The sequence below is a fragment of the Burkholderia sp. MSh2 genome, from assembly GCF_000731655.1.
In the GTDB taxonomy this organism is placed as follows: Bacteria; Pseudomonadota; Gammaproteobacteria; order Burkholderiales; family Burkholderiaceae; genus Burkholderia; species Burkholderia paludis.
Genome location: NZ_JPGM01000039.1, coordinates 1 through 97,909 on the forward strand (window position 1 = coordinate 1; position 97,909 = coordinate 97,909).

63 protein-coding genes and 2 pseudogenes are annotated in these 97,909 nt (G+C 69.4%); 27 read left to right on the forward strand and 38 right to left on the reverse strand.

Going from position 1 to position 97,909, the window contains the following annotated elements; genetic code table 11:
• From GQ57_RS24065 to GQ57_RS24105, 9 genes are all read right to left on the reverse strand, one after another.
• Positions 1-3,297, reverse strand: a 3,297-nt coding sequence (locus GQ57_RS24065) for a non-ribosomal peptide synthetase (RefSeq protein WP_152603341.1), incomplete at its 3' end; no start/stop codon positions are given.
• Positions 3,298-3,356: 59 nt separating this feature from the next.
• Positions 3,357-11,294, reverse strand: a complete 7,938-nt coding sequence (locus tag GQ57_RS24070) for a non-ribosomal peptide synthetase (RefSeq protein ID WP_052001470.1) — start codon at positions 11,292-11,294, stop codon at positions 3,357-3,359.
• A gap of 330 nt (positions 11,295-11,624) precedes the next feature.
• A complete protein-coding gene (locus GQ57_RS24075) occupies positions 11,625-12,569 on the reverse strand; it encodes an ABC transporter substrate-binding protein (protein WP_034199238.1) in 945 nt (314 codons plus the stop codon).
• Positions 12,559-13,536: a siderophore-iron reductase FhuF gene (gene fhuF, locus GQ57_RS24080; RefSeq protein ID WP_081896758.1), complete on the reverse strand. Its 978-nt coding sequence runs from the start codon at positions 13,534-13,536 to the stop codon at positions 12,559-12,561. The genes GQ57_RS24075 and fhuF overlap by 11 nt, the downstream gene beginning before the upstream one ends.
• Positions 13,533-15,575 (reverse strand): iron ABC transporter permease, encoded by a 2,043-nt coding sequence (locus tag GQ57_RS24085; RefSeq protein ID WP_034199240.1) that lies wholly within the window; start codon positions 15,573-15,575, stop codon positions 13,533-13,535. The genes fhuF and GQ57_RS24085 overlap by 4 nt, the downstream gene beginning before the upstream one ends.
• On the reverse strand, positions 15,572-16,372 hold the full coding sequence (locus GQ57_RS24090; protein ID WP_052001471.1) for an ABC transporter ATP-binding protein: 801 nt from the start codon (positions 16,370-16,372) through the stop codon (positions 15,572-15,574). Before GQ57_RS24090 ends, GQ57_RS24085 begins: the two co-directional genes overlap by 4 nt.
• A 43-nt stretch (positions 16,373-16,415) precedes the next feature.
• Entirely contained in the window at positions 16,416-18,599 is a 2,184-nt protein-coding gene (locus GQ57_RS24095; RefSeq protein ID WP_034199241.1) for a TonB-dependent siderophore receptor, read from the reverse strand.
• A gap of 180 nt (positions 18,600-18,779) precedes the next feature.
• A complete protein-coding gene (locus GQ57_RS24100; protein WP_052001472.1) occupies positions 18,780-26,726 on the reverse strand; it encodes a non-ribosomal peptide synthetase in 7,947 nt (2,648 codons plus the stop codon).
• Entirely contained in the window at positions 26,710-28,605 is a 1,896-nt protein-coding gene (locus tag GQ57_RS24105) for an amino acid adenylation domain-containing protein (RefSeq protein ID WP_052001473.1), read from the reverse strand. The genes GQ57_RS24100 and GQ57_RS24105 overlap by 17 nt, the downstream gene beginning before the upstream one ends.
• A 204-nt stretch (positions 28,606-28,809) precedes the next feature.
• On the opposite strand from GQ57_RS24105, the gene GQ57_RS24110 reads away from it, so the two are divergent.
• The 11 genes from GQ57_RS24110 (at position 28,810) to GQ57_RS24160 (ending at position 41,167) form a co-directional block, all read left to right on the forward strand.
• A complete protein-coding gene (locus tag GQ57_RS24110; RefSeq protein ID WP_075122982.1) occupies positions 28,810-30,489 on the forward strand; it encodes a cyclic peptide export ABC transporter in 1,680 nt (559 codons plus the stop codon).
• A 39-nt stretch (positions 30,490-30,528) separates the two neighbouring features.
• On the forward strand, positions 30,529-31,209 hold the full coding sequence (locus GQ57_RS24115) for a hypothetical protein (protein WP_031400552.1): 681 nt from the start codon (positions 30,529-30,531) through the stop codon (positions 31,207-31,209).
• Between the two features lie 285 nt (positions 31,210-31,494).
• Positions 31,495-32,100: a sigma-70 family RNA polymerase sigma factor gene (locus tag GQ57_RS24120; protein WP_034199242.1), complete on the forward strand. Its 606-nt coding sequence runs from the start codon at positions 31,495-31,497 to the stop codon at positions 32,098-32,100.
• Positions 32,097-32,837 (forward strand): anti-sigma factor, encoded by a 741-nt coding sequence (locus GQ57_RS24125; RefSeq protein WP_031400554.1) that lies wholly within the window; start codon positions 32,097-32,099, stop codon positions 32,835-32,837. The genes GQ57_RS24120 and GQ57_RS24125 overlap by 4 nt, the downstream gene beginning before the upstream one ends.
• Positions 32,838-33,029: 192 nt before the next feature.
• A complete protein-coding gene (locus GQ57_RS24130; RefSeq protein ID WP_034199243.1) occupies positions 33,030-33,863 on the forward strand; it encodes a DUF1295 domain-containing protein in 834 nt (277 codons plus the stop codon).
• Positions 33,860-34,972 carry an SAM-dependent methyltransferase gene (locus GQ57_RS24135; RefSeq protein WP_034199244.1) on the forward strand — a complete coding sequence of 371 codons (1,113 nt, stop codon included), beginning with the start codon at positions 33,860-33,862 and terminating at the stop codon, positions 34,970-34,972. The genes GQ57_RS24130 and GQ57_RS24135 overlap by 4 nt, the downstream gene beginning before the upstream one ends.
• A 127-nt stretch (positions 34,973-35,099) precedes the next feature.
• Entirely contained in the window at positions 35,100-36,407 is a 1,308-nt protein-coding gene (locus GQ57_RS24140; protein ID WP_034199245.1) for an NAD(P)/FAD-dependent oxidoreductase, read from the forward strand.
• Positions 36,404-37,246, forward strand: coding sequence for a DUF1365 domain-containing protein (locus GQ57_RS24145; protein WP_034199246.1), 843 nt, complete (start codon positions 36,404-36,406; stop codon positions 37,244-37,246). Before GQ57_RS24140 ends, GQ57_RS24145 begins: the two co-directional genes overlap by 4 nt.
• Positions 37,243-38,469, forward strand: coding sequence for an SAM-dependent methyltransferase (locus tag GQ57_RS24150; protein ID WP_031400559.1), 1,227 nt, complete (start codon positions 37,243-37,245; stop codon positions 38,467-38,469). Before GQ57_RS24145 ends, GQ57_RS24150 begins: the two co-directional genes overlap by 4 nt.
• Before the next feature lie 295 nt (positions 38,470-38,764).
• Positions 38,765-39,502 carry a sulfite exporter TauE/SafE family protein gene (locus GQ57_RS24155; protein WP_034199247.1) on the forward strand — a complete coding sequence of 246 codons (738 nt, stop codon included), beginning with the start codon at positions 38,765-38,767 and terminating at the stop codon, positions 39,500-39,502.
• Between the two features lie 285 nt (positions 39,503-39,787).
• The gene (locus GQ57_RS24160; protein WP_031400561.1) at positions 39,788-41,167 is read left to right on the forward strand and encodes an amino acid permease; all 1,380 of its coding nucleotides are present in this window, start codon (positions 39,788-39,790) and stop codon (positions 41,165-41,167) included.
• A 48-nt stretch (positions 41,168-41,215) separates the two neighbouring features.
• Here GQ57_RS24160 and GQ57_RS24165 read toward each other — a convergent pair whose 3' ends face one another.
• The 5 genes from GQ57_RS24165 to GQ57_RS24190 form a co-directional block, all read right to left on the reverse strand.
• Entirely contained in the window at positions 41,216-41,794 is a 579-nt protein-coding gene (locus GQ57_RS24165) for an NnrU family protein (protein ID WP_034199248.1), read from the reverse strand.
• A 336-nt stretch (positions 41,795-42,130) separates the two neighbouring features.
• Complete coding sequence (locus GQ57_RS43835) at positions 42,131-43,018, reverse strand: TfoX/Sxy family protein (RefSeq protein ID WP_235215124.1); 888 nt, start codon at positions 43,016-43,018, stop codon at positions 42,131-42,133.
• Positions 43,019-43,113: 95 nt separating this feature from the next.
• Positions 43,114-44,223: a malate/lactate/ureidoglycolate dehydrogenase gene (locus GQ57_RS24180; protein ID WP_031400563.1), complete on the reverse strand. Its 1,110-nt coding sequence runs from the start codon at positions 44,221-44,223 to the stop codon at positions 43,114-43,116.
• Positions 44,224-44,283: 60 nt separating this feature from the next.
• Positions 44,284-45,738 carry a M20 family metallopeptidase gene (locus tag GQ57_RS24185; RefSeq protein ID WP_034199249.1) on the reverse strand — a complete coding sequence of 485 codons (1,455 nt, stop codon included), beginning with the start codon at positions 45,736-45,738 and terminating at the stop codon, positions 44,284-44,286.
• An 81-nt stretch (positions 45,739-45,819) separates the two neighbouring features.
• Positions 45,820-46,890, reverse strand: a complete 1,071-nt coding sequence (locus tag GQ57_RS24190; protein ID WP_031400565.1) for an NAD(P)H-dependent flavin oxidoreductase — start codon at positions 46,888-46,890, stop codon at positions 45,820-45,822.
• Between the two features lie 438 nt (positions 46,891-47,328).
• Here GQ57_RS24190 and adiC point away from each other — a divergent pair, with 438 nt between their 5' ends.
• Together adiC and GQ57_RS24200 are read left to right on the forward strand one after the other, a co-directional pair.
• Positions 47,329-48,858: an arginine/agmatine antiporter gene (gene adiC / locus GQ57_RS24195; RefSeq protein ID WP_034199250.1), complete on the forward strand. Its 1,530-nt coding sequence runs from the start codon at positions 47,329-47,331 to the stop codon at positions 48,856-48,858.
• Positions 48,859-48,861: 3 nt separating this feature from the next.
• Positions 48,862-51,201 carry an Orn/Lys/Arg decarboxylase N-terminal domain-containing protein gene (locus GQ57_RS24200; RefSeq protein ID WP_034199251.1) on the forward strand — a complete coding sequence of 780 codons (2,340 nt, stop codon included), beginning with the start codon at positions 48,862-48,864 and terminating at the stop codon, positions 51,199-51,201.
• A 124-nt stretch (positions 51,202-51,325) separates the two neighbouring features.
• Here the strand turns inward: GQ57_RS24200 and ftrA are convergent, their stop codons facing one another.
• On the reverse strand, positions 51,326-52,300 hold the full coding sequence (gene ftrA / locus GQ57_RS24205; RefSeq protein ID WP_031400569.1) for a transcriptional regulator FtrA: 975 nt from the start codon (positions 52,298-52,300) through the stop codon (positions 51,326-51,328).
• A 112-nt stretch (positions 52,301-52,412) separates the two neighbouring features.
• On the opposite strand from ftrA, the gene GQ57_RS24210 reads away from it, so the two are divergent.
• Entirely contained in the window at positions 52,413-52,832 is a 420-nt protein-coding gene (locus GQ57_RS24210) for a rhodanese-like domain-containing protein (RefSeq protein ID WP_034199252.1), read from the forward strand.
• Positions 52,833-52,933: 101 nt separating this feature from the next.
• Complete coding sequence (locus tag GQ57_RS24215; protein ID WP_031400571.1) at positions 52,934-53,260, forward strand: superinfection immunity protein; 327 nt, start codon at positions 52,934-52,936, stop codon at positions 53,258-53,260.
• 27 nt (positions 53,261-53,287) lie between these two features.
• On the opposite strand, the gene GQ57_RS24220 is transcribed toward GQ57_RS24215, so the two are convergent.
• The 4 genes from GQ57_RS24220 to GQ57_RS24235 form a co-directional block, all read right to left on the reverse strand.
• Complete coding sequence (locus tag GQ57_RS24220; RefSeq protein WP_034199253.1) at positions 53,288-54,448, reverse strand: cytochrome P450; 1,161 nt, start codon at positions 54,446-54,448, stop codon at positions 53,288-53,290.
• A gap of 110 nt (positions 54,449-54,558) precedes the next feature.
• Positions 54,559-54,825, reverse strand: a complete 267-nt coding sequence (locus tag GQ57_RS24225; protein ID WP_031400573.1) for a YodC family protein — start codon at positions 54,823-54,825, stop codon at positions 54,559-54,561.
• 328 nt (positions 54,826-55,153) lie between these two features.
• Positions 55,154-56,014 carry an isocitrate lyase/PEP mutase family protein gene (locus GQ57_RS24230; RefSeq protein ID WP_034199254.1) on the reverse strand — a complete coding sequence of 287 codons (861 nt, stop codon included), beginning with the start codon at positions 56,012-56,014 and terminating at the stop codon, positions 55,154-55,156.
• A 164-nt stretch (positions 56,015-56,178) separates the two neighbouring features.
• Positions 56,179-57,420 (reverse strand): MFS transporter, encoded by a 1,242-nt coding sequence (locus GQ57_RS24235; protein WP_034199255.1) that lies wholly within the window; start codon positions 57,418-57,420, stop codon positions 56,179-56,181.
• A gap of 131 nt (positions 57,421-57,551) precedes the next feature.
• Here GQ57_RS24235 and GQ57_RS24240 point away from each other — a divergent pair, with 131 nt between their 5' ends.
• On the forward strand, positions 57,552-58,205 hold the full coding sequence (locus GQ57_RS24240) for a TetR/AcrR family transcriptional regulator (protein ID WP_052001474.1): 654 nt from the start codon (positions 57,552-57,554) through the stop codon (positions 58,203-58,205).
• A 67-nt stretch (positions 58,206-58,272) separates the two neighbouring features.
• Here GQ57_RS24240 and GQ57_RS24245 read toward each other — a convergent pair whose 3' ends face one another.
• The 3 genes from GQ57_RS24245 to GQ57_RS24255 form a co-directional block, all read right to left on the reverse strand.
• Entirely contained in the window at positions 58,273-59,931 is a 1,659-nt protein-coding gene (locus GQ57_RS24245; RefSeq protein WP_034199256.1) for an ankyrin repeat domain-containing protein, read from the reverse strand.
• Positions 59,932-60,111: 180 nt separating this feature from the next.
• On the reverse strand, positions 60,112-60,537 hold the full coding sequence (locus GQ57_RS24250) for a GNAT family N-acetyltransferase (protein ID WP_031400578.1): 426 nt from the start codon (positions 60,535-60,537) through the stop codon (positions 60,112-60,114).
• A 55-nt stretch (positions 60,538-60,592) separates the two neighbouring features.
• Positions 60,593-61,453, reverse strand: a complete 861-nt coding sequence (locus tag GQ57_RS24255; RefSeq protein ID WP_031400579.1) for a MurR/RpiR family transcriptional regulator — start codon at positions 61,451-61,453, stop codon at positions 60,593-60,595.
• Positions 61,454-62,997: 1,544 nt separating this feature from the next.
• Here GQ57_RS24255 and GQ57_RS24260 point away from each other — a divergent pair.
• The 4 genes from GQ57_RS24260 to GQ57_RS24275 all read left to right on the forward strand — a co-directional run bounded on the left by GQ57_RS24260 (position 62,998) and on the right by GQ57_RS24275 (position 65,130).
• Positions 62,998-63,282 carry a hypothetical protein gene (locus GQ57_RS24260; protein WP_152601811.1) on the forward strand — a complete coding sequence of 95 codons (285 nt, stop codon included), beginning with the start codon at positions 62,998-63,000 and terminating at the stop codon, positions 63,280-63,282.
• A 252-nt stretch (positions 63,283-63,534) separates the two neighbouring features.
• The gene (locus GQ57_RS24265) at positions 63,535-63,981 is read left to right on the forward strand and encodes a MarR family winged helix-turn-helix transcriptional regulator (RefSeq protein WP_031400581.1); all 447 of its coding nucleotides are present in this window, start codon (positions 63,535-63,537) and stop codon (positions 63,979-63,981) included.
• Positions 63,982-64,021: 40 nt separating this feature from the next.
• Positions 64,022-64,390 (forward strand): antibiotic biosynthesis monooxygenase family protein, encoded by a 369-nt coding sequence (locus GQ57_RS24270; protein ID WP_031400582.1) that lies wholly within the window; start codon positions 64,022-64,024, stop codon positions 64,388-64,390.
• Between the two features lie 539 nt (positions 64,391-64,929).
• Positions 64,930-65,130 (forward strand): membrane protein, encoded by a 201-nt coding sequence (locus GQ57_RS24275; protein WP_031400583.1) that lies wholly within the window; start codon positions 64,930-64,932, stop codon positions 65,128-65,130.
• Between the two features lie 487 nt (positions 65,131-65,617).
• Here the strand turns inward: GQ57_RS24275 and blaPEN-bcc are convergent, their stop codons facing one another.
• Positions 65,618-66,568, reverse strand: a complete 951-nt coding sequence (blaPEN-bcc, locus tag GQ57_RS24280; protein ID WP_034199257.1) for a PEN family class A beta-lactamase, Bcc-type — start codon at positions 66,566-66,568, stop codon at positions 65,618-65,620.
• A gap of 128 nt (positions 66,569-66,696) precedes the next feature.
• Here blaPEN-bcc and penR point away from each other — a divergent pair, with 128 nt between their 5' ends.
• The gene (gene penR / locus GQ57_RS24285; protein WP_031400585.1) at positions 66,697-67,587 is read left to right on the forward strand and encodes a beta-lactamase transcriptional regulator PenR; all 891 of its coding nucleotides are present in this window, start codon (positions 66,697-66,699) and stop codon (positions 67,585-67,587) included.
• A 496-nt stretch (positions 67,588-68,083) separates the two neighbouring features.
• Here penR and GQ57_RS24290 read toward each other — a convergent pair whose 3' ends face one another.
• The 6 genes from GQ57_RS24290 to GQ57_RS24315 form a co-directional block, all read right to left on the reverse strand.
• A complete protein-coding gene (locus GQ57_RS24290) occupies positions 68,084-68,335 on the reverse strand; it encodes a hypothetical protein (RefSeq protein ID WP_011354368.1) in 252 nt (83 codons plus the stop codon).
• A 96-nt stretch (positions 68,336-68,431) separates the two neighbouring features.
• A complete protein-coding gene (locus GQ57_RS24295) occupies positions 68,432-70,651 on the reverse strand; it encodes an amylo-alpha-1,6-glucosidase (RefSeq protein ID WP_031400586.1) in 2,220 nt (739 codons plus the stop codon).
• A 709-nt stretch (positions 70,652-71,360) separates the two neighbouring features.
• Entirely contained in the window at positions 71,361-72,422 is a 1,062-nt protein-coding gene (locus GQ57_RS24300; RefSeq protein ID WP_034199258.1) for a GIY-YIG nuclease family protein, read from the reverse strand.
• A gap of 150 nt (positions 72,423-72,572) precedes the next feature.
• On the reverse strand, positions 72,573-81,209 hold the full coding sequence (locus GQ57_RS24305) for an autotransporter-associated beta strand repeat-containing protein (protein ID WP_034199259.1): 8,637 nt from the start codon (positions 81,207-81,209) through the stop codon (positions 72,573-72,575).
• Positions 81,210-81,868: 659 nt separating this feature from the next.
• A complete protein-coding gene (locus GQ57_RS24310; protein ID WP_052001475.1) occupies positions 81,869-82,501 on the reverse strand; it encodes a YdcF family protein in 633 nt (210 codons plus the stop codon).
• A gap of 271 nt (positions 82,502-82,772) precedes the next feature.
• Complete coding sequence (locus tag GQ57_RS24315) at positions 82,773-83,807, reverse strand: rod shape-determining protein (protein ID WP_031398832.1); 1,035 nt, start codon at positions 83,805-83,807, stop codon at positions 82,773-82,775.
• A gap of 270 nt (positions 83,808-84,077) precedes the next feature.
• Between GQ57_RS24315 and GQ57_RS24320 the strand changes: the two genes are divergently transcribed.
• On the forward strand, positions 84,078-86,465 hold the full coding sequence (locus GQ57_RS24320; protein ID WP_034199261.1) for a patatin-like phospholipase family protein: 2,388 nt from the start codon (positions 84,078-84,080) through the stop codon (positions 86,463-86,465).
• A gap of 57 nt (positions 86,466-86,522) precedes the next feature.
• Here GQ57_RS24320 and GQ57_RS24325 read toward each other — a convergent pair whose 3' ends face one another.
• From GQ57_RS24325 to GQ57_RS24335, 3 genes are all read right to left on the reverse strand, one after another.
• Positions 86,523-87,146 (reverse strand): FMN-dependent NADH-azoreductase, encoded by a 624-nt coding sequence (locus GQ57_RS24325; protein WP_031398830.1) that lies wholly within the window; start codon positions 87,144-87,146, stop codon positions 86,523-86,525.
• A gap of 294 nt (positions 87,147-87,440) precedes the next feature.
• Positions 87,441-88,571: an ATP-binding protein gene (locus tag GQ57_RS24330; RefSeq protein ID WP_031398829.1), complete on the reverse strand. Its 1,131-nt coding sequence runs from the start codon at positions 88,569-88,571 to the stop codon at positions 87,441-87,443.
• A 64-nt stretch (positions 88,572-88,635) separates the two neighbouring features.
• On the reverse strand, positions 88,636-89,346 hold the full coding sequence (locus GQ57_RS24335; protein ID WP_031398828.1) for a response regulator: 711 nt from the start codon (positions 89,344-89,346) through the stop codon (positions 88,636-88,638).
• Positions 89,347-89,566: 220 nt separating this feature from the next.
• Here GQ57_RS24335 and GQ57_RS24340 point away from each other — a divergent pair, with 220 nt between their 5' ends.
• Entirely contained in the window at positions 89,567-90,481 is a 915-nt protein-coding gene (locus GQ57_RS24340; protein WP_031398827.1) for a glutaminase, read from the forward strand.
• A 422-nt stretch (positions 90,482-90,903) separates the two neighbouring features.
• Positions 90,904-91,137, forward strand: a complete 234-nt coding sequence (locus tag GQ57_RS24345; protein WP_011549124.1) for a hypothetical protein — start codon at positions 90,904-90,906, stop codon at positions 91,135-91,137.
• 318 nt (positions 91,138-91,455) lie between these two features.
• Here the strand turns inward: GQ57_RS24345 and GQ57_RS42040 are convergent, their stop codons facing one another.
• The gene (locus GQ57_RS42040; protein ID WP_152603343.1) at positions 91,456-91,980 is read right to left on the reverse strand and encodes a hypothetical protein; all 525 of its coding nucleotides are present in this window, start codon (positions 91,978-91,980) and stop codon (positions 91,456-91,458) included.
• 185 nt (positions 91,981-92,165) lie between these two features.
• Positions 92,166-92,793: pseudogene (locus GQ57_RS24350) on the reverse strand (tyrosine-type recombinase/integrase).
• 164 nt (positions 92,794-92,957) lie between these two features.
• Here GQ57_RS24350 and GQ57_RS24355 point away from each other — a divergent pair.
• Entirely contained in the window at positions 92,958-93,359 is a 402-nt protein-coding gene (locus tag GQ57_RS24355; protein WP_031398826.1) for a hypothetical protein, read from the forward strand.
• A 218-nt stretch (positions 93,360-93,577) separates the two neighbouring features.
• Here the strand turns inward: GQ57_RS24355 and GQ57_RS24360 are convergent, their stop codons facing one another.
• Positions 93,578-94,246, reverse strand: coding sequence for an HAD family hydrolase (locus GQ57_RS24360; protein WP_031398825.1), 669 nt, complete (start codon positions 94,244-94,246; stop codon positions 93,578-93,580).
• 386 nt (positions 94,247-94,632) lie between these two features.
• Between GQ57_RS24360 and GQ57_RS40080 the strand changes: the two genes are divergently transcribed.
• Positions 94,633-95,091: a YunG family protein gene (locus GQ57_RS40080; RefSeq protein WP_235215123.1), complete on the forward strand. Its 459-nt coding sequence runs from the start codon at positions 94,633-94,635 to the stop codon at positions 95,089-95,091.
• A gap of 183 nt (positions 95,092-95,274) precedes the next feature.
• On the opposite strand, the gene GQ57_RS24365 is transcribed toward GQ57_RS40080, so the two are convergent.
• Entirely contained in the window at positions 95,275-95,817 is a 543-nt protein-coding gene (locus GQ57_RS24365; protein WP_034199262.1) for a hypothetical protein, read from the reverse strand.
• 312 nt (positions 95,818-96,129) lie between these two features.
• Entirely contained in the window at positions 96,130-97,005 is an 876-nt protein-coding gene (locus GQ57_RS24370; protein ID WP_034199263.1) for a LysR substrate-binding domain-containing protein, read from the reverse strand.
• Positions 97,006-97,171: 166 nt separating this feature from the next.
• On the opposite strand from GQ57_RS24370, the gene GQ57_RS40085 reads away from it, so the two are divergent.
• Positions 97,172-97,690, forward strand: a complete 519-nt coding sequence (locus tag GQ57_RS40085; protein ID WP_081896762.1) for a lipocalin-like domain-containing protein — start codon at positions 97,172-97,174, stop codon at positions 97,688-97,690.
• 77 nt (positions 97,691-97,767) lie between these two features.
• Here the strand turns inward: GQ57_RS40085 and GQ57_RS42045 are convergent.
• Positions 97,768-97,909, reverse strand: a pseudogene (locus tag GQ57_RS42045) (IS30 family transposase); the annotation flags it as partial.

Genomic DNA, 97,909 nt, shown 5'->3' on the forward strand with positions numbered 1-97,909 from the left:
CGGCAGGCGCGTATCCGACGCCAGCAGCACCGACTGGTTCCAGTGACGCGGCCCGTCCGGATGCTCGGCAAAGAACCGTTGCTGGATCGGCGTGAGCGGCAGCGTTCGCGCCACGCCGGCCTGGGCCGGCTTGCGCGCGCCGGGCGCCTTCGGCACGACCGGGCGCGCGACGGCCGCGGCCGCCTCGATCGTCGGATGGTCGAACACCTGCTTCGGCGTGAGGCCGAGCCCGGCCTGCCGCGCCTTCGCGATGATCCGCAGGCTCAGGATCGAATCGCCGCCGATCTCGAAGAAGTTGTCGGTCACGCCGATGTCGTCGCGACCCAGCGCCGCCTGCCAGATGCCGAGCAGCGTCGCCTCGGCATCGTTGCGCGGCGCGACCCGCGCGCGGCCGTCGGCCGCGTCGCCCGCCGGCGTCAGCGCGCGACGGTCGATCTTGCCGTTCGGCGTGAGCGGCAGCGCGTCGAGCACCGTGAAGGTGTCCGGCACCAGCGCATCCGGCAGCGTCTGTGCGAGCGCCGCGCGCAGCGCGTCGCCGCGCAGCCCGGCGCCCGTCGCGAACGCATGCAGCTGCACGCGCCCCGTCTCGTCCTCGCGCGCGATCACGACGCCGTCGCGCACGCCCGGCAGCGCGCGCAGGCATGCGCCGACTTCCTCGGGCTCGACGCGGTAGCCGCGAATCTTCACCTGGTCGTCGCGGCGGCCGAGGAACACGAAGCGGCCCTGTGCATCGAGCCGGCCGCGGTCGCCCGTCCGGTAGAGCCGCGCGCCGTTGCCGGCCGGATCGGGCACGAAGCGTTCGGCCGTCAGCGCGGGCCGGCCCTCGTAGCCGCGCGCAACGGCCGCGCCGCCGATGCAGATCTCGCCGCGCGCGCCGTCGCCGGCCGGATTGCCGTGCGCATCGAGCAACGCGACGCGCGCATGCGCGAGCGGCACGCCGAGCGGCCAGCCGGCCGCCGGATCGTCGCTGCGGCGCCAGGTCAGCGCGCCGACCGTCGTCTCGGTCGGGCCGTAATGGTTCAGCACGACGCAGCCGGGCGCGAGCGCCTCGATCCGGTCGAGCAGCGCGGCGCCCGCCGATTCGCCGCCGAGCACGAGGCCGCGCGCCGGCAGCACCTGTTCGGGACGCGCGGCCTGCAGCAGGCCGCTCAGGTGCGACGGCACGATCTTCAGCAGATCGATCCGGTGCCGCGCGAAATACTCGCCGCACGCGTCGGGATCGAAGCTCAGCGCCTCAGGCGGCACGTGCAGCGTCCAGCCGGCCCACAGTGCGCCGAACAACGTCGTGTGACCGAGGTCGGCCGCGGGCGTCGACAGGTACGCCGCGCGCGCGATGCCGTCCGGCAGCCGCGCGACGACGCCCTGCAGATACGCCGACAGCGCATCGTGGCTCACCATCACGCCCTTCGGACGGCCGGTCGAGCCCGACGTGTAGATCAGGTAGGCCAGTTGGCCGGGCAGCGGCTGCGCGTCGAGGTCGGCGACGTCGGCCACGTCGGCGGCCGCGCCTTCGGCGTGCGGCGCGACGCGCGCGAGCGACGCGGGACGCCACGCGTCGGCGGCCGCGTCGGCGATCACGCATTGCGCGCCGCTGTCGGTGGCCTGCCAGGCGAGCCGCTCGGCCGGCGCGCCGACATCGAGCGGCACGTATGCGCCGCCCGCGCGCCACACGGCCAGCACGGCCTGCACGAATTCGATACCGCGCGGCAGCGCGATCGCGACCCGCGATTCACGCCGCACGCCGGCGGCGACGAGCCGCTGCGCGAGTTCGCCCGCGCGCGCCCACAGCGTGCGCCAGTCGAGCGTCGTGACGCCGTCGGACAGCGCGTCGCGATCCGGCCATGCGGCGACATGCGACGCGATCCGCGCGACCAGCGCCTGATCCGCGGCCGGCAGCGCGCGTGCGGAACCCGCCGCCGCGGCCGCCAGGCCGAACATGCCGAGCGGTTGCGCCGGATGCGCGACGAACGCGGCGAGCAGCGCGCGAAGCTGCGCGCCGACGCGCTCGATCGTGTCGTGCGAAAAGCGGCGCGTGTCGTAGGCGAGCACGTAGTCGAAGCGCGCGCCCGGCGCGACGATCAGGCTCAGCGGGTACGGGTTGCGCCCGTCGGTGTAGCGCATGCCGGGCTCGGCCGCATCGGCCGCGCCGAGCATGCGCACCTGCAGGTCGCCCGCCCGCGCGCCGCTCGCATCGACCGGATAGTTCTCGACCACGACGATGCTGTCGAACAGCGCACGGCCGCCGTTCGCGACGGCCTGGATGCGCGCGAGCGGCACATGCTCGACCGCGCGCAGCGAAAACGCCTGCGCCTGCAGCGCGCGCAGCCAGTCGCCGAGCGTCTGCGACGCGTTCAGCCGCACGGGCATCGGCACCGTGTTGATGAACACCCCGACCATCGCGTCCATCGCATCGATTTCGGCTGGCCGGCCGGCCGCCGTGACGCCGAATACGGCCTCCTCGCGGTCGGCATGGCGCGCCAGCAGCAGCGCCCACGCGGCCTGCACGACGGTGCCGAGCGTCACGCGCTGCGCCCGCGCGAATTCCGCGAGCGCGGCGGCCTCGTCCGCGTCGAGCCGCACGCGGCGTTCCGCGTAGCGGCGCTCCGCCTGCGGCTCGCCGCTGCTCTCGGGCAGCGGCGTCGGCACCGTCAGGTCGGCGAGCGCGTCGCACCAGCGCGCTTCCGCGGCGCCCGCTTCCTGCGCGCCGAGCCAGCGGCGATAGGCATCGAGGCGCGGCGCGGCCGGCAGCTCACCCACGCCCGCCGTGCGCGCGACGTAGCGCGTCATCGCCTCGCGCAGCACGATCGGCAGGCTCCATCCGTCGAGCTGCACATGGTGCAGGCGCCACACGAACCAGTAGCGCGCGTCGCCGACCCGGATCAGTTGCAGGTCGAGCGATGCCGCGTGCGCGAGGTCGAAGCCCGCGGCGCGGCGCGCCTCCCAGTCGCTCGCGAGCCGCGCACGCTGCTCGTCGCCGGACAGCCCGCGCCAGTCGTGGCACGCGCAGCCGGCGTCCGTCTGCCGGTAGACGATCATCGCGGGCTGCGCCAGCCCTTCCCAGCGGAAATCGGCGCGCAGGATCTCGTGGCGCGCGATCACGTCGCGCCACGCGGCGTCGAACGCCGGTTCGGACACCGTGCCTTCGAATTCGAACACGTACTGCGAGTAATACGGATCGTCAGCGCCGGCCTGCAGCGATTGCGTGATCAGGCCCGGCTGCACGCCGAGCAGCCGGTGCAAGGATTCGATGTTGCTCTTGCGGCGGAAATCCGCTTGCGTCGGGTTGGTTTCGCTCATCGTTAATAAGAATCGTTACCGTTTTGTGTCGGAATGCGCCGCCCGAAGGCGGCGTCGCGTCAGTCGCCGATCTGGTCGAGCAGCGCGTCGAGATCGTCGTCGGCGAGGTCGCTGTCGAAACCGGACGGCGCAGGCTCGTCGGGCAACGGCGCGAGTCCGTCGGGCCGCGCCGCGATCAGCGCGGCGAGCAGCACGTCGAACGCGTCGACGATCGCCGTCGCGTGCGCGGCATCGATCAGCGCCGGCAGGTAGCGCCAGTCGATCGACAGCACGCCGTCGACGACGAGTGCGTTCATTTCCAGTGCGTAATGGCATGCGGCGTCGGCACTCAGCGCGTCGCCGGCATGTTCGCCGGTAGCCAGCCGCATCGGGCCGCGCCGGTCGCCTTCCTGTCCGAACTGGCCCAGGTAGTTGAAGCTCACCTGCGCGCGCGGCAAGGCGCGCACCGCCGACCGCTCCGCTTCAGGCGCCAGGTATTCCAGCACCCCGTAGTGCATCCCCTTGTGCGGCACCGCGCGCAACGCCGCCTTCACTCCGGCCAGCGTCCGTGCGCCCTCTCCCTGCGACGCGAACCACACCGGGTAGCGCGTCGTGAACCAGCCCACCGTGCGCGTCAGGTCCGCGCCTTCCACCACGTCCTCGCGGCCGTGCCCTTCCAGCTCTACCAGCACGCCCTGCTCGCCGCTCCACGACGACAACGCGTCGACCAGCGCCGCCACCAGCACTTCATCCACCCGGCTGCGATACGCACCCGGCACGTCCTGGAGCAACGCGCGCGTGCTCGCCGCATCCAGGCTCCGGCGAATCAGCCGGCTCGCGCCCAGCGTCGCGTCCACCTCCGTCAGCGGCGCCGCCAGCGGCAGGCCGCCACGTGCGCGCCGTGCGTCATCCCAGCCCGACGTCGGCGCCAGTTGCGTGCGCCACGTGTCCAGCTCGCCGCGAACCGCATCACTCTGTGCATGCGCCGCCAGCGCGTCGCTCCACTCGCTCCAGCTCATGCTGCGTTCCGGCAGCGCCAGCGGCGCGCCCGACGACACCTGTTCGTAGGCCTGGCCCAGCTCCTCGAGCAGCACCCGCCACGACACCCCGTCCACCGCCAGGTGATGCACGACCAGCAGCAGGCGCGACCCGCCTTCCGGCAGGTCGAACAGCGTCGCGCGCCACAGCGGCCCGTGCGCCAGATCCAGCGACGCCTGCACCCGCGCGCCGTGCGACGACAGCGCCGCGCGCCAGTCGCCTTCGCCCGTCAGGTCCACACGTTCCAGCTCGAAACGCTCCTGCGCCGCCACCTGCTGCGTCCAGCGACCCTGCCCGTCGCGCGCGAAGCGCAAACGCAGCGCGTCGTGACGGCTCGTCACCGCGCGCACGGCCGCTTCCACCCGATCGGCCGGCAGGCGCGTATCCGACGCCAGCAGCACCGACTGGTTCCAGTGACGCGGCCCGTCCGGATGCTCGGCGAAGAACCATTGCTGGATCGGCGCGAGCGGCAGCGGGCCCGCGATCTCGCGATACGCGCGCGCCACGGCCTGCTCCGGCACGCGCTGCGCGAGCGCGGCGATCGTCTGGTGCTCGAACAGCTCGCGCACCGTCAGCATCAGGCCGTCGGCGCGGGCGCGGCTGATCGCCTGGATCGCCTGGATCGAATCGCCGCCCAGCGCGAAAAAGTTGTCGTCGACGCCGATGTCCGCGCGGCCGAGCACGTCGCGCCAGATCGCCAGCAGCCGCGCTTCGCGCGCATCGCGCGCGGCGGCGGGTTCATGCGTCGTCGCGACCGGCTCGATCCGCGGCTGCGGCAGCGCGCGTTTGTCGACCTTGCCGTTCGGCGTGAGCGGCAACGCGTCGAGCACGACGACGGCGGCCGGCATCATGTACGCGGGCAAGCGCAGGGCGAGCGCCGCATGCAGCGCGTCGCCGGCCGCGTCCGCCACCGCGTACGCAAACAGCTTGCGGTCGTCGCCGGTCCCGCCGACGATCGCGACCGCCTCGCGCACGCCCGGCAGCGCACGCAGCGCGCCTTCGACTTCGGGCAGCTCGATCCGGTAACCGCGCAGTTTCACCTGGCGGTCGTCGCGGCCGAGATAGTCGACCGCACGCGCCGGATCGCCCGCGCGCACGCGGCACAGGTCACCGGTCCGGTACAGCCGCGCACCCGGCGCGCCGAACGGATCGGGCCTGAAGCGTTCGGCGGTTGCCGCCGGGCGGCCGAGATAGCCGCGCGCGAGCGCCTCGCCGCCGAGGCAAAGCTCGCCTGCCGCGCCGTCCGGCATCGCATTCCCGGCCGCGTCGAGCACATAGGCCGCGCGCCCCGGATACGGCGTGCCGATCGTCACGACCGGCGCATCCGCATCGGCCGCGCCGGTGTGGCGGCTCAGCGCCGAGATCGCGGCTTCGGTCGGGCCATAGGTGTTCTCGAAACGCACGCGCCCCATCGGGCTCGCGAACCAGCGCGCCAGCGCCTCGCCGTTCAGCGCCTCGCCGCCGACCGTGACGAGCCGCATCGCGGCCGGGTCGGCCGGCAGGTCGCGCAGCCATTGCTGCCAGAACGCGGTCGGCAGATCCGCGACCGTGACGGCCTCGTCGCGCAGCACCGCGTTGAATTCCGGCCAGCTCCACAGGTCGGGGCCGCGCAGCACGACGCGCGCGCCGACCGTCAGCGCGGGCAGCAGCTGTTCGAGCGACGCGTCGAAATTGATCGTCGAGAACTGCAGCACGCGGTCGGCCGCGTCGATGCCGAAGCGCGCGAGCATGTCGTCGACGTGCACCGACAGCGCCGCATGCGTCATCGCGACGCCCTTCGGCTTGCCGGTCGAGCCCGACGTGTACATCACGTAGGCGAGCTGCAGCGGATGCGGATCGTGCGGCGGCGCGGCCGGCAGCGCGGCGTCGGCGAGATCCTCGACCACGTGCAGCGTGAGCCCCGCGAGCACGTCGCGCAGTTGCGCGGCGCTCGCGCGGTCGACCACGACGTGCGCGATGCCCGCATCCTCGACGATCTGCGCAAGCCGTTCGACCGGATATCCGGGATCGAGCGGCACGAACGCGGCGCCCGCGCGCCAGATGCCGAACAGCGCGGCGACCATCGACGGCGACCGCGCGACGCACAAGCCGACGCACGTATCGACGCCGGCGCCGGCCGCCCGCAACGCGGCGCCGATGCGCGCGGCGCGCGCATCGAGCGTCGCGCGGTCGAATTCGGCCTCGGCCGGCGTGGCCGGCGAACGCAGTGCAATCGCGCCCGGCTGCGCTTGCGCCTGTTCGAGCACGCGCGCGGGCACCGACCGGTACGGACGCGCGGCGGCGGCCCCGGCCGGCACGGCGAGCGGAAGCGCGCCGAGCGCGCACGCGGGCGCGTTCGCGACGAATCGCGCACACGCGACGAAGTGATCGGCGAACGCATCGATCGTCGCCGCATCGAGCACGTCGGTCGCATAACCGAACGACAGCCGCAACGCATCGCCCTGGTCGGTCACGTCGAGCATCAGGTCGAACTGGGCGGTCTCGCCGCCGAGCACCGGCAGGTCGAGCGCATCGACGGTGATGCCCGACAGCGTCGCGAACTGGCCCGGCGGCACGACCTGCAGGTTGAACATCGCCTGGAACAGCGGCGTGAGCCCGAGATCGCGCTGCGGCTGCAGCGCGTCGACGAGCTGCGCGAACGGCACCGACGCGTGCGCCTGCGCGTCGAGCACGGCGGCGCGCGTCTGCGCGAGCAGCGTGTCGAACGGCTGGTCGGCCGCGACGTCCGCGCGAATCACCAACGTATTGATGAAGAAGCCGATCAGCGACTCGGTCTCGAGCCGCTCGCGGTTCGCGACCGGAATGCCGATCCGCAGATCGGACTGCCCGCTGTAGCGATGCAGCAGCGCTTCATAGCACGCCAGCAGCAGCATGAACAGCGTCGTGCCGTGACGTTGCGCGGCATCGCGCAACACGCGCGCGTCGGCGCCGGCGAGCCGGCGAATGCTGCGTGCGCCCGCGCCGGTGCGCTGCGCGGGACGCGGCCGTGCGAGCGGCAGCGCGAGCACGGGCTGTTCGTCGCCCGCGAGACGTTCGAGCCACCACGCGAGATCGGTCTCGCGCACGCCGCTCGAGCGTTCCCAGTACGCGTGATCCGCGCACTGGATCGGCAACGGCGGCAGCACCGGCTCGACGCCGCGCCGCGACGCCTCGTAGCACGTGCACAGCTCGTCGATCAGCAGGTTCATCGACCAGCCGTCGGACACGATGTGATGCATGACGACCGCGAGCACGTGCTCGTCGGGGCCGGTCGACAGCAGCGCCACACGCAGCAGCGGCCCGTGCTCCAGATCGAACGGCTCGCGCACGCAGGCGCGCAGCGTGTCGGCGAGCGCGTCGGGCGCCACCGCCCCGGCGCGCCACGCATAGCGGACGTCGGCGCCGATGCGCTGCACCGGCCGGCCGTCGACCGCGACGAACGTCGCGCGCAGCGCGTCGTGACGCGCGACGATGCGATCGAACGCCGCGCGCAATGCGGCCGCGTCGAGCGCGCCCTTCAGGCGCACCGCGCCCGGCACGTGATAGGCGGGGCTGTCGGGCTCGAGTTGCCACAGCACCCACATCCGTTCCTGCGCGAGCGACAGCGGCGCATCGTCGGTATCGGGACGCCGCGCGATCGGCGCGGGCGTGTGCATCGAGCGCACCGCGCCGTCCGGGCGGGCCGCCGCGTCGCCGTGCTTCAGACGCGCGATTTCCGCCGCGCAGTCGCGCAGCACGGGCAGGTTGAATACCTGTTGCAACGGCAGCGCGACGCCGAGCCGTTCGCGCACGCGCGCAACGACCTTGACCGCGCTCAGCGAATGACCGCCCAGTGCGAAGAAATCGTCGGCGGCCCCCGGCGCGGCGCTGCCGAGCACGTCGCGCCAGATCTCGGCGAGCGCGATTTCCGCGGGCGTCGACGGCGCGACATGTTCGCGCGCGCCGGCCGATGCGACCGGCTCGGGCAGCGCGCGCACGTCGAGCTTGCCGTTGAGCGTGAGCGGCAGCGCATCGACCTGCATGAACGCGGCCGGCACCATGTGCGCGGGCAGCCGCTCGGCCGCGAACGCACGCAGCGCGCCCGTGTCGAGCACCGCGCCGACCCAGTACGCGACGAGCCGCTTGCCGCCCTGCGGATCGGCGCGCGGCACCACGACGACCGAGCGGATGTCCGGATGCGTCGCGAGCACGGCCTGGATTTCGCCCGGCTCGATCCGGAAGCCGCGAATTTTCACCTGCGCGTCGTTGCGGCCGACGTATTCGAGTTCGCCGTCGGCATGGCGCCGCGCGACGTCGCCCGAGCGATACAGGCGCGCACCGGGCGGGCCGAACGGATCGGGCACGAAGCGCTCGGCCGTGAGCGCCGCGCGGCCGAGGTAGCCGCGCGCGAGGCCGGCTCCGCCCACGCACAGTTCGCCGTACACGCCGAACGGCGCGGGGTTCAGGTCGGCGTCGAGCACCTGCAGGCTCAGGTCGGCGATCGGCTCGCCGATGAAGCTCGGCGCGTGCGCACGGGTCGCGTCGGCCAGCGCGATGTCGCGCGCGGTCACGTGCACGGTCGTCTCGGTGATCCCGTACATGTTGACGATGCGCGGCGCGCGCGGGCCGCGCCACGCGAGCCAGCGCGCGAGCGACGACGGTTCGAGCTTTTCGCCGCCGAAGATTACGCAGCGCAGGTCGGGCAGCGGCGCGTCGAGTTCGAGTTCGGCCTGCGTGAGCGGCAGGAACGCGGACGGCGTCTGGTTCAGCACGGTGACGCGCGCGTCGCGCAGCAGCGCATGGAAATCGCGCGGCGAACGCGCAACCCAGACCGGCACGATCACGGCGACGCCGCCGTACGACAGCGCGCCGAACAGTTCCCAGACCGAGAAATCGAACGCATAGGAATGGAACACGCTCCATGCGTCGTCCGGGCCGAAGCCGAAGTCCGCATGGGTCGCGTCGAGCAGGCGCACGACGTTGCGATGCGTGACGCCGACCCCCTTCGGCCGGCCGGTCGAGCCCGACGTATAGATCACGTAGGCGAGCTGGTCCGGCTGCGGATCGGGCAGCGCGAGCGTCGCGGGCGCTGTAGCGGCGCGCACGTCGTCGTCCGATACGACGATGCAGTCGAGCCCCGCGAGCAGCGCCGCGAGGCGCGCGTGCGATGGCGCATCGACGACGACACGGCGAATGCCCGCATCCTCGACGATGTAGCGCAGCCGGTCCGGCGGATACTCGGGATCGAGCGGCACATAGGCGCCGCCGCTCGCGAGCACGCCGTACAGCGCGACGGGCAGCACCGCCGTGCGCTGCACGCAAACGCCGACGCGTTCCTCCGCACCGACGCCCGCGCGCACGAGCCGCGCGGCGAGTGCGCGGACCGCGCCGGCGAGCTGCCGATAGTCGAGCTGCGCGTCGGCCGCATGCACCGCGCGCGCATCGGGCCGTTCGCCGGCCATCGAGAACATCCGTTCGGCGAGCGACACGAACGGCCAGTACAGCGGCGCCCGCGACGGGGCCGCCGCACCGACCTGCAATGTGCCGAGCGCGATTCCGCCCGCCGCGCCGACGATCTGGTCGACGAGGCTCGCGTAGTCGTCCGCGATGCGCGCGACCGTCGCGTCGTCGAACACGTCGGTCGCATAGATGAACGCGCACTCGATACCGCGCGCGTCGTCGCGGATGTCGAGCGTGATGTCGAAACGCGCGACGGGCGCATCGGCGCGCCACTCCGACGCGCGCAGCCCCGGCAGCGACGGCAGCCCGTCGCCCGCGACCTCGAGCAGGTTGAACATCGCCTGGAACACCGGCGTCACGCCCGGCACGGGGGCCGGCCGGAGCGCCTCGACGACGCGCGCGAACGGCACCGACTGATGCGCGAGCGCGCCGGCGATGCGCTGCTGGATCTGCGCGAGCAACGCATCGAAGGTCGTCGCGCCGTCGAACGTCGCATCGACGACGATCGTGTTGACGAAGCAGCCGATCAGGTCGGCCGTCTCCGCGCGCTCGCGATTCGCGAGCGGCATGCCGATGCGCAGCGTGCGCTGGCCGCTGTGACGCGCGAGCAGGATCGCATAGATCGCGAGCAGCACCGCCGACACGGTCGCCCGGCGCTCGCGCACGAACGTGCGCAGCGCCTGCGTGCGTGCGGCATCGAATGCGCGCACGACGCGCGCGCCGCGCGTGTCGCGCACGCCGTCGCGCGTGCGGTCGTACGGCAACGCGAGCGGATCGAGCGGCTCGCCGAGCCGCTCGCGCCAGTAGTCGAGATCCGCCGTTTCACGCGCGGCGTCGCGCCATTCGCGCTGCCACACGACGCAGTCGCGAAACTGCACGGGCAGCGGCGCATGCGCCGCGGCGCCGTCCGCATAGGCCAGTGCGAAATCGCGCACGAGCACGCTCATCGACCAGCCGTCGGAGATCACGTGGTGCATCGTCAGCAGCAGCAGATGCGCGTGCTCGCCGAGCGCGACGAGCGCAATTCGCCACAACGGGCCTTGCTCGAAGTCGAACGGCCGGGCGGCGAACGTTTGCGCGAACGCGGCGACGCGATCGGCCGGCGCGATACCGTCCGCGCCCCGCAGGTCGTGGTACTCGCAATAAGCCGCCGCAGTGGCGCGATCGAACGCATCGACGACCTGCGCGGCTTCGCCGTCATGCTCGACGATGCGCGTGCGCAGCGTCTCGTGGCGCTCGACGAGCGCCGCCACGGCCGCCGCCGCCCGCGCGACGTCGAGCGGACCGTCGAGGCGGACGCCGCCGCTCATGTGATACGCCGCGCTGTCGGGTTCGAGCCGCGACAGGAACCACAGCTGGGTCTGGCTGTCGGAGAGCGGCGCGCGCGCCGTCGACGAGGCGATCGGCACGATCGGAAGCTGCGCGGGATCGATCCGCAATTCGCCGACGCGGGCGCGCAGCAGCGCCCGCTTGTCTTCGGGCAGCGACGCATAGCGCAGCGAGATCGCGTGACGATCGGGAGCGGCGGCGGCCGCGGATTCCTGGGCGGATGGCTGATTCATGATGGCGTCGTGAAAAGCATCTGTGACATGCCGCGCGAAAGCGACATGGGCGTCTTCCTCAGATGACGAATGACGACGGAAATTATTCAGAAAAATCGCGCGCGAACCGGCGCGCGAACCGGCAGGAGGCCGGCCCGCTTCGCGCGGCGCGGGTTCGCGGGACCGCGCGGGAATGGCGGGGTCTGAAGAAAAAAACGCGGTGTCGACGACAGCCGCGCGCCGGTCGCGTGACGCGACGCGGCGCGGTGAACCGATTCGATCAATCGATTCGGTAGACGAGCGACGAACGGCAGACGACGCACGCGCGCGGCGCGTGCGCTGCCTGCCCCGTCAGCCCGCCGGGCGGCGCGCGATGCCGTTCAGCGCCGCGTCGACGCGCTCGACGAACGCGGTCATCGCGACGGGGCCGCCGAACGTCCACGTGCGGCGCGGCATGAACGCGACGCGTCCGGCCTCCACCGACGGCAACGCGCGCCACAGCGGCTCGCGGTACAACGGCGCGTCGGCGCCGTCGAGCACGAGCAGCATCCAGTCCGGATGCGCGACGAGCGCGTCGAATCCGAGCCGCACGCCCATCCGCCGCTCCGACGTGCCCGACCATGCATTACGCAGGCCGACGTGGTCGAGCAGCGCGCCGACCGAGCTGCGGCGATCGAAGCCCCAGAAGCCGGCTCCGCCCGACAGCGGATTGACGAGCGCGGTCGGCTGGCCGTCGAGCCCCGCCGCATGCACGTGCGCACGCGCGGCCGCGATCGCCGCATCGAGACGGTCGCGCACGGGGCGGGCAGCCGCGTCCGCGCCGACCCGCGTGACGAGATCGTCGAACACGCGCGTCAGCCGGACATACGCATCCTCTTCACCGGGGGCCGGTTCGAGATCGTAGATCACCGTCGGCGCAATCGCGGCCAGCCGATCGGCGATCCGCGCGTGACGCTGCGCGTAGCCGACGATCAGGTCGGGACGCAGCGCGGCGATCGCCTCGAGGTCGGGCTGCTGGCGCGTGCCGACCGAGACGACGCCTTGCAGCTTGTTCGCGTCGATGCCGACCCAGCTACGGTAGACGTCGGGGTCGGCCGCGCCGACGAGCGGCACGTCGACGCTCAGCAGCGCTTCGGTGAACACGAATTCGAGCGACACGATCCGCCGCGCCCGCGCGGGCAGATCGGGCGAGCGCACGCCGAGCGGCGTCGCAACGACGCGTCCGCTGCCGGAGCAGCCGACGAGCGGCAGCGCGAGCGCGGCCGCGATCACGCGACGGCGATGTTCATTCACCATGCGCCCTCCCCGCGTCGGCATGGTCATGCCCATGACCGTGCCCGTGGTCGTGGTCGTGGTCGTGGTCGTGGTCGTGGTCGTGGTCGTGGTCGTGGTCGTGGTCGTGGTCGTGGTCGTGATGATCCACGTACTCGGCGAGCCGCGCAAAATGCGCGTCGCGCTCGGCAATCGGCAGCTTCTTCAGCAACGGGCAGGTCGTGCAGTACTTGTAGTGGTCGTCGAACGCGTAGCGCAGGCAGCAGTTGCGCCGCACGCGAAACGGCTCGGGCGCGAGCGGATGCACGTCGTGCTGCATCCGGAACGCATCGCGGTACGGATTCGCCGTATGCGCATCGAACAGGTGCGCGCCATCGAGCAGCGCATCGCGCTCGGCCAGCGCCGCCTCGGCGAACGCCGGCACGTGCTCGGCAAGCGACAGGAACACCGAATCGATCCGCGACGCGAAATTCACCCACAGAATCTCGCGGCTCAACCCGCTCGCGCGATGCAGCGCGTCGACGGCGGCCGGAAACGTTTCCCCGAGCAGCGCGCCGTAACGCGCCGCGCGGCTGCCGTGCGTCGGCCGCAGCGTGCGGGCAATGCGCGCGCGCTTCGGATAGCCGTCCGGCGCGAACGCGAGCGCGTCGAGCGACAGGTCGGGAACGGCGTCGGCAACGAGCGCCGGCACCGCGACGAGATACAGCATCGTGCCTGCGAAGTAGATCGACCATTCCGACGCATACGCGCGCATCAGCGCCGCACGGCGCGCGGGAGTCGTCGCGCTCGCCGCGCACGCGGATCGCTCGCCCGCCTCGCGATCGCGTTCGGCCGCGCGGGCGAGTTCGGCCGCCAGCGCGTCGGGGTCGCGCAGGATCGCGCCCGGAACCGTGCGACGGCCGTCGTCCTCGAACGTGCAATAGTCGCGCAGCTCCGCGAGCGCGGGGCGCGCGAGCAGCGCGCCGAAATCCGGAGCGGTGGCCGTCATCATCGCGCCCGCCTCAGATAGCTGCGTGCGAGCAGCCACAGGAAATACGGCGCGCCGAGCGCGGCCGTCAGGATGCCGAGCGGCAGGTCGCGCGGCGCGAACGCGACGCGGCCCACGCAATCTGCGACGCCGAGCAGCAGCGCGCCGATCAGCATCGCGGCGCCAATCTGCGCCCGCTGCCCGCGCAGGCCCGCGAGGCGCGCGGCGTGCGGCGCGATGAGCCCGGCGAACGCGACCGGCCCGGTGCCGGCCACGGCCGTCGCCGTCATCAGGCTCGCGACCGCGAGCAGCGCGAGCCGCGCGCGCGGCACGTCGAGGCCGAGCGCCGATGCCGACGCGTCGCCGAGCGACAGCAGCTCGAGCCAGCGGCCCGCGCGCCACGCGAACGGCAGGCTCGCGAGCGCCCACGGCAGCATCGCGGCGAGCGCGCCCCAGCCTTGCGCATAGGTGCTGCCGACGAGCCAGCTCAGCGCCTGCGTGATGTGCACGTGAAACTGCAGCAGCACGACGTTCAGCACCGCCGCGAGCAGCGCCGCGCAGGCGAGCCCGGTCAGCGTCACCCGCATCGGCTCGAGCCCGGTACGCCAGTTCAGCGCGACGACGAACCCGAGCGCGGCCGCACAACCGGCCCACGCGAGCGGGACGCCCCACCACGCGACCGACGCCGTCGCGCCCGGGGCGACCAGCATCACGATCAGCATCACGAGGCTCGCGGCGGCCGTGCCGCCGAACATTTCGGGGCCGGCGAGCGGATTGCGCGTCATGCCCTGCAGCAGCATGCCGCTCGCGCCGAGCAACGCACCGCCCAGCATCGCGATCAGCGTGCGCGGCACGCGCAGCCCGACGATCTCGAGCGCCTCCGGCCGGCCCGCGATGAAGTCGCGCACCAGCACGCCGAACGGCACGCCGCTCGCGCCGTGCGAAGCCGTCAGCAACGCGACGACGACGAGCGCCAGCGCCCCGGCGATGAAGAAGCCGCGCGGCGCGGCGCGCGTGCGGGCCGTGCGTTCGACCGCGCCCATCATCAGGCGCGCCGGCGTCGGCGCCGCGGTGCGGCGCAGGATCATCAGCAGCACCGGCGTGCCGATCAGCGCGGTCGTCACGCCGAGCGGCATCAGTCCGTCGTCGCCGGCCGCGATCACGACCGCGTCGGCGACGAGCAGCAGCACCGCGCCCCACAGGGCCGACAGCGGCACGAGCCGCGACGGCCGGTGCACGCCCGCGCTGCGCAGCAGGTTCGGCGCGATCAGGCCGACGAAGCCGACCGGGCCCGCACGGCCGATCGCGACCGCCGTCAGCCAGGTCGCGAGCAATACGCACAGCGCGCGCAGCGCCTGCGGCCGCAGCCCGAGCAGGCTGGCCTGATCGTCGCCGAGGCGGATCAGGTCGAGCCCGCGCGCGAGCAGCAGCACGAGCGCGAAGGCCGGCAGCGCCAGCACGCACGCGATCGCGACGCCGTCCGCGCCGATCTGCTGCAGCGAGCCCGTGCTCCACAGCACGACGCTCACCGCCGAATCGTCGCTGAGCGTCAGCACGAGGGTCAGCAATGCATTGAGCGCGAGCGCGACGGCCGCGCCGGCCAGCGTCATCCGCAGCGGCGACGCGCGCCAGCCGCCCGCGACGCCGAACGTCAGCGCGGCGGCCGCGAGCCCGCCCGCGAATATCGCGGGCGACACCGGCAGCGCGGGCCAGATGAAGGTCGCGACGAGGCCGAGTTGCGCCCCCGTCGTCACGCCGAGCAGGTCGCTCGATGCGAGCGGATTGTGCGTGACGGCCTGCAGCATCGCGCCCGCGATGCCGAACGCGGCGCCGGCGAGCGCGCCGGCGAGCACGCGCGGCAACTGCGCGTCGACGAACAGCCGCCACGCCGCGCCGTGCGGATCGGCGAGCGCCGCGAGTCGTTCGACCGGCGCGCCGTATGCGAACAGCGCATTCCACGCGAGCATCGCGACGAGCGCGACGACGCTGGCCGCGACCAGGGCGGCAAAGCCCGCGCCGTCGCGCACGCGCGCGGCGGCGGAAATCGGTGCCGCGCCGCTCATGTACCGAGCCTCGGCAGGCAGACCGGTTCGCCGTCGACCGTGAAGCGCCGCATCGGCGTCTCGAACACGGGTTCGAGCACGTCCGGCTGCATGATCGCGTCGGGCTCGCCGCGCGCGCGGATCGCGCCGTCGCGCATCAGCATGATCTCGTCGCTGAATGCGGCGGCCTGGTTCAGGTCGTGCAGCACCCATACGACGGTCAGCCCCATCTCGCGCGCGAGATCGCGGATCAGCTTCAGCACGTCGACCTGGTGGTGAATGTCGAGGAAGGTGGTGGGCTCGTCGAGCAGCAGCACGCGGCCGCCCTGCGCGAGCGCCATCGCGATGAACGCGCGCTGCCGCTCGCCGCCGGACAGCTCGGCGAGATCGCGCTTGCGCAGCGCGTGAAGATGGGTGCGCTCGATCGCGCGCTCGACGGCGTCGCGATCGTCGGCGCCCGGCCGGGCGGCGATCCCGGTGTAGCAATAACGCCCGGTCGCGACGAGTTCCTCGACGAGCATGCCTTCCGGCACGAGCGGATTCTGCGCGAGCATCGCGAGCCGCTGCGCGCGCTCGCGCGGCGCGAACTCGCCGAGCGGCCGGCCGTCCAGCCACACGCGCCCGGCGGATGGCTTGATCAGGCCGCCGAGCGAGCGCAGCAGCGTGCTCTTGCCGCAGCCGTTCGGCCCGCAGAGCGCGGTAATGCGGCCGGCTTCGAAGCCGACCGACAGATTGTCGAGCACGACCCGCGCGCCGAGCCTCACGTGGAGACCTTCGGCGCGCAGGACGGGCGCGACCTGGACATCGTTCATGCGCATGACGGCTCCCTGGCGACGGCTTGCGAGCACAAAATCATGCTGTTTACCACGAATAGCGCGCAGTCAGCAGCACGTTGCGACGCTGACCGTACTGGCAGCGCGTGGTATTGCCGCAGCGGGCGACATAGGTGCGGTCGAACAGGTTGTTCGCCGACAGCACGAAGCGCCAGTGCGGAATGTCGTAGTGAACCGCCGCATCGGCAACCGTGAACGAACCGACGCTCAGCGAGTTGTCGCTCGTCGCATAGCTCGAACCCATGTACTGCACGCCGGCGCCGAAGCCCATGCCGCGCAGCGGGCCGCCCGACAGCGTGTAGTCGAGCCACAGCGACGCGACGTTGCGCGGCGTCGCGGTCGGCGTCTTGCCGACCGTCGGGTCCGCCGAGCTGCCTTGCGTGATCTTCACGTCCTGCAGCGTGTACGCGGCAAGCAGCTTCAGGTTGTCGGTCAGCTCCGCGGTCGCCTCGAGCTCGAGGCCGCGGCTGCGGATCTGGCCGGTCTGGACGTTGCCGGTGGAAGCCGGATCGGGCGAGGCCGTCAGCGCGTTGTTCTGGCGCAGGTCGAACAGCGCGGCGGTCAGCGTCGCGTTCATGAAGGTCGGCTGGTACTTGACGCCGACCTCGACCTGCTTCGAGCGCAGCGGCGTGTACGGGTTGCCGTACGCGTCGTTGCCGATCACCGGCTGGAACGACGTCGAATAGCTGACGTACGGCGCGAAGCCCGAATCGAACAGGTACATCAACCCGGCGCGGCCGCTGAACGCGCTGTTGCGCTGCGACGTGCTCGTGCCGCCGAGATTGTCGTCGGTGCGCGACGACACCCAGTCCTCACGCCCGCTCAGCACCAGCACCCAGCGCTTGTACTTCATCTGGTCCTGCACGTACAGGCCGAACTGGCGCTGCACCTGGCGCATCTGCGTGTCGTTGAACGACGGCGCGATGACCGGATCGTTGAGGGTGGTCGGGTTGTACAGGTTCAGCGCGTAGCCGCGGTACGTGTACCCCTCGTTGTCCATGAAGTTCTGGTTCGTGTAGTTGAACCCGAACAGCAGCGAGTGTTCGACCGGGCCCGTCCGGACCTTGCCGAGCAACTGGTTGTCGATGTCGACGACGTTGAAGCTCGACTGCAGGTTCATCGCCGCGCGCTGGATCGTCTGCTGGTCCGCGCTCAGCGAATAGCCGAACAGCGCCTGGTTGTTGAGGTCCAGGTGCGAGTAGCGGAAGTTCTGCTTGAACGTCCAGTCGGTGCCGAGATGATGCTCGAAGAGGTACGCGAACGAGTACTGCGTCTTGTCGTAGTTCTCGTAGTTCGGGTTGCTGGTCGCGAGGCTCGTCGGGATCCGCTGGCCGAACTTCGTCGGTGCGACCGTGCCGTAGTACGGCAGGAAATTGTTCGAGTCCATCGTGTCGTCGCGCAGATAGCTCGCCATCAGCGTGAGCGACGTGTCGGCGTTCGGCCGGATCGTCACCGACGGCGCCACCAGCGTGCGCGTGCCGTGCACCGAATCGACCTGGTTCTGCGAATAGGTTTCCTGCGCGATGAAGCGGTACAGCACGCGGCCGTCCGCATCGACCGGGCCCGACGTGTCGACGCCGACCCCGTAGTGGTTGTAGCTGCCCGCCAGCAGGTCGACCTGGCCGCGCTGGTAGTCGGTCGGCATCTTCGACACCATGCTGACGACGCCGCCCGGCTCGCCGAGCCCGTACATCACCGACGCCGGCCCCTTCAGCACCTCGATGCGCTCGAGCTGGTACGGGTCGACGCGCCACTGGTCGAGGGCGCGCCCCGCCACCGCGGGCATCCGCGTGCCGTCGAGGTAGAAGAAGTCGGAACTGAAGCCGCGAATGTTGAACGCGTCGTTACGCGTGTCGTTGCTGTAGTAGGTCGTCACGCCGGCCGTGTAGTGCAGCGCGTCGTTCAGGTTCGTCACGTTGCGTGCGTCGAGCTGGTCGCGCCCGATCACCGACACCGACTGCGGCGTTTCGTGCAGCGGCGTATCCGTCTTCGTTGCCGACGCGCCCTGGTACGCAACGAAGCCCTGCACCGGCCCGGTCGCGGTTTCCTTGCGATCCTTCACCGCGATCGTCGGCAGCACGCCGTTCGCCGCCGCACCCGACGCCGGCGCTGCCGGCGCGGCGGGTGCCGCATCGGCGCCCGCATCCGCCGCCCCCGCCGGCACCATGTTCACCGCCATACCCACCAGCACGGCAATCGTCTTCTTCTGCATCCCTGCTCGCATCGCTTCCCCGTTTATCCATTGCGCGCCGAAACCGCCCTGGCGCCCCCCTGCCCCGACCGGTAACAGACCGGCATCCCAAAAATAACCCCGGAATTGTAAATAATAATCACTCTTATTCGCAACACTAATTCTATTTGCCGGGCCGACTGAGCGGCCCGGCCGCCCCGCTCAGTCGGCGCCGAGCGCATCGAGCAGCGCGTCGAGCTGCCCGAGCCCGGCCAGCGCGACGCCCGCGTCGCCGCGCGCGGCCTCGACGCGCGCGCTGAACGCGCGCAGCGTGGACGCCTCGAACACGGCGCGCAGCGGCACGTCGACCGCGAAACGCCGCGACACCTGCGCGACGAGCCGCGTGGCCAGCAGCGAATGGCCGCCGAGCGCGAAGAAATCGTCGTCCGGCGCGATCGCGTCGACGCCGAGCAGCGGCTCCCAGACCGCCGCCATCTCGTCCTCGAACGCGCTGCGCGGCGCCTGCCCGGCCGGCCCGCGCACGGCGGGCGGCTCGGGCAGCGCGCGCCGGTCGAGCTTGCCGTTCGGCGTGAGCGGCAGCGCGTCGAGCACCGCGATGTGCGCAGGCTGCATGTACGCCGGCAACTGCTGCGCGAGCGCGTCGCGCAGCCGCGCGACATCGGGTGCGACGTCCGGCGCCGCGCACACGTACGCGAGCAGGCGCGGGCCGCCGGGGCCGTCGCGCGCGATCACGACCGCCTGGCGCACGCCCTCGGCCGCGGCGAGCACCGCCTCGATCTCGCCGAGCTCGATCCGGAAGCCGCGCACCTTGACCTGATGGTCGATCCGGCTCAGGTATTCGACGCCGCCGTCCGGGCGCCAGCGCGCGAGGTCGCCCGTGCGGTACATCCGCGTGCCGTCGGCCGCGAACGGATCGGGCACGAAACGCTCGGCCGTGAGCGACGGCCGCCCGTGATAGCCACGTGCGAGGCCCGCGCCGCCGAGATACACCTCGCCCGCGACGCCGAGCGGCGCCGGCTGCAGCGCGGCATCGAGCACGTACAGCGTCGTGTTCGCGATCGGGCCGCCGATCGACTGGTTGACGGGCTCGACCGTGTCGATCCGCGCGGCGCTCGTCCACACGGTCGCCTCGGTCGGGCCGTACAGGTTCCACAGCTGCGTGCCGGGCGCCGCGAGCGCGCGGGCGAGATCGGCCGGCAGCGCCTCGCCGCCGCAGAACATCCGCAGCCCGGGCGCCGGCCGCCAGCCGGCCTCGACGAGCATGCGCCAGGTCGCGGGCGTCGCCTGCATGACCTGTGCGGCGGCGAGCGAGCGCACGAGGAAGGCCGGATCGCGCGCCTCGTCGTGACGCGCGATGTGCACGCGTGCGCCGACGACGAGCGGCAGGATCAGTTCGAGCACCGCGATGTCGAACGACAGCGACGTGACCGCGACAAGCGTGTCGCTCGCCTCCAGGCCGGGCGCCGCCTGCATCGCGCAGATGAAGTTCGCGAGCGCGTCGTGCGTGACGACGACGCCTTTCGGACGCCCCGTCGAACCCGACGTGTAGATCGCATAGGCGGCCTGCCCCGGCGCGATGCGGGCCGCGGCGAACGGCGCGGCGTCGCCGCCGTCGTCCGGGCCATCCTGCTCCGGCGCGACGATCGGCACGCCCGGCCCGGCCGGCAGGCGCGCGCGGCCCGCGTCGTCCGCGATCGCGGCGCGCACGCCCGCATCCTCGAGCACGTAGGCGATGCGATCGAGCGGATATTCGGGGTCGAGCGGCACATAGGCCGCGCCGACCTTCCACACCGCGAGCATCGCGACCGGCATGTCGACGCCGCGCTGCATCGCGATCGCGACGCGATCCTCGACGCCGACGCCGAGCGCGCGCAGCCGCCGGGCGAGCCGGTCGCTGCGCTGCTCGAGCGTCGCGTAATCGAGCTGCGTATCGCCGCAGAGAAGCGCGACCGCGCCGGGCACGCGCCGTGCCGTCGCCGCGATGCGCTCCGGCACCGGCCGCGCGTTATCCGGCAGGCGCGGGCCGCGGCTGAACGCGGCGATCTGCGTGCGCTGCGGCGCGTCGAGCAGCGCGATGTCGCCGAGCGTCGCGGTCGACGGTGCGGCCAGCGCCCGCAGCGCTTCGCGCAGATGCGCGCAGAGCCGGTCGATCGCGTCCGGCGCGAAACGCGTCGCGTCGTAGTTGAAGCGCACGCGCAGCGCGGACTCCACCGTCGCGACGACGCTCAGCGGATAGCCGGTCGTCTCGGCGGTCGCGAGGTCCGTGTAGCGCAGCGCGCGCGGGTCGTCGCCGTGCGCGAGCAGCGACGCGTCGAGCGGATAGTTCTCGAACACGACGAGCGTGTCGAACGCCGCGCCGGCGCCCGCCCGCAGCCGCTGGATCGCCGCGAGCGGCACGTGCTCGTGCTCGCGCAGCGCGAGGTTTTCGTCCTGCAGCGCGTGCAGCCATGCGTCGCGCGCCTGCCCGGGCGACACGTCGCGCACGATCGGCAGCGTGTTGATGAACAGGCCGACCATCTCCTGCGCCCCCGCGACCGCATCGGGGCGGCCCGCGACGGTCGCACCGAATGCAACGGTCGACTGGCCCGTGTAGCGCGCGAGCAGCACGAGCCACGCGCCCTGCAGCAGCGTGTTCAGCGTCAGCCGCCGCGTGCGGGCGAATGCGGCCAGCGCGGCCGTTTCGTCGCTGCTCCACGCGACGTCCACCTGCGCGTGCCGCACGGCGGGCGCCACGGCGGGCGCGGCCAGCGCGCCCGCGAGCAGCGTCGGCTCATCGGGCGCACCGATGCGCGGCGCCCAGAACGCGGCGCTCGCGGCGCCGAGCGACGCACCGTCGCCGCTGCGTTCCGGGTCCGCGGCCAGCCAGCCGAGATAGTCGCGATAGCGCGGCGGCGCGCCCGCCCAGTCGGGGGTGTCGGGCGCCCGATAGCGGCCGACGACTTCGGCCAGCACGCGTGCGCTGCTCCAGCCGTCGAGCAGCAGGTGATGGCGCGTCCACAGGAAGCGGTAGCGCTCGCCCGGCAACTGCACGAGCGCCGCGCGCATCAGCGGCGCCTGTTCGAGGTCGAACGGCGTCTCGCGCTGGCTCGCCGCGTATTCGTCGAGCGCGCGCGCCGGATCGGCGGCGGCGCGCAAGTCGACGCGTGCGAGCGGCATCCGCGCCGTGCGGTCGACCCACTGCATCGGCGCGGCGCCGTCGTCCGCCGGTTTCGCGAGCGCGGTGCGCAGCACCGGATGGCGCGCCACCGTCGCATCCCACGCGGCCTCGAAGCGCGCGAGGTCGGGCGCGTCGAGCGTCAGCGCGAACTGGTTCAGGTAGCGGGCGTCGTCGGGCGCGTATTGCACTTCGAACAGGATGCCGCGCTGCATCGGCGACAGCGGATAGATATCCTCGACGCGCGCGGGCGGCAGGCCCAGTGCCGCAAGGCCCGCGGCATCGAGCGCCGCGACCGGGAAATCGGCCGGCGCGAGCGTCGCGAAATCGTCGCGTCCGGCCCGCTCGACCAGCGCGGCGAGCGCGTTGGCGAACGCGTCCGCGAGCGCGTCGACCCGTTGCGCGTCGCAGCGCGCCGTGTCGAAGGTCAGGTCGACCCGCAGCCGGTCGCGCTGCACGCGCGCATCGAGCGCGAGCGCGGCCGACGGCGCGGCGCCCGGATCGCGTTCCGCGCCGTGCGGCGCATCGGCCAGCGCGAACAGCCCGTCGGCGTCGCCGTCGAGCCCCGCGTCGACGCGGCCGAGATAGTTGAAGCGCAGGTTCGGCAGCGGCAGCGCGCGCAGCCGTGCGCGCGTCGCGTCGTCGCCGAGTTCGCGCAGCAGGCCGAAGCTCACGCCGTCGTCCGGCGTCGCGCGCAGTTGCTGGCGATTGTGCGTGAGCGCCGCGGCCGGGTCGGCCGACGCGCGCAACGCGACAGGATAGAGGCTCGTGAACCAGCCGACGCTGCGCGCGCAATCCGGCGCGCCGGGCAGCTCGTCGCGGCCGTGGCCCTCGACCTCGACCCACACGTCGGCGTCCGCGACGCCGGCCGTGTGCGCGAGCGCCTGCGCGAACGCGGTCAGCAGCAGATCGTCGACGTGCAGCCGGCGCGCGCTGCCCGGCAGCGCGAGCAATGCGCGCGTCAACGACGCGTCGAGCGCGCGATGCGCGCGGCCCGTGCGGGCGGCGCCCGGCCCGGCCGTGCCCGCGAGGCTGTCGAGCGGCCACGCGCGGGCGCCGTCGCCGGCCCGCAGCCATGCGTCAGCCGACGCGGCCAGCGCGCCGGAGGCGAGCCGTGCGCGCCAGTCGGCCGCCCACGCATGCGCGGCGACGCCGGCATCCGGCAACGCGGCCGTGTCGCCCGCGACGATGCGCCGGTACGCATGCTCGAGTTCGTCGAACAGCACGCGCCACGACACCCCGTCGATCGCCAGATGGTGAATCGCGACGAACAGGTACGCGCCGCCGTCGTCGAGCGTCGCGTGCAGCGCGCGCAGCGTCGTGCCGGCCGCGAGATCGAGGCTGCGCTGCGCGGCATCGCACTGCGCGTCGAGGTCGGCGAGATCGCGCGCGCGGACCTGCGCGACGCAGGACGCGCGGCTCGCGGCCTGCGCGGCGTCGAACGCTTCGCGCATGCGCCAGGCGCCGGCCGCATCGCGCTGCGCGCTCAGGCGCAGCGCCGCGTGACGCGCGACGAGCCCCCGGAACGCGGCGTCCAGCGCGGCCGGATCGAGCGACGCGGTCGTGCGCACCAGCACCGACTGGTTCCAGTGCGCGGGATTCGGCAGATCCAGCGCGAAGAAGCGCGCCTGCGCCGGCGTCGGCGTCCAGTCGCCGCCCGCGTTCGCCGCCGGAGCGGCGGCGCGCGGCGCGCCGGCGGCGGGCGCCGCCGCAAGCGGCGTCGCGACCTGCGCGAGCGCCGCGATCGTCTGATGCTCGAACACCTGGCGCGGCGTCAGCTTGATCCCCGCGCGACGCGCGCGGCCGATGATCTGCAGGCTCAGGATCGAGTCGCCGCCGAGATCGAAGAAATTCGCGTGGCGGCCGACCGACGGCACGCGCAGCACCTGCTGCCAGAGCTGCGCGAGCGTCGTTTCCAGTTCGCCCTGGGGCGGTGCGTCGTCCGCGGCCGGTGCGGCGGCCGGCTGCGGCTGCGGCAGCGCGCGCCGGTCGAGCTTGCCGTTCGGCGTGAGCGGCATGCGCTCGATCGCGAGCACGTGCGCGGGCACCATGTAGTCGGGCAGATGCGCGGCGAGATGCGCGCGCCACGCGGCCGGATCGGCGGACACGCCGGCCCGCGGCACGACGTACGCGAGCAGTTGCTGCGCGCCGTCGTCGCGCGCGGCGCCGATCACCTCGGCCTGCGCGACGTCCGGATGGTTGCGCAGCACGTGCGCGACCTCGCGCGGCTCGACCCGGTAGCCGCGAATCTTCAGTTGATCGTCCGCGCGGCCGACGAACAGGATCGACCCGTCGTCGGTCCAGCGCACCCGGTCGCCGCTGCGGTACAGGCGCTCGCCGGTTCCGCGCGGGTCGGGCACGAAGCGCTCGGCGGTCAGCGCCGGGCGGCCGAGATAGCCGCGCGCGACGCCCGGGCCGCCGAGATACAGCTCGCCGTCGACGCCGGCCGGCACCGGTTCGAGCCGCGCGTCGAGGATCTGCGCGTACGCGTTCGGCAGCGGCCGCCCGACCGGCACCTCGGCCCCGCCCGCGCGCGGCTCGACCTGCGCGGCGAGCACGCCGACCGTCGTCTCGGTCGGCCCGTAGTGATTGAAGATCCGGCACGCGGGCCGCAGCGCGCGAACCTGCTCGGCGAGCGCCATCGGCAGCGGTTCGCCGCCGAGCACGAGCGCGCGGGCGGGCAACGCGCGCTCGGGGCGGTCGCCCTGCAGCAGCGCGGCCAGGTGGCTCGGCACGATCTTCAGCACGTCGATCGCATGGCGCGCGACGTAGTCCGCGAACCGGCCCGGATCGAACGCGCATTCGGCGTCGGGCAGGTACAGCGCGGAGCCGCTGGCAAGCGCGCCGAACAGCACCGTGTGCCCGAGATCGGCCGCGACCGTCGACACCATCGCCATGCGCAGGTCGTCGCCCCAGCCGAACCGCTCGACGACGCCGAGCGCGTAGTCCGCGAGCGCGCCGTGGCTGACGACGACGCCCTTCGGCTTGCCGGTCGAGCCCGACGTGTAGATCAGGTAGGCGGCCTGGCGCGGATCGATCGGCGGCGCGACGAAGGCCGGCGCGCCGGCCACTGCCTCCGCGTCGGCCTGCGCGAGCGGCGCGGCCGGATCGTCGGTCAGCAGCACCGGCGTGCAGCCGGCCGCGCGCAGCGCATCGGCGCCCGCGCCGAAGCCCAGCACGGCGACGGCGCCGCTGTCCGCCACCATCTCGGCAAGCCGTGCGGCCGGCAGCATCGGGTCGAGCGGCACGTACGCGGCGCCCGTCTTCAGGATGCCGATCAGGCCCATCGCGAACGCGGCCGAGCGCGGCGCGCACAATGCCACCCGCGTTTCGGCGCGCGCGCCGCGAGCGGCGAGCACGGCCGCGATCCGGTCGGTCGCGCGGTCGAGCGCCGCACGACTGACTTCGCCGGCGCCTTCCGCATGCAGCGCGAGCGCATCGGGACGCGCGGCGACATGCGCGCGCCATGCGGCCAGCACGTCGCCATGCGGCCAAGTGCGCGCGGCGCCGTGCGCGCCGTCGCGCGCGCCGGGCAGCGCGAGCTGCCCGACCGGCGTGTCCGGCGCGTCCGCGACCTGCGCGGCGATGCCCGCGAATGCGTCGGCGAAGCGTGCGACGGTCGCCGGGTCGAACAGCGCGCGCGCATAGCTGACGACGCCTTCGACGCCGTCCGGCAGATCGGTCACGTCGAGGCCGAGATCGAAGCGCGTCGCGTCGTCGTCGAGCGCGAGCGGCGTCACGGTCAGGCCGTCGGCCAGCGCATGCGCGACGAGCGGCAGCTGTTGCGTGAACTTCACCTGGAACAGCGGGTTCGCGGCGAGGCTGCGGTCCGGCTGCAACGCCTCGACGATCTGCTCGAACGGCACGTCCTGATGCGCATGCGCGTCGCGCATCGCCTGCCCGGCTTCCGCGAGCAGCGCGTCGAACGGCGTATCGGGCGCGGGCGTCGCGCGGATCACGAGCGTATTGACGAAAAAGCCGACGAGCGGCGCGAGTTCGGCGCGCGCGCGGTTCGCGCTCGGCACGCCGATCCGGATGTCGGTCTCGCCGCTCAGCCGCGCGAGCGTCGCATGCAGCACCGCGAGCAGCACGTTGAAGAGCGTCGTGTCGCGCGCCTGCGCAAGCGCGCGCAGGCGCGCGGACAACGCGGCCGGCAGCGTGAAGCGCAGCCGCGCGCCCTCGAAGCTCTGCACCGCGCCGCGCGGCCGGTCGGTCGCGAGCGGCAGTCGTGCGGCCTGCGCGCCGAGCCGCTCGCGCCAGTACGCGAGCTGCCGTTCGAACACGCCGGTGGACGCGAGGTCGCGCTGCCACAGCGCATAGTCGGCATAGCCGAGCGGCAGCGGCGGCAGCGCCGCCGCCGGGTCGTCGCCGCGCGCGAACGCGGCGTACAGCGCGCCCAGCTCGCGCAGCAGGATGTCGCCCGACCAGCCGTCGGACACGATGTGATGCATCGTCAGCGCGAGCCAGTGGCAATCGTCGGCCAGCACGATCGCGCGGGCGCGCAGCAGCGGCGCACGGCCGAGATCGAACGGCCGGTTCGCGTCGTCGCGGGCGAGCGCGCGGGCCCGCGCCTCGCGCGTGTCGGCCGGCGTGTCGCGCAGGTCGGTCACGTCGAGCGGCACGCCCGCATGCGCGTCGACCGTCTGCCAGGGCACGCCCGCGTCGTCTTCCGCGAAGCGGGTGCGCAGCGTGTCGTGACGCGCGACCAGCGCATCGAGGCTGCGCTGCAGCGTCGCCCGGTCGAGCGCGCCGTCGAAGCGCAGCAATCCCGGGATGTGCAACGCGGCCTCGGCGCCGCCGACGCGCGACAGGAACCACATCCGCTGCTGCTGGAACGACAGCGGCGCAGCCGCATGGCGCGTCGCGGCCGGCACGATCGGCAGCATCGAGAACGCGATACCCTTCTGCGCGAGCGCGTCGAGCAGGCGTGCGCGCGCGTCGGGCGCGAGGGCGGCGATTCGGCGCGCGAGCGCGTGTTTATCGGGGGACTGCATGGGTGGCGCTCTCCTCTGCATTCAACAACGCGTCGATCTCGGCAAGCGCATCGGCTTCGGCGTCCTGCGCCGCGCCGCGCTCGCGCGCGATGCGCGCGGCAAGGTCCGCGAGCCGCGGCGTGTCGAACAACGCGGCCAGCTCGAATTCGGGGTGCAGGCTTTCGCGGATGCGCGCCTGCAGGCTGGCGGCGCTCAGCGAGTCGCCGCCCAGTTCGAAGAAGTGGTCGTCCGCGCCGACCTGCTCGACGCCGAACAGCGCCTGCCAGAGCGCGGCGAGCGCCCGCTCGACGTCGGTCGACGGCGCGCGGTAGGCGGCGCGCGGCGCGACGGGCGCGGGCAGCGCGAGCCGGTCGAGCTTGCCGTTCGGCAGGCGCGGCAGCGCGGCCAGCGCGACGAGGCTCGACGGCACCATGTGCGGCGGCAGGCTCGCGCGCAATCGTTCGCGCGCCGCGTCGACATCGGGCAGCGCGGCGCGGCCCGACGCGAGATAGCCGACGAGCTGGCGGCCGGCCGGCGTGTCGCGCACCACCACGGCCGCTTCGCGCACGCCGTCGCAGCCGAGCAGGCAGCGCTCGATCTCGCCCGGCTCGATGCGCAGCCCGCGCAGCTTGATCTGGTCGTCGGTGCGGCCGAGATACGCGTAACCGCCGGCCGGCAGCGCTTCGACGAGGTCGCCGCTGCGATAGCGGCGCGCGCCCGGCGCGCCGTCGGGATCCGGCTCGAAGCGCTCGGCCGTGAGCGCCGGGCGCCGGTGATAGCCGCGCGCGACGCCGTAGCCGCCGATCAGCAGCTCGCCGCGCGGCCGATCGGACGGCGTGTCGTCGCCGGCCGCCGGATCGAGCGCGACGTGGCGCGCGCCGACCGGCGTACCGATCGGCAGATACGCGCTGTCCCCGAGGCCCGACGGATCGTGGCTGGTCCACAGCAGCGGCGTGATCACCGTCTCGGTCGGCCCGTAGCCGTTGACGAGCCTCGGCGGCGCGAGCGCGGCGTCGATCACCGCATGCGTTTCGCGCGACATCGCCTCGCCGCCCGTCGTATACGAGCGCACGCTCGGCAGCCGGATGTCGTGCTCCGCGCACCATTCGGCGACCTGGCGCAGGTACGATGGCGGGAACGCCACCGCCGTGATGGCTTCGCGGCGGATCGCGTCGACCGTCTGCGCGGCGTCCCACAGGGCGTCGCCGCTCACGACGATCGCCGCGCCCGCGACCAGCGGCGCGAGCCAGCCCTCGTGCGCGCCGTCGAAGTTCACCGACGCGAAATGCAGCACGACGTCGCGCTCGACGATGCCGTAGCGCTCGACGATCGCGCGGCAGTGCATCGACAGCGGCCCGTGCTCGACCGCGACGCCCTTCGGCGCGCCGGTCGAGCCCGACGTGTAGATCAGGTAGGCGAGCTGCCGTTCGTGGACGGCGGCCGGCAGCCGCGCGGCGGCCGCCGGCGCGCCGTCGTCCGTCGCGTCGAGGCGCACGACGCGCGCGGCGTCGAAGCCCGGCGACACGTCGACGCCGGGCCCGACGAGCCACAGCGCGATCCCCGCGTCGGCGGCGATATAGTCGAGGCGCTCGCGCGGATACGCGGCGTCGAGCGGCACGAACGCGGCGCCGGCCTTCAGCACGGCCAGCAACGCGACGAACAGGCCGGTCGAACGCCGGACCGTCACGCCGACCGGCGTTTCCGGCCCCGCGCCGCGCGCGACGAGGCGCGCCGCGAGCGCATCGGAGGCCGCATCGAGCTCGGCGTAGGTGAGCCGCTGCGCGCCGTCGATGACGGCCGGCGCGTCGGGCCGCTCGCGTACGCGTTCGCGGATCAGGTCGTGGACCGGCGCCGCCGGAATGGGGGTCGGATGAGCGGAAAGTGCGGTCTGGGTGGCCATGTCGATCCGGCGCGAGCCGGCAAGAGAACAAGCGATACCCTGATGACGATTGGCGCACGAAAATGTACAGCCCGCGCGCCGACTTTTTTTTTTGCGGCCTCGTTCGTCTTGTCAGTAGCGAGGCCCGATCCGCGGATCGTCCGCGCCACCGCCGACGCGGCCAGCCGGCCGGTTCGCAGGCCTTTTATCCAGACCGGGAGTTTCATGACATCCACCCCCTCTTCTCCGCCCCGCACGCTTTCGATGCTGATCGGCAAGGTGCGCGGACGGCTCGCGCTCGCAACCCTTGCCAGCACGCTGAGCGGGCTTGCCGGCGTCGCGCTCGTCGCGCTGCTGAACACGGCCATCAACGCGCCGGCCGATGCGCTGCCCGGCCTCGGCTGGCGCTTCCTCGGCCTGTGCGCGGCCGCGCTCGCGATGCGCCTGTTCGCCAGCTCGATTTTCGTGAACCTCACGCAGACGACGCTCGCGACGCTGCGCCACTACCTGTCGACGCACATCCGCAACGCGCCGTACCGCAAGCTCGAAACCATCGGCGCGGCGCGGCTGCAGTCGCTCGCGAGCGACGACGCGGCGCTCGTCGCGACCCTGTTCGCCAGCCTGCCGATCATCGTGATGAACGGCGCGATCGTCGCCGGCAGCCTCGTCTATCTCGGGATGCTGTCGTTCCGGACGCTGATCTTCGTCGCGATCGCGATCGCGCTCGGCTCGCTCGCGTTCCACCTGGCGCACGGCCGCGCGATGGTGCACCTGCGCGCCGCCGGCAAGCTGCAGGACGCGTCGCTCGGCTATTTCAGCTCGCTGATCGCGGGCGCGAAGGAACTGAAGCTGAACCGCGCGCGCGGCGACGATTTCCTCGACGGCGTGCTGAGCCCCGCGCTCGACGCGGTGCGCACGACCCGCGTGCGCGGGATGCTGATCTACACGGGCGCGAGCAACTTCGGCCTGTTCCTGCTTTACGTGATCATCGGCGTGACGACCTTCTTCTTCACGCGCTATGCGGGCCTCGACGCCCGCACGAGCTCGGGCTTTGTCGTCGTGTTCCTGTACCTGATGGTGCCGCTCGACAGCCTGCTCAACAACCTGCCGCAGGTCCAGCTCGCGCGCGTCGCGCTCGAGCGGATCGAGCAGACCGTCGGCCAGCTTCACAACGACGAGGCGCCCGCCTCGCGCACCGCGCCCGCGCCGTTCTCGCACATCGACGTGCGCGGCCTCCGGCACAGCTACTACCACGAGCGCGCCGACGAGATCTTCCAGCTCGGCCCGATCGACCTGTCGTTCCGGCCCGGCGAGCTCGTGTTCCTGGTCGGCGGCAACGGCAGCGGCAAGACCACGCTCGCCAAGCTGCTGACGGGCCTCTATGTCGCCGAGCACGGCGAGATCCGGATCGACGGTCAACTCGTCGACGGTACCAGCCGCGATACCTACCGCCAGCAGTTCAGCACGATCTTCTCGGATTTCCACCTGTTCGACTCGCTGCTCGGCGTGTCGCGCGACGGCCTCGACCAGCTCGCCAACGCGCTGCTGGAGAAGCTCCATCTCGATCACAAGGTGCAGGTGCGCGACGGCGCATTCTCGACGCGCGACCTGTCGCAAGGGCAGCGCAAGCGGCTCGCGCTCGTCGTCGCGTATCTGGAAGACCGCCCGTTCTACGTATTCGACGAATGGGCCGCCGACCAGGATCCGGTGTTCAAGGACGTGTTCTACAACATGCTGCTGCCCGAACTGCGCACGCGCGGCAAGACGGTGATCGCGATCAGCCACGACGATCGCTACTTCCCGCTCGCCGACCGGCTGATCAAGCTCGAGGACGGGCAGATCGTGATGGATCGCGCCACCTCGCACGCGGCGGAGGAATCCGCCCGCAACGCCGTCGGCGCCTGACGCGGACGCCTCCACCCACCCCGTGCACCCTGACCGTCGATGCCAGCACCGACCATCTCGCTCGTCCGCTCCTTCGCGATCTCGTCATGCCCGCCGGATCTGCCCCGGCCGGGCGATCTGCTGCTCTGGCGGCTGCGCGCCGACTGGCAGCTGATGACGCGCGAGCAGGGGCACGCGCGCCTGTCGTCGATCGAGCTCAGGCGCGCCCGTACGCACCCGAATCGCCTGTCCGGCCGCCGCTACGCCATCGAGCGCTCGGCGTTGCGGACGATCCTGGGGATCATGACGGACCGCGCGCCGCAGACGCTCCCGCTGGTCGACCTCGCCGCGGGCCGGGTCGGGTTTGCCGAATGCGACGCGTTCAACACCACGAGCGCCGCGATCGCGCAGGCCGGCATCTGGATCGTCATCGCGATCACGCACGGGCCGGTCGGGCTCGGCATCCTGCAGCACGGCGCGCCGGGCGACCCGGCCAGCCGGATGCAGGTGCGCCGCGAAAGCGTCGAACACGCGTGCGGCCACGCGCGGCAAGCGGCGATCGACATTCAGCCGGTGCCGCACCAGTCGCTGTTCCGGGCCGAAACGCCGGATGGCGGCAACTGGAACCTGCTCGACGTGCCGATGACGGGCTCCATGTACGCGGCGACCGTCGCCGCGCCGCGCATCGAACGGGTGCACGCGATCGGCTGGCACGGCGAAAGCGACGCCTGGTCGGCCTGACCTGGCGCGCGGCCCGTCGCTTCGGGCCGCCGGCCCGGCGGTGCGCGCGCGGCCAGGGTTCGGACGCCCGCGTCGGCCCGACGGACCGCACTCCGGAATCCGGACCGGACACCCGCCCGCATCCCGGCGCCCGCGCCGCCCGTATCTGAACGCATCGACATCATCCGGGCCGCCATCATGCACAGCGGACAACGCGTCAATCGCCGATCGCCCGGCCGGGCGCATCCGGGAGTGCTATATTCGATCCGACATTCACGCCATGGCGATCGCCGCCATTCTCTCCGCATGAACGACACGCCGGATCGTGCCACGCGCTTCGACCAGTCGGCGTCATCGCGCGATGCCGACGCCGAGCGGCGCGCTTACCTGAACCAGGTCATGCTGCGGGTCGCACGAGGCGACCAGGCGGCTTTCGCGGAGCTGTACCGGCTCACCTCGTCGCGCGTGTTCGGCGTCATCGTCCGCATGCTCCACGACCAGGGCGAGGCCGAGGATCTGCTCCAGGAGGTCTACACCACCGTCTGGCGCCGTGTCGAGGCATTCGACCCGGAGCGCGGCGGCGCGATGACCTGGCTGATCACGCTGGCGCGCAACCGGACGATCGACCGGCTGCGGCAGCATCGCGAGGTGCCGCTCGACGACGAGCAGTTGCCCGACCTTCCCGATGAAGGCCCGACCCCTGCCGCGCTGGCGGAAGCCGGCGAGGAGCGGCGGCGTCTCGAACGCTGCCTGGAGCGGCTCGAAGCGCCCCAGCGCCGCGCCGTGCGCGAAGCGTTCTTCAGCGGCGCGACCTACGGCGAGCTGGCCGAACGACTGCGCGTGCCGCTCGGCACCATGAAAAGCTGGATCCGGCGCAGCCTGATGCAGCTGAAGGTATGTCTCGAGCAATGAATACGCCGGCCGATCACGATTCCGAACTCCGCTGCGCGGAATACGCGCTCGGCGTGCTCGATGCCGGCGAGCGCCGCGCGCTGGAGCAGGCCGTCGCCCATGACCCGGCGTTGCAGGCCACGCTCGATCGCTGGCAGCGACACTTCGCGCCCTTCGGCGAGGACGTCGCCCCCGTCGAGCCGCCCGGCCGCGTGTGGACCCGCATTCAGCGCGATCTCGGCTTCTTCCTCACGCCGCCGGCGCCCGACCCGGCGCCGAAACCGGCCAGCGGCTGGTGGAACAGCCTCGATCTGTGGCGCTGGGTCGGCATGGGCGCGAGCGCCGTCGCGCTCGGGCTGCTCGCGGTCAACCTGGTCCGGGTTCGCGAGGCGCCCGAGCAAGCCGCCGCGGTCGGGCACAACTACCTGGTGGCGACGATTGCCCGGCCGGACGGCGTCGCGCACTGGACCGCCACGGTCGACCTGCGGCACGCCCGGATGGTCGTGGTCCCGGCCGACAAGCCGGCGATCGCCGCGAACCGCTCGACCGAGCTCTGGCTGATTCCGCCGAACGCGAAACCGATTCCGCTCGGCGTCTTCCCGCCCGACGCGCCCGCGTCGATGACGCTGCCGCCCGCGGTCGTCGCGCAACTCGACGCGCGCGCGGTGCTCGCCGTGTCGATCGAGCCGAGCGGCGGCTCGCCGACCGGCCAGCCGACCGGCCCGGTACTCGCCACCGGCGCGATGCACGCCGCGTAACGCGCGCCTTCGCCCTCGCACCCGTCGCCCGCCGCAAGCGCGGCGGCGCGGGGCGCGGCCTTTCACGCGGCCGCATCACATCGCATCGCATCTCGCGTCAAGCCGCATCCATCCGGCTTCCGGCTCAGTTCCGGCCGCATCCATCCGGCCTCCGGCTCCGTATATGACGAACAGCCCGTCCACGGAGTCCGCATGCCTGCCGCCGTCGTCGCCCTCCTCGCCTGCGCCGGACTGATACTCGCGTTCACGACCGTGTGGATCGTCCAGTTGCGCACCCGGAATGCCGGGATGATCGACCCGGTCTGGGCCGCGACGCTCGGCGGCGTGGCCGTGTTCGTCGCCGGGCTCGGCACCGGCGCCGGATCGAACCGCATGCTCGTCGCGCTGGGCGGCGGCATCTGGGGCCTGCGGCTGGCGCGGCACCTGTGGCGCCGCAATGCCGGGCAGCCGGAAGATCCGCGTTACCGGCAGTTCCGCGCGCAATGGGGCGCGGCCGCCCCGCGCAACCTGTTCTGGCTGTTCCAGTTGCAGGCGCTGATCTCGATGCTGCTGTCGCTCGCGTTCTTCGTCCCGGCATACAGCCGCGACGCGCCGTCCCGGTTCGCGCTGGCCGCCGCGGTTGCGATCTGGTTCGCCGCCGTGGCCGGCGAGGCGGCCGCCGACCGCCAGCTCAAGCGCTTCCTGGCCGACCCGGGCCGGCGCGACCAGGTCTGCCGGGCGGGCTGGTGGCGCTATTCGCGGCATCCCAATTATTTCTTCGAATGCCTGCACTGGGTCGCGTACGCGGCCCTGGCGATCGGCATGCGATGGGGCTGGCTGACGCTGCTGCCGCCGTTCCTGATGGCGTGGCTGCTGCTCAGGGTGTCCGGCCTGCCGCTGCTCGAAGCGCGTCTCATGCAAACGCGGCCGGGCTACCGCGAATACATCCGGACGACCAGCGCCCTCGTGCCGTGGCCGCCCAGGCGGGCCGCGCACCTGCCCGTCACCCGACCCGACCGACCCGAAGACAGGAGCACGCGATCATGACCGCTACCGCCTCGCAACCGTCGCCCGCCCGGCCGCCCGCACCCACACCCGCGCCCGGCGACGCCTGGCTGATCCGCTGCTGCGAGCGCGGCTGGCTGCCTGACCCGCTGATCCGCGCCGGGATGCGCGCGCTGATGCGGCAGCGCCTGCGCGACGAACACGCCGACGACGGCGAGCGGCGCGCGATCGCCCGCGACACGCTGCTGCGCGAACTGCGGGCGAGCCCGATCGCGATCGACACGCAGGCGGCCAACACGCAGCACTACGAGGTGCCCGGCGCCTTCTTCGAAGCCCATCTCGGCCCCCGGCTGAAATACTCGTGCGGCTATTACCCGTCCGGCGACGAAACGCTTGCGCACGCGGAGGACGCGATGCTCGCGCTGTACGCGCAGCGCGCCGAACTCGCGGACGGCCAGCGCATCCTCGATCTCGGCTGCGGCTGGGGCGCCCTGTCGCTGTGGCTCGCGCAGCGCTATCCGCACGCGGAGATCGTCGGCCTGTCGAATTCGCACGGTCAACGCCATTTCATCGAGCAATACGCGGCGCGGCGCGGGCTGACCAACCTGCGGATCGTCACCGGCAACGTGGTCGATTTCGATTTCGCGCCCGGCGACGCGGGTTTCGACCGCGTACTGTCGATCGAGATGTTCGAGCACATGAAGAACTACGGGCAGCTGCTCGCGAAAATCGCGCGCTGGATGCGCGACGACGGCAAGCTGTTCGTGCACCTGTTCGCGCACAAGCGCCTCGCCTATCACTTCGCGGCGCGCGACGGCAGCGACTGGATGTCCCGCCATTTCTTCACCGGCGGCACGATGCCGTCGGCCGACCTGCTGCCGCAGTTCCAGGACGACGTGCGCATCGCCGGCCAATGGTGGATCGACGGTACCCACTACGCGCGCACGGCCAACCAGTGGCTCGCGTCGCTCGACGCCGCGCGCGGCCGGATCATGCCGATTTTCGAAACCGTCTACGGCGCCGACGCGCGCATCTGGTTTCAGCGCTGGCGGATGTTCTACATGGCGGTCGCCGAACTGTTCGGCTATGCCGGCGGGCAGGAATGGGGCGTCGCCCATTACCTGTTCGACAAGCGGCCGCTACGCGCGTGAAGGCCGTCATGCGCCGCCGCGCCGTCCCGCTCGCGGCGCGTGCCGCGCATCCGCCGCCCGCCCTGCTTCGTATCTCGGGAAAGAGCGATCCCGCGACCGCCCTGCCGCCTGACGGAGACCTTGCGCGATGCATCCGGAACCCCTAGCCCCCATGCCCGGCCAGCGAGTCGCCGTCGTCGGCGCCGGCATCGCGGGCCTCGCCAGCGCCTACCTGCTGGCCCGCCGTCACCGCGTGACGCTGTTCGAGGCCGCCGCCCGTCTCGGCGGCCATGCGCACACCGTCGACGTCGAACTCGACGGCACGAGCCATCCCGTCGACACCGGCTTCCTCGTCTTCAACGACCGGACCTATCCGAACCTGATCGCGCTGCTCGACGAGCTCGGCGTCGCCGCCCACCTGAGCGACATGTCGTTCTCGGTGTCGGTCGACGGCGGCCGGCTCGAATGGGCCGGCAGCAACCTCAACACGGTGTTCGCGCAGCGCCGCAACCTGTGGTCGCCGTCGTTCCTCGGCATGCTGCGCGACATCCTGCGTTTCAATGCCGCCGCGCAGCAGTACCTCGAAGCCGCGAGCCGCCAGCGCCTGTCGGTCGGCGAGCTGCTTGCCGCCGGCGGCTACGGCGCGCCGTTCCAGCATCACTACCTGCTGCCGATGGCGGCCGCGATCTGGTCGAGCGCGGCCGGCGACGTCCTGCGCTTTCCGGCGGCGACGTTCCTGCGCTTCTGCCTGAACCATGCACTGCTGCAGGTCGGCCATCGCCCGCCGTGGCGCACGATCGAGGGCGGGTCGCGACTGTATGTGGAGCGCATCGCCGCGACGCTCGACGACGTGCGCACGAACGCGCCGGTACGCACGATCCGGCGCGACGAAGGCGGCGTCACGGTGACGACCGACGCGGCAGGCCATGAACGCTTCGACGCCGTCGTGCTCGCCTGCCACGCGCCGACGAGCCTGCAGCTCCTCGCGGACGCCGGCGACGCCGAACGCGACGTGCTGGGCGCCGTGCGCTACCAGCGCAACGTCGCGGTGCTGCATACCGATCCGGCGCTGCTGCCGCGCCGCCGGCGCGTGTGGTCCGCGTGGAACTACCTGAGCCGCCGGCCCGCGCTGTCGACCGACCGCGAAGCGCCCGTATGCGTCAGCTACCTGCTCAACCGGTTGCAGCCGCTGCCGTTCCGCACGCCGGTCGTGGTCACGCTGAATCCGGTGGACGCGCCCGCGCCCGGCACGCAGCTCGGGCGCTACGACTACGCGCACCCGCTGCTCGACCTCGCCGCCATCGACGCCCAGCACCGCCTGCCCGCGCTGCAGGGGCAGCGCCGCACGTGGTTCGCGGGCGCGTGGACCGGCTACGGTTTTCACGAGGACGGCCTGAAATCCGCGTTGCGCGTGGCCGGCGATTTCGGCGTCAGGCCGGCCTGGGCCACGCCATGAATGCGCCTTTCGCCCGCGACGGCAGCGCCGCGCGCCTTCTCGTCGGGCGCGTGATGCACGAACGCCTGCGGCCCGTGCGCCATGCGTTCACGTATCCGCTCTTCCAGGTCTGCTGCGACGTCGAGCGGCTCCGCGAGATCGACGGCAACGGGCTCGGGATCGACCGCTGGCGGCCGCTCGCGCTCGCGGTGCGCGACTACGGCCCGCGCGACGGCCAGCCGCTCGCGCCGTGGATGCGCGCCCGCCTGGCCGACGCCGGCATTCCGGCCGACGGCCCGATCTGGCTGCAGACGATCCCGCGCATCTTCGGCCACGCGTTCAATCCGGTGAGCTTCTGGTACTGCTACGACCGCGCGGGCCGGCTGCGCGCGCTGTATGCGGACGTGCGCAACACGTTCGGCGCGCGCCACGGCTACCTGCTGAGCGCGCCGCGCCATGCGCCGATCGGCGGCGACACCGTCCTCGTGTGCCGCAAGACGTTCCACGTCTCGCCGTTTTGCGACGTCGTCGGCGATTACGCGTTTCGCGTGCGGCAGCGCGGCGATCGTCTGACCGTCGCCATCGACTACCGCGATCGCGACGGCCTGCTGCTGCGCACGGCGCTCGACATGCGCGCCGAACCGCTGACCGCCGCGCGCGCGTGGCGCGCGCTCGCGCGGCAACCGCTCAACGCGCTCGGCGTCGTCGTGCGCATCCATTGGCAGGCGCTGCGGCTCTGGCTCAAGCGCGTGCCGTTTCACGGCCGGACGCCACCGACCCGGCCGCCCCGCGCCGATGCGGGTTTGCCCCCCGCGCCGCCACACCGTCCGGCGATCTCCGATCACGAGGCCCACCCATGACCCTGCTGCGCGGCTGCTCCTGCGCATCGCAACCGCCGATGCCGCTCTCGTCCCGGCTGTTCGTCGCGCTGCTGCGGCGGCTCCGGGACGGCCACCTGACGCTGGTCACGCCCGAGGGCCGGCAAACCGTGTTCGGCGACCCGCGCAGCCAGCCGGCCGCGACGCTGCAGATCCTCGACTGGCGAGCGTGCCGCGCGATCCTGCGCGCCGGCGACATCGGCTTCGCCGAAGCGTATCGCGCACGCTGGGTCGACACGCCCGACCTCGTCGCGCTGCTGCGCCTCGCGATCCGCAACGAGCCGGCGATCGCGCAGACCGTGACGGGCGGCCGCCTCGCCCGCCTCTGGTATGCGCTGCGCCACCGGATGCGCACGAATACGCGCACCGGCAGCCGCCGCAACATCCACGCGCACTACGACCTCGGCAACCGCTTCTACGGGCTGTGGCTCGACGATACCTGGACGTATTCGAGCGCCTGCTTCGACGGCGACGCACAGCGCCCGCTCGCCGACGCGCAGGCCGCGAAATATCGGCGCATCGTCGATTCGCTCGGCCTGCGCGCCGGCATGCGCGTGCTCGAGATCGGCTGCGGCTGGGGCGGCTTCGCGATCCACGCGGCGCGCCTGGGCATCCGCGTGCATGCGCTGACGATCTCGCACGCACAGTACGCGGCGGCGGTCGAGCGCATCGCGCGCGAGGGACTGTCGGGCCTCGCGACCGTCGAGCTGCGCGACTACCGCGACATCGACGGGCAATACGATGCGATCGTGTCGATCGAAATGTTCGAGGCCGTGGGCGAAGCGTTCTGGCCGGTGTATTTCGACCTGCTCGGACGGCGCCTGAAGGCGGGTGCGCGGGCGCTGATCCAGTCGATCACGATCGACGACGCGCGGTTCGAGGCCTACCGTGCGTCGAGCGACTTCATCCGCGAGTTCATCTTTCCGGGCGGCATGCTGCCGAGCCCGGAGCGCTTCGTCGACGCCGCGCGCCGCGCCGGCCTCGCGGCCGAACCCGTGTTCGCGTTCGGGCTCGACTACGCGCGCACCCTGCACGCGTGGCGGGCCGCGTTCGAGGCCAGCGTCGACGCCGTGCGCGCGCAAGGATTCGACGATACCTTCATCCGCACCTGGCGCCTGTACCTCACCTATTGCGAAGCCGCGTTCGCCGAGCGGCGCACGGACGTGATGCACTTCGTCGTGTCGTCGGAAGGGCGGCCCGCATGAAACGAAGGCCGGCGATCCTCGCCGCCGCCGCGGCGGCGTTCGGCGCGGTGCGCGTCGCGAGCCCGGCCGCGTAACGGCGGCTCGGGTGCGGCCAGGCCGGGCCGCCGTCGTTAGCCCCCAGCCGTCCGTCCGTGCCGCTGCCCGGACGGCGTGCGTAGCGCAGCCCGGCGAAGCACGCGCGAGCCGGCGTCGCACCGCCGGCTTCGGGCCCGCGCGATCTGCATTATCATCGGGCATCCCCCGCGCCTGCCCGCCTCCGGCGAACCGGCCCCGCCACCTTTCCCGTCTCGCACCGATGCTCGCTCTCGTCATCCTCGCCGGCCTCTGGGCCGGCCTGCAGAACGCCCTTGCCGGCGGCGGCTCGTTCGTCACGCTGCCCGCGCTGATCGTGTCGGGCCTGTCGCCGCTGTCGGCGAACATCACGTCGACGGTCGCGCTGTTTCCCGCGCAGGTCGCGACGGGCTGGACGAGCCGCAACATGGTGCGCGGCGTGGGCAAGCTGTCGTTTCGCGCGATGTTCGCGATCAGCGTCGTCGGCGGCGCACTCGGCGGGCTGCTGCTGCTGAAGACCCCTTCGTCGATCTTCTCGCGCCTCGTGCCGTGGCTCGTGCTGTTCGCGACGATCGTGTTCGCGTGGGGCAGCTTCTTGCGCAAGCCGCGCGAGGGCGCGACGCATCTCGGCGTCGTCCCCGCCGCGCTCTCGCAGTTCATGATCGCGATCTACGGCGGCTATTTCGGCGGCGGCCTCGGCTTCCTGATGATGGCGGTGCTGACGATGGCCGGCCTGGCGCCGCGTCACGCGATGTCGACCAAGAACGCGCTCGCCGGCGTGATGAACGCGTCGGCCGTCGTGCTGTTCCTGACGTCGCCGCAACTGCGCTGGGGTTCCGCGCTCGCGCTCGGCGGCGGCGCGATCGTCGGCGGGCTGTTCGGCTCGTGGGCGCTGCATCGCGTCAACGAACGCATCCTGCGGATCGGGATCGTCTGCATCGGCGCGGTGCTCACCGTCGGGTTGTTCGTCAAGCCCATCTGACGCACGCACGCGCCTGCCGCCGCGGCGGCAATTGATGAGCAAACCGCAAGACGTCTTTCGCATATGTCGTTTGCCGTCGCGGCGGCATCCGCCCACAATCCGGGTTGCCGTCGGCGCCCTCTCGCGGGCGCCGACGGCACCTCGCGGCCGCCATTGCGTCTGTCCGCCGGCGGCCCGGCACATCGCGTCACACACGCTCCCCCGACATCGGCGCCCGTGCGGCGGCGGCTCGCTGCCGCCACGCGGCCCGATGCGTTCCCGGCCAACAATAACTAGAGGTAGGAGATGCAGGACAACTCGTTGAGGCAAAGCCTCAAGCAACGGCACATCACGATGATCGCGCTTGGCGGCGTGATCGGCGCGGGCCTGTTCGTCGGCTCCGGCGCCATCATCGCGACCGCCGGCCCCGCGGCGATCCTGTCGTACCTGATCGGCGGCGTGATCGTCACGCTGGTCATGTTCATGCTCGGCGAAATGGCGTCGCGCAACCCCGACAGCGGATCGTTCTCCACCTACGCCAGCAACTATCTCGGCGAATGGGCCGGCTTCGCGGTCGGCTGGCTGTACTGGTTCAAGTCGATGATGACGATCACCGTCGAGGCGATCCTGCTCGGCGCGATCCTCCACGATTTCCTGCCGTGGCTGCCCGTCTGGGGCGGCGCGCTGTTCATGCTCGTCACGCTGATCGCGAGCAACGCCTACTCGGTGCGCTCGTTCGGCGAGGCCGAATACTGGCTGTCGTTCGCGAAGGTCGCGACGATCATCGTGTTCATGGCGCTCGGCGCATCGATCCTGCTCGGCTTCCAGCCGCGCATTCCCGCGCCCGGGCTCGTGAACCTGACGGAGCACGGCGGCTTCATGCCGAACGGCATTTCGCCCGTGCTCGCCGGCGTGATGGTCGTGATCTTCTCGCTCGGCGGCAGCGAAATCGCGGCCGTCGCGGCGGGCGAATCCGAGAACCCGGGCAAGAACGTGATCCGCGCGATCAAGAGCGTGATCGTGCGCGTGATGGTGTTCTACGTCGGCTCGGTGTCGATCCTGATCCTGTGCATGCCGTGGACCGACAAGGCCAACCTGAAATCGCCGTACGTGTCGCTGTTCGGCATGGCGGGCTTCGCGGGCGCGGCGGTCGCGATGAAGCTCGTGCTGTTCGTGTCGTTCATGTCGGTGATGAACTCGTTCCTGTTCTCGAACTCGCGCATGCTGTTCTCGCTGAGCCAGCGCGGCCACGCGCCCAGGATGTTCGGCCGCACCAACGCGAAGGGCGTGCCGATGAACGCGCTCGTGCTGTGCCTGGCGATCTGCGTATCGATCCTCGGCATTCACTTCCTGAGCGGCGGCGACCTGTTCCTGATGCTCGCGAAGAGCAGCGGCGCGTTCGTGATGATCGTGTGGATCTTCATCATCCTCGCGCACTTCGCGATGCGCCGGCAGACCCGGCACGAACAGCACGACCCGTCGGCGTTCCGCGCGTGGTTCTATCCGGTGTCGAACTGGGTCGCGCTGCTGGCGCTGGTCGCCGTGCTCGGCTCGCAGGCGTTCAACCCGGATTCGCGCTTCCAGTTCTGGTTCACCGTCACGACGGCGCTCGCGATCGTCGCGTCGTATTTCCTGCGCCGCAAACCGGCGCAACTGGCGGAGACGGCCGGCGCGAAGCTGCGCTGACCCGTTGCCCCGAACCGGCGGGCGGCGCGCCGGCGTGCCGCCCGCCGCTCAGCCGAACGGCCGCACGCCGATCAGCCAGCCGTGCAGGAACCGCGCGAAGACCGCCCACGCGACGAGCCCGGCCACGATCGCCACCGCGTCGCCCGACAGCCTGCCGGCCGGATAACGGACGCCTTCGCGCCGGTCGCGCGCGCGCCACACGACGAAATCGACGAGCGACCACACGAAGAATGCGCCGAACAGCACGACCGCGTGCAGCGTGGCGTTGGCGAGCAGGTGCGCAATCGCCCAGACCATCACGCCGGCCACCATCGGATGGCCGACCAGCATCCTGATGCGGTTGCCGGGCACGTAGGACGCGGCGATCAGCACGAATGCGATCGCGGTCAGCATGCCGGTGAGGTGGCGCACGCCGACGGGCGACGCCCACAGCAGCGTCGCGCCCTCGCGCGCGACGCCGTACCCCCAGACGATCAGCACGAAGCCGGCGATCGACGCGACCGAATACGCACCCTTCCAGCCTTTCTCGCCGATCCGCCCGATCGTCGCCGACCGCCAGCCGTCCGCGACGATCCGGATCGAGTGCACACCGAGGAAGATCGCTAAACCGAGAATCAGGACGAACATCGGCTGTCTCCGTCTGGAATGATGAGTGGGGGATGCCCCCCGCGCGGCGTGCGATGCGCCGTTCGCGGGGCCGGCGGCGGGGCCGGCGCGGGTCGGCCACGCACGGGCGCAACCCGCGCCGATCATAATCGCCGGGGCCGCCGTTGTGAAGCAGGCGGGCGTACGGGGCGGCCCGGGCTTGACGCTTTTCGGGTATCGGGAGGGCGCGGGTGTGACGGATGGGCCGGTGCGAGGCATCGTGAGGCATGCGAAGCGCGCCGGACGCCGTCGGACGGAGGCGGACGGCGTCAAAGGAAAGCTGAACGCGCGAGGCTGTCGCTTCGCACGGAATCCCGATTAAGTCTGCTTGCGCTTCGCCGGCGGGCTCGATGCGGGTTTCGAAGGTGGCTGCGGCGCGGCCTTCGCGACGCTTTTTGTCGCCGGCTTCGGCACCGCCTTTGCGGCTTGCTTCGCAACCGGCTTTGCGCTCGACGCCATCTTCGCCGATGGCTTCGGCGCAGCCTTCGCAGCCCGCTTCGTCATCGGCTTTGCTTCCGGCGCCCGCGCAGATTTCGATGGTGGCTTCGACACGGCCTTCGCGGCTTGCTTCGTTGCCGATTTCACGTCCAGCGCCCCTTCGGGTTCCGACGGCGGCTTCGCCACCGCCTTTGTCGCCCGTTTCGTCACCGGTTTCACTTCCGGCGCCAGTGCCAGTTTCGACAGTGGCTTCGGCACGACCTTAGCGGCTCGCTTCGTTGCCGATTTCACGTCCGGCACTCGCGCAGATTCCGACAGTGGCTTCGGCGCAGCCTTCGCAGCCCGCTTCGTCGCCGGTTTTGCTTCCGGCGCCCGCGCAGATTTCGATGGCGGCTTCGCCACCGCCTTCGTCGCCAGTTTTGCTTCCGGCACCAGCGCAGGTTTCGACGGTGGCTTCGATACGGCGTTCGCAGCCCGCTTCGTCACCGGCTTCACGTCCGGCGCCGTTTTCCGCGCCTTGCGCTTCGGCGGCCCGGCCAGCAGCGCCGCGCGATACGCGCTGCGGCACCAGTCGAACAGCGCGCCCGCATCCTCGAGCACGTCAGCCGGCGTTTCGTAATACCCCTCCAGCGCGACGGTGCGCGTGGGCCGCACATACGAGAACGACCCCATGCCCGCCGCGACGAACGCCGGGCGGTTCACGTCGTCGACGCGCAGATACAGCGACCCGCGCGACATGAAGCCGAACATCACGCCGTCGAGCCGCATCGCCGCGCCGCTGAAGAACCGCACGACCTCGACCGTGCCGAGCGGCGCCAGCCGCCACGCGATCTCCTCGCCGTTCGCCTTCTCCGACTGCCAGCTCACGGGCGCTCCGTGCAGCGCTGCGTCCACGCATCGAGCGCGGCCTCGTCGAAGCCGACGGCCGCCGCGCTCTCGCGAATCTGCCGCCACGTCGCGCGGTCGACCGGTATGCCGCCGGCGCCGCGCGCGGCGCGGCTGGCCTCCTCCGGCTCGCCGGGCACCTGCACGGGCGCATCGCCCGCCTGCGGCGACGCCTTCGCCCAGGCGACGAACGCGTCGGCTTCGCGCCCGGCGTCGGCCGCGTCGAACGCGTTCGGATCGATCAGCACCGACAGCATCCCGTTGACGATCGCGCTCGTCTTCTGCAGCGTATCCGCATGCGTCGTATGCCCGCCGACGAGCGCGCCGCCGAAGATCTCGCACATCGCCGCCAGCGCATACCCCTTGTGCAGCCCGAACGGCAACAGCGCGCCGAACGGCTGCACGTGCATCACGGCCGGATCGTCGGTCGGCTGGCCGCGATGGTCGATCAGCGAGCCGGCCGGCACGCGCCTGCCCTGGTTGTACGCGACGCGCGTCTTGCCGTACGCGATCGCGCTCGTCGCGAAATCGAGCAGCAGCGGCGGCTTGCCCGCGCGCGGATACGCGGCGCAGAACGGGTTCGTGCCGAAGCGCGGGTCGGTGCCGTGCAGCGGCGCGACCAGCAGGTCGCCCGGCACGTTGACGAAATGGAACGACACGAGCCCCGCGTGCGCGCACTGCTCGGCCCAGTGCCCGATCCGGCCGAGATGATGAACGTCGCGCAGCCCGATCGCGCAGATGCCCATGCGCCGCGCGCGCTCGATCCCCTCGACCATCGCCTCGAACGCGATCACCTGGCCGAAGCCGCACCCGCCGTCGATCGTCAGCACCGCGCCGCCGTCGCGGACGATCGACGCGTGTCCGTTCAGTCGCAACTGCCCTTCCCGCCACGACGCGACATAATTCGGGATCATCCCGATCCCGTGCGAATCGTGGCCCGCGAGATTGGCGCCGACCAGGTGATCGGCAACGAGCCGCGCCTCGCGCCCGCTGCTGCCGGCCCGTTCCCAGAGGGCCGCGACGAACGCATGCAGCGGTTCGGCGCGCATGCGCAGCGGTTCGGTATCGGGCGTCGGCAGTGCGGTCATCGGCTGGGCTCCGTCAGGTCGGGTCGGGGCGAATCGAAGCGGGTCGGGCGGCGGCCTCGCTCAGCGCGCGGTCGCGATCACGTCCGCAACCGCGGCCGTCAGCTTCTTCGCGTACGGCACGTGCAGGAACTCGTTCGGGCCGTGCGCGTTCGACTTCGGCCCGAGCACCCCGCACACCATGAACTGCGCGGACGGGAAGCCTTCCTGCAGCACGTTCATCAGCGGGATCGTGCCGCCGAGGCCCATGTACGCGCAGTCGGCGCCGAAGTGGCGACGCGATGCGGCGTCGAGCGACGACGCGAGCCACGGCGCGAGATCCGGCGCGCTCCAGCCCGTCGCGGCGCCCGCGTCCGGCTTGAACGTGACCTTCGCGTTGTACGGCGGATCGAGTTCAAGCAGTGCCTTCAGCTGCTGCACGGCCTGCGCGGCGTCGACGAGCGGCGGCAGGCGCAGCGACAGCTTGAACGCGGTGCGCGGACGCAGCACGTTGCCCGCATCGGCGAGCGCCGGCATGCCGGCCGCGCCGGTAACCGACAGCGACGGACGCCACGTCGAATTCAGCAGCGCCTCGCGCGGATCGGTCGTGGTGGGCAGCACCGGCTTGCCGTCCGCGCCGCAGGCCCACGGCAGCCCCTTCCACACGGCGTCGCCGAGGATCGAGGCGGCCGCGTCGGCTTCGCGCACACGGCTGTCGGGAATCTCGCAGTGGAACACGCCCGGCAGCAGGTTGCCGTTCTTCGCATCTTCGAGACGCTCGAACAACTGGCGCATCACGCGGAAGCTCGACGGCGCGATGCCGCCGAACACGCCAGAGTGAACGCCTTCTTCCAGCACCTCGACCTGCAGGTCGCCGGACACGAGCCCGCGCAGCGACGTGGTGAGCCACATCTGGTCGTAGTTGCCGGCGCCCGAGTCGAGGCACACGACCAGCGACACCTGGCCGAGCCGGTCGCGCAGCGCGTCGACGTACGGCAGCAGGTCGTAGCTGCCCGATTCCTCGCAGGTCTCGATCAGGCCGACGCAGCGCGGCCGCTCGACGCCCTGCTCGTCGAGCGCGCCGAGCGCCGCGAGGCTCGCGTAGATCGCATAGCCGTCGTCCGCGCCGCCGCGGCCGTACAGCTTGCCGTTCTCGAACTTCGGCGTCCACGGGCCGAGATCCGCGCGCCAGCCGTCGAATTCGGGCTGCTTGTCGAGGTGGCCGTACAGCAGGATCGTGTCGGTGCTGCCCGAACGCGTGGCGGGCGATTCGAAGAAGATCACCGGCGTGCGGCCGGGCAGGCGCACGATTTCGAGCTTCAGGCCCTTGACGGGCTGGCGCTCGGCCCACTGCGCGGCATCTGTGACCACGCGCTCGAGATAGCCGCGCTTCTCCCAGTCGGGGTCGAACGCGGGGCTCTTCGCGGGGATCGCGATGTAGTCGGTCAGGGCATGGAGGATTTCATCGTTCCACTTGCGCTCGATGAAGGTAACGAGCTTGTCATGGTCGAGGACGGGGGTGGTGTCGACGGAAGTCATGGTGGGGGCGCCTGGATCGGGCTGACGAAAACCCAGATGATACGCCGATGCTCCCGCACCGGCGCCCCCTTCCCCGGCCGTTCAGCGCGCCTGCGGGAACGCGTCGCGCAGCCCTGCCGCACAGGCCAGCGCGTCGCGCCACAGGCGTTGCGTCAGCTCGCCCGCATCCTCTTCGCGCGCGAGCGCCGCGGCCTCGCCCGACCACAGCAGCGAGAAATCGTCGCGCCCCTGTCGCTCGAATGCGCCGCGCAGCGGATCGACCGCGGCCGTCGCGAGCGGGAATGCCGGCGCGAGCGCGCTCATCGGCCCCTGCTCGCGCATGAAGCGCGTCAGCAGCCCGCGCGCGGGGCGGCCCGTGTACAGGTTGGTCAGGCGCGTGCCGTCGTCGCGCGCGGCGTGCACCGCCGCACGATGCAGCGCCGAGCGGCCGGCCTGCGGCGTCAGCAGGTAGCCCGTGCCGATCTGCACCGCGCGCGCGCCGAGCGCGAACGCGGCGGCGATGCCGCGCCCGTCGGCGATCGCGCCGGCCGCGATCACCGGCGCGCGCACCGCGTCGACGATCTGCGGCAGCAACGCGAACAGGCCCGGTTGCGCGTGAATGTCGTCGGTCAGGAACATCCCGCGATGGCCGCCGGCCTCCGCGCCCTGCGCAATGATCGCGTCGACGCCGCGCGCGTCGAGCCAGCGCGCCTCCTCGACCGTCGTCGCGGACGACACGACCTGCGCGCCCGTGCGGCGCACGCGCTCGAGCAGCGCGTCTTCCGGCAGCCCGAAATGGAAGCTCACGACAGCGGGCCGCAACTCCTCGACCACCGCGCACATCGCATCGTCGAACGGCGCGCGGCCGGGGCCGCCCTTCACGCCGGCCGGATCGATCCCGGCCTCCGCGTAATAGCCGGCGAGCGCCGCGCGCCAGCGCGCGTCGACCTCGGCATCGGGCGCCGGCGGCGTATGGCAGAAGAAGTTCACGTTGAACGGCGCGGGCGTACGCGCCCGGATCGCCGCGATCTCGTCGCGCAGCTGCTGCGGGCCGAGCGCCGCGCATGCAAGCGAGCCGAGCCCGCCGGCTTCGCACACCGCGATCGCGAGCGGGCTCAGCGAACCGACCATCGGGGCCTGGATCAGCGGCAAACGGGAGGGCAGCATCGTCATCTGAATCGTCCTTTGGGAAGCAGCGGTGGTTGCACGATCGCACGCGCCGGCGGCGCGCAATTAATGCGCCCGATAATAACCGACAAACCCGAACCCGGAACGACTTCTCATCCGGAGCGAAAACCGGATTAACCAATTCGATAATAAGCAGATTATCCGGCGAAAGCCCGACAGGGCGACTTCACTGCCGCATCGACGTCGGCATACCCCTTCCAGCCTTGCCGCGCCGGCCATTCAGCCTGCATTCAAACGCCAATCCTCCGGTTTCAATGACATTCATCAATATTCAAGTTATTAAATACCCGCGTTTACCCTTATTCGAAATCGTCGAAGCGATAACATGAACGCGCTGAATAAAACGACGAGCCGCACCGGCATCGTCGAGCGGCGCCCGGCCGCGCCACCTCGATCGCAACACGTCTTCTCAAGGAGCGTCGCATGTCCGATGCCAGCCCATCCTCCTCCCGCCCGGCCGCCGCGCCGGCAGCGGTTTCCGCGCCGAAAATCGGCGTCATCCCCGCCACGCTGATGGTCGCGGGCAACATGATGGGCTCCGGCGTCTTCATGCTGCCCGCGAACCTCGCCGCCACCGGCGGCATCGCGATCTTCGGCTGGCTGATCACCGTCGTCGGCGCCGTGTCGCTCGCGCTCGTGTTCGCGAAGCTCGCCGCGATCGACCCGGCCGCCGGCGGCCCGTACGCGTATGCGCGCAAGTCGTTCGGCCCGTACATGGGCTACCAGACCAACCTGATCTACTGGCTGGCGAACGTGCTCGGCAACGTCGGGCTCGCGGTCGCCGGCCTCGGCTACCTGACGCACTTCTTCCCGGTGCTGAAGGATCCGCTCGTGTTCGCGCTCGCGCAGATCTTCGTGATCTGGCTGTTCACGTACGCGAACATCCTCGGGCCGAACGTCGTGGGCCGCGTGCAGTCGGTCACGACGATCTTCGCGCTGGTGCCGATCCTCGGGATGGCCGTGTTCGGCTGGTTCTGGTTCAGCAAGGACGTGTATTTCGCCGGCTGGAACGTGTCGGGCACCAACAGCTTCAGCGCGATCGGCGCGACGCTGAACTTCACGCTGTGGGCGTTCATCGGCGTCGAGAGTGCGTCGGTATCGGCCGGCGTCGTCGAGAACCCGTCGCGCAACGTGCCGATCGCGACCGTCGGCGGGGTCGTGCTCGCGGCCGTCTGCTACGTGCTCAGCTCGACCGTGATCATGGGGATGATCCCGAACAAGGCGCTGCTCGCTTCGAGCGCGCCGTTCGCGGATGCCGCGCGCCTCGCGCTCGGCGATACGGCCGCGAACGCGGTCGCGCTGTGCGCGGCGCTCGGCTGCCTCGGCTCGCTCGCGGGCTGGACCCTGCTGGTCGGCCAGACCGCGAAGGCGGCCGCCGACGACGGCCTGTTCGCCGGCGTGTTCGCGCGCGTCAACTCGAAGAACGTGCCGTCGGCCGGCCTCGCGATCGTCGCGCTGATCATGTCGGTGCAGGTGCTCGCGACGATGTCGCCGAGCGCGAGCGAGCAGTTCGGCAAGATCGCGTCGATCGCCGTGATCATGACGCTGCTGCCGTACATCTACTCGTGCATCGCGATCAAGGTGCTCGGCTACGGCAAGATGCCGTCGCACCAGTTCACGTTCTACACGATCGTCGGACTGATCGGCGCCGTCTACGCGCTGTGGGCGATGGTCGGCTCCGACGGCCAGCAGACCCGCTGGTCGCTGATCTTCGTGGTCGCGACCATCGTCTTCTACGAGCTGTCGATCAACCGCCAGCGCGAGATCGAGGAAACCCACATCCATCCGGGCGGCCGCTCGCCGCGCTGGGTGCGCTACCTCGCGCTCGCCGTCACCATCGCCGCGCTTGCCGCGACCTTCTGGATCTCCGTGGGCCGCCATCAGGCCGACGGCCTTCACGCACGCTCGCCGGCCAGCGCGGGCGTCCAAGCAACCCAGCAAACGGGGGAATGACACATGACCGCTTCCTTGACCCAACCGGCGTTCCGCCGCCTCGGCATGAAGGCGCTGCTCGTGCAGCACGACATCGATGAACGCACCGCCACCGGGCGCGCCGCGACGGCGCTCGCCGAGGAGCTGCGCACGCGGCTCGTCGACGTCGTGATCGCGACGTCGGCCGACGACGCATGCGCGGTCGTCGCCGCCGATCCGGCGATCCAGTGCCTGCTGCTCAACTGGGAACTCGACAACGACGCCAGCCACGCGCCCGCGCAGGCCGTGCTCGACGCGATGCGCGCGCGCAACGCGACGGTGCCCGTGTTCCTGCTCGCGAGCCGTGCGAGCGCGTCGGCGATCCCCGTCGACGCGATGCGCAAGGCCGACGACTTCATCTGGATGCTGGAGGACACCACCGCGTTCATCGGCGGCCGGATCGTCGCCGCGATCGAGCGCTACCGCGAAACCGTGCTGCCGCCGATGTTCCGCGCGCTCGCGCGGTTCTCGCGCGTGTACGAATACTCGTGGCACACGCCCGGCCACACCGGCGGCACCGCGTTCCTGAAATCGCCGGTCGGCCGCGCATACTTCGAATTCTTCGGCGAGGCGCTGTTCCGCTCCGACCTGTCGATCTCGGTCGGCGAGCTCGGCTCGCTGCTCGACCACTCGGGCCCGATCGGCGAGAGCGAACGCTACGCGGCGCGCGTGTTCGGCGCGCATCGCACGTATCACGTGACGAACGGCTCGTCGATGTCGAACCGCGTGATCCTGATGGCGAGCGTCACGCGCAACCAGGTCGCGCTGTGCGACCGCAACTGCCACAAGTCGGCCGAGCACGCGATGACGATGTCCGGCGCGATTCCGACCTACCTGGTTCCGTCGCGCAACCATTACGGGATCATCGGGCCGATCATGCCCGAACGGCTGACGGCCGCCGCCGTGCGCCTCGCGATCGACGCGAACCCGCTCGTGCGCGGCCGCGACGGCATCGACCCGACGCCGGTGCACGCGCTGATCACCAATTCGACCTACGACGGCCTCTGCTACAACGTCGCGCGCGTCGAGGCGCTGCTCGGGCAGAGCGTCGACCGGCTGCATTTCGACGAGGCGTGGTACGGCTATGCGCGCTTCAACCCGATCTACCGCGACCGTCACGCGATGCACGGCGACCCGGCGCAGCACGACGCGAGCAAGCCGACCGTGTTCGCGACGCAGTCCACGCACAAGCTGCTCGCCGCACTGTCGCAGGCGTCGTTCATCCACGTCCGCGACGGCCGCAACCCGATCGAGCACGCGCGCTTCAACGAGGCGTACATGATGCATGCGTCGACGTCGCCGAACTACGCGATCATCGCGTCCAACGACGTGAGCGCCGCGATGATGGACGGCCCCGGCGGCGAGGCGCTGACGACCGACGCGATCCGCGAGGCCGTCGCGTTCCGCCAGATGCTCGCGCGCCTGCATACCGAATGCGCGGAGAACAACGACTGGTTCTTCAACGGCTGGCAGCCGGACAGCGTCGTCGACCGCAAGACGGGCCGCCGCGTGCGCTTCCATGAGGCCGACGAGACGCTGCTCGCCACCGATCCGTCGTGCTGGGTGCTGCATCCGGGCGACACGTGGCACGGCTTCGGCGATATCGAGGACGACTATTGCATGCTCGACCCGATCAAGGTGTCGATCGTCACGCCGGGCGTGGCGCACCACGGCGGGCTGATGCCGGTCGGCATCCCGGCGTCGGTCGTCACCGCGTATCTCGACCGGCACGGGATCGTCGTCGAGAAGACGACCGACTTCACGATCCTGTTCCTGTTCTCGCTCGGCGTGACGAAGGGCAAGTGGGGCACGCTCGTCAACACGCTGCTCGACTTCAAGCGCGACTACGACGCGAACGCGCCGCTCGAACAGGCGCTGCCCGAACTCGTCGCGCGCTATCCGGAGCGCTACGGCAAGCTCGGCCTGCGCGACCTGTGCGACCTGATGTTCAGCGCGATGAGCGACCTGAGGACGACCGAGATGATGTCGCGCGGTTTCTCGACGCTGCCGAAGCCCGATTACAGCCCGGCCGAGGCGTTCGAGCATCTCGTGCACAACGACATCGAGATGCTGGAGCTCGCGGAAATGGAAGGCCGCACGGTCGCGACCGGCGTCGTGCCGTATCCGCCGGGCATTCCGCTGCTGATGCCCGGCGAGAACGCGGGGCCGGCCGACGGCCCGCTGCTCGGCTACCTGAAGGCGCTCGAGCAATACGACCTGCGTTTCCCCGGCTTCACGCACGACACGCACGGCGTCGAGGTCGAGGACGGCGTGTACCGCATCGCGTGCATCCGGCAACCCGCGCACGACACCCGCACGCGCTGAGCGTGCACTAGCCGCGGCGCGGCCGGTCGGGCGGCCGGTTGCCGCGGCGGCCGGCCGCCGTGCGCGGCAAGCCGCGTCACGCACCGGGACAACGGCCGAATGCCGCCACCCACGCGCGCGGCGCTCAGGCGTCCTGCGATCTTACGCCGCGATCCATCTCGCGCCGATACGCGGCCGGGCTCGTCGCCGCGACGCGCCGGAAATGCCGGCGCAACGATTCCTCCGAGCCGAACCCCGCGCGCGCCGCGACCTGCGCGAGCGGCAGCGCGGGCTGCGCCTCGAGCATGTCCTTCGCGACGTTCACGCGTTCCCGGATCAGCCACGCGAGCGGCGACATGCCCGTCGCATCCGCGAACTGACGCTGCAGCGTGCGCGGGCTCATCGCGGCCTGCGCGGCGAGCGACGCGAGCGTGTGCGGCTCGGCCGCGTGGGCGCGCATCCAGTCGATCAGCTTCGCGAGCCGGTCGGTGCCGCCCGGCGCGACCGGGCGCGGCACGAACTGCGCCTGGCCGCCGTCGCGATGCGGCGGCAGCACGAGGCGCTGCGCGACACGGTTCGCGATCGCGCCGCCGTGATCGCGGCGCACGAGATGCAGCAGCATGTCGAGCCCCGCCGCCGACCCGGCCGACGTGACGATCTGCCCTTCATCGACGTAAAGCGCATCGGGATTCACGCGCAGCGCCGGGTAGCGCGCCTGCAGCTTCTCCGCATAGCGCCAGTGGGTCGTGACCGTGAGGCCGTCGAGCACGCCGGCCGCCGCCAGCACGAATACGCCCGAGCAGATCGAGCAAAGCCGCGCGCCGCGGCGATGGGCGGCCCGCAGTTTCTTCAGCAACGGCTCCGGCGGCGGCTCGTCGGGATCGCGCCAGCCGGGAATCACGATGGTGTCCGCGCGATCGAGCGTGGCGAGCCGGTACGGCGCGGCGACCGTGATGCCGCCCGCCGCGCGCACGGGCCCCGGCTCGCCCGCGCAGACCGCGAAGCGATACCAGTCGACCCCGAGTTCGGGGCGCTCGAGCGCGAACAGTTCGACCACGCAGCCGAATTCGAAGGTGCAGAGGCGATCGTAGGCGAGCGCGACGACGAGATGATTGTGCATGGCGCGATGTTACCGGAACTTGTCGATCACGCCACTGCCGCGAACCGCGCCGAACCGCGATACTGCCCCTCATTCCACCGCGCATCGCGCCATCCTTCAGGAGAACCTGCCCATGTCCTGCGTCACCGATTTCCCCGCCGCCGACAGCCCCGCCGCCCTCGCGCATTTCGAGGCATCGCTCCGATTCGAGACCGATTGCTGGGACGTGCACGACGCACTCGCGACCGGGGCGCCCGATTTCGTGCTGCTCGACGTGCGCGGCCCCGACCAGTTCGCCGCCGGCCACGTGCCCGGCGCGCGCAACCTGCCGCGCCGCAAGCTCATCGAGAGCAAGCTTGCCGTCTATCCGGCCGACACGTTGTTCGTCGTCTACTGCGCCGGCCCGCACTGCAACGGCGCCGCGCGGGCGGCGATCCAGCTCGCGCGCCTCGGCCGGCCGGTCAAGCTGATGATCGGCGGCGTGACGGGCTGGCTCGACGAAGGTTTCGCGTTGAGCAACGAAGTGCACCCGGCGGAAGCCGCGGCCGGCTGATCGTCACCGAAAACGCAACAATCAATTGCCGGGGCTCGGCCTGCACGCAAACGGAAAAAGCGCGACAATCGGCTCCATTGCAGTTCGGATGGAGCAGCAACATGCAGAGCGGAGTCCTGATTCAAGTGGCCGGTTCGGTGGCCGCGACCGCGGTCTATTTTCTGCCGGCGGTCATCGCCGACCGGCGCGGCCGGCACGACAAGCTGATGATCGCGATGTTCAACGCGCTGTTCGCGTGGACCGGCATCGGCTGGCTGATGACGCTGTACTGGGCATGCCAGCCGAACCCGCGCCCCGATGTCGCGCAGACGATCCTCGCCAAGCGCCGCGGCACCAGCATGCGGACCTTCTCGACGGGTCTCGTCGAGCGCGTGCAGCGCCGCATGGTCGCCCAGGAACAATGGGCGGAGAAACAAGGCTGCCGTTAAACCCGGCCCCGCGTTGCCAGGCCCGGATCATCGGGCCGCGTCGAACGTCGGCATCCTGACGTTGGTCGACGCGCGGTAGTGCCACGCCAGCCCCTCGCGCGGCGGCGCGCCGCCCGCACGCCACCACGCCGCGAACGCCCCCGCCGTCACCGCCCGCGCGATCCGCTCGCCCGGGCAGGCATGCGGCCCCGTGCCGAAGCCGAAATTCGGCCCGGCCGCGCGACCGGGCATCAGCCGGTGCGGGTCGCGATGCACCGCCGGGTCGCGGTTCGCCGCAGCCAGCACGATCAGGATCGCATCGCCGGCGTCGAGGGTCACGCCCTCGATCGTCGTGCGCGCCGCGACGAAGCGGCGCGTGTTCTGCACCGGCGCATCGAAACGCCCCACTTCGGCGACGAACGCATCGAGCGCGGCATCGTCCGGCGCACCGCGCGCTTCCCCGCACCACGCCACCAGCACGTTGCCGAGCCATGCGGCCGTCGCTTCGCAGGTCTGCGACAACAGCCCGACCAGGTTCGCCACCTGGTCGCCGCTCGCCTGCCAGCCCGACGCGCGGGCCGCCTGCTGCACGGCCGCGACGAGCGTGCCGTCGCGCGCATGCGTCCGCGCGACGTGCTCCGTCATCCGGTCGAGCAGATACCGCGCGGCGTCGCTCGCGCGGGCCAGCGCCGCCGCGTCCGACAACGGCGACAGCGCGGCGACGAACTCGACGACCCGCGCCGCGATGTCGTCGAGCTGCGTCGCATCGAAGCCGAGCAAATCGGCGACCGCGCAGACCGGCATCGTCATGCACCACGTATTGAGCGCACCGGCATCGCCCGGCGTCGGCAACCGCCGTGCGGCAAGCTGCGCGGCGCGCTCGCGCAGCGCCGCCGCGTCGATCGGCGCGAGCGCCATGCGCAACGCCTGCTTCGGCACGTCGTGTCGCAACGCGCCGTCGTTCATGCGCACCAGTGCGCCGAACAGCGCGCCGGCCGTCGTACCGCGCAGCGCGGGCGGCACGGGCGCGTCGAGCGGGCGCACGCGGCAGGCCGGATGGCCGAGCACGGCCGTCACGGTCGCCGCCCGGCTCGCGACCCACGTACCGAGCGTGGCGTCGAACGCGAGCGGCGGCCCGTCGACGAGCGCCGCATAGTAGGGATAGGGATCGCGGTGCGTGACCGCGGCAATGGGATCGATCGGGTTCATGCGGCCAGTATCGGCGCCGCGCGCCGCCGCATGTTTCGGGCCGGCGTGAAATGTCGCTGCGCTTGCGGCGCGCAAGGCCGCTGCGCCGCCACCTCGCCGCAAGCGGCGGGTCAGGCCGCCGAGCGGTAGCGATGCGACTGCATGCGCATCCGGACGCGCCCGGCCGAAATCGCGCGCGGCTCGGGCACCACGGTGTCGTGATGAAACATTTCCTGGCGGAATTCGCCACTTTCGTCGAACCACTGGCAGATCAGCCAGTCGCCGTCGTCGAACACGACCGGCCCGGCATAGGTGACGGTCATGCGCGGACCGCCCGTCTTCAGCGTCACGACGTCGCCTACGCGAAACCCGACACGGTGATTTTCTCGGATCGTCATCGCACTCTCAGCATTTTTATATATCGATATTCCAGGCGGCCCACCGACCGTTCATTCGAACGTGCCGCAGATTATCAATCAAAAAACCGGCCCGCAACTCCTGCGTACAAAACATTCTGGCCGTAAAAATGAAACAATGTGTGTCATCGACACGCGCGGCGGGCCCCCGGCCGCCGGATTCGGGGCGGATTGCCTGCCGGCCCCGGGCGGAATGCGGAGAATAGACGATGTATTTTGCATCGTCACCGATGTTTAATTCGGACGTGATATCGGTTGATTATTGTCAATTAAAGTTTCACGTGGGAACGATCCCACGGTTTATTTACGCTCATTCCCCGAACAAATTCGCCGAATTATCGAATCCGGCCAGCCACCGGTTGATATCCCGCCCCGGCACGGCCGCCTGCGTGAACGTGAACGTGCCGTCCTGCACCATCTCCTTCGCGGCGCGCAGGAACGCGCCGAGCGCGGTCCGCGCCAGCGCGCCGCCGACGCTGACGCGCTTCACGCCGAGCGCCGCCAGCGCATCGAGGCTCAGCAACCCGCCCTGCAGCCCCATCACGACGTTGACGGGCGCACCGACCGCCTGCGTCACCGCCGCGATCTCGTCGGGATCGGTGATGCCCGGCGCATACAGCACGTCGGCGCCCGCGTCGCGATAGGCGACGAGCCGGTCGATCGTGTCGGCGAGGTCGTGGCGGCCGTGCAGGTAGTTTTCGCAGCGCGCGGTCAGCGTGAACGGAAACGGCAGCGCGCGCGCCGCGTCGACGGCCGCCGCGATGCGCTCGACCGCCGCGTCGCGCGCATAGATCGGCGCGGCGGTGCGGCCCGTCGCATCCTCGATCGAGCCGCCGACCGCCCCGGCCTCGGCTGCCAGCCGGATCGTTTCGGCCACCGTGTCGGGCGCGTCGCCGAAGCCGTTCTCGAGATCGGCGCTGACAGGCAGGCCGCCGGCCGACACGACCTCGGCGATGTGATCGAGTATCGCGTCGCGGTCGATCGCGTAGTCGGGCTGCCCTTTCGAGAAGGCGTAGCCGGCGCTCGTGGTCGCGAGCGCCTCGAAGCCGGCCATCGCCAGCAGGCGCGCGGTGCCGGCGTCCCACGGATTCGGGATGATGAATGCGCCCGGGCGGGCATGCATGGCGCGGAACGCATGGGCGTGGCTGGACTGCAATTCTGAATAGGTCATGTCGAACTCCCGGAATGGATCAATGAATCAACGCATGAGCTTACGCGCGTGACAGACGACGACGTTTCAGTCGTGGCCCAAATATCGCCGCCCAACACCGCGCGCGGGCGGCGATGCGGCGGCGGCGCTCCCGCGCCGGATGCGGCGGTGTTCCGCGGCCCGTGTCAGCCCGGGTCCGGATGAAGGCGATCGACCTTCATGATGCCGGGAAACACCGCCATCCAGAGCGCCGCCGCGACGATCGTGCCGATGCCGCCGAGCGCGACCGCGGGCACGCTGCCCAGCAGCGCGGCGGTCAGCCCCGTCTCGAACGCGCCCAGCTCGCTCGACGTGCCGATGAACAACGCGGCGACCGCCGACACCCGCCCGCGCATCGCGTCCGGCGTGGCCAGCTGGATCAGCGACGCGCGGATGTTGACGCTGACCATGTCGCTCGCGCCGGCCGCCGCGAGTGCCGCCAGCGACACGACGAACGACCGCGACAGCGCGAAGATCGCGGTAGCCGCGCCGAACACCATCACGGCGGCGAACAGCTTCGGGCCCGCGCCGCGCTCCGGCGGATGACGCGCCAGCACGAGCCCGACCACGCACGCGCCGGCGGCGGGCGCGCTGCGCAGCATGCCGAGGCCGAACGGCCCGACTTTCAGGATGTCCTGCGCATACACCGGCAGCAGCGCCGTCGCGCCGCCGACGAGCACCGCCAGCAGATCCAGCGACATCGCGCCCAGTATGACCGGCTGGCCGCGCACGAACCGGAGCCCTTCCAGCACGCGCTGCACGCCGTCGCCCCACGCGCCCCACGCGCCCTCGGGCGCGGGCAGCGGCCGCCCGCGCAGCGTCATCGCGCCGAGCATCGCGACCAGAAACGCGACCGCGCTGGCGAGATAGGCGGTGGCCGCCCCCGCCGCAAAGGCCAGGCCGCCCAGCGCGGGCCCGAGGATCGCCGCGCTCTGCCAGGCGGTGGAGCCCAGCGCGACCGCGCGCGGCAGTTGCGCCGGCTGCACGAGCAACGGCAGCAGCGCCTGCTCGGCGGGGCCGGCCAGCGCGCGGGCCACCCCGAGCATCAGCAGCACGCCGTAGCGCGCCGCCAGCCCCGTCGACGGAAACCGCGTCATCGCGAGGAATGCAAGCGCGCACGCGCATTGCAGCGCGAGGCTCGCGACGACGAGCGGACGCGGCGACAGGCGATCGCACAGCTCGCCGGCCGGCAGCGTGAGCAACACGATCGGGATGAACTGCACGATGCCGACGATGCCGAGCGACAACGGCGACTTCGAGACGTCATACACCGTCCAGCCGATCGCGACGGACAACGCGAGCGCCGCGGCTTCGGTCAGGAAACGCAGGCCGAGATAAACCGGCAGGTCGCGCCGCCGCGAGGCGTCGCCGGGTTCGCAGTGCTCCATCGCGTGTTTCTCCGGAATGTTTCGGCCACGGCCCGCCACCGGCTGGACGGCCGGCCAAGATGCGAGCATATTGCTCATATTCTCATCGGAGCCGAACCATGGCTACTCGCATTCCCCGAGCATCCGGCGCGATGCGCAAAGCCCCGCAGCAGGCGCGTTCCCGCGCGACGACCGACGCCTTGCTCGACGCGGCGGCTCGCATTCTGGGCGAGCGCGGCTGGTCGGGGCTGACGACGAACCGGGTGGCCGAAGCCGCGGGCGTCAGCATCGGCTCGCTGTACCAGTACTTCCCGGACAAGCTCGCGCTGATCGACGCGGTGCGCCAGCGCCACTTCGACGACGTGCTGGCGGTGCTGGACGCCGCATCGAATCCCGACCGGACGCGCATGCAGCGCGTCGCCGACCTCGTGGACGGGATGATCGCGGTGCACAGCCGCTATCCGGCCGCGCATCGGGTGTTGATGGAAGAAAGCCCGCGCGGGGGCGATTCGCAGCCGGCGCGCGACCATTTCGACGTGGCATGCCGGCAGCGCTACGACACGCTGTTTCGCGTGAATGTGCCGGACGCATCCGGGAGTACGAAGCGCATCGGCGGACAGGTGCTCGCCGGCGCGCTGTCCGGCGCGGTTCACGAAGCGGCGCGGCAAAACCAGCTTGCGTCGCCGGTCCTGAGAGCCGAGCTGCTTGCGCTGGTCGACGGCTACCTGTCACAGGCGCGGCCGGCGACGCCGGCGCGGCGACCGCGCGCCGGCAAGACCGGCAACGCCGACAACGCCGGCGGCTGACGACGCGTCGCGCCCGGCACGCCATGCCCGGGCCGCGACGCGCGGGCCGTCGCCGCGGCTAGCCGGCTCAGGGCCGTTCGCCCCCGGCTGTCGACAGCGCCTCGCTGACTGCATCGGAGAACCGCATCGACCGGCCGTCGATCCGCAGTCGTTCCGGGTCCGCCGGATCGCGCACCGCGTCCGGCAGGCCGTGCGCCATCAGCGCCCGCGCACAGGCGACCCAGTCGGGCTGGCCGGCCGTATCCGGTTCGTTGACCGACGCCCATGACAGCGTGCCGAGCACGTCGCTGCCGAAGCCCTGCGTTTCGCGCCAGCTCGCGCCGTGCGCCAGCAGGAACGCCGTCAACGCCGCGTCGCCGCGCATCACCGCGTGATTCAGCGCGCTGGCATCCCAGTCGCCGCCGCGTACCGCGACCGGCCAGCCCAGTTCGACCATGGAGCGCACCGAGTCGGCGGAACCCCACGCGGCGGCGTCCGGCAGCAGCCGCAGCCGATCCGCGGGCAGCGAAGCCGGCAATCCGGGATGCGCGGCCTGGATGCGCCGCGCCTCGATCGCGTCGCCTCGCGCGCAGGCCGCCACGAACGTGTCCTCCGGCCCGAGCGGCTCGTCCGCGCCGGCCGCGCGCAACAATTCGGCAACCTCGGACAGCCCGGCCTGCATCGCCAGGCGGTATGCGCTGACGCCGGCGGCCGTGCGCGCACGCGGGTCGGCGCCGGCCGCGAGCAGCGCGGCGATATGGCGCGCCGAGCGGCGCACCGCGATCGCCCGCAGCAGCGGCGCGCCCCACGTTTCGGTCGGGCCCGGCCCGGCCGGCTCGTCGGGATCGCCGCCATGCGCGAGCAACAGCTCGAGCGCGTCCGCCTCCTGCATGTCGAGCGCGCGCCGCAGCGCGTTGGTTCCGCCGACGCGCGCGCCGTGCTCGAGCAGCAAGCGTGTGCAGGCCGGATTTTCCAGCGAGTGATACAGCGATTCGCCGTCGTTCGGGTCCGCGCCGGCGGCCAGCAGCATGCCGGTGAGGACCGGATCGCGGTTGACGCCGGCGGCGCCGTAGAGCGCCGACAGCGGGCCCGACTCGTCGGGCGCCGCGAGCGACGCGGGCGGGAAGCGGTTGCCGATCCGCTGGTTCGGATCGGCGCCGGCCTCGAGCAGATGCCGCGCGCAGGCGCGCAGCCGCTCGGCAAACCCGGGAAGCTGCCCGAGGCGCGAATGCGTGACGGCGACGAGCGCCGGCAGCTTCAGCGCGCCGCCGGCGCGGGAGACCCATGCCGGATCGGCGGCCGTGACGCGCGACACGGCGTCGAGATCCCCCGCCGCGCACGCCACGTAGGGATCGGCCGCGACGAGTTCGGGGTGCGCCTGCAGCAGTTGCACGGCGACGCGCGGCCGCGCCGGGTCGAAGCGGCCGGTGACGTCGCCGCCGTACGCGAGGCCGAGCCAGCGGCGGATCAATTCGGTGCGTTCGTGTTGCGCGGCGGCGTTCGCCTCGACGAAGGCGCCGAGATCGGCCCACGACGCGAAACCGTACTCGCGCGCCACGCAGGACTGCGCGTCGTGCAGGCGCAGGTCGAGCGCGATCACGTCGTGCGGCGTGCGGTTTGCGGCGGCGGGAAGAAACCGGATGAAGCGCGCGATCGCTTCGGCGTCGCGCTGCCGGTACAGGCGCAATAAATCCTTGGCCTGCTTTTTCAGATGATCGGGATGAGCCCCGGAAGGCAGCTGTTTCATGCGAATCCTCGTGCGTTGATGGCCGAAGGTCCGCAATACCGCCAGCACAAAGGATGGGGAAAACCAGGTTTGCTGCGACAGGTGGGTTCAACCCTTTCCGCGGACCCGGAAGCGACCTGCATCGCTGACCGACATCCTAGGCGACAACCGGCGCCACCGTCAACCGCGCCCTGCCGCCGCTCATCCCGCCAGCTTCTTCGTCAGGAAAATGCGCGCGTGCCCGACCGGATAGTCCGCCAGCTCGCCGAAGCGCACGTAGCCGCGCTTCTCGTAGAACGGCCGTGCCTGGAAATCGAACGTGTCGAGCCACGCGCCGTGACAGCCGCGCGCGACGGCTTCCCGCTCGGCCAGATCCATGATGCGCGTGCCGGCGCCCTGGCCGCGCGCGGCCTCCGGCACCACCAGCAGGTCGACATGCAGCCAGCCGTATGCCGTGCTGCCCCACAGGCCGCCGACCACCGCGCCGGTATCGTCGGTCGCGAGCACGGCCAGCGGGCGGAAATCGTTCGAGCCGGCCCGGCTTTCGTTGAACCGGACGAGCGGCGCGACAATCTGCTTGCGGACGTTCGCGTCGCCCGCGTCGGTCACCTCGTATGTGAACGTCATCGGTAGAGTCTCGTTGAATCGTGAATGAAGGCGGATCGAGGCGCGACGCGCCCCGTCACACGACGTAGGCGCCCTTCGCGTGCAGCTCCGCTTCCGTGCGCTCGAGCGCGGCGATCGCATCGTTGCCCTCGAGTGCCAGCAACTGCGCGACCAGCGCCTCGGCCATCGCATGCGCGGCCACCAGCGACGGGAAGAACGACGGGCTGTCGTGCGTGAAGATCAGTTGCGCATCCGCGTGCAGCGCGATCGGCGCCACCGCGCTGTCGGTGATCGCGACGATCCGGCTGCCCTGCGCCTTCGCGGCCTGCGCGACGCGCGTCGCTTCCGCCGAATACGGCGCGAAGCTGACGACCACGGTCACGCTCTGCTTCGCGATCGTCCGCAGCTCCATTTCGAGTGAGCCGGCAACGCCGTTGAGCAGCGACACGGTCGGACGGAACAGCCGGTAGGCGTACACGAACCCGAAGGCGACCGGATAGCACGAGCGGAACCCCGCGACGTGCACGTGCGACGCCTTGCGGATCAGCTTCGCCGCCTCCGCGAGCGCGTGCCCGTTCTGCGCGGCGGTGGCCGACAGGTTGTGCTGCTGCGCGGCGAGCAGGTCGTGCGCGAGCGTCGCCCGGGCGTCGGGCCGCACGAGCGAGCGCGCCCGCTGCGTGAGCGGCTCGGGGCGCGTGCGCACGCGCGCGACGCACAGGTCGCGCAGCTCGTTCCAGCCGGGGAAACCGAATTGCTGTGCGAGGCGCACGAGCGATGCGGGCTGCACCTGCGCGCGCTGCGCGACCTTGCGCATCGACGATGTGGCGACTTCGTCGGGATGATCGAGCAGGAAGGCCGCGCCCGCCTGGAATTGCGGGCTCAGCGCGGAAAATTGCGTCCGGATCCGGGACGCGAGTTCGTCGAAATTGGCGGCCATCTTGATGAGAACGGGAACCGGTCGCCCATGGTATCACCGGCCCCGCGCGCACCGGTCGGCGCAGCGCCGCGACACGATCGGCATCCCTGTTCACGCTGCCCGGCCATTTGCGCGCGAACTCGGCGGTCGGCTTTGCGTCGTTCCGGTGGGCGGTGGCGGTCGATTCCGGCGCGGATCATGTCGGCCGCATCGGTGATGCACGTCATCCTCGCCGCCGACGTGCTCGACGATGCGCGCCCGCAAGTGCATGCGCCGGTCGTCCTTGCCGTTCGCGAGCGACGCCCTCACGATCGACGCGGCCAGTGCCGACGGCTTCGTGTCTTGCGCCCGGATAACAGATTGATTCGATATGCAGAGCAGATTGGAGCGATTCGATCACGGCGACGGTGAGCAAGTAACTCCGATGCAACTCGACTCACCCGATCGGCAGACGTGGTCCGTCCGACGACCGGGCAGCGGGCACCGAACCCGAGCCAACGGAAGGCATCCGTTACTCACCCACGTCAACACGTAACGCCTGACGAAGAACATAGCCTTCCGGGGCTTCAACGGCGGCGATCCGCAGATCGGACCTGATTGCCCTTGCACAATGAAAAGTCAAAAAAAGATCAAACTTCTTGATGCCCGTGAAAATGAGGCATGGTCAGTTTTCCTCTTCATCCGCGCGCGCATCGAGCCGCCTCCAACGGCGTAGATTGACAACAAATATCAAGCGGCCATTTTTCGTCAACGACGGATGGCAATGGATCGTTGATCAGTCGGACACGAGTTCGTGTCCGACTGATCAACCTGCCGGAGACCTTTGCCATGAAACTGCTGAAAATGACCGTCGTTGCAGCTATCGCCTTTGCGTTTGCGGGTGCCGCGAGCGCGGCCGATATCCATCATCACCATCGTCACCACCACCATACGACGGATCGCCACTAAGCACGTCGGGAGGGCTGGTCGATGGCGGGCGGCCAGCCAACTGTCACCGCGGGCCCAAAAGACGGACGAAAAAGCACCCTGCCTCAGCCATTGAAGCAGCGGCGCCGCTCGCCTCGGCCGTGTCTCATGCGCATGCCCCGTCGGGCACGCCAGCCGGCACGACCGGTCTCCGCAAGGACGGCACGCATTCGGGCGTATCGAAAAGCCGCGCCTGTTCAGGCCACAAGGGTGTCGAGACGCGGTACGGGAGCGCGTCGGCAGCGGTCAGGGAATCAATGCCGGCGCGCCAGTCGTCGCAGCAGCCACCCAGGCGAAATCGGCAAGTGCGTTGTCGGTGGCTTCAGCCACCGCGGCAGCAAGGGTCGCTGGCGACCGCGCCCAGGTATGGGTGAACACCGGACGAAGGCCCGCCACTGCCCGGGTGACAAGTACTACGGCAAGACGAAGCCGGGGGCCCGTATGTCCGAAGCGGATGCAACGGCGAAGGGTTTCCATCGCGTTCCAGGCAAGTCCTGCCAATAACGATCGAGGCCGGGACACGCACGGGTATTGATCGGCACAGAGCGACAACCATGTTCAGATTTCATCCACGGCGGTACTCCCAGGTCAGGCAATTCTTGAGCGGGATCTCCTTGCGAGGGCCCGGTGCCGCGACTGCCCTCATCAGTTTCGTTGGCGGGGCCGTACTGTCCCTGCCACTGGCAATCCTGCTGGACCAAACTCGTTACTATCCCTTTAGCGACGATGCACTCATCCTGCCCGTGGTGCTCACGCTCGGGCTCGCGCTGATTCTTGGCAAGCGCGGGCAGAGAAAGATCATGATCGACATGCTGGCAGCGCTGGCGGGCCTTTGCGTACTGGCTGGAGTCGTGGCCGGTCTGAATTCCGTGTTTGGCGGATAAGGATTCCTGTCGGTACTCCCCCTGAGTCAACTGTCTTGTCATGCCTTGCGACCTCGCTGCACCCGTGCGGATCGGTCGGTATGCGCTCGACGAGCATCGAACGCCCTCTTCCGGTCCGGCATTGTGCCGCGATATCGGCGAAACGGAAAACGCGGCGACGGGTGCAATCGCACCGCCCTCCCAACCAATTTGACAACTAGTTGTCAAATTGGCAGAATGGTCAGCGATTCAACTTGTTGACCTTTCCCGCCCATGACGAAGTCCGAGAAATTGACCACGGTCGCACTGTCCGTATTCCGGTTGAACGGGCAGCTGATCGAATGGGGCAACGCCTTTTCCGGGCCGCACGGCCTGACCAGCGCGCGCTGGCAGGTGCTGGGCGCCATCTCGATGGCGCCGGAAGCGCCGACCATCCCGCAGATCGCGGATGCGATGGGCATCACGCGGCAGGCGGTGCTGAAGCAGACCAACGTGCTGACCGACGAAGGGCTGATCCGGTCGCTGCCCAACCCCGCGCACAAGCGCTCCCCGCTGTACGCGCTGACGCCGCGCGGCGACGCGGCCTATCGGGCCGTGGTCGGGCATTGGCAACAGCATGTCCGCGATATCGCCGGCGACTTCACTTCGGCCGACCTGGATGCCGCCATTCGCGTTCTGTCGGCAATGTCCCGCGCTCACGGCGCCGATACGCCGGCGTGAGCGCCCGATTGCCCCGTCACCCACCACAGGAGGTGTTCCCATGCCCCGATTCACGCCGATGGATCCGGCCTTTCCGATCCAGCAACAGCTCGCCCTCGACGCGGAGCCCGTCGTCCTCGTCAACCTGTTCACCCTGGCCCCCGCGGACGAAGCGGACTTCCTCGCCGTGTGGAAGGACGATGCCGAATTCATGAAACGGCAACCGGGATTCATCTCGACGCAACTGCATCGCGCGCTCGGCGACAGCCCGACTTACCTGAACTACGCGATCTGGGAATCGACGGCCGCGTTCCGCGCGGCCTTCACGCACCCGGAATTCGTCGCCAAGCTGTCGGCCTATCCGTCGTCCGCCGTCGCGAGCCCGCACCTGTTCCGGAAAGTCGGCGTAGCCGGGGTTTGCACCGCGTGAGGGCATGTGCGAATCGGGCATCGTGAGGCAATCGCCGAAGTCCGGCACGCCGGTCGCACCCCCGACTTCTCCACAGAAAATGTTGGCAAGCTTGTGGATATCCTGCGCACCGCGACGCTAAGCCCTTGATCCGATGGACTTTGGCACGCGTGATGCAGACAGGGACGGGGCCAGCGCCGCGCCGCGCACTGCTTCGCCGCACTTCGCCTCACGACGCCACGGTACCGGCCGTCACGCACTTACCCACAGATTGTGTTGGCAAGCTTGTGGATATCCTGAGCATGCCTGCGCTAACCCGTTGATCGGACTACGGTACCTGCGCCGCGCCACCGTTTCGGCACCGCCCGGCGCGTGCGTGCGCGATGACGGACGAACCGGCGCGACCGCCGCCGTATCGCCCGCGCCTTGACGGCCGCACTCGTCGCGCTTCAAGATCATGCGAGCCGCACGCGGCCGCGCCTTCCGGGCCTCGCGCGTCGCCCCGACGGGCCGGCCGTTGCGCCGGCTCCGCACCACTAAACATCACTCCGAGGAAAGCCATGGAACACTTCACCGCGTGGCAGGTGCTCGTCTCGCTCGTGCTCGTCGTTGTCGTCATCTATCCGTACATCCGCATCGTCCGGCGCACCGGGCATTCGGGCTGGTGGATCCTGACGATGTTCGTCCCGGTCCTGAACTTCGTCATGTTGTGGGTGTTCGCGTTCGCGCGCTGGCCCAGGGTCGACGATCGGCAGCCCTGAGCATCGCCATCGCGGCCGCGCGCGGGCTTGTCCACAGATTGTGTTGGCAAGCATGTGGATAGCCTGCGCATAGCACGACCAAGCACTTGATCCGAAAGACTTTGTCCGCATCGCCTCGAATGCGTCACGCGGCCGGCACGGCGCCGCTCGTGCATCGCGTCGCCGCGAGGCGGGCCGCCTTCCGAGCGGGCGAACCGGCTTGTCCACAGATTCTGTTGGCAAGCATGTGGACAGCCTGCGCATACCGCGGCCAAGCGCTTGATCCGAAAGACTTTGTCCACGCCGCCTCAAACGTGGCACGGCGGCCCGCGCCGCACCGGGCGGGGCCGCACGCGGGCTTGTCCACACATTGTGTTGGCAAGGATGTGGATATCCTGGGCATGTGTGACCTAAGTCGTTGATCGCGCAACGTTTCGACGCGTGGATCACGACTGCGGCACGACCTGCCCGTGCACGACCCCGGGCACGCCGCGCCGTGTCGCGTCGCTCAACCGAACGCCTGGATCACGATGCGCGCGGCCGACGCGATCACGTCCTCCTTCGGCCGCGCATCGGCGCCCGCCTGCGTGTAGTACACGACCAGCACCACCGGCGCGCGCGACGGCGACCACACGACGCCGACGTCGTTCGTCGTCCCGTAGTCGCCGGTGCCCGTCTTGTCGGCGACCGTCCATCCGGCCGGCACGCCCGCGCGGAACCGCTTGCCGCCGACCTGGTTGCCGCGCATCCACGCGACGAGCTGCGCGCGCTGCGCGGCCGGCAGCGCATCGCCGAGCATCAGCGCGCGGACGCTCGCGACCATCGCGGCCGGCGTCGTCGTGTCGCGCAGGTCGCCCGGCAGCGCGGTATTCAGTTCGGTTTCCCATCGATCGAGGCGGAACACGTCGTCGCCGATCGAACGCGCGTAGGCGGTCACGGCGGACGGGCCGCCGAGCAGCTTCATCAGCAGGTTCGCGGCGGAGTTGTCGCTGTGCTGGAGCGCGGCTTCGCACAGCGCGGCAACCGTCATGCCCGTACCGACATGCTGCTCCGTCACCGGCGAGTAGTTGACGAGGTCGGCCTTGCCGTAGGTCACGCGCTGCTGCAGCAACGCCGGGCGCTCGACGCTCTGCGCAAGCACCGCCCCGCTCAGCAGCGTCTTGAACGTACTGCAGAACGGGAAGCGCTCGTCGGCGCGATACGCCGCCTGCCGGCCGCTCGCGACATCGATCGCGCACACGCCGAGACGGCCGCCCGCGTCGCGTTCGAGGTCGGCAAGCAACTGCGCGGCAGCCGCGGGGGCCACGGCGGCGGCCGCCGCCGCCGCGGCTGCCGTGCGCGCCTCGTCCTGCGTGCCCGGTACGGCGGACTGCCGCGACGCGCACGCGGCGACGGTCAGGACGAACGGCGCCGTCACGGCGGCCAGCAACAGGGTTCGACGTTGCGATGAATGAGTCATGTCGGTTGTCTCGTGGTGGAATGGAGGCGCAGCGGTGTCGAATACACCCGGCCGACGAGACAGCACTATCGGGACTTTACGGTTGCCTGACAAGCAACGATAATTGAGCGCTGACAAAAGAAATTCTTATGACCAAGCTCCGCCCTCATCTTCCGCTCAATGCGTTGCGCGCGTTCGAATCGTCGGCGCGCCACCTGAACTTCACGCGCGCCGGCCTCGAACTGAGCGTGACCCAGGCGGCGGTCAGCCAGCAGGTGCGCTCGCTCGAGGAGCGCCTCGGCTGCACGCTGTTTACGCGGCTGCCGCGCGGCCTCGGGCTCACCGACGAGGGGCGCGCGCTGCTGCCGGTGCTGAGCGATGCGTTCAGCCGCATCGAAACGGTGCTCAAGCAGTTCGAAGGCGGGCGTTTCCGCGAAGTGCTGACGCTCGGCGTCGTCGGCACGTTTGCCATAGGCTGGCTAATGCCGCGCTTGAAGCAGTTCGGCGATACCCACCCGTTCGTCGAGCTGCGGCTGCGGACCAACAACAACGTCGTCGACCTTGCCGCCGAAGGCCTCGACTTCGCCATCCGTTTCGGCGAAGGCAACTGGCCGGGCACCCGCAACGAGCGCCTGTTCGATGCGCCGCTCTCCGCGCTGTGCGCGCCGGAAATCGCGCGGCGCCTCGCGCAACCGGCCGATCTCGCCGGGGAAACGCTGCTGCGCTCGTACCGCACCGACGAATGGCTCGGCTGGTTCGACGCCGCGCAGCTCGCCCCCTGGGCGGTCAACGGGCCCGTGTTCGATTCGTCGCGGCTGATGGCCGAGGCCGCGATGCAGGGCACGGGCGTCGCGCTTGCACCGGCCTGCATGTTCGCGCGCGAACTGCAGCTCGGCCTGCTCGCGCGGCCGTTCGACATCGACGTGCACACCGGCGGCTACTGGCTCACCTCGCTGAAGTCGAAACCGCTCACGCCGGCGATGACACTGTTTCGCGACTGGATCGCGGCCCAGGCGGCCGACTCGGCGCCGGCCGAATGACACCCCCGCCTTGTCCACAGAAAGTGTTGGCAAGGATGTGGATATCCTGGGTACCCGGGGCCTAAGCCATTGATCGCGCACGAATTAACGCGCCGACTCAGACATCGGGCAGCCCCTTCTCACGGGCTTCGCGCGGCGGCCGCCGGCGGCCCGATCCTCAACTGACGCGACGCAATCGATTGAAAGTTGTCCACAGATTTTGTTGGCAAGCCTGTGGATATCCTTCCGGTTCGATGCATAACACGCTGATATAAAAGGGGATTCGATCCGCGGACCTTGCGCGGTCAATGGCGTGGCAGCGCATGCACTTTCGCACGGCCCCCGCCGCACCCGCGGCCGGGGGCCGTCCGGTTCTCCACAGATTGTGTTGGCAAGCTTGTGGATATCCTGCGCATCGCCCTCCTAACCCGTTGATCGCACACGGTTTTGCGCTTCGTCCTCAGGATCGGGCAGCGCCGGTGCGGCCCGTGCGGCAGGCACCGGCGCCCGCCGGGCTTCAATGCCGGTCGAGCCCGCCGCGCAACTCGCTCGCCTTGTCGCGCAGCGCCTCGTAACCCGAGCGTGCGTGCTCGGGCAGGTCGGGATCGCCGATCAGTGCGCCGAGCGTCTCGATCAGGCTGAACAGGATGCCCTTCGCCGCGCCGACCGCAATGCTCTGCGATTCGATCGACTTGTGCAGGTGGTCGACCGCCGCTTCGAGATTCTCGAGCTTGTGCTCGCTGTCGTCGGGCCGGTTGTCGGTCGTCATCGTCTACCTCCGCCATCGTTCAAGGGTCATGTCACGATTCTATGCCGCTGCGCGCGAACGTGGCGCGACATCGCGCAACGTTCGCGCGGCCTCGCGCTACAGCACCGCGACCACCTTCACGCGCCCCGGCTGCTCCGCCGCCGCGACGACCTGGCCGTCGACGCGGCGGAAGGTGAGCGACACGGTCTCGTCGCCCACGCGCAACGCGTCGATCCGCAGCCAGTCGACGCCTTCCGGCAGCGCAGGACGCTCGACGCGCACTTCGTGACGAGTCGCGTCGATGCTCACGCCGAGGCACGCCTGCAGCATCATGAACGGCGCGCCGGCCGCCCACGCCTGCGGCAGACAGGCCACCGGATACGCGGTCGGCGGTTCGCCGCGCCGGCGCGGGAACCCGCAGAACAGCTCCGGCAAACGCATCTCGAAGCTCACCGCCGCCTCGAACAGCGCGCGCAGCAGGTTCACCGCGGCCGTCTTGTCGCCGTAGCGCGCGAGCCCGCGCGCGATGAGCGCATTGTCGTGCGGCCACACCGAGCCGTTGTGATACGCCATCGGGTTGAAGCGCGGCTGCCCCGCCGCGAGCGTGCGGATGCCCCAGCCCGTCTGGAACAGCGTCGAACCGAGCACGCCGGCGACCGCCGCGCCGCGCTCGGCGTCGGGCAACCCGAACGCGAGCAGGTGGCCCGCGTTCGACGCGAACACGCGGCACAGGTCGCCGTGGCCGTCGAGCGCGATGCCGTAGAAATCGCCTTCCGGCATCCAGAACAGCGCGTCGACCTGCTCGCGCAGCGTCTTCGCGCGCAATGCGTAGCGCGTGGCGTCGGCCGCGTGGCCGCGCCGCTGCGAGCACGCCGACATCGCATCGAGCGCCGCGCACGCATACGCCTGCACCTCGACGAGCGCGATCGGCCCGTCCGGGAAGCGGCCGTCCGCGTGGAACACCGAATCGTGGCTGTCCTTCCAGCCCTGGTTCGCGAGGCCGCGCTCCGACGTGCGCTGGTAATCGAGCAGTCCGTAAGGATTGCGGTCGCACTTGTCGATCACCCACTGCGCGGCGCGTTCGAGCGCGGGCCACAGCTCGTCGATCAGCGCATCGTCGCCGGTGCGCTCGACGTAGGCGCCCGCGAGCACGATGAACAGCGGCGTCGTGTCGACCCCGCCGTAGTACAGCGCGAACGGCACCTCGCCCGTCGCGGCCATCTCGCTGCGGCGGAACTCGTGCATGATCTTGCCGGGCTCGGCGTCGCGAAACGCGGACGTCTCGCGCGCCTGGTGCTCGGCCAGGAACCTCAGCACGCCGCGCGCAAGCGACGGCTGCAGCCACAGCATCTGCAGCGACGTGATCACCGCGTCGCGGCCGAACGGCGTCGAGAACCACGGAATGCCCGCGTACGGGTACGGCCCCGTGTCGAGCTGCGTGGTGAGCAGCCCGAGATCCGCGAGCGAGCGGTCGAGCCACGCGTCGAACAGCGGATTGCCGGTGTTCACGCGCGCCATCGATTCGCGCCGCGCGCGCATCTCGCGGTGCACGCCGACGAGCGCGGTGCGCAACGCGACGCGGCCGCATCCCGGATTGTCGGCGTGCGCGGGGCCGAGCGTCGCGTCGACGGTCAGGTAGATCGACACGCAGGCCTGCGCGGCGATCGTCAGCGTGTAGTCGGCGCGATCGACCGACAGCGCGTCGGGCGCCGGCGAGAAATACACGGTCACGTTGCGCTCGACGCTGTCGAGGCCGTCGTAGCGCAACCGCACCGCGCCCGCGTCGACGCGCGGCGCCGCCACGGCGCCGCGCTTGGGGCGCTGCGTGCCGCGCACTTCGAACATGTCCTTGAAATCGGCCGCGAACGACAGCGACAGCGGCACCTCGGCTTCGCTCGCGCCGTAGTTCGTCAGCGTCAGCGCTTCGTAAAGCACGTCGCCCGCGAGCACGCGCATCCGCTCGATATGGATCACGCCCTCGGGCGTCTCGTGGCCGCCGAGCGGCGGCAGCGGGCGGTTCGTCAGGTGCGCGGTGAACGACGCGTTGTCGGCGCTCGTCGCGCCCGACAGCAGCGACGGCGCGCGGCCGCCGAATGTCAGGCGCCACTTCGACAGCACGCGCATGTCGTCGACGAACAGGCCGTCGTCGTGACCGCCGATGTCGCCGAGCGCGTCGCTGACCACGAACGCGTCGCCGGATTTCAATACGTACTGGTTGTTGCGCGCGAGGGCCTGCGGATCGGCTTCGGGCGCGATGAAAGCGGGGCCCGGCGCGGCGGTCGGGGCAGGTTCGACCGGCGGCGCCTGCGTCGTGGCGGCTTCGGCGTGATTCGGCATCGATGCTCCTGGGTCGGACGCGACGCGCGGCGCGCATCGCGTGGTTCGCACAGGATAGGCCAGAACCGCGGACGCGTGCAGCGTCGCTTCGATGACGGATCGATGTCGCTGCGATGTCGCCTCGATGTCCGGCTTCGGTTCGACGCCGTGCTCGATTCGCGGCGCGCAAAGTCCGTGCCGACATCGAACACGGCGCCGGCCGGCCGCCGTGACCGTGCTCACGCTCGCATCCAGGGCACGGCGGTGACGCCTACCCGTTTTGCCGCGCTCGCGCCGAAAGCTTCATCCGTCCGCCGCCGCTCACGCAAGCGGTGCCTATCTTCAGGTGCGCCGAACGCCCCCCGACCACACGCGCACGGATGCTTCGTCATGTGCCGACCTGATCGCATGCGTGCTTGCCGGAACCGTCGTTCGCCGATCCTCCACACACACAATATTGATAGGATTACATATTTATTCAACGATAACTTCAATCACCCGGACACCTCGCCTTTCAGGCGGAAACGGCAGTCGCACACGAGTCGTTCATCGCAGGTCTCATACCGGACCGTCACGCATGCGACAGGCACCGCGCGCGGGTTCCCTGCGCTTTTCGGAACGGAAATTGCCATAACGAGCGAGCCAGTACATGCGCTCGTCAAGGCGCGGCCGTACTCGTTGCAATCAAGAGCAAAGGCCAATGACCTCGCCGACACGGCTCACGTCTCTCTCACGCCCTTAGTAGATTTCTTGTTTCAGGGAGCAAGACGGACACGAAATCATCGTACCCGCGATCGTACTCTTCGTCGTTGGCAAGGTATTCCAGGAATCGGTCGACAGCGATGTCCTGTTTGTCCGTTGTCGGCGGCCGGTATGCCTTCCAGGCCAAGAGGAAGAGCCGCCGCAACGGATGTTTGCCTCCTCGCCCACGATTCAACGCGGCCGCCAGTACGTCATAGGACGAAGGTAACCCGCTGGACACCGGGCGCCGGAGCTTGAACGATAGAAGCACGGGCAATATCCCCTTGGGATTCCAGAAATCCCAAGCCAGCCCGGGGGCAAACTCTTCTCGCCAGAAGCGGTATCGCGTCAAGCGATATGCCGCGGCAAACACATCGTCGCGCAAGTTTTCCGGCGCGCCTGCATCGTAATATTGCACGGCGATATTCACGAATGCGTCGAGTGCGTCGCTCCACGAGGCATCCGAGCCCCATGCGGTTTTCCGGGCTTGAGCTTGCTTGATGCGATCCCATCCGCCTTTTGCTCGTAGATCCGCCTCGGTTCCAGCCTGATCGATTTTGCAGAAGTGCCCGCCCCGCACCCGCTCGATGCCGTGTTCCGACATCAACGCGATGGTAGCCTCGTCCTCCATCGCTTCGGCCCTGTGCGTGTCCTGAGTGCCGGTGTTGATGGCATAAACGCGTCGCAACGGCCTGTATCGCTTGGTCCACTCCGCTCCGACACCGGACTTGTGCTGTTCCCACCGGCGGTCCAGGTCATCGCTCAGGCCGACATAGAATCTCCCCTCCTCGAGTTCGAGGACATAGAGATGGATATCCCTCGGCGTGGCAGCGCCGCACCAGTTGACCGGCCCGGCGCCGGATTTTTCTTTCTTGCTGCCTGAGCCGGCGAGATCCCTGAATGCCTGCGCAGCCTCCTCGGAAATCTCGGCGCCGATGGCCGCTTTCTTCCATCCAGCGACGGGCTTCACCCCGAGCAACTCCATCTGCCGGCGTGTATACCCGCCTCCCGCGCTCGCTCCGGCTGCCAGCAATTCCTCGGTGATCCGCATAAGGTTTCAATCGCTCGTACTGGAAAACAACCATGGCATCGGGAAGCCATCCGCCCGCACAGCGCAGCACAACCCGAAACCGTGTTCGTCAACGGCACGATTGCGTTCCGGCAGCCCGGGCGGCGGGATCTACCCGCCGCCGCGGGTCCGTCAGAACTTCCACAGGATGTTGCCGAGCACCGCGTTGTCGCGCACGCCGCTGCCGTACTGGCCGCTGTACGTGAGACCGAGCGTCAGGCGTTTCGTGATGTTCGCGTCGATGCCGGCTTCGAGCACCGCGCTGTCGCGGGCGATCGGCACGCCCGACACCTGGAACGACGTGCCGCCGTTCGCGAACGTGAACGCCGACGACGGTCGCACGTTGCCGAACGCATGCCGCCAGCCGACCGTCCCGCGCGCGGTGAACGTGCCGCTGCCGATCGAACCGAGCTGCGACGCCGCGCGCAGGCCGAGGGTCGAGAAGCCCACGTGGGTCGTCTCGCCACCGGTTTGCAGCGCCGCCGCGCCCCCCGTCTCCGTATAGCCGTCGGTGTGCATGTTCACGTACGCGAGGCCCGCGAACGGCTCGATCGCGACGGGCCCGACCGGCAGCGCATAGCCGACTTCGCCGAACACCTGCGCCGAATTCGCGTTGTAGCCGGCCGAATCGTGATCGGTGAAACCCGCGAAGCCCGGATAGCGGTCGCTGTTGATCCGGTACCACGTGTACGACGCGCCGCCGCGCACGCCGAGCGCCCCGTACTGCGCGCCGCCATACAGCGACAGGTAGTAGCTGTTCACCGCCGCCGACGAGCTCTGGTCGTTGTCGAGCGAGCTGTGCGTGACGCCGGTGGCCAGACCCGCACGCCACTTGTCGTTGAGCGCCATGTCGGCGCCGGCGATGAAGCCCGTCATGCTGCGGTTGATCGTCGATGCGTTGCCGTCGCCGGTCAGCCGGCTGCGGCCGCCGAACGCCTGCCCCCAGACGACCGGCTGGTACGGCGTGCCGCCGTAGCAGCCCTCGCGCGAACCGATCCGCTGCTCCGGAGACGTCGCCCCCGCGCTGTTGTCGCCGCACAGCGCCGCCCCGCCCGACGACAGCGCGGCGAGCGGGCCCGATCCGGGCGCGAGGCCCTGACGGACGCGATCGGTCACGGCGTCGCGCACGTAGCGGCTGTCGAGCAGCAGCATGCTCTTCAGGCTCGCCTGCAGTTCGCCGTCCAGCAGCCCGTACGCGCGGCGCGCGGTGCCCGCATCGGTCGTCAGCACCGCGTCGTAGAGCGGATTGCCGGCGCCGAGCCCGCCGAGCGCGGTCGCGACCGAGCGCTGGTTGGGCGTCGTCGCGACGTCGGGCAGCGACGTGCCGTTCTCGACCAGCCGCAGGTACACGTGATCCGGATCGTAGCTGAGCGTCGGCATCAGGAACGCATAGTTCGAATTCACCTGGCTGAACGCGCCCTGCACGCCCGACGCCGCGGTCACGATCGTGTAGGTCGTGCTCGGCTGATAGCCGCCCTGGTTCGCGAGCACCTGCACGGTGCCGCCGTTCAGCGTTGCCTTGCCGCTCGCCGCGAGGCTGCCGCTTTGCTGCGGCGTCGCCGCGACCTGGAACGTCGAGCCCGGCTGGAACGTGACGTTGCCGCCCACGTTCAGCGCCGCGCCCGGTTGCGCTGCGGCCGCCATCGCGCCGCCCTGCACCACGAGGCCGCCGATCGTGCCGGTGCCGGTCAGCGTCGCGCCGCTCTGTACGGTCACGATCGACTGGCCGAGCGAACCGTTGACCGCGAGCGTGCCCGCGCTGACGGTGGTCGGGCCGCTCAGCGTGCTCGTGCCCGTCAGCGTGAGTTGCCCGCTGCCGGCCTGCGTCAGCGAACCGGCCCCCGAGATCGCGCCGCCGAACGACGTATTGTCCGAACGGTTGAAGATCAGCGCGCCGGCATCCGCCACGTTGCCCGCGAGGCTGCCCGAGGTGCCGCCGTTGCCGATCTGCAGCGCGCCGGCGTTGATGGTCGTGCCGCCGGCGTAGGTGTTCGCGCCGGACAGGATCAGCGTGCCGCCGCCGCTCTTCGTCAGCGAGCCGTTACCCGCCAGCGTGCCGCCGTACGCGCCGCCGCCCGCGACCGTGAGACCGCCGGTGCCGGTGTCGAGCGTGCCGCCGCTCGCGCCGTTGAGCCCACCGAGCGTAAGCTGGGTGCCGCCGAGCGCGACGTTGCCGCCGTTCAGCGTCAGGCCGCCCGTGCCGAGCGCGCCGCTGTTGCCGATCACGAGCGAGCCGCTGTTCAGCACCGTGCCGCCCTGGAACGTGTTGGCGCTGTTCAGCGTCAGCGTGCTCTGGCCGTTCTTGATGAGGCCGCCCACGCCCGACACCACGCCCGACAGCGTCAGGTTCGCGCTGCCGCCGATCGTCGTGCTGGCGTTCACCGTCACCGGGTTCGCGAGCGTCACCGCGGTCGTCGTGTCGAGCGTGCTCGCCCCGCTGACCGTCAGCCCGCCGGTGCCGAGCGCGCCGTTGCTGCCGAGCACGAGCGTGCCGCCCGTGACCGTGGTGCCGCCGCCGTAGGTGTTGTTGCCCGACAGCGTCTGCGTGCCGGTGCCGCTCTTCACGAGGCCGGCCCCGCCGCCGATCGTGCCGGCGAACACCGTGTTCCCCGAGCCCGCGAGCGTCAGCGGGTTCGCGCCGAGCGACACGGTGCTGCCCGCGACGCCGGCCAGCCCGCCGATGGTCTGCGGGCCGACGCCGCTGCCGATGGTGAAGCCCGTGCCCACCGCGTTGAGATCGACGGTGGTCGCGCTCGACAAGCTGCCGCCCGCGCCGATCACCAGGCCGCCCGCATTGATCGTCGTCGCGCCGGTGTAGGTGTTCGCGCCCGTCAGCGTGGTCACGCCGTTGCCCTGCTTCGTGATCCCGCCCGTGCCGCTCAGCGCGCCGGCAAAGGTCGAGTACGAGCTGTCGCCGAACGTGAGCGTGTTGCCGCCGAGCGCGACGTTCGTGTCGGCGGCGCCCAGCAGCGCGCCGATCGTCTGGTTGCCGTTCGATGCGCTGATGTCGAGCGTCGCACCCGTACCGGTCAGGTTCACCGCGCCCGTCGCCGCCAGGCTGCCGCCCCCGCCGATCACCAGCTTGCCCGCGTTGATCGTGGTGCCCCCCGTGTAGCTGTTCGCGCCCGTCAGCGTCTGCGTGCCCGCGCCGCTCTTCGTCAGCGAGCCCGTGCCCGTCAGCGCGCCGCCGAAGGTCGCGCTGCCGCCGCCGTTGCCGAGCGAGAAGTTGCCCCCACTGAGCACCACCGTCGTGTTGCTCACACCGGACAGCGCGCCGATCGACTGGTTCAGGAGCGCACCGCTGAAATCGAGCTTCGCACCCGCGCCCGCCAGATTGACCCCACCCGTCGATGCGAGGCTGCCCATCCCGCCGATCGCGAGCGTGCCGGCATTGATCGTCGTGCCACCCGTGTAGGTGTTCGCGCCCGTCAGCGTTTCCGTACCGCCGCCCTGCTTCGTCACGCCGCCTGAGCCCGTGATCGCGCCACCGAAAGTCTGGTTCGTGTTGTCGCCGAACGTCAGGCTGTTCCCGCCGAGCGCGAGGGTCGACCCGCCCACGCCGCTCAGCGCGCCGAGCGTCTGCGGCGCAGTCGCCGCGCTGAGATCGAGCGTTGCACTCGTACCCGTCAGGCTCACCGCGCCGCCCGTCGCGAGACTCCCGTTTGCGCCCAGCGCCAGCGTGCCGCCCGCCACCGTCGTGCCGCCCGTGTAGGTGTTCGCGCCCGTCAGCGTCTCCGTGCCCGTGCCGGCCTTCGTGATGCCGCCCGCACCCGTGATCGCGCCGCTGAACGTGTGATTGCCGGCATCGCCCAGCGTCAGGCCGCTCGTACCGAGCTTGACCGTCGTGCCGCCCGCGCCCGCGAGACCGCCGATCGCCTGCGGCGTGGTCGCACCGCTCAAGTCGAGCTTCGCGCCCGTGTTCGCGAGGGTTACCGTCCCCGTCGATGCCAGACTGCCGTTCGCGCCGATTGCGAGCGTGCCGGCATTGATCGTCGTGCCGCCCGTGTACGTATTCACGCCCGTCAGCGTTTCCGTGCCGCCGCCCTGCTTCGTCACGCCGCCCGAGCCCGTGATCGCGCCACCGAAAGTCTGGTTCGTGTTGTCGCCGAACGTCAGGCTGTTCCCGCCGAGCGCGAGGGTCGACCCGCCCACGCCGCTCAGCGCGCCGATCGTCTGCGGCGCACCCGCCGCGCTGAGATCGAGCGTCGCACTCGTACCAGTCAGGCTCACCGCGCCGCCCGTCGCGAGACTCCCGCCCGCGCCCAGCGCCAACGTACCGCCCGCCACCGTCGTGCCGCCCGTGTAGGTATTCGCGCCCGTCAGCGTTTCAGTTCCCGTGCCGGCCTTCGTGAAACCGCCCGTACCCGTAATCGCCCCGGCGAACGTACCGTTGGCGCTGCCGCCCGCCGTCAGCGTGTTGCCGCCCAGTTTCACGGTCGAGCCGGCCGCGCCGGTCAGCGTGCCGATCACCTGCGGCGTGGTCGCGCCGCTCACGTCGAGCGTCGTGCCCGTGTTCGCCAGGTTCACCGCGCCCGTCGCCACCAGGCTCCCGTTCGCGCCGATCGCCAGCGTGCCGGCATTGATCGTCGTGCCGCCCGTGTACGTGTTCGCGCCCGTCAGCGTCTCCGTGCCGCTACCCTGCTTCGTCACGCCCGCCGAGCCCGTGATCGCGCCACCGAAAGTCTGGTTCGTGTTGTCGCCGAACGTCAGGCTGTTCCCGCCGAGCGCGAGGGTCGACCCACCCACGCCGCTCAGCGCGCCGATCGTCTGCGGCGCACCCGCCGCGCTGAGATCGAGCGTCGCACTCGTGCCCGTCAGGCTCACCGCGCCGCCCGTCGCGAGACTGCCGCCCGCGCCCAGCGCCAGCGTGCCGCCCGCCACCGTCGTGCCGCCCGTGTACGTGTTCGTGCCCGTCAGCGTTTCCGTCCCGCTGCCTTGCTTCGTCACACCGCCCGTGCCGCCGATCGTGCCGCCGAACGTACCGTTCGTACTGCCACCGAATGCCAGGTTGTTCGCACCGAGGTTCACGCTCGAACCGGCCGCGCCGGTCAGCGTGCCGATCGTCTGCGGCGTGGTCGCCGCGCTGATGTCGAGCACCGTGCCCACGTTCGCGAGGTTCACAGTCCCCGTCGCCGCCAGGCTGCCGTTCGCGCCGATCGCCAGCGTGCCCGCGTTGACCGTCGTGCCGCCCGTGTAGGTGTTCGCGCCGGTCAGCGTTTCCGTACCGCTGCCATTCTTCGTCACGCCGCCCGTGCCCGTGATCGCGCCGCCGAAGGTCTGGTTCGTGCTATCGCCGAACGTCAGCCCGTTGCCGCCCAGCGAAACCGTCGAGCCCGTCACGCCGCTCAGCGCGCCGATCGTCTGGTTCGTGCTCGCGCCGCTCAGGTCGAGCGTCGTGCCCGTCCCCGTCAGACTCACCGCGCCCGTCGATGCGAGGCTGCCGCCCCCGCTCACCGCCAGCGTGCCGCCCGCCACCGTCGTGCCGCCCGTGTACGTATTCGTGCCCGTCAGCGTCTCCGTGCCGGCGCCTTGCTTCGTGATCCCGCCCGTGCCGGTGATCGCGCCGCCGAACGTACCGTTCGTGCTGCCGCCCAGCGTCAGCGAATTGCCGCCGAGCGTCAGGTTCGAATTCATCGCGCCGTTCAGCGTGCCGATCGTCTGGTTGCCGCTTGCACCGCTGATGTCGAGCGTCGTGCCCGAATTCCCGAGCATCACCGTGCCCGTCCCGAGACTGCCGCCCGCGCCCAGCGCCAGCTTGCCCACGTTGATCGTGGTGCCGCCCGTGTACGTGTTCGCGCCCGTCAGCGTTTCCGTGCCCACGCCCTGCTTGGTGATCCCGCCCGTGCCGGTGATCGTGCCGCCGAAGGTCTGGTTCGTCCCGTCGCCGAAGGTCAGCTTGTTGCCGCCCAGCGAAATCGTCGTATTGCTCGCGCCGGACAGCGCGCCGATCGTCTGGTTTGCGCTCGCGCCGCTCAGGTCGAGCGTCGTGCCCGTCCCCGTCAGACTCACCGCGCCCGTCGACGAGAGGCTGCCGCCCCCGCTCACCGCCAGCGTGCCGCCCGCCACCGTCGTGCCGCCCGTGTACGTATTCGTGCCCGTCAGCGTCTCCGTGCCGGCGCCTTGCTTCGTGATCCCGCCCGTGCCGGTGATCGTGCCGCCGAACGTACCGTTCGTGCTGCCGCCCAGCGTCAGCAAATTGCTGCCCAGCGTGACGTTCGAACCCGCCGCGCCGGTCAGCGCGCCGATCGTCTGGTTCGCGCCGGACGCGCTGATGTCGAACGTCGTGCCCGAATTCGCGAGATTCACGGTGCCGGTCGACGCGAGACTGCCGCCCGCGCCCAGCGCCAGCATGCCCGCGTTGACCGTCGTGCCGCCCGTGTACGTATTCGCGCCCGTCAGCGTTTCCGTGCCCGCGCCCTGCTTCGTGATTCCGCCCGTGCCGGTGATCGCGCCGCCGAAGGTCTGGTTCGTGCTGTCGCCGAAGGTCAGTCCGTTGCCGCCCAGCGAGACCGCCGAGCCCGTCACGCCGCTCAGCGCGCCCACCGTCTGGTTCGCGCCCGCGCCGCTGATGTCGAGCGTCGCGCCCGCGTTCGCGAGCGTCACCGCACCCGTCGACGCCAGACTCCCGCCCGCGCCGATCGCCAGCGTGCCGCCCGTCACCGTCGTGCCGCCCGTGTACGTGTTCGCACCCGTGAGCGTCTCCGTGCCTGCACCTTGCTTCGTGATCCCGCCCGTGCCGCCGATCGCGCCGCCGAACGTGCCGTTCGCGGTGCCGCCCAGCGTCAGCGAGTTGCCGCCGAGCGTCACGTTCGAACCCGCCGCGCCATTCAGCGTGCCGATCGACTGGTTCGCGCCCGCGCCGCTGATGTCGAGCGCCGTCCCCGCGTTCGCGAGCGTCACCGTGCCCGTCGACGCGAGCCCCCCGCCCACGCCGATCGCCAGCGTGCCCCCCGTCACCGTCGTGCCGCCCGTGTAGGTGCTCACGCCCGTCAGCGTCTCCGTGCCGCTGCCTTGCTTCGTCACGCCGCCCGTTCCGTTGATCGTGCCGCCGAACGTCTGGTTCGTACTGTCGCCGAACGTCAGCCCGTTGCCGCCCAGCGAGACCGTCGAACCCGCCACCCCGCTCAACGCGCCCACCGTCTGATTCGTGTTCGCGCCGCTGATGTCGAGCGTCGCGCCCACACCGGCCATGTTGACCGCGCTCGTCGGCGCGAGGCTGCCGCCCGGCCCGACCGCCAGCGTTCCGCTGTTGACCGTCGTGCTGCCGGTGTACGAGTTCGCGCCCGTCAGCGTGGTCGTGCCCGCGCCGTTCTTCACGAGCCCGCCCGCGCCCGAGATCGCGCCCGACAGCCCGAGATTGTTGCTGCCGCCGAGCGTGAGCGTCGTACCGCTGTTGGTCGAGATGTTGTTGGCGACCGTCACGTTGGCGGTGGTGTCGAGCGTGCCCGATCCGGCCACGGTCAGCGTGCCGGAACCCAGCGCCGAGCCGTTGCCGAGCACAATGCCGCCGCTGTTCAGCGTGGTGCCGCCCGTATACGTATTCGCGCCCGACAGCGTAAGCGTGCCGGTGCCGCCCTGCGTAATCCCGCCGCTGCCGCTCACCGTGCCCGACAGCCCGAGATTGTTGGCGCCCTGCACCGTCAGCCCGCCCCCGTTGACCGTCACGTTGTTGCTCAGGCTGACGCCGGAGTTCGCGGCCTGGATCGTGCCGCCGTTGCCCGTGATCGTGCCGGTGCCGAGCCCCGCATTGTTGTCGACGATCGCCACGCCGCCGTTCAGCGTGGCATTCGTCGCGCTCGACGCGCCGGTCGTGGTCCAGGTCCCGCTGTTGACCTGCAGGTTCTGGAAGTTGATGTAGCTGCTGTTGTTGATCGAGCCGTTCGCCGGCCCGCCGCCGTTCTGCGTCAGCACCAGCGTGTTGTTGCCGCCCTGCCCGCCGTCCACCGTGCCGGTGGCCGCGAGGCCGATCGTGACGACCCCGACCCCGAGGTTCAGCGCCACCCCGGTGCCGCCGGCTGCATTGACGGACGAGCCGGTGGTCGCGGTAAACGTATTGTTGCTGTTCGCGCCCATCGACACGCTGCCGTTGATCGTGCCCGAGTTGGTGAAGGTATTGCCCGCGCCCGGCGTGCCGTTCGCCTCGAACCCCACGCGGCCCGTGATCGTGCCGCTGTTGTTGAAGTTGACCTGCCCGCCGCCATACGCGACCACGACGGGCGCGTCCGAGCCGACCAGGGTCGCGCCGACCAGCCCGTTCGAACTGATGACCCCGGTGTTGGTGATATTGGACGTGCCGCCCGTGCCGTTCTGCACGCCGAGCGCCATCCCGGTGACGCCCGACAGGGCGACGCCGGTCGAGCCCTTCATCGTGCCGTTGTTGGTGACGGTCGTCGTGCTCGCCGACGCGTTGCCGACCAGCATGCCGCTCGACAGCACGCCGAGCCCGGTGCCGAGCGCGGACGGGTCGATCGTGCCGTTGTTGACCACGGTGTTGCCGCTGCCCGAGAGCGACAGCGCGGTGCCGCCGACGCCGAGCAGCACGCCGAGGGACGCGCCGTTGTTCACGGTGACGTTCAGGCCGCTGCCGGCGTTCGAGTAGCTGGGGGCGAGCGGATTCGCGACACCCGAGCAGCTCACGGTGGGCCCCGCCGACGCGCAGACCGCATATGCCGGGACGATGCCCGCGCCAGACAGCGCCAGGAACATGCCGGTCGGCAACAGGATTCTCGGAAACGGCTCGCCTGCCTTTCTGGAGCGCGCAAGGTTCATGCTTTTCCTCGTTATTGGAATTGGTATTACCGCGGAATTGGACGGTCGCCGGCAGGAAATCGCAGACGAAATCATCCGCTCCGGCCGTCGCAATGCGACGTCGGCTTATTGATTGATGAATCTTGAATTGGCCCTTGAAGGCAGGCGTGAAACTACTCGATTGACATGTCGATGGCCCCTGTTTTCTTTTGCAGCGACTTTCTGGTTGATTTGATTACCGCCCTGCTTTTGTCAGACAAGGCTACATCAAAAAAACAGGGTTTTCCAGTCGATCTTTTTACAATTGAATCGATGACAAACAAGCGCGAATTATTTTATTTCAGAAAGCGCTTAATACAAAGAAATTCACACATCTTTCGTCAGCTTGTTTTCATTTAATTAAATCGATAATCACCATATCCTTACACGGAAACGAAATTACGCACCAATTACCCCGGTCATTTTCCACGACACAACAATTCCGCATCCGGATAAACCCGAAACAATACGATTCACATCCGGTCGGCCGCCTCTCCGAAAGCCGTCGATCCGGCCTATATCGCCGGCTGAGATTTCTGCTGCGCATCGGCCGGAAAACCCGCGCCGCGCTCGACCGATTCGGATCGAAAGCGTCGAAAGCCTCGAACGCATCGCCCCGGCCGACTGAACGGCGCGCCGTCTCAGGAAAACAGGCTCATCAGGTAAAGCATCGGCCGGAACGAAACCGGCCGGGCATCGGGATTCACCCACAGGCGCACCGCGTACACCGCATAGGCCGGCACTTCGCGCCAGCTCGAATAGACGTCGCGCCACTGAAAGCGGCGCGGATAGGCGGCGGAGATGTTCGCCCGTGCGATGCCCACGCGCTCGAACGCGAGGCGCACCCGTGCGAGGTGGTAGTACTGGCTGACTATCAGAACCCGCGACAGGCGGTGCGCCTGCAGAAACGCGAGCGTGTGCTGCGCGGTGGCGAGCGTGTTGTCGCCCTGGTCGTCGACGGCGATCCGGTCCGCCGGCACGCCGCGCGCCACGAGATAGTCGCGCATCGCGGTCGCCTCGTTCAGCCCCGGGCCGTCGATCGCGCCGCTGACCAGAAACGCCGGGCACTGCCCCGTGCGGTAGCAGCGCACGCCGACGTCGAGCCGCGCGGCCAGCACCGGCTTCGGTACGCCGGTCTCGTCGAGCGCGTTGCCGAAGATCACGGCGACGTCGGCCGGCTCGCTCGGCATCCGCATCCCGTACGCGACGAGCACCACGGCGGCGGCGATCCAGGTGCATGCGACGGCGGCCAGCACACGGCCGGTTCGGGCCATGAAGCCCCGTTTGGTTTGGATTTTCAAGGTAGTCGGTCTCTCAGGTCGTCGGGCGTGGGCGGACCCGCCCCACACGGGCGCGTAACGCTAGCATGACGCATGCCCGGGTGTCCACGCGACAGGCCGCAGCCGGACGGCGCGGCTTTCCGGCAAGAGGGCCGGAACAAATGCCCGGCGACGCGGGCCGGCCATCAGGAAACCGAAGGGAAACTGAAAGTGTACGGACTACCGTGCCAGGACTGACGGCCTGGTCGGCCCGTCGCGGCCCGAATCAGTCGACCGGGCACATCGCGAGCCGCCCCATCGCCTCGCCGGCGCCACGCACCGCGCAGGTGGCCGGCTCGTCGGCGATCCGGGCCGCGAGCCCGGTCTCGTCGTACAGCAGGCGCTCGAGGCCCGCAAGCAGCGCGCCGCCGCCGGTCAGCACCACGCCGCGATTCGCGATGTCGGTCACGAGCTCGGCCGGCGCGTTTTCCAGCACCGACTTCACCGCGCCGATCACCTGCTTGAGCGGCGCGGCCAGCGCATCCGCGACGTCATGGTTCGACAGCTCGACCGAGCGCGGCAGGCCGTCGCCGACGCCGCGCCCGACCGCACGCGTCGACGTGCGCGGCAACGCGCTGGTGGCCGAGCCGATCGTCTTCTTCACGTGCTCGGCCGTCTGCTCGCCGAGCAGCACGCCGTACAGGTTGCGCACGTGGTTGACGATCGCCGCGTCGAATTGGCTGCCGCCGACGCGGATCGCCTCGCGGTAGACGATGCCGCCGAGCGCGATCACCGCGACTTCGGTCGTCCCGCCGCCGATGTCGACGACCATCGAGCCGACCGCCTCGGTAACCGGCAGGCCCGCGCCGAGCCCGGCGGCCAGCGACTCCTCGATCAGTTCGACCTCCGATACGCCGGCCGCGAACGCGGCCTCGCGGATCGCGCGCCGCTCCACCGCCGTGGCGTCGGACGGCACGCACAGCGTGACCTCCACGCGGCGGCCGAAGCGCGAACGCGTACGCGACATGTCGATGAAACTGCGGATCATCTGCTCGGCCGCGTGCGCGTCGGCGATCACCCCGTGCCGCATCGGCCGCACGGCTTCCAGATGCCCCGGCTCACGGCCCAGCAGCGCCTTCGCGAGTTCGCCGACGGCTTCGAGCGTCGGCCGCGCGTCGGTCGCGCCGGCCTTGCGGAAACAGACGACCGACGGCTGGTTCAGCACCACGCCGCGCTCGTGCGTGTAAATCCGTGTACTCGCCGTTCCAGGGTCGATCGCAACGGGTTGCGCAAACAACTTTCCGAACAGCGGTGTCGACATATCAAAACCTTTGTAAGCGAACGGGCCGGGCAGCCGCACCGCATTCCCGCAGCGCGTCCGTGCCGCCCCATCACGACCTTAGCGGCAAATCGTTCCGATACTTTAGGCAATTCCGATGATTTTTTCGCGACTCAATTGTCAAAAATGCCGTTCGGCGCGCGTCTGGCTACGCAACGACCGCTCGCATTACCTCTGTAAAACACGGTAATCTCTCGGTCTTGCCTGCTCCCGGCAGGCTTCAGACGCCCGATCACGCCAGGTATGTCCTCCATGACAGCGAACGTTTTCCTCCGCTGGGCGCGGGTGCGCCCGCTTTGCACGACGCTCGTCGCCTTCTGGTGCTGCACGGCCGCCGCACAACCGCTGCCGGCCGCCCAACCCGCCGCCGCCCCGATCGCCGCCGCAAGCGCGCCGGCTGTCGAGCCCGTCCAGTCCTGCAAGGCCGACGGCGGCCCGGCCGGCCGGCCGTCGGTCGGCCTCGTGCTGTCCGGCGGCGGCGCGCGCGGCTACGCACACCTCGGGGTCCTGAAGGTGCTGGAGGACAACCGGATTCCGATCGACTGCATCGCGGCCACCAGCATGGGCGCCGTGGTCGGCGGCCTGTATGCGAGCGGGATGGCCGCCGGCGAGATGCAGAAGCGGCTGTCGGAGGTCGACCTCGCGGATATCGCGTTCGACGTGACGGACCGCGCGGACCTGCCGCAAACCAGCCGGGAGGACGAACGCCTGTACATCAACGGGCTGACGCTCGGCTTCGGCAAGAAAGGCGTGAAGGCGCCGGTCGGCCTCGTGCAGGGCAACCGGCTGCAGGCGCTGCTCGCGGACTGGACGGCCGCCGTGCCGACCAACCAGCCGTTCGACCGCCTGCCGATCCCGTACCGCGCGGTCGCGACCGATCTGCAGACGGGCCAGATGGTGGTGCTCGACCACGGCTCGCTGCCGCTCGCGATCCGCGCGAGCATGGCGATGCCCGGCCTGTTCGCACCGGCCGAGATCAACGGGCGCGCGCTTGTGGATGGCGGCCTCGTCAGCAACCTGCCCGTCGACACCGTGCGGCAGATGGGCTCGAACGTCGTGATCGCCGTCGACATCGGTTCGCAACTGCGCCCGCTCGATGCGCTCGCGTCGCCCGCCGACGTGATGCAGCAGATGGTCGGCATCCTGATCCGCCAGAACGTGACCGCCCAGCGCAAGCAGCTCGACGCACAGGACGTGCTGCTCACGCCGGACCTCGGCTCGCTCGCGTTCACCGATTTCCAGAACGCGAAGCAGGCGATCGCCGCCGGCGCGGCCGCCGCCACCGCGGCGCTGCCGCGGCTCAGGCAATTCGCGCTTTCCCCTGAGGATTACGCCGTCTACCGGTCCGCGCACGCACAGCCGCTGCCGCCGCCGATCCGGATCACGCGCATCGCCATCCAGACCTCCGGCGGCGTGCCGAAGCGGGTCGTCAGCAACGCGCTGCACGTGAAGCCCGGCGACATCTACGATCCGAAGGAGGTCAGCCAGGACCTGCTCGGGCTGACGACGGGCGGCAACTTCGAGAGCGTCACGCAGCAGATCGTGAGCCACGGCGACGACAACGTGCTCGAGATCAACGCGCGTGAAAAATACTGGGGACCGAACTTCCTGCTGTTCGGGCTCGGCCTGTCGAGCAGTTCGACCGACGAAGGCGGCTTCCGCCTGCACGTCGGCTACCGGCGGCCGTGGCTCACCGAATCGGGGCTTGAATTCCGTGCGGATACGACGATCGGCAGCGACCTGCAGTCGGCGCGCGTCGAGTTGCGCCAGCCGCTGTCGTCGACCTACGGCTTCTACCTGTCGCCCTACGCCGAGTACCAGCGCCGCTACGCGAACCTGTACGACGACAGCGGCGACGTGAAGCTGACGCAGTACCAGATGCAGACGACCCGCGTCGGGATCGATTTCGGCCTGCCGATCGCGCGGCTCGGCGATTTCCGGATCGGTATCGGTTATTCGGCCGGGCATGGCACGCCGACCTACAACCTGCCGTTCGGCCTCGACGACGGCGGCCAGACGCTGCTGTGGCCGAGCTTCACGTCGCAGGCGCTGACGGCCCGCGCGCGGCTCGTCATCGATCAGCTCGACGATCCGATGTTCCCGCGCCGGGGCTACTACGCCGACCTGCGCGTCGAACGCTCGCTCATATCGAACAACAGCCAGTCGGCACAGGACTTCGCCGACAACATCTCCAACACGCCGTACACGGAGATCTACGGCAAGGCGATGGTCGCGCAGCAGTTCGGCCGGCACAGCATCAGCGCGACGATCGAGGGCGGCAAGAGCATCGGCGGCACCAACCTGATCAATGCGTTCAACTTCACGCTCGGCGGCTTCCAGCACCTGGCCGCCTACGCGGCCGACCAGTTGAACGGCAACGAACTCGCGTACGGGAACGTGACCTACATGAACCAGCTGATGTCGTTCAACGCATCGCCGGTCAAGGCCCTGTCGGTCGGCGCCAGCGCGGAAGTCGGCAACGTCTGGTCGAGCGGCGTGAAGGTCGGCGGCGGCGCCCTCAAGCAGAGCTATACGTTCTTCGTGAGCCTTTCGACGTCGTTCGGCCCCGTGTACATGGGCGTCGCGCTCGCCCCGAGCGGCCGGCGCAACTTCTACCTGCAGCTCGGCCGTACCTACTGAGTGCATGCGGATGCCGCTTCGGCGGCATCCGCGCATCCGTCGCGCCGCGCCGGCGGATCAGAAATCCGCCGCCATCGCGACCGCCCGCGCCCGCGCCCGCCCGATGCTGTCGCTGGCCATCGCATTCCACGTGTGTTCGACGGTCAGGCTTCTGACCTCCTGCACGCCGATGAACTTCAGCCAGAATTCGAGGTAGTCGGCCTGGTGCCGAAACCCCGGATTGTCGGCGCCCGCGCCGGTTTCCCGGCTTTGCCCGCGCACATGAATGACGAGCGCGCGCGGAATCTTCAGCAGCGGGCCGTAGGCGTTGCCGTCGAAGGTAAACAACATGTTCCGCTGGCTGACGAGATCGATCAGCTGCTTCAGCTTGTACGGATAGCCGAAATTCCACATCGGCACGCCGACGACGATCCGGTCCGCTTCCTGAAACCGCGTCACGAGCGACTGGATCCGCCGCCAGACCGACTGTTCGGCCTCATCCATCGGCGCGTTGGCGACGCCCTTGTACTTTGCGCCGATCGCGTCGCTGCCGAAGTCCGGCAAATCCTCTTCCCAGACGTTCAGCGTATCGACGTCGACCGGCGCGCCCGCATCGCGATACGCATCGACGAACGCGTTGGCGACAGCAACCGACGCCGACCTGGCGCCGCGGGGAGAAGACACGATATTCAATAACCGCATGATGGATGACCCGTGCTGAAAGGCATGAACAAAGGGGCGGCACGCATGGCGGCCCCGGCTTCGCTGCTGCGTTGCTGCATCGCGGGCTGCCCGCCTCGGCGTTCACGGCGCGGCCCGCCCAGATAGTTGCAATTGCAATCGTAATGCAAAGCGCGCACGCGCGGCAAACGAATCCTCATGCGATTGCGCCGGTGACGAAATCGGTACGGGGAAGGTGCGGCGGGAAAGGCACGACAGGACAGGAATGGCCGGGCAAGGCCGGCGCGGCGAGGGAGGACCTCGCGCGGCGTCCGGCTAGACCGGCCAGCTGATCTCGAAGCGCGCGCCGCCGAGTTCGACCGGATCGACCACCGCGATCCGCCCGTTGTGGGCGTGGAGCACCTGCCGCGTGATCGACAGGCCGAGCCCGTAGCCGCCGGTGCGGCGGTCGAGGCGCACGAACGCGTCGAAGATCCGCTCGCGCTCGCTCTCCGGCACGCCGGGGCCGTCGTCCTCGACGAAGATTTCGATGTTGCCGTGCACGAGCGAGATCCCGACGACGATCTGCGATTTCGCGTACTTGCTGGCATTGCGCAGCAGGTTGCGCATCGCGTACGACATCAGGCGCCGGTCCATCTTCACGCGCAGGTCCGACGCGATCGCGATGCGCGATTCGATCGCGCGCTCCGGATACAGCAACTGGGCGTCGCTGATCTGGTGCTCGAACCATGCAACGGGCGCCGTCATCTCGAGATTCGACTGCAGCGAGCTGTATTCGAGCCGCGCATACGTGAGGCTCATGTCGATCAGCTCCTCGAGCTCGGTCACGTCTTGCGCGATGCTTTCGAGCGCCCCGTGGTATTCCGCCGCGGAGCCGGGCTCGCGCAGCATTTCGAGCGCGAAACGCACGCGCGCGAGCGGCGTACGCAACTCGTGCGAGATGCCGTTCGTGAGATCGCGCTGCGCGGCGATCAGCCGCTCCATGCGCATCGCGAGTGCGTTCAGCGTCCGTGCGAGCGGACCGATGATCACGCTGTGCGATTCGCGCGCGCGTGTATTGAAGCGCCCGCCCGTGAAATCGATCGCGCGTTCGCGCACCATCACGAGATCCGACCACACGGGCCGCATCCAGCGGTACGCCGCGAGCGCGGGCGCGGCGAACACGAATACCAGCACGACCCAGATGTCGCCCGGCAGCGGGTCGAACGCGTGCCACACGACCTGCGGCGACAGTTCGACGCACAGCGCGAGCGCCGGCACGAGCGCGGTCAGCAGCACGAGCCCGAGCAGATGCAGATAGGTGCGCACGTACAGGCGCGACCAGCTCGGGATGCGGTCCGCGCGCGTGTCGGTCCACGCGCGGCGGAAATGCAGCCAGCGCCATTTGACGTAGCGCAGCGTCGGCAGCGGCGGTGCATCGGGGTGCGAACCGGTGCGTCGGATCATCGCGGCTCCCGGCCGGCCGGCGCAACGCCCGCAAGGATCGTGACGGCGTCGCGCGAAGGCAGTGTCATTCCCATGCGTGCTTGCTGAATTGGTAGCCCTTGCTGCGGATCGTCTTGATGCGCTGCGGGTTGCTCGCATCGTCGCGCAGCTTGCGGCGCAGCTTCGAGATACGCCCGTCGATCGTCCGGTCGAGGCCGTCGAACTCGACGCCGCGCAACTGCAGCATCAGGTCGTCGCGGCTGACGACTTCGCCCGCATGGCACACCAGCGCCCACAGCAGGTCGAATTCGGCCGACGTCAGATCGGGCGTGCTGCCGTCGGGCAGCACGACCGTGCGGTCGGTGCGGTCGATCGAGAACTTGCCGAACGCGTAGCGCTCGGGCTGCGGTGCGGTGCTCTCGACCGCGCGCGCCGGCGCGCGGCGCAACTGCGCCTTGATCCGCGCGAGCAGGATGCGCGGCTCGACCGGCTTGTGCACGTAGTCGTCCGCGCCGAACTCGAGGCCGAGCAGTTCGTCGAACGGCTCGTCGCGGGCCGTCACCATGATGATCACGCCATCGTACTGCTTGCGCGCTTCACGGCAGATTTCGAAACCGTCCTTGCCTGGCAGGTTCACGTCGAGGATGACGAGATCGGGACGAAGGGACAGGATCGCCGGCACCGCGGCGTCACCATGCAGCACAGTATCGACGTCGTAGTCGTTCTTGCGCAGGTAGCCAGCGATCAGCGTGGACAAGCGGGTGTCGTCTTCGACGAGCAGGATGCGAAAAGACATGGGCAGCGGTCGGTTCAACGGGGAAGCCGAGGCGGCGCCGGCCGATGCCGGACGCCGGCCATTGGCCGAAACGTACCGCATGATACTGCGCCCGCCGGTTGCCCGTTTGGAGGTCTTGAAAATAACGGGGCGACATCACCCGTGCTTGACGAATCGGCGTGGGGACGGTTCCATACGGGCTCGCCGGAATCCGGACCGCGCCCCTACCCTGCCAGACGTGATGAATTACCAACCAATTCTCGAACGCATCCACACCGAACTCGCCCCCTGGATCGGCCAGGGGCGGGTTGCAGACTACATTCCCGAACTCGCGAAAGTGCCCGCCGACAAGTTCGGGATGGCCGTGGTGACGCTGGACGGAGCCGTTTGCACCGTCGGCGACGCGTACGAGCGCTTTTCGATCCAGAGCATTTCGAAGCTGTTCGCGTGCACGCTCGCCTTCCAGCTGCTGGGTGACGCGCTGTGGGAACGGGTCGGCCGCGAGCCGTCCGGCAACGCGTTCAATTCGCTGGTCCAGCTCGAAAGCGAGCGCGGCAAGCCGCGCAATCCGTTCATCAACGCCGGCGCGCTGGTCGTCACCGACGTGCTGTGCCGCCGCTTCGTGAAGGCCGAAACGGCGCTCGTGGAATTCGTGCGGCGGCTGATCGGCGCGACCGACATCGACTACGATTCGCGCGTCGCGCTGTCGGAGCTGCAGCACGCGGAACGCAATCGCGCGATGGCGCACTTCATGGCGAGCTTCGGCAACATGCAGATGCCGCCCGACACGGTGATCGATGCATATTGCCGGCAGTGTGCGATCACGATGAACTGCGTGGAACTCGCGCGCGCCGCGCTGTTCCTCGCGAACGGCGGCGTCGCGCCGGTGACGGGCGAGCAGATCGTCGATTCGAGTTCCGCGAAACGGCTGTCGGCGCTGATGCTGACCTGCGGCACCTACGATGCGGCCGGCGATTTCGTGTATCGCGTCGGGCTGCCGGCGAAAAGCGGTGTCGGGGGCGGGATTGTGGCGGTGCTGCCTGGGGAGATGGCGGTGTGCGTGTGGGCGCCGGGGCTCGATGCGAACGGGAATTCGCTGGCGGGGACGTTGGCGCTGGAGTGGTTGACGACTTATACCGGGAGGTCGATTTTTTGAGGGGGTGGAGTCGAGCGGGTCTCTTTCCGTGTAACGGCGGGAGGGGAATCTTGGCGTGCTCAATGGGGGGGGGGGCCATTTGGCCGCAGTCGCCTCCGGGCAGCCCTTCACGCGCCCCTCACAAGCGGCCACTCAAAAATTTGTGCCGTATTTGCCATTGTCGACTACGCGTTTGCATTTCCGCAGGCGCGGAAGGCTTCGATGGATTCGACAACGGGCCTGAGGTTGACCTGCGGCGGGATTTTGTAGCCACGCTCGATGAGTATCTTGGCCCCGGCGCGACTGCGGAATCATTCCCGATTAAATCGCTTCTCGCGCAGCGTGCCGTTGGAACCTTCAATGGTGTCGTTCTGCCAAGGGCGGCAAGAACGGACACAGCGTGTACGATCTGGTCCTCAAGAAAACCATCCAAGGAGAGTGGAATGAATCCGGAACAGGCCCGAGCCGAAGAAACCCAGGCGATGGAGCGCATGGTGGCCGCCACGCTGCGCGTGCAGAGTACGTTCGCCTCGATGCAGAAGCAATTTCCGCCGCAAGGCAGCGGCGAGCCTTCGCCGTTCGCGCTGCAAACCTTTGATGCCGCCCTGCAGGAACTTGAAGACGCACAGGCCGCGTTCGATGCGCTGCTGAACGATCTGATCGACGGTAACCGCTAAAGGCTACGCCCTTATCTGCACCGATTGTCGACGATCTAAAAAGCTGTGTCGAACGACCGTTCCTGGCCGGATGCCGCCGCTTGGCCTCCCCAACGCATGGCCGGATGGCGAACTTCGATCCCGTCCAGCCCACTGGTAAACTCGGGCGGCCAAAGCAACTTTTCCCGGTCACATGAGCACGCAACCCGCAGCAACACCTGCACCCGTCACCCCAACGATGCAGCAGTACCTGCGGCTTCTCTGATAAGGCCACGGGCGCAAACCTACGCCTGGACCTACGCCACACACTCCTTCTGACCTTCCTCTACCAATCGATGCCTATTCGCGCTCTATAGTCTGGCTCGGAGGCCAATGTTCTTTACATACCGTATCATTTCCGGGCCGACAGAATCCCTGGATCAAGACGGTCGCACGACCGGCTTCGTTCGCAACGTTTTTGTGTGTTATTGGCTCCGTGAACGTGTGAATTAGCTCATGGAACTCAAGTGCCGCGTGCTCAGCATAGAAGTTGTTGACCGAATTTGCCCGCGCACCGGCAAGCATCGCCTGAGCCTCTCGATTTGCCTCGCTTGACTCCTCGTCTCCATGTGCAATGACGAGAAAAGCGTTCAATGATAGAAAGTCATCTTTGTGTTCAATAAGCTTGATCAAGCGAGCTTTCTCGTCAGCTGATAGATCGAAGCTCCCCTCGTCGAAGCGAATCGATATTGCCTTCGAATACATGACCGGTAAGAATGCAGCGCCGTTCAATGCCCACGTCGACAGCCCGAGCGCCATTATTAATTTCAAAAATATTGCAATATTTTTCATTGTGCTTTCATTTTTTTTGGGTTGATTTGTCATGCCCGTGCTTCGCTGCTGAAATCAACAGGGAAATCCTTGATTAAATGACCGTCATCCGTCTGGTCTATGCTGGTAGGGTTGGGCCAACTCTAATTGAGTGAACTCTGAGATTGTCGACGATTCAGGCACCCATGTTGAACGACCTGTGTTGGCCGGCAAGCGACCGCTCGCCGGCCGCGACGCCGTCAAACCTCGGTCTGCTCCGCCATCTCAAGGGCATCGTCGACCTCAATGCCGAGATAGCGCACCGTACTCTCCAACTTGGAATGTCCGAGCAGCAACTGCACCGCTCGAAGGTTCTTTGTCCGCCGATAGATCAGCGAAGCTTTCGTGCGGCGCGTCGTATGGGTACCGTATGCGGTGTCGTCCAGGCCAATCGATGCAATCCAGCGATGTACCAGCCGAGCATATTGCCGCGTCGACAGGTGCGGTGACGTATGCGCCCGGCTCGGGAACAGAAAATCCGCCGCCTTCAGTCCCCGCGCTTCGATCCATGCCTCGAGGCTCTCACGGGTCTGTTCCGTGATCTCGAATTGCACCGGCCGCTGGGTCTTCTGCTGCATGACAGTCGCCCTGGACGCCACATGGCTGCCGTGACGGACATCCTGGACCTGCAACCGCGTAAGGTCGCACGCTCGGAGCTTGCTATCAATTGCGAGATTGAACATCGCGAGCTCGCGAAGGTTCGACGCCATCTGGAGTCTCGTCCGGATCGCCCAGATTTCCCGGAGCTTTAACGGCTGCTTCTGCCCGGTGCAGCGTGCCCTTGTTCCACGGCACGCGGTGGACAACCACGACCCTCTCGGATTCCATGACAATTTCCTTTCAAGAGAATGGAGATTGAGTGTGCGCCGCGTCGGGCGGTCGCAACCCGACCCTGAAGAGACGGTCCGGTTTGCCGGAAGCGGCCATTCAACATTACACTTGGTCTACGACTTACCTTCCCCTATCGAGCTTTCTTTCGATCCCGCTTTATCATGGATGACTCCGCTCAAATCGACAAAATCGTGAAAGATTCGTTTGGCCTTTGGATTACGGGTCTTTTCAGCGCGATCAGCGGCAACTCACCGGGTATGGCCTTCCATAGCCATAGAGATGCATTCTTTCGAGTCGTCGAGCATCTTCTTCAGACGGGAAGGATCAAGTTCGTTGCCCCGGGCGCGGATTGCTATGTCTCGCCCGCACATCCGAATCCTCGATTTACGATCAACGATCACGAAGCCCAGTGGCACGCTTCGCCTGACGAGATCATCTCTTACCTCCGAGACAGGTGGCCGAAGGCCGCATGCCATGAGCACGATCTGCTACTGCTCGATTACTTTTACAGCATCCCGGCGGTGATATGGGTTGGCGACGATGGCACCTTGGCGGTATCTTGATCGGAGCGATCGCGGCAATTATTCGAAAAGCTGACCTAAGCCCGATTGATGACGATCTAGGCGGTGATTCCGGATGTCTGAAAGTGGCCGGATGCCGCCGGTCGCGACCGCCTGTAGCCGACCCGAAGCAGGCATTCAACACTGTCAGCACCAACGACCGCCTTTGCCCTGAAAGCAGACGTGACTTTCATGGGCTCGCAACGTCTGGCCGGCTTCCCTCAGCTCGACAAGAATGGCAATGCTTGCTCGAGATCCGGAAAGACAAGAGCGCCGCGCGTTGTCAGGACGTCCGATTTTGGCGGAATGCCGATGCCAACAAATTCGAGGCCGAGATATTCGGCCACTTCAAGGTCCCAGCGCCCGTCTCCGACTGAAACGGTACGGCAAGCCGCTCCAACGCTATAGTGTCGCCGAGCACGCTCGACGGCGGCAGCGACAAGATCCGTACGCGAGGGATACTCGGACGCCGTAACAAGCAGGTCGTCGTCAAATGGGATACCGACAGCCCTCAGTTTCCGCTCGCTGACACGCCTCCCGCCCCCAGTCGCGAACACGATTCCCCATCCTGACGCCATAGCCTCCCGCACGAATATGCCCGCTCCACGGATTTCTCTGAGCTCTTGGCGGGAAAGCGCGTCCACAAAATGACGATCCACGTCCTGCTCGAACGACGCAACGGCCGATGCACTCATCGGACCCCAACCGTTGGACGATAGCGCGTGTGCGAGGATTCCCGTGTCGGTGTGATGTGGATAGCTCCCCCAGTCAGTGTCGAGGGCAGGCAGCCTCAAGGCCTGCATCGCAGCCAGGAACGCAGACTGATGCACTGCGACTGAATCCGTCAGCGTGCCGTCGATATCCAAAACGAGTATGCGTTCAGCTTTCATTAATCACCAGCAACGTGAAGGACATGGGAAACGAATGCCCGAAGCTTAGGGCAGCGGCCATTCTACGGTGAAACGTGAATGACCGGCGCGCGGCCGTACGCGAATGGCGGCCAGTGCTTTGCGGTCGACTGAAACCGGATCAACTGGGGGCAGTCGCCGGTCGCGACCGGGTGTAGTCGACCCTGAGCTGCCAGTCGTTGTGCTCGAAAGCGGCCATACAGGACGCAAGCAGAACAATAAAACATTCATTGACGGACTTAATAACTGAAGGCAGACTCACTATCTATGCAAGCCTTCACGTCCTTCGCCGTTGCGACCCACCATCATGCGCATTCCCATTCGGGACTACCGCTGGGGACGTGCATACGCTAGAAATTCGCAGCGACATGCGCTTCGAAGCCCCGCCGGCAACGACGGGGCTTTTGTCTTTTTTGGGTGCTCCATCGGTCGTCGGCTCAACTAGAGAGCAAAATCACATGACTTCTGTATCGAAAGCCTTTGCGACACCCCTCGACTTGTACAGAGCAATTTCACGTGTTTGGGCGGGAGACACGTCAAGCCCGACCGATGCTTGGTCACCATCGAATCCAGCGCAGAATCACTGCAGTGTCACCTCGCTTGTCGTCCAAGATTATTTCGGCGGTCAGATTCTCACTACGCGAACATCGGGTGGTAAGCACTTCTACAATCTCATCGACGGAAAGAAGTGGGATCTGACGGTGAGCCAGTTTGTCGAACCGGTACCGTATGACGACACTCAATCCACTCGCGATGAGGCATTGGCAGATACTTCGGAAAGAAAATACGAGCTTCTAACGTCCCGACTGGAAGAACTAGTTAGATAACGTGAATGCGCGAAGGATGTAACGCCACTTAGCATTGCGGCCTGCCGACGGCGATCATCGCCGTCGGTAGCATTCGACGTTTCGGTAGAGCAGGTTGTTGACGATCTTGGCGGCAAGATCGAACGTCGGCTGATGGCCGCCGCACGACGCATAGGATCGTTTGGAACCAGCGTTAGAATTCCGTTAGCTATCGCGCGCTTCGCCGGTCGCGTAGTCAAGCCGGTACACCGTTCGATTGAAATCCACGGCTTCGATGTGGGCTGGCAGCAAGCGAAAGCCTTCCGAGAACACGTCGGCGCCAGATGCCTGCCACATAAGGTTTCCCTCTAATGACAGGCGAGAGATCTCGAGTTCCCCATGCGAAATGAGAGCACCTCGACCACTTTCCCAGTGGATACCAAAGCACGTAGCCATATCGACCTGTGTTGACCATACCAACCGACGGGGCGATGAAAGCGAGAGGCAGGCGACGTGATCGCCGACCGCAAGGTAAAGCTTGTCGCCGAGCACTAGCGCAGAGTGATCATGCACCGATGAGCAGCCTCCACCTGCGCCAATGACCATTATTCCGCTACCGTTCAGCGCTATCCCATGGACAGATGTAGGCGTGTCTCGCGTGAGCAGTGCCTCGAACTCGTACGATCGCACATTGTCTTGTGACTTGAATGAGTACGTGGGCTCGTTCACAACGCTAAGTAAGCCAATTTGCGTATCGATTTCTTGCACTTGAAATTGTCGTCCGTCCTAGTGGGTAGGATTGTCGACGATTCCTGCAGCGGCGTCGAACGTCCGATTGTGGCCGGATGCCGCCGGTCGCGACCGGGTGTAGCCGACCCGTTTGAGTCCCCCAGACACGATCCATGACCGTCCGCTCCGATTTCGGCAAGAGACGGTTGTTGGCGATGCTTCGTGTCACCGTTAGCTCATCTCTATAGCGCTTCGCTGTTCGCGGGGAGCAATCGAGAATGGTGGGTTGATTTGCGATGGCACGAAAAATCTGGTTAGAGCCCTCAACGTTTCCGTGTCGGATTCGCCCGTCTACACGCTGAGATTGGTAATGGCACTCTCGATCACAACGCGTTTCAGCTCGGCTAAGGCTGGTGACATCTCATGCTGTCCGGCGTGTAGACAAAGTTCGACTGTCGGCAGCGGCGGCAGACCGTCCTTCGCATCGAGTCGCCGGAGAGACGCGGGCAATCCGGCCGCCGTTCTCAATGTGATGCCGAGTCCTGCTGTCACTCCCGCCCAAAGACTTTGAAGGCTGGAGGTGGTGTAGGCCAATCTCCACGAAATGTTTGCCTTATCGAGTGCCTCGATACCAGCGCGACGAAAAAAGCAGGGCGAGTTGTACAGAGCCAGCTCGAGAGGAACCTTATGGTGCGGGCGCACGTCGATCCCGATCGGGCCGATCCATGCCATCTGTAGCGTTGCAATGTGTTCAGCATCCCGGCGGCTTTCATTGCCCATCACAAGCACGAGGTCGAGCTCGCCCCTGTCCAGTCGCTCCAGCAACACACCGTTGCGATCAACCGCGATCTCCACGAGAACCGCCGGATGAGTTTTCTTGAATTGTCCCAGCGCCTCCGGAAGCCACGTTTCCGCGAAATCTCCGGGTAAGCCGAAACGCACAGCCCCCGCAACACTGGCCCCCCGAACCGCCCGAGCCGCCTCATCATTGAGATCAAGAATACGGCGTGCGTATGAAAGGATCAGATCGCCGGATTCAGTCAACACCAAGCCTCTCCCTTGTCTGCGAAACAAAGGCTGGCCAACCTGTTCCTCAAGCTTGCGCATCTGCTGGCTGACCGCCGATTGCGAACGACCTATCCGTTCAGCAGCGCCATTCAAACTCCCGAGCTGTTGAGTCAACAGAAGCGTTCGCAAAGCGTCCATATCCAGGTTCGGCAGAGGCATAGTTCAGTTTTTCTGAAGGCATGGTGCTGAATTATCGCATTCCTTACATGCCCATCAGACTATCATCCATAGCACCCTCTCGTGGCTTATGCACCGGCTGTGTGCGGGCCAGTCACGCCTTGATACGCACAAGGTCTCAGAATCAACGCCTGGAGAAGTTCACTGTATGAAAGTCCACCCGATCCTTAATAGCGGCTTCCTGGGGATGATCTTCTCAGCGAGCACGCTATTGGCAACCGTTGCACCTGCCGATGCGGCCACCACTGCTCCGGCGCTGGCAGGAACGTGGATTCTTGTGGCAGCTGATGTCCAGCATCCCGATGGCTCACGGGCGCGCGACTTCGGTCCCGCTCCAAAGGGGGAACTGGTGATCGACGCCCAGAATCACTATTCATTGCAGATTTTCAACTCCGAACGGCCCCGTTTCGCCTCAGGTGACAAGGCAACAGGAACACCGGCCGAATATGAAGCGGCCGTCATGGGTTCCAGCACGCATTTCGGTACGATCAGCGTCGACCCGGCTGGAAGAACCCTGACCTTTCACATCCAGAACGCTTCTTTTCCCAATTGGGAGGGAGAGCAGCAGAAGCGGAGCTACGAATTGAAAGACGGTGTACTAAGTTATCGCGTGACACCTCGACCGAACGGAGATGTGCCGATTTCGGTCTGGAAACGTGTGAACTAGGCGGATAGTCAAGCGTTGCCCTGCTCCTTTGAGTCATAGCCAGCAGCATCGCGAACGACAGCAATCAGTCTGCGGATTCAACCCGTCGATGCAACGAATTGATGAAATCGCTCAGCCGGTGTATCGAAGTCTAGTGTCTTTCGCGGACGCTCATTGAGCCGCCTGGCTACAGCATTGAGCTTGGCCTGCGAATAGGCCGAGAGATCGATCCCCTTGGGG

Bases quoted from the DNA above. Each gene is read 5' to 3' on its own strand.
- GQ57_RS24070 (WP_052001470.1), bottom strand. From the start codon at position 11,294: ATGAATCAGCCATCCGCCCAGGAATCCGCGGCCGCCGCCGCTCCCGAT.
- GQ57_RS24075 (WP_034199238.1), bottom strand. From the start codon at position 12,569: ATGGTGAATGAACATCGCCGTCGCGTGATCGCGGCCGCGCTCGCGCTG.
- fhuF (WP_081896758.1), bottom strand. From the start codon at position 13,536: ATGATGACGGCCACCGCTCCGGATTTCGGCGCGCTGCTCGCGCGCCCC.
- GQ57_RS24085 (WP_034199240.1), bottom strand. From the start codon at position 15,575: ATGAGCGGCGCGGCACCGATTTCCGCCGCCGCGCGCGTGCGCGACGGC.
- GQ57_RS24090 (WP_052001471.1), bottom strand. From the start codon at position 16,372: ATGCGCATGAACGATGTCCAGGTCGCGCCCGTCCTGCGCGCCGAAGGT.
- GQ57_RS24095 (WP_034199241.1), bottom strand. From the start codon at position 18,599: ATGCAGAAGAAGACGATTGCCGTGCTGGTGGGTATGGCGGTGAACATG.
- GQ57_RS24100 (WP_052001472.1), bottom strand. From the start codon at position 26,726: ATGCAGTCCCCCGATAAACACGCGCTCGCGCGCCGAATCGCCGCCCTC.
- GQ57_RS24105 (WP_052001473.1), bottom strand. From the start codon at position 28,605: ATGGCCACCCAGACCGCACTTTCCGCTCATCCGACCCCCATTCCGGCG.
- GQ57_RS24110 (WP_075122982.1), top strand. From the start codon at position 28,810: ATGACATCCACCCCCTCTTCTCCGCCCCGCACGCTTTCGATGCTGATC.
- GQ57_RS24115 (WP_031400552.1), top strand. From the start codon at position 30,529: ATGCCAGCACCGACCATCTCGCTCGTCCGCTCCTTCGCGATCTCGTCA.
- GQ57_RS24120 (WP_034199242.1), top strand. From the start codon at position 31,495: ATGAACGACACGCCGGATCGTGCCACGCGCTTCGACCAGTCGGCGTCA.
- GQ57_RS24125 (WP_031400554.1), top strand. From the start codon at position 32,097: ATGAATACGCCGGCCGATCACGATTCCGAACTCCGCTGCGCGGAATAC.
- GQ57_RS24130 (WP_034199243.1), top strand. From the start codon at position 33,030: ATGCCTGCCGCCGTCGTCGCCCTCCTCGCCTGCGCCGGACTGATACTC.
- GQ57_RS24135 (WP_034199244.1), top strand. From the start codon at position 33,860: ATGACCGCTACCGCCTCGCAACCGTCGCCCGCCCGGCCGCCCGCACCC.
- GQ57_RS24140 (WP_034199245.1), top strand. From the start codon at position 35,100: ATGCATCCGGAACCCCTAGCCCCCATGCCCGGCCAGCGAGTCGCCGTC.
- GQ57_RS24145 (WP_034199246.1), top strand. From the start codon at position 36,404: ATGAATGCGCCTTTCGCCCGCGACGGCAGCGCCGCGCGCCTTCTCGTC.
- GQ57_RS24150 (WP_031400559.1), top strand. From the start codon at position 37,243: ATGACCCTGCTGCGCGGCTGCTCCTGCGCATCGCAACCGCCGATGCCG.
- GQ57_RS24155 (WP_034199247.1), top strand. From the start codon at position 38,765: ATGCTCGCTCTCGTCATCCTCGCCGGCCTCTGGGCCGGCCTGCAGAAC.
- GQ57_RS24160 (WP_031400561.1), top strand. From the start codon at position 39,788: ATGCAGGACAACTCGTTGAGGCAAAGCCTCAAGCAACGGCACATCACG.
- GQ57_RS24165 (WP_034199248.1), bottom strand. From the start codon at position 41,794: ATGTTCGTCCTGATTCTCGGTTTAGCGATCTTCCTCGGTGTGCACTCG.
- GQ57_RS43835 (WP_235215124.1), bottom strand. From the start codon at position 43,018: ATGCGGCTCGACGGCGTGATGTTCGGCTTCATGTCGCGCGGGTCGCTG.
- GQ57_RS24180 (WP_031400563.1), bottom strand. From the start codon at position 44,223: ATGACCGCACTGCCGACGCCCGATACCGAACCGCTGCGCATGCGCGCC.
- GQ57_RS24185 (WP_034199249.1), bottom strand. From the start codon at position 45,738: ATGACTTCCGTCGACACCACCCCCGTCCTCGACCATGACAAGCTCGTT.
- GQ57_RS24190 (WP_031400565.1), bottom strand. From the start codon at position 46,890: ATGACGATGCTGCCCTCCCGTTTGCCGCTGATCCAGGCCCCGATGGTC.
- adiC (WP_034199250.1), top strand. From the start codon at position 47,329: ATGTCCGATGCCAGCCCATCCTCCTCCCGCCCGGCCGCCGCGCCGGCA.
- GQ57_RS24200 (WP_034199251.1), top strand. From the start codon at position 48,862: ATGACCGCTTCCTTGACCCAACCGGCGTTCCGCCGCCTCGGCATGAAG.
- ftrA (WP_031400569.1), bottom strand. From the start codon at position 52,300: ATGCACAATCATCTCGTCGTCGCGCTCGCCTACGATCGCCTCTGCACC.
- GQ57_RS24210 (WP_034199252.1), top strand. From the start codon at position 52,413: ATGTCCTGCGTCACCGATTTCCCCGCCGCCGACAGCCCCGCCGCCCTC.
- GQ57_RS24215 (WP_031400571.1), top strand. From the start codon at position 52,934: ATGCAGAGCGGAGTCCTGATTCAAGTGGCCGGTTCGGTGGCCGCGACC.
- GQ57_RS24220 (WP_034199253.1), bottom strand. From the start codon at position 54,448: ATGAACCCGATCGATCCCATTGCCGCGGTCACGCACCGCGATCCCTAT.
- GQ57_RS24225 (WP_031400573.1), bottom strand. From the start codon at position 54,825: ATGACGATCCGAGAAAATCACCGTGTCGGGTTTCGCGTAGGCGACGTC.
- GQ57_RS24230 (WP_034199254.1), bottom strand. From the start codon at position 56,014: ATGACCTATTCAGAATTGCAGTCCAGCCACGCCCATGCGTTCCGCGCC.
- GQ57_RS24235 (WP_034199255.1), bottom strand. From the start codon at position 57,420: ATGGAGCACTGCGAACCCGGCGACGCCTCGCGGCGGCGCGACCTGCCG.
- GQ57_RS24240 (WP_052001474.1), top strand. From the start codon at position 57,552: ATGCGCAAAGCCCCGCAGCAGGCGCGTTCCCGCGCGACGACCGACGCC.
- GQ57_RS24245 (WP_034199256.1), bottom strand. From the start codon at position 59,931: ATGAAACAGCTGCCTTCCGGGGCTCATCCCGATCATCTGAAAAAGCAG.
- GQ57_RS24250 (WP_031400578.1), bottom strand. From the start codon at position 60,537: ATGACGTTCACATACGAGGTGACCGACGCGGGCGACGCGAACGTCCGC.
- GQ57_RS24255 (WP_031400579.1), bottom strand. From the start codon at position 61,453: ATGGCCGCCAATTTCGACGAACTCGCGTCCCGGATCCGGACGCAATTT.
- GQ57_RS24265 (WP_031400581.1), top strand. From the start codon at position 63,535: ATGACGAAGTCCGAGAAATTGACCACGGTCGCACTGTCCGTATTCCGG.
- GQ57_RS24270 (WP_031400582.1), top strand. From the start codon at position 64,022: ATGCCCCGATTCACGCCGATGGATCCGGCCTTTCCGATCCAGCAACAG.
- GQ57_RS24275 (WP_031400583.1), top strand. From the start codon at position 64,930: ATGGAACACTTCACCGCGTGGCAGGTGCTCGTCTCGCTCGTGCTCGTC.
- blaPEN-bcc (WP_034199257.1), bottom strand. From the start codon at position 66,568: ATGACTCATTCATCGCAACGTCGAACCCTGTTGCTGGCCGCCGTGACG.
- penR (WP_031400585.1), top strand. From the start codon at position 66,697: ATGACCAAGCTCCGCCCTCATCTTCCGCTCAATGCGTTGCGCGCGTTC.
- GQ57_RS24290 (WP_011354368.1), bottom strand. From the start codon at position 68,335: ATGACGACCGACAACCGGCCCGACGACAGCGAGCACAAGCTCGAGAAT.
- GQ57_RS24295 (WP_031400586.1), bottom strand. From the start codon at position 70,651: ATGCCGAATCACGCCGAAGCCGCCACGACGCAGGCGCCGCCGGTCGAA.
- GQ57_RS24300 (WP_034199258.1), bottom strand. From the start codon at position 72,422: ATGCGGATCACCGAGGAATTGCTGGCAGCCGGAGCGAGCGCGGGAGGC.
- GQ57_RS24305 (WP_034199259.1), bottom strand. From the start codon at position 81,209: ATGAACCTTGCGCGCTCCAGAAAGGCAGGCGAGCCGTTTCCGAGAATC.
- GQ57_RS24310 (WP_052001475.1), bottom strand. From the start codon at position 82,501: ATGGCCCGAACCGGCCGTGTGCTGGCCGCCGTCGCATGCACCTGGATC.
- GQ57_RS24315 (WP_031398832.1), bottom strand. From the start codon at position 83,807: ATGTCGACACCGCTGTTCGGAAAGTTGTTTGCGCAACCCGTTGCGATC.
- GQ57_RS24320 (WP_034199261.1), top strand. From the start codon at position 84,078: ATGACAGCGAACGTTTTCCTCCGCTGGGCGCGGGTGCGCCCGCTTTGC.
- GQ57_RS24325 (WP_031398830.1), bottom strand. From the start codon at position 87,146: ATGCGGTTATTGAATATCGTGTCTTCTCCCCGCGGCGCCAGGTCGGCG.
- GQ57_RS24330 (WP_031398829.1), bottom strand. From the start codon at position 88,571: ATGATCCGACGCACCGGTTCGCACCCCGATGCACCGCCGCTGCCGACG.
- GQ57_RS24335 (WP_031398828.1), bottom strand. From the start codon at position 89,346: ATGTCTTTTCGCATCCTGCTCGTCGAAGACGACACCCGCTTGTCCACG.
- GQ57_RS24340 (WP_031398827.1), top strand. From the start codon at position 89,567: ATGAATTACCAACCAATTCTCGAACGCATCCACACCGAACTCGCCCCC.
- GQ57_RS24345 (WP_011549124.1), top strand. From the start codon at position 90,904: ATGAATCCGGAACAGGCCCGAGCCGAAGAAACCCAGGCGATGGAGCGC.
- GQ57_RS42040 (WP_152603343.1), bottom strand. From the start codon at position 91,980: ATGACAAATCAACCCAAAAAAAATGAAAGCACAATGAAAAATATTGCA.
- GQ57_RS24355 (WP_031398826.1), top strand. From the start codon at position 92,958: ATGGATGACTCCGCTCAAATCGACAAAATCGTGAAAGATTCGTTTGGC.
- GQ57_RS24360 (WP_031398825.1), bottom strand. From the start codon at position 94,246: ATGAAAGCTGAACGCATACTCGTTTTGGATATCGACGGCACGCTGACG.
- GQ57_RS40080 (WP_235215123.1), top strand. From the start codon at position 94,633: ATGCGCTTCGAAGCCCCGCCGGCAACGACGGGGCTTTTGTCTTTTTTG.
- GQ57_RS24370 (WP_034199263.1), bottom strand. From the start codon at position 97,005: ATGCCTCTGCCGAACCTGGATATGGACGCTTTGCGAACGCTTCTGTTG.
- GQ57_RS40085 (WP_081896762.1), top strand. From the start codon at position 97,172: ATGAAAGTCCACCCGATCCTTAATAGCGGCTTCCTGGGGATGATCTTC.